General features: G+C 65.1%; 104 protein-coding genes, 1 tRNA gene, 1 other RNA gene and 1 pseudogene (2 of these 107 only partly in view). 59 read left to right on the top strand and 48 right to left on the bottom strand.

The window, feature by feature from the left end; translation table 11 throughout:
• The 9 genes from H0S73_RS06815 to tkt all read right to left on the bottom strand — a co-directional run.
• Nucleotides 1–244 carry the 5' end (the start) of a peptidoglycan -binding protein gene (locus tag H0S73_RS06815; RefSeq protein ID WP_181051442.1) on the bottom strand. Its footprint begins 785 nt before the window's first position, so the window shows 244 of its 1029 coding nt (coding positions 1–244); it begins with the start codon at nt 242–244; its stop codon lies off the left edge, out of view.
• The gene (locus tag H0S73_RS06820) at nt 244–1206 is read right to left on the bottom strand and encodes a flagellar motor protein MotA (RefSeq protein ID WP_181051443.1); all 963 of its coding nucleotides are present in this window, start codon (nt 1204–1206) and stop codon (nt 244–246) included. The genes H0S73_RS06815 and H0S73_RS06820 overlap by 1 nt, the downstream gene beginning before the upstream one ends.
• 125 nt (nt 1207–1331) lie before the next feature.
• The gene (locus H0S73_RS06825) at nt 1332–2126 is read right to left on the bottom strand and encodes an inositol monophosphatase family protein (protein WP_181051444.1); all 795 of its coding nucleotides are present in this window, start codon (nt 2124–2126) and stop codon (nt 1332–1334) included.
• 129 nt (nt 2127–2255) lie between these two features.
• Entirely contained in the window at nt 2256–3155 is a 900-nt protein-coding gene (locus tag H0S73_RS06830) for a tetratricopeptide repeat protein (RefSeq protein WP_181051445.1), read from the bottom strand.
• Nucleotides 3155–3805, bottom strand: coding sequence for a thiamine phosphate synthase (locus H0S73_RS06835; protein WP_181051446.1), 651 nt, complete (start codon nt 3803–3805; stop codon nt 3155–3157). The genes H0S73_RS06830 and H0S73_RS06835 overlap by 1 nt, the downstream gene beginning before the upstream one ends.
• A 105-nt stretch (nt 3806–3910) precedes the next feature.
• Complete coding sequence (fba, locus tag H0S73_RS06840; protein WP_114945975.1) at nt 3911–4999, bottom strand: class II fructose-bisphosphate aldolase; 1089 nt, start codon at nt 4997–4999, stop codon at nt 3911–3913.
• A gap of 121 nt (nt 5000–5120) precedes the next feature.
• Nucleotides 5121–6311: a phosphoglycerate kinase gene (locus tag H0S73_RS06845; RefSeq protein WP_181051447.1), complete on the bottom strand. Its 1191-nt coding sequence runs from the start codon at nt 6309–6311 to the stop codon at nt 5121–5123.
• A 13-nt stretch (nt 6312–6324) separates the two neighbouring features.
• Entirely contained in the window at nt 6325–7332 is a 1008-nt protein-coding gene (gap, locus tag H0S73_RS06850; RefSeq protein ID WP_181051449.1) for a type I glyceraldehyde-3-phosphate dehydrogenase, read from the bottom strand.
• A gap of 44 nt (nt 7333–7376) precedes the next feature.
• The gene (gene tkt, locus H0S73_RS06855) at nt 7377–9311 is read right to left on the bottom strand and encodes a transketolase (protein ID WP_246389228.1); all 1935 of its coding nucleotides are present in this window, start codon (nt 9309–9311) and stop codon (nt 7377–7379) included.
• 397 nt (nt 9312–9708) lie between these two features.
• Here tkt and H0S73_RS06860 point away from each other — a divergent pair, with 397 nt between their 5' ends.
• Both H0S73_RS06860 and H0S73_RS06865 read left to right on the top strand, forming a co-directional pair.
• Entirely contained in the window at nt 9709–10002 is a 294-nt protein-coding gene (locus H0S73_RS06860; RefSeq protein ID WP_009763427.1) for a DUF4164 domain-containing protein, read from the top strand.
• A gap of 3 nt (nt 10003–10005) precedes the next feature.
• Nucleotides 10006–10374 carry a cell division protein ZapA gene (locus H0S73_RS06865; protein WP_181051451.1) on the top strand — a complete coding sequence of 123 codons (369 nt, stop codon included), beginning with the start codon at nt 10006–10008 and terminating at the stop codon, nt 10372–10374.
• 168 nt (nt 10375–10542) lie between these two features.
• Here H0S73_RS06865 and H0S73_RS06870 read toward each other — a convergent pair whose 3' ends face one another.
• Nucleotides 10543–10728 carry a hypothetical protein gene (locus H0S73_RS06870; protein ID WP_181051452.1) on the bottom strand — a complete coding sequence of 62 codons (186 nt, stop codon included), beginning with the start codon at nt 10726–10728 and terminating at the stop codon, nt 10543–10545.
• Between the two features lie 275 nt (nt 10729–11003).
• Between H0S73_RS06870 and ssrS the strand changes: the two genes are divergently transcribed.
• From ssrS to tolB, 13 genes are all read left to right on the top strand, one after another.
• Nucleotides 11004–11160: non-coding RNA, 6S RNA (gene ssrS, locus H0S73_RS06875), on the top strand.
• Between the two features lie 4 nt (nt 11161–11164).
• Entirely contained in the window at nt 11165–11746 is a 582-nt protein-coding gene (locus H0S73_RS06880; RefSeq protein ID WP_181051454.1) for a 5-formyltetrahydrofolate cyclo-ligase, read from the top strand.
• A 14-nt stretch (nt 11747–11760) separates the two neighbouring features.
• Nucleotides 11761–12582 (top strand): TIGR00282 family metallophosphoesterase, encoded by an 822-nt coding sequence (locus tag H0S73_RS06885; protein WP_181051455.1) that lies wholly within the window; start codon nt 11761–11763, stop codon nt 12580–12582.
• 75 nt (nt 12583–12657) lie between these two features.
• The gene (locus tag H0S73_RS06890) at nt 12658–13350 is read left to right on the top strand and encodes an exopolysaccharide biosynthesis protein (protein ID WP_181051456.1); all 693 of its coding nucleotides are present in this window, start codon (nt 12658–12660) and stop codon (nt 13348–13350) included.
• A gap of 133 nt (nt 13351–13483) precedes the next feature.
• Nucleotides 13484–14230, top strand: a complete 747-nt coding sequence (locus tag H0S73_RS06895) for a YebC/PmpR family DNA-binding transcriptional regulator (protein WP_009763433.1) — start codon at nt 13484–13486, stop codon at nt 14228–14230.
• A gap of 107 nt (nt 14231–14337) precedes the next feature.
• Nucleotides 14338–14841, top strand: coding sequence for a crossover junction endodeoxyribonuclease RuvC (ruvC, locus tag H0S73_RS06900; RefSeq protein WP_181051457.1), 504 nt, complete (start codon nt 14338–14340; stop codon nt 14839–14841).
• A 170-nt stretch (nt 14842–15011) separates the two neighbouring features.
• A complete protein-coding gene (gene ruvA / locus H0S73_RS06905) occupies nt 15012–15629 on the top strand; it encodes a Holliday junction branch migration protein RuvA (RefSeq protein WP_181051458.1) in 618 nt (205 codons plus the stop codon).
• Between the two features lie 94 nt (nt 15630–15723).
• Nucleotides 15724–16770: a Holliday junction branch migration DNA helicase RuvB gene (gene ruvB, locus H0S73_RS06910; protein ID WP_181051459.1), complete on the top strand. Its 1047-nt coding sequence runs from the start codon at nt 15724–15726 to the stop codon at nt 16768–16770.
• A gap of 175 nt (nt 16771–16945) precedes the next feature.
• Nucleotides 16946–17353 carry a tol-pal system-associated acyl-CoA thioesterase gene (gene ybgC / locus H0S73_RS06915; RefSeq protein WP_181054264.1) on the top strand — a complete coding sequence of 136 codons (408 nt, stop codon included), beginning with the start codon at nt 16946–16948 and terminating at the stop codon, nt 17351–17353.
• A 302-nt stretch (nt 17354–17655) separates the two neighbouring features.
• Nucleotides 17656–18399, top strand: coding sequence for a protein TolQ (tolQ, locus tag H0S73_RS06920; RefSeq protein WP_181051460.1), 744 nt, complete (start codon nt 17656–17658; stop codon nt 18397–18399).
• Between the two features lie 12 nt (nt 18400–18411).
• Entirely contained in the window at nt 18412–18855 is a 444-nt protein-coding gene (locus H0S73_RS06925; RefSeq protein WP_181051461.1) for an ExbD/TolR family protein, read from the top strand.
• A 29-nt stretch (nt 18856–18884) separates the two neighbouring features.
• On the top strand, nt 18885–20009 hold the full coding sequence (gene tolA / locus H0S73_RS06930) for a cell envelope integrity protein TolA (RefSeq protein ID WP_425488175.1): 1125 nt from the start codon (nt 18885–18887) through the stop codon (nt 20007–20009).
• A 27-nt stretch (nt 20010–20036) separates the two neighbouring features.
• Nucleotides 20037–21371 carry a Tol-Pal system beta propeller repeat protein TolB gene (tolB, locus tag H0S73_RS06935; RefSeq protein WP_181051462.1) on the top strand — a complete coding sequence of 445 codons (1335 nt, stop codon included), beginning with the start codon at nt 20037–20039 and terminating at the stop codon, nt 21369–21371.
• Nucleotides 21372–21513: 142 nt separating this feature from the next.
• Here tolB and H0S73_RS06940 read toward each other — a convergent pair whose 3' ends face one another.
• Nucleotides 21514–22128: an HdeD family acid-resistance protein gene (locus H0S73_RS06940; RefSeq protein ID WP_181051463.1), complete on the bottom strand. Its 615-nt coding sequence runs from the start codon at nt 22126–22128 to the stop codon at nt 21514–21516.
• A gap of 85 nt (nt 22129–22213) precedes the next feature.
• Nucleotides 22214–23725 (bottom strand): phospholipase D-like domain-containing protein, encoded by a 1512-nt coding sequence (locus H0S73_RS06945; protein ID WP_181051464.1) that lies wholly within the window; start codon nt 23723–23725, stop codon nt 22214–22216.
• A 259-nt stretch (nt 23726–23984) separates the two neighbouring features.
• Here H0S73_RS06945 and pal point away from each other — a divergent pair, with 259 nt between their 5' ends.
• The 5 genes from pal to glmM all read left to right on the top strand — a co-directional run bounded on the left by pal (nt 23985) and on the right by glmM (nt 30399).
• On the top strand, nt 23985–24485 hold the full coding sequence (gene pal, locus H0S73_RS06950; RefSeq protein ID WP_181054266.1) for a peptidoglycan-associated lipoprotein Pal: 501 nt from the start codon (nt 23985–23987) through the stop codon (nt 24483–24485).
• A 246-nt stretch (nt 24486–24731) separates the two neighbouring features.
• Nucleotides 24732–25697, top strand: coding sequence for a tol-pal system protein YbgF (gene ybgF / locus H0S73_RS06955; RefSeq protein ID WP_181051465.1), 966 nt, complete (start codon nt 24732–24734; stop codon nt 25695–25697).
• 31 nt (nt 25698–25728) lie between these two features.
• On the top strand, nt 25729–26754 hold the full coding sequence (tilS, locus tag H0S73_RS06960; protein ID WP_181051466.1) for a tRNA lysidine(34) synthetase TilS: 1026 nt from the start codon (nt 25729–25731) through the stop codon (nt 26752–26754).
• Between the two features lie 145 nt (nt 26755–26899).
• A complete protein-coding gene (gene ftsH / locus H0S73_RS06965) occupies nt 26900–28819 on the top strand; it encodes an ATP-dependent zinc metalloprotease FtsH (protein WP_181051467.1) in 1920 nt (639 codons plus the stop codon).
• Between the two features lie 224 nt (nt 28820–29043).
• Entirely contained in the window at nt 29044–30399 is a 1356-nt protein-coding gene (glmM, locus tag H0S73_RS06970; protein ID WP_181051468.1) for a phosphoglucosamine mutase, read from the top strand.
• Between the two features lie 232 nt (nt 30400–30631).
• On the opposite strand, the gene H0S73_RS06975 is transcribed toward glmM, so the two are convergent.
• Together H0S73_RS06975 and H0S73_RS06980 are read right to left on the bottom strand one after the other, a co-directional pair.
• On the bottom strand, nt 30632–33793 hold the full coding sequence (locus H0S73_RS06975; RefSeq protein ID WP_181051469.1) for an efflux RND transporter permease subunit: 3162 nt from the start codon (nt 33791–33793) through the stop codon (nt 30632–30634).
• 153 nt (nt 33794–33946) lie between these two features.
• The gene (locus tag H0S73_RS06980) at nt 33947–35215 is read right to left on the bottom strand and encodes an efflux RND transporter periplasmic adaptor subunit (protein WP_181051470.1); all 1269 of its coding nucleotides are present in this window, start codon (nt 35213–35215) and stop codon (nt 33947–33949) included.
• 1005 nt (nt 35216–36220) lie between these two features.
• On the opposite strand from H0S73_RS06980, the gene H0S73_RS06985 reads away from it, so the two are divergent.
• The 4 genes from H0S73_RS06985 (at nt 36221) to purU (ending at nt 40653) form a co-directional block, all read left to right on the top strand.
• Nucleotides 36221–36604, top strand: a complete 384-nt coding sequence (locus H0S73_RS06985; protein WP_181051471.1) for a hypothetical protein — start codon at nt 36221–36223, stop codon at nt 36602–36604.
• A gap of 190 nt (nt 36605–36794) precedes the next feature.
• Nucleotides 36795–37967: a phosphoserine transaminase gene (locus H0S73_RS06990; protein WP_181051472.1), complete on the top strand. Its 1173-nt coding sequence runs from the start codon at nt 36795–36797 to the stop codon at nt 37965–37967.
• Nucleotides 37968–38163: 196 nt separating this feature from the next.
• The gene (serA, locus tag H0S73_RS06995) at nt 38164–39756 is read left to right on the top strand and encodes a phosphoglycerate dehydrogenase (protein WP_181051473.1); all 1593 of its coding nucleotides are present in this window, start codon (nt 38164–38166) and stop codon (nt 39754–39756) included.
• A gap of 33 nt (nt 39757–39789) precedes the next feature.
• Nucleotides 39790–40653, top strand: a complete 864-nt coding sequence (gene purU, locus H0S73_RS07000; protein ID WP_343058446.1) for a formyltetrahydrofolate deformylase — start codon at nt 39790–39792, stop codon at nt 40651–40653.
• 210 nt (nt 40654–40863) lie between these two features.
• Here the strand turns inward: purU and H0S73_RS26330 are convergent, their stop codons facing one another.
• Both H0S73_RS26330 and H0S73_RS07010 read right to left on the bottom strand, forming a co-directional pair.
• Nucleotides 40864–41376 carry a M10 family metallopeptidase C-terminal domain-containing protein gene (locus H0S73_RS26330; RefSeq protein ID WP_181054267.1) on the bottom strand — a complete coding sequence of 171 codons (513 nt, stop codon included), beginning with the start codon at nt 41374–41376 and terminating at the stop codon, nt 40864–40866.
• A 1652-nt stretch (nt 41377–43028) separates the two neighbouring features.
• Nucleotides 43029–43934: a DMT family transporter gene (locus H0S73_RS07010; protein WP_181051475.1), complete on the bottom strand. Its 906-nt coding sequence runs from the start codon at nt 43932–43934 to the stop codon at nt 43029–43031.
• Between the two features lie 76 nt (nt 43935–44010).
• On the opposite strand from H0S73_RS07010, the gene H0S73_RS07015 reads away from it, so the two are divergent.
• Nucleotides 44011–44874, top strand: coding sequence for a type 1 glutamine amidotransferase (locus H0S73_RS07015; RefSeq protein WP_181051476.1), 864 nt, complete (start codon nt 44011–44013; stop codon nt 44872–44874).
• Nucleotides 44875–45006: 132 nt separating this feature from the next.
• Nucleotides 45007–45930 carry a PepSY-associated TM helix domain-containing protein gene (locus tag H0S73_RS07020; protein ID WP_181051477.1) on the top strand — a complete coding sequence of 308 codons (924 nt, stop codon included), beginning with the start codon at nt 45007–45009 and terminating at the stop codon, nt 45928–45930.
• 351 nt (nt 45931–46281) lie between these two features.
• Here the strand turns inward: H0S73_RS07020 and H0S73_RS07025 are convergent, their stop codons facing one another.
• Nucleotides 46282–46791 carry a DUF2244 domain-containing protein gene (locus H0S73_RS07025; protein WP_181051478.1) on the bottom strand — a complete coding sequence of 170 codons (510 nt, stop codon included), beginning with the start codon at nt 46789–46791 and terminating at the stop codon, nt 46282–46284.
• A 20-nt stretch (nt 46792–46811) separates the two neighbouring features.
• Here H0S73_RS07025 and nth point away from each other — a divergent pair, with 20 nt between their 5' ends.
• On the top strand, nt 46812–47567 hold the full coding sequence (gene nth / locus H0S73_RS07030; protein ID WP_181051479.1) for an endonuclease III: 756 nt from the start codon (nt 46812–46814) through the stop codon (nt 47565–47567).
• A gap of 53 nt (nt 47568–47620) precedes the next feature.
• Here nth and H0S73_RS07035 read toward each other — a convergent pair whose 3' ends face one another.
• A complete protein-coding gene (locus H0S73_RS07035; protein WP_181051480.1) occupies nt 47621–47887 on the bottom strand; it encodes a hypothetical protein in 267 nt (88 codons plus the stop codon).
• Between the two features lie 3 nt (nt 47888–47890).
• Nucleotides 47891–48688: an undecaprenyl-diphosphate phosphatase gene (locus H0S73_RS07040; protein ID WP_181051481.1), complete on the bottom strand. Its 798-nt coding sequence runs from the start codon at nt 48686–48688 to the stop codon at nt 47891–47893.
• Nucleotides 48689–48866: 178 nt separating this feature from the next.
• Between H0S73_RS07040 and H0S73_RS07045 the strand changes: the two genes are divergently transcribed.
• Nucleotides 48867–49559: a glutathione S-transferase family protein gene (locus H0S73_RS07045; RefSeq protein WP_181051482.1), complete on the top strand. Its 693-nt coding sequence runs from the start codon at nt 48867–48869 to the stop codon at nt 49557–49559.
• Here H0S73_RS07045 and H0S73_RS26240 read toward each other — a convergent pair.
• Nucleotides 49556–49690, bottom strand: coding sequence for a hypothetical protein (locus H0S73_RS26240; protein ID WP_343058462.1), 135 nt, complete (start codon nt 49688–49690; stop codon nt 49556–49558). The genes H0S73_RS07045 and H0S73_RS26240 overlap by 4 nt on opposite strands.
• On the opposite strand from H0S73_RS26240, the gene queG reads away from it, so the two are divergent.
• Nucleotides 49625–50698: a tRNA epoxyqueuosine(34) reductase QueG gene (gene queG / locus H0S73_RS07050; RefSeq protein WP_343058447.1), complete on the top strand. Its 1074-nt coding sequence runs from the start codon at nt 49625–49627 to the stop codon at nt 50696–50698. The genes H0S73_RS26240 and queG overlap by 66 nt on opposite strands.
• Before the next feature lie 20 nt (nt 50699–50718).
• Here queG and olsB read toward each other — a convergent pair whose 3' ends face one another.
• Both olsB and H0S73_RS07060 read right to left on the bottom strand, forming a co-directional pair.
• Complete coding sequence (olsB, locus tag H0S73_RS07055) at nt 50719–51651, bottom strand: l-ornithine N(alpha)-acyltransferase (RefSeq protein WP_181051483.1); 933 nt, start codon at nt 51649–51651, stop codon at nt 50719–50721.
• A gap of 170 nt (nt 51652–51821) precedes the next feature.
• Entirely contained in the window at nt 51822–53360 is a 1539-nt protein-coding gene (locus H0S73_RS07060) for a YifB family Mg chelatase-like AAA ATPase (protein ID WP_181051484.1), read from the bottom strand.
• Nucleotides 53361–53703: 343 nt separating this feature from the next.
• Between H0S73_RS07060 and H0S73_RS07065 the strand changes: the two genes are divergently transcribed.
• Nucleotides 53704–54756 (top strand): histidine kinase dimerization/phosphoacceptor domain -containing protein, encoded by a 1053-nt coding sequence (locus H0S73_RS07065; RefSeq protein ID WP_181051485.1) that lies wholly within the window; start codon nt 53704–53706, stop codon nt 54754–54756.
• Nucleotides 54749–55201 carry a response regulator gene (locus H0S73_RS07070; RefSeq protein ID WP_181051486.1) on the top strand — a complete coding sequence of 151 codons (453 nt, stop codon included), beginning with the start codon at nt 54749–54751 and terminating at the stop codon, nt 55199–55201. Before H0S73_RS07065 ends, H0S73_RS07070 begins: the two co-directional genes overlap by 8 nt.
• Nucleotides 55202–55210: 9 nt before the next feature.
• Here the strand turns inward: H0S73_RS07070 and mutS are convergent, their stop codons facing one another.
• The gene (mutS, locus tag H0S73_RS07075) at nt 55211–57937 is read right to left on the bottom strand and encodes a DNA mismatch repair protein MutS (protein WP_181051487.1); all 2727 of its coding nucleotides are present in this window, start codon (nt 57935–57937) and stop codon (nt 55211–55213) included.
• A gap of 149 nt (nt 57938–58086) precedes the next feature.
• Here mutS and H0S73_RS07080 point away from each other — a divergent pair, with 149 nt between their 5' ends.
• From H0S73_RS07080 to hrpB, 3 genes are all read left to right on the top strand, one after another.
• The gene (locus tag H0S73_RS07080; RefSeq protein ID WP_181051488.1) at nt 58087–60378 is read left to right on the top strand and encodes an NADP-dependent malic enzyme; all 2292 of its coding nucleotides are present in this window, start codon (nt 58087–58089) and stop codon (nt 60376–60378) included.
• A gap of 146 nt (nt 60379–60524) precedes the next feature.
• Nucleotides 60525–61136, top strand: coding sequence for an HAD family hydrolase (locus tag H0S73_RS07085; protein WP_181051489.1), 612 nt, complete (start codon nt 60525–60527; stop codon nt 61134–61136).
• A 78-nt stretch (nt 61137–61214) separates the two neighbouring features.
• Complete coding sequence (gene hrpB, locus H0S73_RS07090; RefSeq protein ID WP_181051490.1) at nt 61215–63677, top strand: ATP-dependent helicase HrpB; 2463 nt, start codon at nt 61215–61217, stop codon at nt 63675–63677.
• Between the two features lie 162 nt (nt 63678–63839).
• On the opposite strand, the gene H0S73_RS07095 is transcribed toward hrpB, so the two are convergent.
• From H0S73_RS07095 to aroA, 5 genes are all read right to left on the bottom strand, one after another.
• Nucleotides 63840–64478 carry a methyltransferase family protein gene (locus H0S73_RS07095; protein WP_181051491.1) on the bottom strand — a complete coding sequence of 213 codons (639 nt, stop codon included), beginning with the start codon at nt 64476–64478 and terminating at the stop codon, nt 63840–63842.
• A gap of 210 nt (nt 64479–64688) precedes the next feature.
• Nucleotides 64689–65066, bottom strand: a complete 378-nt coding sequence (locus tag H0S73_RS07100) for a methylglyoxal synthase (RefSeq protein ID WP_181051492.1) — start codon at nt 65064–65066, stop codon at nt 64689–64691.
• 12 nt (nt 65067–65078) lie between these two features.
• Nucleotides 65079–65882 carry a DUF1194 domain-containing protein gene (locus tag H0S73_RS07105; RefSeq protein ID WP_181051493.1) on the bottom strand — a complete coding sequence of 268 codons (804 nt, stop codon included), beginning with the start codon at nt 65880–65882 and terminating at the stop codon, nt 65079–65081.
• A 274-nt stretch (nt 65883–66156) separates the two neighbouring features.
• Nucleotides 66157–66795 carry a (d)CMP kinase gene (gene cmk / locus H0S73_RS07110; protein ID WP_181051494.1) on the bottom strand — a complete coding sequence of 213 codons (639 nt, stop codon included), beginning with the start codon at nt 66793–66795 and terminating at the stop codon, nt 66157–66159.
• A 7-nt stretch (nt 66796–66802) separates the two neighbouring features.
• A complete protein-coding gene (gene aroA, locus H0S73_RS07115; RefSeq protein WP_181051495.1) occupies nt 66803–68152 on the bottom strand; it encodes a 3-phosphoshikimate 1-carboxyvinyltransferase in 1350 nt (449 codons plus the stop codon).
• A gap of 173 nt (nt 68153–68325) precedes the next feature.
• Between aroA and H0S73_RS07120 the strand changes: the two genes are divergently transcribed.
• From H0S73_RS07120 to H0S73_RS07130, 3 genes are all read left to right on the top strand, one after another.
• The gene (locus tag H0S73_RS07120) at nt 68326–68712 is read left to right on the top strand and encodes a TIGR02300 family protein (protein WP_181051496.1); all 387 of its coding nucleotides are present in this window, start codon (nt 68326–68328) and stop codon (nt 68710–68712) included.
• A 79-nt stretch (nt 68713–68791) separates the two neighbouring features.
• Nucleotides 68792–68867: transfer RNA gene (locus tag H0S73_RS07125), tRNA-Ala, on the top strand.
• Between the two features lie 192 nt (nt 68868–69059).
• Nucleotides 69060–71276: a malate synthase G gene (locus H0S73_RS07130; protein ID WP_181051497.1), complete on the top strand. Its 2217-nt coding sequence runs from the start codon at nt 69060–69062 to the stop codon at nt 71274–71276.
• 150 nt (nt 71277–71426) lie between these two features.
• On the opposite strand, the gene H0S73_RS07135 is transcribed toward H0S73_RS07130, so the two are convergent.
• Both H0S73_RS07135 and pxpB read right to left on the bottom strand, forming a co-directional pair.
• A complete protein-coding gene (locus H0S73_RS07135) occupies nt 71427–72461 on the bottom strand; it encodes a 5-oxoprolinase subunit C family protein (protein ID WP_181051498.1) in 1035 nt (344 codons plus the stop codon).
• Nucleotides 72458–73177, bottom strand: coding sequence for a 5-oxoprolinase subunit PxpB (gene pxpB / locus H0S73_RS07140; RefSeq protein WP_425488176.1), 720 nt, complete (start codon nt 73175–73177; stop codon nt 72458–72460). Before pxpB ends, H0S73_RS07135 begins: the two co-directional genes overlap by 4 nt.
• 226 nt (nt 73178–73403) lie before the next feature.
• Here pxpB and H0S73_RS07145 point away from each other — a divergent pair, with 226 nt between their 5' ends.
• Nucleotides 73404–74189, top strand: a complete 786-nt coding sequence (locus H0S73_RS07145; RefSeq protein WP_181051500.1) for a 3-hydroxybutyrate dehydrogenase — start codon at nt 73404–73406, stop codon at nt 74187–74189.
• A gap of 167 nt (nt 74190–74356) precedes the next feature.
• On the opposite strand, the gene pip is transcribed toward H0S73_RS07145, so the two are convergent.
• Entirely contained in the window at nt 74357–75298 is a 942-nt protein-coding gene (gene pip / locus H0S73_RS07150) for a prolyl aminopeptidase (RefSeq protein WP_181051501.1), read from the bottom strand.
• 169 nt (nt 75299–75467) lie between these two features.
• Here pip and H0S73_RS07155 point away from each other — a divergent pair, with 169 nt between their 5' ends.
• The 4 genes from H0S73_RS07155 to H0S73_RS07170 all read left to right on the top strand — a co-directional run bounded on the left by H0S73_RS07155 (nt 75468) and on the right by H0S73_RS07170 (nt 79606).
• A complete protein-coding gene (locus tag H0S73_RS07155; RefSeq protein WP_181051502.1) occupies nt 75468–76541 on the top strand; it encodes an extracellular solute-binding protein in 1074 nt (357 codons plus the stop codon).
• A gap of 267 nt (nt 76542–76808) precedes the next feature.
• Nucleotides 76809–77894, top strand: a complete 1086-nt coding sequence (locus H0S73_RS07160; RefSeq protein ID WP_181051503.1) for an ABC transporter ATP-binding protein — start codon at nt 76809–76811, stop codon at nt 77892–77894.
• Entirely contained in the window at nt 77891–78760 is an 870-nt protein-coding gene (locus H0S73_RS07165) for an ABC transporter permease (RefSeq protein ID WP_181051504.1), read from the top strand. Before H0S73_RS07160 ends, H0S73_RS07165 begins: the two co-directional genes overlap by 4 nt.
• A gap of 6 nt (nt 78761–78766) precedes the next feature.
• Nucleotides 78767–79606, top strand: a complete 840-nt coding sequence (locus H0S73_RS07170; protein ID WP_181051505.1) for an ABC transporter permease — start codon at nt 78767–78769, stop codon at nt 79604–79606.
• A 185-nt stretch (nt 79607–79791) separates the two neighbouring features.
• On the opposite strand, the gene H0S73_RS07175 is transcribed toward H0S73_RS07170, so the two are convergent.
• Genes H0S73_RS07175 through H0S73_RS07200 form a run of 6 tightly spaced genes read right to left on the bottom strand, consistent with a single transcriptional unit; the run spans nt 79792 to nt 86131 of the window.
• Nucleotides 79792–80871 carry a dipeptidase gene (locus H0S73_RS07175; RefSeq protein ID WP_181051506.1) on the bottom strand — a complete coding sequence of 360 codons (1080 nt, stop codon included), beginning with the start codon at nt 80869–80871 and terminating at the stop codon, nt 79792–79794.
• 35 nt (nt 80872–80906) lie between these two features.
• A complete protein-coding gene (locus tag H0S73_RS07180) occupies nt 80907–81686 on the bottom strand; it encodes an ABC transporter ATP-binding protein (RefSeq protein WP_181051507.1) in 780 nt (259 codons plus the stop codon).
• 15 nt (nt 81687–81701) lie between these two features.
• On the bottom strand, nt 81702–82538 hold the full coding sequence (locus tag H0S73_RS07185; protein ID WP_181051508.1) for an ABC transporter ATP-binding protein: 837 nt from the start codon (nt 82536–82538) through the stop codon (nt 81702–81704).
• The gene (gene nikC, locus H0S73_RS07190; protein ID WP_181051509.1) at nt 82535–83470 is read right to left on the bottom strand and encodes a nickel transporter permease; all 936 of its coding nucleotides are present in this window, start codon (nt 83468–83470) and stop codon (nt 82535–82537) included. Before nikC ends, H0S73_RS07185 begins: the two co-directional genes overlap by 4 nt.
• Nucleotides 83470–84528, bottom strand: coding sequence for an ABC transporter permease (locus H0S73_RS07195; RefSeq protein WP_425488177.1), 1059 nt, complete (start codon nt 84526–84528; stop codon nt 83470–83472). The genes nikC and H0S73_RS07195 overlap by 1 nt, the downstream gene beginning before the upstream one ends.
• Nucleotides 84529–84535: 7 nt before the next feature.
• Nucleotides 84536–86131, bottom strand: coding sequence for an ABC transporter substrate-binding protein (locus tag H0S73_RS07200; protein WP_181051510.1), 1596 nt, complete (start codon nt 86129–86131; stop codon nt 84536–84538).
• Nucleotides 86132–86325: 194 nt separating this feature from the next.
• Here H0S73_RS07200 and argH point away from each other — a divergent pair, with 194 nt between their 5' ends.
• From argH to H0S73_RS07220, 4 genes are all read left to right on the top strand, one after another.
• Nucleotides 86326–87726, top strand: coding sequence for an argininosuccinate lyase (gene argH / locus H0S73_RS07205; RefSeq protein ID WP_425488178.1), 1401 nt, complete (start codon nt 86326–86328; stop codon nt 87724–87726).
• A gap of 170 nt (nt 87727–87896) precedes the next feature.
• On the top strand, nt 87897–88331 hold the full coding sequence (locus H0S73_RS07210) for an Hsp20 family protein (RefSeq protein ID WP_009763496.1): 435 nt from the start codon (nt 87897–87899) through the stop codon (nt 88329–88331).
• 25 nt (nt 88332–88356) lie between these two features.
• Nucleotides 88357–88623: a BQ00720 family protein gene (locus tag H0S73_RS07215; RefSeq protein WP_181051511.1), complete on the top strand. Its 267-nt coding sequence runs from the start codon at nt 88357–88359 to the stop codon at nt 88621–88623.
• Nucleotides 88624–88985: 362 nt separating this feature from the next.
• The gene (locus H0S73_RS07220) at nt 88986–90053 is read left to right on the top strand and encodes a helix-turn-helix domain-containing protein (RefSeq protein WP_181051512.1); all 1068 of its coding nucleotides are present in this window, start codon (nt 88986–88988) and stop codon (nt 90051–90053) included.
• Between the two features lie 46 nt (nt 90054–90099).
• Here H0S73_RS07220 and H0S73_RS07225 read toward each other — a convergent pair whose 3' ends face one another.
• The 5 genes from H0S73_RS07225 to H0S73_RS07245 all read right to left on the bottom strand — a co-directional run bounded on the left by H0S73_RS07225 (nt 90100) and on the right by H0S73_RS07245 (nt 94702).
• Nucleotides 90100–90510 (bottom strand): hypothetical protein, encoded by a 411-nt coding sequence (locus H0S73_RS07225; protein WP_181051513.1) that lies wholly within the window; start codon nt 90508–90510, stop codon nt 90100–90102.
• 558 nt (nt 90511–91068) lie between these two features.
• A complete protein-coding gene (locus H0S73_RS07230) occupies nt 91069–91326 on the bottom strand; it encodes a hypothetical protein (protein WP_181051514.1) in 258 nt (85 codons plus the stop codon).
• 206 nt (nt 91327–91532) lie between these two features.
• The gene (locus tag H0S73_RS07235) at nt 91533–92870 is read right to left on the bottom strand and encodes a TRAP transporter large permease (protein WP_181051515.1); all 1338 of its coding nucleotides are present in this window, start codon (nt 92868–92870) and stop codon (nt 91533–91535) included.
• Nucleotides 92870–93454 carry a TRAP transporter small permease subunit gene (locus H0S73_RS07240; RefSeq protein ID WP_181051516.1) on the bottom strand — a complete coding sequence of 195 codons (585 nt, stop codon included), beginning with the start codon at nt 93452–93454 and terminating at the stop codon, nt 92870–92872. The genes H0S73_RS07235 and H0S73_RS07240 overlap by 1 nt, the downstream gene beginning before the upstream one ends.
• 111 nt (nt 93455–93565) lie before the next feature.
• On the bottom strand, nt 93566–94702 hold the full coding sequence (locus tag H0S73_RS07245) for a TRAP transporter substrate-binding protein (protein WP_181051517.1): 1137 nt from the start codon (nt 94700–94702) through the stop codon (nt 93566–93568).
• A 288-nt stretch (nt 94703–94990) separates the two neighbouring features.
• Here H0S73_RS07245 and H0S73_RS07250 point away from each other — a divergent pair, with 288 nt between their 5' ends.
• Together H0S73_RS07250 and H0S73_RS07255 are read left to right on the top strand one after the other, a co-directional pair.
• Complete coding sequence (locus tag H0S73_RS07250; protein WP_181051518.1) at nt 94991–95374, top strand: hypothetical protein; 384 nt, start codon at nt 94991–94993, stop codon at nt 95372–95374.
• Nucleotides 95375–95398: 24 nt separating this feature from the next.
• Nucleotides 95399–95928, top strand: a pseudogene (locus H0S73_RS07255) (DUF2243 domain-containing protein).
• On the opposite strand, the gene H0S73_RS07260 reads toward H0S73_RS07255, so the two are convergent.
• The 3 genes from H0S73_RS07260 to ggt form a co-directional block, all read right to left on the bottom strand.
• Nucleotides 95903–97093 (bottom strand): O-succinylhomoserine sulfhydrylase, encoded by a 1191-nt coding sequence (locus H0S73_RS07260; protein WP_181051519.1) that lies wholly within the window; start codon nt 97091–97093, stop codon nt 95903–95905. The pseudogene H0S73_RS07255 and the gene H0S73_RS07260 overlap by 26 nt on opposite strands.
• Nucleotides 97094–97177: 84 nt before the next feature.
• Nucleotides 97178–98083: a dTDP-4-dehydrorhamnose reductase gene (rfbD, locus tag H0S73_RS07265; RefSeq protein WP_181051520.1), complete on the bottom strand. Its 906-nt coding sequence runs from the start codon at nt 98081–98083 to the stop codon at nt 97178–97180.
• A gap of 64 nt (nt 98084–98147) precedes the next feature.
• On the bottom strand, nt 98148–99905 hold the full coding sequence (gene ggt / locus H0S73_RS07270) for a gamma-glutamyltransferase (protein ID WP_181051521.1): 1758 nt from the start codon (nt 99903–99905) through the stop codon (nt 98148–98150).
• Between the two features lie 189 nt (nt 99906–100094).
• Between ggt and H0S73_RS07275 the strand changes: the two genes are divergently transcribed.
• Nucleotides 100095–100325 carry a hypothetical protein gene (locus H0S73_RS07275; protein WP_181051522.1) on the top strand — a complete coding sequence of 77 codons (231 nt, stop codon included), beginning with the start codon at nt 100095–100097 and terminating at the stop codon, nt 100323–100325.
• 157 nt (nt 100326–100482) lie between these two features.
• Nucleotides 100483–101811 carry an MFS transporter gene (locus tag H0S73_RS07280; RefSeq protein WP_181051523.1) on the top strand — a complete coding sequence of 443 codons (1329 nt, stop codon included), beginning with the start codon at nt 100483–100485 and terminating at the stop codon, nt 101809–101811.
• Here the strand turns inward: H0S73_RS07280 and H0S73_RS07285 are convergent.
• Entirely contained in the window at nt 101763–102917 is a 1155-nt protein-coding gene (locus tag H0S73_RS07285; RefSeq protein ID WP_181051524.1) for a transglycosylase SLT domain-containing protein, read from the bottom strand. The genes H0S73_RS07280 and H0S73_RS07285 overlap by 49 nt on opposite strands.
• 450 nt (nt 102918–103367) lie before the next feature.
• Between H0S73_RS07285 and H0S73_RS07290 the strand changes: the two genes are divergently transcribed.
• Nucleotides 103368–104219, top strand: coding sequence for an ABC transporter substrate-binding protein (locus tag H0S73_RS07290; protein ID WP_181051525.1), 852 nt, complete (start codon nt 103368–103370; stop codon nt 104217–104219).
• Between the two features lie 9 nt (nt 104220–104228).
• Here H0S73_RS07290 and cobU read toward each other — a convergent pair whose 3' ends face one another.
• Both cobU and H0S73_RS07300 read right to left on the bottom strand, forming a co-directional pair.
• Nucleotides 104229–104774 carry a bifunctional adenosylcobinamide kinase/adenosylcobinamide-phosphate guanylyltransferase gene (cobU, locus tag H0S73_RS07295; protein ID WP_181051526.1) on the bottom strand — a complete coding sequence of 182 codons (546 nt, stop codon included), beginning with the start codon at nt 104772–104774 and terminating at the stop codon, nt 104229–104231.
• 6 nt (nt 104775–104780) lie between these two features.
• A complete protein-coding gene (locus tag H0S73_RS07300) occupies nt 104781–106172 on the bottom strand; it encodes a PAS domain-containing protein (protein ID WP_181051527.1) in 1392 nt (463 codons plus the stop codon).
• Between the two features lie 289 nt (nt 106173–106461).
• Here H0S73_RS07300 and H0S73_RS07305 point away from each other — a divergent pair, with 289 nt between their 5' ends.
• The 8 genes from H0S73_RS07305 to phoB form a co-directional block, all read left to right on the top strand.
• A complete protein-coding gene (locus tag H0S73_RS07305; RefSeq protein ID WP_246388761.1) occupies nt 106462–107487 on the top strand; it encodes a lysylphosphatidylglycerol synthase domain-containing protein in 1026 nt (341 codons plus the stop codon).
• Between the two features lie 55 nt (nt 107488–107542).
• Nucleotides 107543–108841, top strand: a complete 1299-nt coding sequence (locus H0S73_RS07310; protein WP_181051529.1) for an ATP-binding protein — start codon at nt 107543–107545, stop codon at nt 108839–108841.
• Nucleotides 108842–108999: 158 nt separating this feature from the next.
• On the top strand, nt 109000–110043 hold the full coding sequence (pstS, locus tag H0S73_RS07315; protein ID WP_181051530.1) for a phosphate ABC transporter substrate-binding protein PstS: 1044 nt from the start codon (nt 109000–109002) through the stop codon (nt 110041–110043).
• A gap of 72 nt (nt 110044–110115) precedes the next feature.
• Complete coding sequence (gene pstC / locus H0S73_RS07320; protein ID WP_246389233.1) at nt 110116–111051, top strand: phosphate ABC transporter permease subunit PstC; 936 nt, start codon at nt 110116–110118, stop codon at nt 111049–111051.
• 8 nt (nt 111052–111059) lie between these two features.
• Nucleotides 111060–111956, top strand: coding sequence for a phosphate ABC transporter permease PstA (pstA, locus tag H0S73_RS07325; RefSeq protein ID WP_181051532.1), 897 nt, complete (start codon nt 111060–111062; stop codon nt 111954–111956).
• Entirely contained in the window at nt 111953–112771 is an 819-nt protein-coding gene (gene pstB, locus H0S73_RS07330) for a phosphate ABC transporter ATP-binding protein PstB (protein ID WP_181051533.1), read from the top strand. Before pstA ends, pstB begins: the two co-directional genes overlap by 4 nt.
• A 28-nt stretch (nt 112772–112799) precedes the next feature.
• Nucleotides 112800–113513 carry a phosphate signaling complex protein PhoU gene (gene phoU, locus H0S73_RS07335; RefSeq protein ID WP_181051534.1) on the top strand — a complete coding sequence of 238 codons (714 nt, stop codon included), beginning with the start codon at nt 112800–112802 and terminating at the stop codon, nt 113511–113513.
• Nucleotides 113514–113515: 2 nt separating this feature from the next.
• Nucleotides 113516–114017: the 5' portion of a phosphate regulon transcriptional regulator PhoB gene (gene phoB / locus H0S73_RS07340; RefSeq protein ID WP_181051535.1), read on the top strand. Its footprint extends 215 nt past the window's final position; only the first 502 of its 717 coding nucleotides appear in the window; the start codon lies at nt 113516–113518; its stop codon lies off the right edge, out of view.

The following is a 114017-nucleotide window of genomic DNA, read 5'->3' on the forward strand; positions in this document are numbered from 1 at the left end:
TGCGCCGGTTCGACCGTTCCAGGGAGAGCAGGTCGGTCAGCTCGGCGATCTGACGGTTCAGGCGGTCGAGGACCGTGTCGCGGCCGGAGAGCTCCCGGGACAGGAAGAACTGCCCGACCGTGAAGACCGAGATCAGGAAGATGATGGCCAGGAGCAGGGTCGACAGGGCGTCCACGAAGCCCGGCCAGTAATTGATCTGGCTGCTGCGTCCCCGCCGGCGTCCTCCCGCGCTCGAGATCGGCATCAGGGCAGCCTTTCACGGGAGATGCGGTCGAGGACCTGCTTCAGCTCCTTCTCTCGGGCCGCCTGGGCCTCGACCCAGTCGCGGATCATCTGCTGCTCCGCCCGCATGTGCTGCACGAGGCCCTGGACGCCCTCGGCCAGGTTGGCCATGGCCTGGGTCGCGGCCCGGCCGCCCGCGCCGTCGTTGACGGCGGCGGTGAGCCGGTTCAGCGCCACGGTCAGGTCGTGCGAGGTGCCGGGGCGCAGGGCGGTGTCGGTGAGAGTGTCCAGGGTGGAAACGGCGAGCCAGTCCTCCAGCTCCGTGTAGAAGCGGCTCTGGGCCTGGCCGGCCTGGAGGTCGAGGAAGCCGAGGACGAGGGAGCCGGCGAGGCCGAACAGGGAGGCGGAGAAGGACAGGCCCATGCCCTGGAGCGGGCCTGCGAGCGAGTTCTTCAGCTCGTCGAAGAGAACGGCGGTGTCCTGGCCGGTGCGGAGCGACGAGATGATGCGCCCGACCGAGCCGACCGTGTCGATGAGGCCCCAGAAGGTGCCGAGAAGGCCTAGGAAAACCAGGAGGCCTGCGAGATAGCGCACGATCTCGCGGCTCTCGTCGAGACGGGCGCCGATGGAATCCAGGACCGAGCGGGTCGCCGCGACGGAAAAGCCGGATTGCCCGGGCCGGTTGCCGAGGAGGGCCGCCAGGGGCGCCAGCAGGACCGGCGGCGAGGGGGCGACGAGCCCTTCCTCGGTCTGGCGCAGGGTGTTGACCCACCGCACCTCGGGGAAGAGCCGCCAGGCCTGCCGGATGGCCAGTACGATGCCGATGAACATGACGCCCAGAATCAAGGCGTTGAGGCCCGGATTGGCCTGGAAGGCCGACCAGATCTGCCGGTAGAGGATGAAGGCGACGAACCCTGCCAGAACCAGGAAGACCGCCATGCGGATCAGGTAAATCCGCGGTGGGGTAAGGGGTTGGTCCGCCATCGTTATCCTGTGCATTGGTGCTTCGGAGCTGCACCAATGTGACCGCGCCTGTCCTAAGGATCAAGCGCGACCATGGCCGACTTCAACGGGACGAACAGAAATATCGGCCGGGAGCGGCCGGGGAATCAGCCCTTGGCCTTCTTCAGGAGCTTGAGCAGCTCGCGGTGCATCACCTCGTTGCCGCAGGCGATGGAGCCCTTGGCCATCGGGTCGCTGCCGCCATCGGCGTCGGACACGAAGCCGCCCGCCTCGCGGATCATCAGGATGCCGGCCGCGATGTCCCAGGTGTTCAGGCCCCGTTCCCAATAGGCATCGAAGCGTCCGCAGGCCACGTAGGCGAGGTCGAGGGCGGCGGCGCCCCAGCGGCGCATGCCGCCCACATTGGCCATGACGGAGGCGCATTCGCGCAGGAACAGGCCGTGGTCGCCCTTGCCGATATGAGGCAGGCCGCAGGCCACGACGGCGTCCGGCACGTCGGTGCGGGCCGCCACGCGGATGCGGCGGTTGTTGAGATACGCGCCCTTGCCCTTCTCGGAGATGAAGAGCTCGTCCTTGGCCGGATCGTAGATCACGCCGGCGACGATCTGGCCGTCGCGCTCCAGGCCGACCGAGATGGCGAATTGCGGCAGGCCGTGCAGGAAGTTGGTGGTGCCGTCGAGCGGATCGATATGCCAGCGATGGCTCGGGTCGGTGCCCTCGACCACGCCCTGCTCCTCCATGACGAAGCCGTAACCGGGACGGGCCTTTTCCAGCGCCTCGCGCAGGATCTTCTCCGCCTTGCGGTCGGCCGCCGACACGAAGTCGCCGGGACCTTTCCGGGAGACCTGCAGATTCTCGACCTCGCCGAAATCGCGCTTGAGCGAGCGTGAGGCCTTCATCACGGCATCGGTCATGACGGTCATGAGGGGCGAACGGATCATCGGGCAAGTCCTGGCAAAGAGCGGTTTTGAAATGAAGTGTGGTCGATGGACCACGCGAGGGTTCGCGTCAAGCGGTGGTCAACCGACCAGCGGCGCGAATGATCCCTCCTCGGGCGGGTTCCCATGCGCTCAGCGCATCCCCAGCCGTTCGGCGGCGAGCTTTTCGGCGCGCTTGCGGTCCTCGGCGCTCAGCTCCTTGAAAGCATCGTCGAGCCAGGGATCGGCCAGGCCCTGGGCGGCGGCCAGAATATGCCAGGCCGCCCCGTCGACCTTGTTGGCGGGAACGCCGCGTCCGGCGACGAGAAGGCGGGCGAGGCGGTTCTGGGCGATGGCGTTGCCCTTGGCGGCGGCCCGGCGGAAGTAACGCGCGGCCTGGGATTCGCTGGTCGGAACACCATCCCCGTTGAAGAGCAGGATCGCGTATTCCACTTCGCCGACCGAGCTGCCGTTGCGGGCCGCGCGCTCGAACAGGCGGGCGGCCTCGGTGGAATTCCGCTCCACGCCCCGGCCCTTGAGATAGAGCACGCCGAGGGCATGCTGCGCATCGGGGATCTCGGCGGCCGCCGCCTTCTTCAGCAGCTCGACGGCCTTCTGCAGATCCTCATCGGTGCCGCTGGTGAGCAGGAGCAGGCCGAGATTGTGGGAGGCCAGGGGACTGCCCTTGGCAGCAGCCTGTTCGAGCCAGGTCCGGCCCTGCGCGGCGTTCTTGGCCATGCCGCGCCCGTCGAGGGCCATGAGCCCGAGGGAGGCGAGCGCGTTGGCGTCGCCGCGCCCTGCGGCCAGGCGGTACCACTCGGACGCCTTCTTCGGGTCCATGGCGACCCCGAGGCCCTGGTTGTAGAGCTCGCCCAGGAGAGTCATGGCGGCGGCGTCGTTCTTGTTCTTCTCCAGCCGCAGGTTCGCCTCGCGGAAAGCCGTCTGGTAGAGGCCGCGCTGATAGGCGCCATAGGCGAGATCGGGCTCCGCCGCACGGCTCGGCATCGCGGATGCGGCCAGGAGGGCCGCGCCGAGGATCCAGGACCAGCGCATCAGCGCGAGGCCTCCTGCCGCTCCAGGATCTCCGCCGCCGCCTTCACGGCCGCCGCGGGGCCGTCGGCATGGGTCCAGACCGCGTCGCCCAGCGCGACGAATTCCGCGTTCGTGGCGGCCAGGGCCTCGACCGCGTCGAGGCTCGGGGCATAAGCGACGCAGGGTGTCTCGAAGATCTCGGCCCACCAAGCCGCGCGCTCCACCACGCTCTCGAGGGACGGGACGGAGCCGTCCGGACGCGGTTCGCCGAAGAGCAGGTAATCGGCCCCGGCCTCACCCAACGACATCGCGTCGTCCCTGGTGCGGATCGCCCCCACGCCGATGGCCCGCTCGGATTTCAGCCTCTCGCGCAGCTCGCGCACCAGGGTCGGATCGCCCGGCACATGGACGCCGTCGGCGCCGCCCCTGGCGGCGACATTCGCCAGATCCGCCTTGCCTTCGGATGAGACGAGCACGGCCGCCCCGTGCTCCTGGGCGGCGGGCGCGAGCGCCTTCACCAGATTGATCAGGCTCCGCTCGTCGGCGGGGCCCAGGCGCAACAGGACGGCCGCCACGGCGCCGGTTCCGCAGGCTTCCGCGAGGCGCGGCGCGAAGGAGGCGTCCTCCAGGACGGGGGTGATGAGGTAGAGGCGGGCGGCGGTGTCGGCCATGGATCACGGGTCACAAATGAGAAAGACAGGGTTCCCATAACGAAAACGGGGCCATCTTGCGAGGCCCCGCTTGTCGATCATGATTAAGGCGAAAGCCTGATCGGATTACTCGGCAGCCTGGCGGCTCGTGCCGAAGGTCGGGTCGAGTTCGCCGGAGGCGTAGCGCTTGGCCATCTCGGCGAGGGTGAACACGCGCTTGATCTTCGAGGCCTGGCCGGCGGTGTTGAACTCCTGCAGGCGCTGCTTGCAGAGCTTCGTCATCGCCTCCATGGCGGGCTTCAGATACTTGCGCGGGTCGAACTCGCCCGGGTTCTCGGTCAGGACCTTGCGGATCTGGCCGGTCATCGCCATGCGGTTGTCGGTGTCGATGTTGATCTTGCGCACGCCGTGCTTGATGCCGCGCTGGATTTCTTCCACCGGCACGCCCCAGGTCGGCTTCATCTGGCCGCCGTACTGGTTGATGATGTCCTGCAGGTCCTGCGGCACCGAGGACGAGCCGTGCATCACCAGGTGGGTGTTCGGGAGCTTCTTGTGGATCTCCTCGATCACGTGCATGGCGAGGATCGCGCCGTCGGGCTTGCGGGTGAACTTGTAGGCGCCGTGCGAGGTGCCCATGGCGATGGCGAGCGCGTCGACCTTGGTCTCGGCCACGAACTTCACGGCCTCGTCCGGGTTCGTCAGAAGCTGGTCGTGCGACAGCTTGCCCTCGGCCCCGTGGCCGTCCTCGGCTTCGCCTTCACCCGTTTCCAGGGAGCCGAGCACGCCGAGTTCGCCTTCCACCGAGATACCGCCGAGATGGGCCATCTCGACCACCTTGCGGGTGACGCCCACATTGTAGTCCCAGTCGCCCGGGGTCTTGCCGTCGGCCTTGAGCGAGCCGTCCATCATCACCGAAGTGAAGCCGGCCTGGATCGCCGTCATGCAGGTGGAGGGCTCGTTGCCGTGGTCGAGATGCACGCAGACCGGGATATGCGGATAGATCTCGGTTACCGCGTCCATCATGTGCTTGAGCATGACGTCGTTGGCGTAGGAGCGCGCACCGCGGCTCGCCTGGATGATCACCGGCGCGTCGACCTCGCTGGCCGCCGCCATGATCGCGAGCGCCTGCTCCATGTTGTTGATGTTGAAGGCAGGCACGCCATAGCCTTGCTCGGCTGCGTGATCCAGAAGCTGCCTCATGGTGATGCGTGCCATATCGTCCTCCTTATGGGGCGCGTCGTTTAAAGCGCGCCGAAACTGAACCTGAGCTTAAGCGGGCCCGGAACCGCATTCTCCCGGCGAGGACAAGGTTAACGTCCTCGCCCGGGAAGGTCCTTCAGGCCCTCAGCGCTTCCACGCCGGGCAGCGACTTGCCTTCGAGCCATTCGAGGAAGGCGCCGCCTGCCGTCGATACATAGGTGAAATCGTCCGCAACGCCAGCATGGTTGAGGGCGGCAACCGTATCGCCGCCGCCGGCGACCGAGACGAGCTTGCCTTCCTTCGTGCGCTGAGCCGCATGGCGGGCAGCCGCGACCGTGCCCTGGTCGAAAGGCGCGATCTCGAAGGCGCCGAGCGGGCCGTTCCAGACGAGCGTCGCCGCGTCGTTGATCGCGGCAGAGATGCGCTCCACCGATTGGGAGCCCACGTCCAGGATCATCTGGTCCTCGGGGATCGCGTCGATGCCGTAGGTGTGGTTGGGGGCGCCCGCCTTGAACTCGTAGGCGCAGACGCCGTCCACGGGCAGGATGATGGCGCAGTTGGAGGCGCGGGCCTTCTCGATGATCCGCATGGCGGTGGCCGCCAGATCCTTCTCGGCCAGCGACTTGCCGATTCCGAGACCCGTTGCGTGCACGAAGGTATTGGCCATGCCGCCGCCGATCACGAGGGCGTCGACCTTGGCCACGAGGTTTTCGAGCAGGTCGATCTTGGTCGAAACCTTGGCGCCGCCCACGATGGCGACGACAGGGCGCTTGGGCGCCTCGAGCCCCTTGGTGAGGGCATCGAGTTCCTGCTGCATGGTGCGGCCCGCATAGGCCGGCAGCACCCGGGCGAGGCCCTCGGTCGAGGCGTGGGCGCGGTGCGCGGCCGAGAAGGCGTCGTTGACGTAGAGGTCGCCGAGCTTCGCCAGTTCCTGGACGAAGGCCGGATCGTTCTTCTCCTCGCCCGCATGGAAGCGGGTGTTTTCGAGGAGAAGCACGTCGCCGTCCTTGAGGGCGCCGACGGCCTGAGCGGCGCCTTCGCCGATGCAGTCATCGGCGAAGGCGATCGTTTTCCCGAGATGCTTCGAGACCGCTTCCGCGACGGGCTTCAGGGACTCTTTCAGATCGCGCCCCTTCGGGCGTCCGAAATGGGCGAGAAGGATCACCCTTCCGCCCTTGTCGGCGATCTCCCGGATGGTGGGAAGGACGCGCTCGATGCGCGTCGCGTCCGTCACCCGGCCGTTCTCCATCGGGACGTTGAGGTCGACCCGGACGAGAACGCGTCTTCCCTTGACGTCGGCCTGGTCCAGCGTGCGGAAGGCGGTCATGAAGCGGCCTCCCTTAGATGAGCTTCGCCATGGCGATGGCAGTGTCGGCCATGCGGTTCGAGAAGCCCCATTCGTTGTCGTACCAGGACAGCACGCGCACGAAGTTGCCTTCCATTACCTTGGTCTGGTCCAGGTGGAACACGGAGGAATGCGGGTCGTGGTTGAAGTCCGACGACACGTTCGGCTGGTTCGTGTAGCCGAGCACGTTCTTCAGCGGGCCGTCGGCGGCAGCCTTGATCGCCGCGTTGATCTCTTCCTTCGTGGTGTTCTTCTTGGCCACGAACTTGAAGTCGACCACGGAGACGTTCGGGGTCGGCACGCGGATCGAGGACCCGTCGAGCTTGCCGTTGAGCTCCGGCAGGACGAGGCCGACGGCCTTGGCGGCGCCGGTCGAGGTCGGGATCATGTTCAGGGCCGCCGCGCGGGCGCGGTAGAGGTCCTTGTGCATCTGATCCAGCGTCGGCTGGTCGTTGGTGTAGGAGTGGATCGTGGTCATGAAGCCTTTCTCGATGCCCACGGTCTCATGAAGCACCTTCGCCACGGGGGCGAGGCAGTTCGTGGTGCAGGAGGCGTTCGAGACGACGATGTGTTCCTTCTTCAGCTTGTCGTGGTTGACGCCGTAGACGACCGTGAGGTCGGCGCCGTCGGCCGGGGCCGAGACGAGGACGCGCTTGGCACCGGCGGTCAGATGCGCCGAGGCCCTCTCCTTCGAGGTGGAGATGCCCGTGCATTCCATGGCGATGTCGACGCCGAGTTCACGGTGCGGCAGGGTCGCCGGATCCTTGATTGCCGTCACGCGGATCTTCTGGCCGTTGATGACGAGGAACTCGCCGTCGACCTGCACGTCCGCCGGGAAGCGGCCATGGACGGAGTCGAAGCGGAGCAGGTGAGCGTTCGTCTCGACCGGGCCGAGGTCGTTGATGGCAACCACCTCGATGTCCTTGCGGCCGCTTTCCACGATGCCGCGGAGGATGTTGCGTCCGATGCGACCGAATCCGTTGATCGCGACCTTCACCGTCATAGTCTTAGCTCCCTTGTGTAACGAGGCTTCAGGTTTCTCGTGCCTCAGAGATTGTGTGTCCGGAGAACCTTTTCAGCCACCGCCTCGGCCGTGATGCCGAAGTGCTTGTAAAGGTCCTTGTAGGGCGCGCTGGCGCCAAACCCATGCATGCCGACGAAAATTCCGTCGGGGCCGATGACCGAATCCCAGCCGAAGCGCACGGCGGCCTCGACCGCGACCTTGACCGGCGCATCGCCGATGATCTCCCGGCGCACCTTCTCGGGCTGGGCGAGGAACAGGTCGAGGGACGGCACCGACACGACGCGGACGGCGAAGCTCTGTTCTTCCAGGAGCTTCTGGGCCGCCAGCGCGATCTCCACCTCGGAACCGGACGCGAAAATCGTCGCGCGGGCCTGGCCGTTGGCCGGGGACAGCTCGTAGGCGCCGGTGGCCGAGAGGTTCTTCGCGCCGCCTTCCTTACGGACCTGCGGCAGGTTCTGGCGGGTGAGCGCGAGCGTCGTCGGGCCGTCCGTACGCTCGAGGGCCATCTGCCAGGCTTCCGCCGTCTCGATCGCGTCCGCCGGGCGGAACACACGCATCTTCGGCATGGACCGCAGGGCGGCCAGGTGCTCCACCGGCTGGTGGGTCGGCCCGTCCTCGCCGAGGCCGATGGAATCGTGGGTCATCACATAGACGGCCGGGATGCCGGCAAGCGACGCGATGCGCATGGCGGGCCGCGCGTAATCGGTGAAGACCAGGAAGGTCGCGCCCGCCGGCACATAGCCGCCGTGGAGCGCGATACCGTTCATGGCCGCCGCCATGCCGTGCTCGCGGATGCCGTAATGGATGTAGCGGCCCGCGTAGTTGCCGGGCGAGATGGCGGTGAGGTTCTTGGTCTTGGTGTTGTTGGAGGGTGTCAGGTCCGCCGAACCCAGCACCAGCTCCGGTACGGCTTCGGTGATCACCTCGAGGGCGATCTCGCTGGCCTTGCGGGTGGCGACGTTCTGCGGCTCGGCGATGAGCCGGTCCTTCAGCTTGGCGATGGCCTCGGCGAGGCCCTCGGGACGCACGCCCTTCACCCGGCGCTCGAACTCGGCGCGCGTCTCGGGCGCGAGAGCCTTCAGGCGCTCTTCCCAGGCCTTGCGCTGGCGGCGGCCCTTCTTGCCGGCCTTCGCCCAGGCGTCGCGGATATTGTCCGGGATCTCGAAGGGAGCATGGCCCCAGCCGTAAGCGGTCTTGGCGCCTGCCAGCTCCTCGGCGCCGAGCGGCTCGCCGTGGGCCTTGGAGGTGCCGGCCTTCTTGGGCGCGCCGTAGCCGATGGTGGTCTTGCACGCGATCAGGGTCGGCCTGTCCGACTTCTGGGCGCGAGAAATGGCGCGCTGCAGGGCCTTCGGGTCATGGCCGTCCACCCGCACGGCGTTCCAGCCGCAGGCCTGGAAGCGCTTCACCTGGTCGACCGAGTCCGAGATGGACAGCGGGCCGTCGATGGAGATGCCGTTGTCGTCCCACAGGACGATCATGCGGTTGAGCTTCAGGTGGCCGGCAAGCGCGATGGCCTCGTGGCTGATGCCTTCCATCAGGTCGCCGTCGGAGGCGAGCACGTAAGTGTAATGGTCGACGAGGTCGCTGCCGTATTCGGCGTTGAGCATGCGCTCGGCCAGCGCGAAGCCGACCGCCGTGGCGATGCCCTGGCCGAGAGGGCCCGTGGTGGTCTCGACGCCCGGCGTCATGAAGTTCTCAGGGTGCCCCGGGGTCTTGGAATCGAGCTTGCGGAAGTTCTTCAGCTCCTCGACGGTCATGCCCTTCACGCCGGTCAGGTGGAGCAGGGCGTAGAGCAGCATCGAGCCGTGGCCGGCCGAGAGGATGAACCGGTCGCGGTCCGGCCAGGTCGGGTCGGCGGCATCGTATTTCATGAACTTGGTGAACAATACCGTCGCCATGTCGGCTGCGCCCATGGGCAGGCCCGGATGGCCGGATTTGGCTTGTTCGACGGCGTCCATGGCGAGGACGCGCACGGCGTTCGCCAGATCGGAATGGGTGACGCGATCGGCGGAGACGGTATCTTGCACGGCGAGATCCACAAGGCTTGAGGCCCCGCAACGGGGCGGTCTGTCTGGAAAAGGCGTGGGCTCCTTAACACGCGGCCAAGGCGAGTCAAAGACCGGAGGGGTGCAATCCCCGTCGGGAGCGTGAGCTTTGATGCCCAAGAGCGCATCGTGTAACCCGGAAAACCGGGTCCACTTTTCCGTACGATGCCAGCGCATCGGACCCAAAAGTGGATCCACTTTTGGGATCGATCCGATGCGCCTCTCTTTGAAGAGCACATCGCGTAACCCGGAAAACCGGGTCCACTTTTCCGTACGATGCGCTAGTGTCGTGGGCGATTCAGGAGGCATGATGGCGCCCACACTCGAGGAAGCGATGAAGCGGCTGGACATGGCCCTGGGCCTTCTGGAGGCCTCCGTGTCCCGTCGCCTGGAAGCCGACAGGCGGCGCGGCGCCCTGGAAACCGAGCTCCAGCTCATGCAGGACGACCGGGCCCGCCTCGCCGTGGAACTCGACGGCGCGCTCACCCGGCTCCACCGCTTCGAGGCCGCGACCGACGATGTCGGCCGGCGGGTCCGCCAGGCCATCGGGGCCGTCCAGACCGTCCTGGCCCAGGCCGGCCAGCTCGAGCCGGAGGAGGGCTAGGCCATGCCTCAGGTGACGGTGACGATTGCCGGGCAGACCTATCGCGTGGCCTGCGCCGAGGGCGAGGAGGGGCATCTCGAAGGCCTCGCGGCGTCCTACGACGCCCGGATCGAGGAGATGCGCGCCGCCTTCGGCGAGATCGGCGACCTGCGCCTCCATGTGATGGCGGCCATCGCCCAGGCGGACGAGCTGCACGAGACGAAACGGCGGGTTGCCGCGCTGGAGGCCGAGGTCGCGGCGCTCAACAGCATCAACGCCTCCCGAGACGAGCGTCTCGAACGGATCGAGACGAGGCTCGCGGAGGGCGTCCAGATGGCGGCCAAGCGGATCGAGGATCTGGCCCGCAGCCTGAACGGGGCGGGGCAGGGATAGGTTGCGGCACGCGGCTTCACAGCCCCGCCATCGTGGCCGGGCTCGTGCTCAGGTGTCATCCCCGGCGCACGAAGTGCGGGAAGGGGATCCACGATCGCGCTGAGCTGTGGATTCCCTTTCCCTCCGCAGACGCTCCGGCCGGGAATGACACCAAGGGCCGCAAAACCTTCAATTCAACGAGAGACGATACTGGCGCTGCCGGAGCTGGGTCAGAAGCTCCACATAGGGCTCCCGCTTTTCGCGATGAGCGGCTTCGATCTTCCGCTTGATGTAATCCTTCAATTCCTGGTCGGGCATGTTCTTCTCGACCTTGTCCAACTCGACCTGATACTCGAAATCGATATTACCAATCATGTGCAGCACTTCCCGCATCATCGAATCGATACTGGGAGAGGCTGTGGAATCGTTACGATACAACTCTTTGTAATTGTTCCGTTTCAGATGGGCCATGTTTCCTCCATCGAGCGATGGCACATCCCCCACAGGAACAGATTGCGCCCATTTCGGTCGCTGCGCCACCCCGTAATTTCCCTAGGGTCATCGGCGGTGACCGGACCGAGCCGCAAAGATCTCCGGTCAGGCTCACATTTCCCCTTTCCCCGGGACCGTCTCGTCCCTATGTAGGGAAGGCGGGGCTGCGGGGCGCGTTAGGAGTTCATTTTCCCCGGGGCCTTATCGATCCTGAAGGGAGCTGTCCCTGACCCGGTCCGTGGACCGGGACATACGGCGCCCACCTACTTTGTAGGTTCCCGGGATCGCTTCTCCGACGGTTTCTGTGGCTCCGCACCTTATGCAATCTCCTCCCCCTCCAGTCTTGAAAGAGCGCCTGCGCGGCGAGGTTTTCGCGCGCCGCGACGCTCTCGACAAAGATTTCCGCCATGAGGCCGCCCGGCGCATTGCCGAGAGCGCCCTCGGCTTTCCCGATTTGAAGGACGTCACCCCCGTCGGAGGCTATTGGCCCATCCGCAGCGAGGTCGATCCGCGTCCCCTCATGGAAGCGCTGATCGAACGCGGGCAGGATGTCGCCCTCTCCCAGATCCTCCATCCGCACCTCAGCTGGCGCCAGTGGCAGCCCGGCGACGTGCTGGTCAAAGGCGGCTTCGGCGTGCGCGAGCCCGGCCCCGACGCGCCGGAGGTGTTTCCCAAGGCGCTCCTCGTGCCGCTCGTCGCCTTCGACCGCCGGGGCGGGCGCATCGGCTACGGCAAGGGGCATTTCGACCGGGCCATCGCGGCCCTCGAAACGCAGCATCCGGTCTTGACCATCGGTCTGGCGTATGCGGTTCAGGAGATCGACGAAGTGCCGGTCGAGCCTCATGACCGGCGTCTCGACATGATCATCACCGAAGCCGAACTCATTCGGACCGCATCCTAGTTTAAGGATCCACCATGCGTCTTCTTTTCCTTGGCGACATCGTCGGGCGGCCCGGCCGCAATGCGGTGATCGAGCGCCTGCCGGGCTTGCGCGATCGCTGGCAGCTCGACTGCGTGGTCATCAACGGCGAAAACTCCGCCGGCGGGTTCGGCATCACGGAGGCGATCTGCGACGAGATCCTGGCTGCCGGCGCCGATGCCATCACGCTTGGCAATCATTCCTGGGACCAGCGCGAGACGCTCGTGTTCATCGAGCGACAGCCGCGACTCATCCGTCCGGCCAATTACCCGCCGGGCACGCCAGGGCGCGGCGCCAACCTCATCGATACCCGCTCGGGAGCCCGTGTTCTCGTGGTGCAGGCGATGGGCCGCCTCTACATGGACGCCCTCGACGATCCCTTCGCGGCGGTCGACCGGGAGCTCGAAACCTGCCCCATGGGGCAGGTGGCCGACGCGGTCATCGTCGACTTCCACGCGGAGGCGACGAGCGAGAAGGAGGCTATGGGCCATTATCTCGACGGGCGGGCGAGCCTCGTGGTCGGCACCCACACCCACGTGCCCACAGCCGATCACCGGGTGCTCGCGGGCGGCACCGCCTACATGTCCGATGCGGGCATGTGCGGCGACTACGATTCTGTCCTCGGCATGCAGAAAGAAGAGGCGATCCGCCGCTTCATCCAGAAGACGCCGGGCACCCGCCTGGAGCCGGGCCTGAACGAGGGGACCCTGTCCGGAATCGCGGTCGAGACGGACGACCGCACCGGCCTGGCGGTGCGCGTGGCGGCTTTGCGGCTCGGACCGAACCTGGAAGAGACTTGGCCGCGGTTCTGGGATTAGCGCGCCGCCTCCCTCTCCCGCGCTGCCCTTTACCTTGTGCAGCATCGTTCCCATCTTGGCGCTACGGAGGACAAGGTGGACGCGGATACCGAGACGGCAGAGCCGAAAAAGGGCACCTATCATCAGGAAAGCGAGCTCCATCTCGCCCACGAGCACCAGAGCGCTTCCGCCGTTCTGCGCGCCGTTATCGACGAGGCCAAGGGCGAGACGATCTCCATTCGAGAGATCATCGAGGCCTTCGGCGAGCGCGCCTTCGGCTTCGTGCTGATCCTGTTCTCCCTGCCGAACTGCGTGCCGAACGTGCCGGGGATCGCCGGAATCGTCGGGACTCCGGTCCTGATCTTCGGCATCCAGATGATGCTGGGCCACACCCGGCCCTGGCTGCCGGACTTCATCCTGCGGCAGACGGTTTCCGTCGGGAAGTTCAAGCGCCTCATCGACATCGCGGAGCCGAAGCTTCAGAAGCTCGAGAGCTACTGCAAACCCAGGCTGCTCCCCCTGTTCGGCCCGTTCGGGGACCGGGTGGCGGGGTTCTTCGCCTTCCTGGTTGCCGTATCGGTGCTGATCCCGTTTCCCGGAACCAATTTCCCGCCGTCCATCGCGCTCGTCATCGCGTCCATCGCCATCATGGAGGAGGACGGCTACCTCCTGATCGTCGGCTACCTCATCGGTTTGGCAGGGCTCGCCTATACGGCCACGATCCTGGGCGCCTCCTACCACCTGATCCTGGCGACCATTCACAACCTGCCCGGGTGGCTCGGGCTCTAGTTTTTCCGGAACCTGTCGAGAGGGCCTTTGCCTCAGGCCCTTCGCCGCCTTATAAGCCTGCCATCGTCAACTTTTCAGGCCTGACGGGCGCTTTTCCATAAGCCGCCTTCGGCCCAACTATCCGGAGACCCCGATGGCCGGGCATTCACAATTCAAGAATATCATGCACCGCAAGGGCAAGGTCGATGCGGTGCGCTCCAAGGTGTTTTCCAAGCTCGCCCGCGAAATCACCGTGGCGGCCAAGATGGGCATGCCCGACCCCAACATGAACCCGCGCTTGCGTGCCGCGATCCTCGCCGCCCGCGCCGAGAACATGCCCAAGGACAACATCCAGCGCGCCATCAACAAGGCCTCCGGCGGCGACGCGGAGAATTACGACGAGATCCGGTATGAGGGTTATGGCCCCGGCGGCGCCGCCATCATCGTCGAGGCGATGACCGACAACCGCAACCGCACCGCCTCGGACATCCGCTCCTACTTCACCAAGAGCGGCGGCAACCTGGCCGAAACCGGCGCCGTCTCCTTCATGTTCGACCGGGTCGGCTATATCGAGTTCGGTCCCGACGTGGCGGATGCCGACGCCATGCTGGAAGCCGCCATCGACGCCGGCGCCGACGACGTGGTCTCGTCCGAGAACGGCCACGAGATCTATTGCGACCAGGGATCCCTCAACGAGGTGACCAAGGCCCTCGAGGACAAGTTCGGTGAGCCCAAGGCCTCCAAGCTCGTCTGGAAGCCCCAGACCCCGGTCGCGGTCGATGACGAGACCGGCGAGAAGCTCATGAAGCTCATGGAATCCCTGGAGGAGCACGACGACGTCCAGAGCGTCTACGGCAATTTCGAGCTCTCCGACGCCCTGATGCAGAAGATGGCGGAGTGATATTCTTTGTGCGTCACGCCCGGGCATGTCCCGGGCATCCACGTCTTCTTAACCGGTGATGGCGTGGATGGTCGGATCGAGCCCGGCCATGACGATGGAGAAAGAAAGTGACCGAACGCGTCCGAATCCTCGGCCTGGATCCCGGCCTGCGCAACACGGGCTGGGGCGTCATCACGGTCGAGGGGACGAAGCTCTCCTATGTGGCCTGCGGGGTCGTGACCTCGGACGGCGATCTCGACCTGGCGCTTCGCCTCAAGCAGCTCCACGACCGGTTGACCGAGGTGATCCGGACCTGGACCCCCGACGAGGTTTCTGTGGAGGAAACCTTCGTCAACAAGGACGCCCAGGCGACCCTCAAACTCGGACAGGCTCGCGCCATGTCCCTGCTGGTCCCGGCCCTGCACGGCCTGCCGGTGGCGGAATACGGCGCGAACCAGGTGAAGAAGACCGTGGTGGGCGTGGGGCACGCCGAGAAGGACCAGGTCCAGGCCATGGTCAGGATCCTGCTGCCCAAGGCCGAGTTCAAGAAGGCGGACGCCGCCGACGCGCTCGCCATCGCCATCGCCCATGCGCACCACCGCAAGGCTCGCGCTCTGGTGGCGAGCCTCTGAGATCATTGAAAGGTGTCATCGCGGACGGAGCGCAAGCGAAGATCCGGGATCGCGGTGAGAACAAAGCGCGACCAAAGGCTTTCTTTTCAAGAGAAACAGTGTTTTATCCTGCACACGATCCCGGGTTCCGCTCCACAGCCCCGGGATGATTATGGGGAGCAAAGAGTAACGTGATCGGCAAACTCAAAGGCGTGGTGGATTCCTATGGTGAGGATTTCGTGATCCTCGACGTGCACGGGGTCGGCTATGTGGTTCATTGCTCCTCCCGCACCCTCCAGAACCTGCCGTCCACCGGCGAGGCGGCGACCCTGTCCATCGAGACCCATGTGCGCGAGGACATGATCCGCCTGTTCGGCTTCCGGTCGGATTCGGAGCGCGAATGGTTCCGCCTGCTCCAGTCGGTCCAGGGTGTGGGCTCCAAGGTGGCGCTCGGCATCCTCTCGGTGCTCGACCCCGGCAGTCTCGCGACCGCCATCGCGACCGGCGACAAGGCCTCCGTGGCGCGCGGACCCGGCGTCGGCCCCAAGCTCGCCCAGCGCATCGTCTCGGAACTGAAGGACAAGGCCCCGGCCTTCTCACCCGTCGATCCCGCCCTCATCCGCCTCACGGGAGCGGTGGAGGACAAGAGCGCGCCGGCCCCGGTGGCGGACGCCATCTCGGCACTGGTCAATCTCGGCTATCCCCAGGTCCAGGCCTCAGCCGCCGTGGCCGCCGCCATGAAGCAGGCCGGAGACGAGGCCGAGGCCAAGACGCTCATCCGGCTGGGGTTGCGGGAGCTGGCGCGGTAAGTGCTCTCGTAAGGACCGTTCCTGTTTTGATCTTGTTAAGAATGGCGTATTAGAGCGTCATCGCCTATATGAAGCCTCTGGAAGGTAAGCCTCTTTGACCGATTCCCGCCGCCTGCTCAGCCCTGAAAAGCGCGAGGACGATGTCGATGCGTCGATCCGGCCGCTCTCGCTCGACGATTTCACGGGCCAGAAGGCCGCGCGGGCCAATCTCCAGGTCTTCATCGATGCCGCCAAGGCGCGGGGCGACGCTCTCGATCACGTGCTCTTCGTCGGCCCGCCGGGTCTCGGCAAGACCACGCTGGCGCAGATCGTGGCGCGGGAGCTTGGGGTCAATTTCCGCTCGACCTCCGGCCCGGTGATCGCCAAGGCGGGGGATCTGGCAGCGCAGCTCACCAACCTCGAAGAGCGCGACGTGCTCTTCATCGACGAGATCCACCGCCTCAACCCGGCCGTGGAAGAAATCCTCTATCCGGCCATGGAGGATTACCAGCTCGACCTCATCATCGGCGAGGGTCCGGCTGCCCGCTCGGTGAAGATTGAGCTGCCGAAATTCACCCTGGTCGGCGCCACCACCCGGGCGGGCCTGCTCACCACGCCGTTGCGCGACAGGTTCGGCATTCCGATCCGGCTTGAATTCTACACGGTCGACGAGCTGGAGCTGATCGTCCGGCGCGGTGCCCGGGTGCTCGGCCTGGGTATGAGCGAGGAGGGTGCCAACGAGATCGCCCGCCGCTCGCGCGGCACGCCCCGTATCGCCGGGCGCCTGCTACGCCGCGTGCGCGACTTCGCCATCGTCGAGGGCGTCCAGACCGTGTCGCGCGACCTCGCCGACAAGTCCCTGCGGCTCCTCGACGTGGACCCCATCGGCCTCGATCTGATGGACCGCAAGTACCTGACCATGATCGCCAATTCCTTCGGCGGCGGCCCGGTCGGCATCGAGACCATCGCGGCGGCTTTGTCCGAGCCGCGCGACGCCATCGAGGATATCATCGAGCCCTACCTGATCCAGAAGGGCTTCGTGCAGCGCACCCCGCGCGGCCGCATCCTCACGCCCCACGCCTTCAAGCACCTCGGCATCCCGGAGCCGACCCGCGAGACCTCGACGCAGTTCGGGCTGTTCAACGGGGACGGGGATGAGTGAGAAGCGCAACGCAGACACCTCCCCCTCGAGGGGGGAGGTCGCGCCGGAGGCGCGAGAGGGGGTGGGAGCCGCCACATCTGCCAATGTCGCGCCGCCACCCCATCCCGGAGCGCTGACGCGCTCCGACCCTCCCCCTCAAGGGGAGGAGGGCGCTTCGGCACACCTCTCCGGCTTCATGCAGGACGGCGCGCACGTTCTCCCCATCCGGGTCTATTACGAGGACACGGATTTCTCGGCCCGCGTCTATCACGCCAGCTATCTGCGCTTCATGGAGCGCGGACGCACGGAGCTGTTGCGGGCCGTCGAGGTGGCGCAGTCGGACCTCCATGCGGATATGGGCGGGCTCGCCTTCGTGGTCCGCAAGATGAACATCGACTTCCTCGGCGGCGCCGTGATGGACGACGTGCTGACCATCGTGACTCGCCCGAAGGAGATGCGCGGCGCGTCCATGACGCTCGCCCAGGAGGTGCGCCGGGGCGACGAGGTGCTCGTGAAGGCCGATGTGATGGTTGCGGCCGTCAGGGGAGGGCGTGCCGTGCGAATCCCCGACGAGCTGCGGGCGGCGCTGAGCGTGGATTTCTAGAATTGCTGCTTTCCCTATGGGCAGGGTGCGCAGGAGCCCTGCCTCAAGCGCATGCCAGACGGAATTTCCATATCAATTTCAGGTCATTCGCCTTTGCGAAGCCGCACTTAAACCAGACCTTAACCTTACCCTGTGCCTAACAGGTAACGGTCTGGAGCGATCACGAGTCTTGTGACCCTGCGCCCTTATTTTCGACAGATTCAGGGGCGAACGAGCAGTAATACAAGAACAGATTTTCCTAGACCATTCTGCGGTGGGCCTTGGATCCTTTCAAGGCTGCTCGAAGAGCGAGGACGAGACTTATGAACCCGGCTGATGTGGCCCAGGCCGCTCCTGTGGCCCACGACCTGTCCTTCTTTGGCCTGTTCTGGCAGGCCCATTTCATCGTCAAGCTCGTGATGCTGGGCCTGCTCGCGGCCTCCATCTGGTGCTGGGCCATCATCATCGACAAGACCCTGCTCTACGCCCGCTCCAAGCGCGCCATGGACCGCTTCGAGGACGTGTTCTGGTCCGGCCAGTCGCTCGAGGAGCTTTATCGCTCCCTCCAGAGCCGTCCGGCCACGGGCTTGGCCGCCGTGTTCGTCGCCGCCATGCGTGAATGGAAGCGCTCCTTCGAGGGCTCGGGACGGTCGTTCCAGAGCCTGCCGCAGCGCATCGACAAGGTGCTCGACGTCACCATCCAGCGCGAGGTGGAACGTCTGAACTCCCGCCTGACGGTGCTCGCCTCCATCGGCTCGGCCGGTCCCTATATCGGCCTCTTCGGCACGGTGGTGGGCATCATGAATTCCTTCACGTCCATCGCGGCCTCCAAGAACACGAGCCTCGCCGTCGTGGCGCCGGGCATCGCGGAGGCGCTGTTCGCCACCGCCATCGGCCTGTTCGCGGCCATCCCGGCGGTGCTCGCCTACAACAAGCTGCAGTCAGAGGTTGGCAAGCTTCAGACCCGGCTGGAAGGCTTCGCCGACGAGTTCTCGGCCATCCTGTCGCGCCAGATCGACGAGCGCATCGGCGGCCAGGCGGGGCACCACCCCGCCAATGCGGCGTAAAGGAGACCGGGCATGGCCATGATGGCAGGATCAGCGGGCGGCGGACGGCGGCGCAGGCGCGGCCGGACACCGGGCGCGATCAACGAAATCAACATGACGCCGTTCATCGACGTCATGCTGGTGCTGCTCATCATCTTCATGGTGGCGGCGCCCATGATGACCGCGGGCGTGCCGCTCGACCTGCCGCAGACGAAGGCCGCGCCGCTGAATTCCGATGCAACGCCGGTGACGCTCTCGATCAAGGCGAACGGCCAGGTGTTCCTGGGCGAGACCGAGCTGGTGGACGAGGCCATCGTCGGCAAGCTCGCGGAAGTGTCGAAGGCGGGCTTCGACGAGCGCGTTTTCGTGCGGGGCGATAAAAAGGTCGATTACGGGCGCGTCGCGCAGGTGATGTCGATCGTAACCACGGCAGGCTACAAGCGCGTCGCTCTCGTGACCGAGGTCGACCAGCGCTGAGCGGGATTGAGGACAGGGGGCGAACACACGTGGCGTTGAAGCTGAAATTCAACACCTCCGAGCCGGGCCTTTGGGTCTCGGGCGTCACGCATGCGTCGCTGTTGGCCGCCGCCCTGATCGGCCTGTCGGTCGGGACCGAATTCCCCCCGGCCGAGGAAGGCATCCCGGTCGAGATCATCACCGACAACCAGCTTTCGCAGATCACCAAGGGCGAGAAAACCGCCAAAGAGGTGCAGCCGAAGCCCCGCGCCGAGCGCGTGGCCGACAAGACCGAGCTGAAGGATCCGGGCGAGGACAAGCGCGATGCGCCGGCTCCGCCCAAGCGGCCGGCCGAGATGAAGGTTGCCGAGAAGGAAGAGCCGGTCGCCGCCCAGCCTCCGCCGCCCGCGCCGCCCACGCGCTCGCAGGAGGAAAAGGCTGCCCAGGCCAAGGCCGAGGAAGAAAAGAAGCTGCAGGAAAAGGCGGAAGCCGAGGCCATCGAAAAGGCCAAGGCCGCCGAGCAGGCCAAGATCGAGGCGGAAGCCAAGGCGAAGGCCGAAGCGGAGGCGAAGGCCAAGGCGGACGCCGAAGCCAAGAAGATCGCCGAGGCCAAGGCCAAAGCGAAGGCCGAGGCGGAAGCCAAGGCGAAAGCGGAGGCCGAGAAGAAGCTCGCCGAAGCCAAGGCCAAGGAAGAGGCCGAGGCGAAGGCGCGCAAGGAAGCCCAGCTCGCCAAGAAGCTCGATATGGGCGACCTGAAGCAGTTCCTCGACAGCAAGGAAAAGAACCAGTCCACCGGCGCGACCGGGCCGGAGGTCCAGAAGACCGCCGCCCTCGGCACCGCGACGGGATCGTCCGCGAAGCTCTCCCCGAGCCTGCGCGATGCGCTCATCGGGATCCTGGTCTCACAGATCGAGCGCTGCTACAGCGCGCCGATTTCCGCGTCGGGCGGTCAGGTGACCGCACCCATTCTCGATATCCGCCTGAACCAGGACGGGTCGCTCAGCACCGAGCCCCGGATCCTCCAGGCAGGGAGCAGCTCGACCGACCGTGCGGTTGCCGACGCGGCCGTCCGGGCCATTCGTAAGTGTCGCCAGTTCGAGATTCCGGCGAAATTCGTCCCGTATTACGCGGATTGGAAAGTATTGAACGTCCAGTTCGATCCTCCTCTCTCTTAAAGCCCTTCAAGCTTGAGATATCATCCCATGATCACTCGCTTCGTTTCCCGTCTTCTTGTCGCGCTCGCCGTTGTCCTGCCGATGGCGGCTCTTACGCCGTCCGCGCAGGCCCAGCTCTCGTTCCGCGTCGGCCCCGGCGGGCAGTTCCAGCCCATGCCCATCGCCATTGCCGATTTTTCCGGCGAGGGCGATCTCGGTCAGCGTGTGTCCGGCATCATCGGAAACAACCTGCAGCGCTCGGGATATTTCGCGCCGCTCGACAAGTCGCGGTTCCCGGAGCGTCCGTCCTTCGATGCCGCCCCGCGCTTCGATGCCTGGAAGATGGCGGGCGCGCAGGCCCTGGTGACGGGGCGCGTCTCGCGCGATCCCTCGGGCCGTCTGCGCGCCGAGTTCCGCCTGTGGGACATCGAGTCGGGTCAGCAGCTCACCGGCCAGCAATACGTGACCGACGCCAATTTCTGGCGCCGCGTCGGCCACATCATTTCGGACGCGGTCTACACCAAGGTGACGGGCTTCAGCGGGTTCTTCGACACGCGCATCGTATTCGTCGATGAATCGGGCCCGAAGGAGAACCGCCGCAAGCGCCTCGCGATCATGGACCAGGACGGCGCGAACGTGCGCTACCTGACTCAAGGAGACACCTCGGTCGTGACGCCGCGCTATTCGCCCGCCACGCAGGACATCACCTATTCGGCCCAGGTCGAGGGCCAGCAGCCGCGCGTCCAGGTGATCAACCTGGAGACGGGCACCCGCCAGGTTCTCGGCAACTTCCCCGACATGGCCTCCTCGCCGCGCTTCGCGCCGGACGGACAGCGCATCGTCATGAGCCTGCAGCAGGGCGGCAACGCCAACATCTTCATGATGGATCTGGGCTCGCGCGCCACCACGCGCCTGACCTCGACCGCCGCCATCGACACCTCGCCGTCCTTCTCGCCGGACGGCAGCCAGATCGTGTTCGAGAGCGATCGCGGCGGCAAGCAGCAGATCTACGCCATGAACGCGGACGGCTCGAACCAGCGCCGCATCTCCTTCGGCGACGGCTCCTATTCGCAGCCGGCCTGGTCGCCGCGCGGCGACTACATCGCCTTCACGAAGCAGCGCGCGGGCGGCTTCGCCATCGGCATCATGAAGCCGGACGGTTCGGGCGAGCGCATCCTGACGGAAGGCTTCCACAACGAGAGCCCGACCTGGGCGCCGAACGGCCAGTACATCCTGTTCTTCCGCGATCCGGGCGGACAGGCCGGCGGCAAGCTCTACATGGTCGACATCACCGGCCGCGTGGAGCAGCCGGTGCCGACCCCGTCCTTCGCGTCCGACCCGACCTGGTCGCCGCTGTTGAGCGAAAGCCGGCAGAGCAACTGACCGAATGAAGAAAGGGCCCCGCCGGGGCCCTTTTTATGTTTAGAGCATCAGGCGTGAATCCGAATTCACGTCCGATGCTCTCAGCTTTTGTATTGTCGCATCTTTCCACGCAAAACCGGTTCCCACTTTTGCGTTCGATGCTTCAGGCCCGCATCGTCGTCGCGCCGCCGGGTTCGTCCTTGTAGCTCTTGAGCTTGAAGGCGAGCGCCAGAAGGGAAATGCCGAAAACGAGCGCGTAGGCTCCCAGCCACCAGGTCAGCACCACGGCGCCGACCAGGGGAGCGACGAGCAGCGCGATGCCGAAGAGAACCGACACGATGCCGCTGAAGATCAGCCAGCCTCGGCCATAGGCCGGGTTCAGCTTGAACGCCGCGACGATCATGAGGACGCCGGTGATCAGCGACCATACGGCCATCAGGGTGACGAAGAACACGACCGTCAGCCCCGGCATCATGAAGGCGATGACGCCGACCAGGATGTTCAGGATGCCTTCGAGGATCAGGAGGCCCCAGCGCTGGTTGTTGGAAGCGGCCCTGACGGCGGCGATGATCCCGAACACGCCGTCGACCAGCATGTAGGCGGCGAAGACCCAGACCAGGGACAGGAGCGTGGCGCCGGGCATGAAGAAGGCGATGAGCGCGAAGATGATCGCGAAGACGCCCCTGAGCGCCAGCGCCCACCAGTTCTGCGCCAGAATCCGGCTCATCGCGTGGGTGCGGTCAAGGGTATCGAAAGGGCCGGTGGTGCCTGTAGCCATAGGAAGTCCTCCTGGAAAAGGGACATGCCGCCTTCAAGATGAACGCCAACCTTGACCGGTGGTTTCCCGGTTCTTCTTTTAGTTCCTATTCTCCTGGCGAAGTCTCGCTCTGTCTGATCTTGGTCAGCTTGCGCCGCAGGGCAAGCTTGCGGCGCCTGAGGCGCACGCGGCGCTTGAGGCGGAAGGCGCGGATCAGGAGCGCAAGGCCGAGCCAGATGAGCCCGATGACGATCGGCGACACGATCAGGACGGGAAAGACCGTCACAAGGACGGCGAGCGCCAGCAGCGCTCCGCCGATGATGGCGACGCTGCTGGCCTCGGTGGCCGTGAGCGAGCGCGAGCCGACGGCCTTGCCGACCGTGCTCGACAGGGCGAGGGCGCCGGCCGCCAGCCTGCGGACTCCGCCCTTCTTGAAGCGGTGGCCGCGACGCGAGCGCATGTTCCGGGCCTGGCGGCGCCTGGACTGCCAGCCGGGCACGATCTCGGTCGCGTTGGCGAGATCTTCCAGGTACATCGCCTCCATGGCTTCGGCGAAGTGGGCGTCCTCGACCACCACGTCGAGTTCCCAATTGGTCGCCCAGCTCGCGATGTTGAGATTGGTGGACCCGACGCGCGCCCAGCGACCGTCGACCACGGCGGTCTTGGCGTGGAGCATCGAGCCGTTCCATTCGAAGACCCTGATCCCGGCCTCGATCAGCGAGCGGTAGCCGGCGCGCACCACCGGCTGCAAGGCGGGAACGTCGCTCGATCCGGGAACGAGCAGGCGCACGTCCACCCCGTCGCGGGCGGCTTCGCCCAGGGCCTGCACATAGGAGGTGGTGGCGACGAAATAGGCGTCCGTGAGCCAGAGGTTTCGCTGAGCCGTTGCGGCGATGAACTGGTCGACCCGGTAAGTCCTGAACATGCCGGGCTCGCCGCTGATGACCCGGGCAGCCACCGAACCGGCCTGCGGGATCAGGTCGGCGTGAGGCCGTTCGGATTTCGGGATCGCCCTCATGCCGGCGAGAACCCAGCTCTCGGCGAATGTCGCATCGAGGTCGGCCACCACCGGACCTTCCAGGGAAAGGCCCGTGTCGCGCCACGGCTCCGTGCCGTTCCGGCCCACCCAACTGTCCGACACGCACAAGCCGGACACGAAGGCGATGCGCCCGTCGACGGTGATCAGCTTGCGATGGTTGCGGCGGATCCAGAACGGGTCGGTCAGCCGGGGCGGATTGAAGACGCGGGCCTCGACGCCCGCCTCCCGCAGCCGCCGCCAGTAATGGGGCAGGGCGCGGAACGAGGAGCCGAGCCAGTCGTAGAGCACCCGCACCCGCACGCCGGCGCGTGCGCGCTCCATCAGGGCCTCGGCGAACTCGCGGCCGGTCTCGTCGTCGGCGATGATGAAGTTCTCGAAATGGATGACGTCCGACGCCGACCGGATCGCCTTCAGCCAGGCCGGATAGTTCTCGCGCGAGTCCCGGAGCAGGGCGATCGCGTTTCCCTGGCGCAGGTCGCTGTCGGCGATGCGCGAGAAGGCGCGCTCGAGGCGCAGGTCGTCCAGGGCTTTTCGATAGGGATGCGCATGGCTTCCAGGCTGGGTCGTCACGATGTTCATGACCTCTCAACGCTCGAAACAGGCAATCGGCAGCAGCCCAGCTTCATCCGCCATCATCTTCCTGTCCTTAGGGTAGGAATAAACGGCGCGACGCGAAACCGTTCACACTTGGTTAACCCTAACCTTAACTTCCACAACTTGGCCATAATTCACCTTAATCCCCCTAGCTCCCTTCGCGGTTGACGGAACCCTCCCTTAACCATCCTCCCGATATGAAAGACACAACGTTCGGCAAACGTATGTGTAAGGAGTATTGCCAATGATGACGCTGCGCGCCGTCAAGTTCGCCGCTGCTATCGTCCTCGCCCTCGGGGCGGCGGCGTGTTCGTCCAACAAAGATGGTATGGCCGACGGAGCCGGAGGCTTCGGCGCCGGCGGTGCCGCCACCCCGGGCAGCGCCCAGGATTTCGTCGTGAACGTGGGTGACCGCGTGTTCTTCGAAACCGACTCGACCGACCTCACCCCCACGGCGGTCGCGACCCTCGACAAGCAGGCCCAGTGGCTGCAGCGCTACCCGCAATACACCTTCATCCTCGAAGGCCATGCGGACGAGCGCGGCACCCGCGAGTACAACTACTCGCTCTCCGCCCGCCGCGCCCAGGTCGTCCGCGACTACCTGATCTCCCGCGGCATCCCGGGCAACCGCTTCCGCACCGTGTCCTACGGCCAGGAGCGGCCGGTGGCGGTGTGCAACGACATCTCCTGCTGGTCGCAGAACCGCCGCGCGGTCACCGTGCTCGGCGGCGGCGCCGGGGCATAAGGCCACACCGAGCGCATCGTGCGGACCCAGAGGGCCGCGTCAGCGAAAAGTGGATCCGGTTTTCCGCCCGAACGATGCGCCAGACAAGAGAAGGAGCATCGGATTCGATCCCAAAAGTGGATTCCACTTTTGGGTCCGATGTTCGTTCAAACCCTCGTGAACCCGCAGAGCGCCGCCACATTCTCGCCGTGGCGGCGCTTTTGTGTTATTCGGCTCCTCGTTCGAGGACCCTCACGGTATCCCAGCATGTTTAGACGCCTGTTTGTCTTTTCCGCCTTTGCTCTCGCTCTGGCCGCAACCTCGGTTTTTCCTGCCGCCGCCCAGGATGCGGCCGACGCGATCGTGCGCCTGAACCGGCTCGAGAGCCAGTTCCGCCAGATCTCCGGCCAGATGGAGCAGCTCCAGTACGAGAACCGCCAGCTCAAGGAGCAGCTCCGTAAATTCCAGGAGGACGTGGAGTTCCGCTTCCAGGAGCGCGGCGGCGGCTCGCGGTCCGCGACGCCTCCGACCGCGACGCCCTCGCGTCCCGCCCAGCCGGCGCCGGCCCAGCCTCAGCGCCGGAGCGACGTGTTCGATCCTTCCGGGGCGCCGGATGCTCCCGGCGCCCCGCGTCCGCTCGGCACCACGCCGCCTTCCGCCCCCCTGACGGCGGACGCCAATCGTCCCATGCCGCTGCCCGGCGGGCAGCTCGCCGAGCTGATCGAGCAGGACGAGCAGGGCCTCGACGGAGCTCCGATGGACGGCGGCGGGCATGACCTCATGGGCGGCCTTCCGCAGGGCGCTCTCGCCGAGCGTCCCGGCCCGAGCGTCGCGGCGACGAGCGTGGGCAACCCGCGCTCCGATTTCGACGCGGCCTATGCCTCTTTCTCGCAGAAGCAGTACGATCAGGCCGAGATGGGTTTCCGCCGCTTCCTCCAGTCCAATCCCCGCGACAAGTTGGTGCCCGAGGCGACCTTCTGGCTGGGCGAGACCTATCTCCAGCGGGGCCGCTACCGCGAGGCCGCGGAGCAGTTCCTGAACGTCTCGGCCGAGCATCCCGACGCCGCCAAGGCCCCCGATTCCCTGCTGCGGCTCGGCATCTCCCTGAACGGGCTCGGCGCCAAGGACCGCGCCTGCTCCGTCCTCGCGGAGCTCGACCGCAAGTATCCGCAGGCCTCGGCGCCCGTCCGCCAGGCATCCGAGCGCGAGCAGAAGCGCATCAAGTGCAGCTGAGCCGCTGACGATTCTCGACAAGGGCCGACCGATGGCCGCGCCTCCGCCTCCCGACGATGCGCTCTCGGATGATGGGCTGGAGCCTCTTTTCGCCTCCTTGGATCAAGCCTCGGGCATTGTCGCGGCCGTTTCCGGCGGGCCCGATTCCACCGCCTTGATGCACTTGCTCGCCCGCTGGCACGCTGCCGGCTCGCGGCCTCCCGTTCACGTCGCCACCATCGACCACGGCCTGCGGCCCGACGCCGCCGGGGAAGCCGCTTTCGTCGCCCGGGAGGCCGGCGCGCTGGGCCTGCCGCACCGAATCCTCGCCTGGACGGGAAACAAGCCCCGGACCGGCATCCAGGAGGCCGCGCGGGAGGCGCGCTATCGGCTCCTCGCCGATCATGCCCATGCGGCAGGGGCGTCGCATCTCGTCACGGCCCATACCCTCGACGATCAGGCTGAGACCATCATGATGCGCCTGGCCCGGGGCTCGGGCCTGTCCGGCCTTGCCGGCATGCGCCGGGAGACGAAGCGTCACGGCATCTTCCATGCGCGGCCGCTTCTGGGGTGGCCGAAGGCGCGCCTTCTCGATCTCTGCCGGAGCCAAGGCTGGCGCTTCGTCGAGGATCCGTCCAATGCCAACGCGGTTTATGCCCGTGTCCGCTGGCGCAGGCTCATGCCGCTGCTGGCGGCGGAAGGGCTCGATGCCGAGCGCCTGTCCCGCTTCGCCGAGCGCGCCGCCAGGGCTGACGAAGCCCTCGGCCTCAAGGCCAGGGAGGCCCTGGAGGGAGCCGGGGTCTCCGAAGAGGGCGGCCGGGTCTCGTTCGAGGGCGGCATCCTTGCGAGCGAGCCTCTCGAAATCGCCCTGCGGGTGCTGGAGCAGGCCCTTCGCAGGGCGGGTCTGGGGCTCGAAACCAGCCGGTTGAACAGGCTCGAATCCTGCGCGGAGCGCCTGAGGACGGCCATCGGGGCAGGGGAGACCTTGAGCCTCACGATCGCAGGGGCGCTCGTGCGGTTGGACCGCTCGGGCCGGGTGTCCATCGCGCCGGAACCGCCGCGGCGGCGGGGCCGTTAGCCAAATCTCTTAGCCAACGTTATCGGATCGCGCCGTATAGGCGCCGCATTCCCTTGGCAAGGCGAGACGGTGTGCCTACATTGAGTTTAACCGCACGGGGAGACCTCCTCGCGCATCATCTCCCTCTGGGGCAGAACCTGATCCGATGAATTCAAATTTCCGCAACTTCGCTTTGTGGGTCGTCATCTTCCTCCTGGTGCTGGCGCTCGTGACCCTTTTCCAGAGCCCGGGCCAACGGGGCGGCGGCAGCGATATCGCCTATAGCCAGCTCCTCAGCGAGGCCGATGCCGGGCGCATCACCAGCGTGGTCATCTCCGGTCCGGAGATCAGCGGCACCTATACGGACGGCCGGACCTTCACGACTTATGCGCCGAGCGACCCGATGCTCGTGACGAAGCTGCAGCAGAAGGGCGTGCAGATCACCGCCCGTCCGCAGTCGGATTCGACCCCCTGGTTCATCGCGGTTCTCATGAACATCCTGCCCATCGCGCTCTTCATCGGCGCCTGGGTGTTCCTGTCGCGCCAGATGCAGAGCGGCGCCGGCCGGGCCATGGGCTTCGGCAAGTCCAAGGCGAAGCTCCTGACGGAGGCCCATGGCCGCGTCACCTTCGACGACGTCGCGGGCATCGACGAGGCCAAGGAAGACCTGCAGGAGGTCGTGGAATTCCTGCGCGACCCGCAGAAGTTCCAGCGCCTCGGCGGCCGCATCCCGCGCGGCGTGCTGCTCGTCGGCCCCCCCGGCACCGGTAAGACCCTGACGGCCCGCGCGGTCGCCGGCGAGGCCAACGTGCCGTTCTTCACCATCTCGGGCTCGGACTTCGTCGAGATGTTCGTCGGCGTCGGCGCCTCCCGCGTGCGCGACATGTTCGAGCAGGCGAAGAAGAACGCCCCCTGCATCATCTTCATCGACGAGATCGACGCGGTCGGCCGCCATCGCGGCGCCGGCCTCGGCGGCGGCAACGACGAGCGCGAGCAGACCCTCAACCAGCTCCTCGTGGAGATGGACGGCTTCGAGGCCAACGAGGGCGTGATCATCATCGCGGCCACCAACCGTCCCGACGTGCTCGACCCGGCGCTCCTGCGCCCGGGCCGCTTCGACCGCCAGATCGTCGTCCCGAACCCGGACGTGGTCGGCCGCGAGAAGATCCTGCGCGTCCACGTGCGCAAGGTGCCGCTGGCTCCCGACGTGGACCTGAAGGTCATCGCCCGCGGCACCCCCGGCTTCTCGGGCGCCGACCTCATGAACCTCGTCAACGAGGCGGCCCTGCTCGCCGCCCGCCGCGGCAAGCGCATCGTGACCATGCGCGAGTTCGAGGACGCCAAGGACAAGGTGATGATGGGCGCCGAGCGCCGCACCCTCGTCATGACCGACGACGAGAAGCGCCTGACCGCCTATCACGAGGCCGGACACGCCATCGTGGCGCTCAACGTCCCGGCCACCGACCCGGTGCACAAGGCCACCATCATCCCGCGCGGTCGCGCGCTGGGCATGGTCATGCAGCTGCCCGAGCGGGACAAGCTGTCCATGTCCTACGAGCAGATGACCTCGCGCTTGGCCATCATGATGGGCGGCCGCATCGCCGAGGAGATGATCTTCGGCAAGGACAAGGTCACCTCGGGCGCTCAGTCCGACATCGAGCAGGCGACCCGCCTCGCCCGCATGATGGTGACCCGCTGGGGCTTCTCGCCCGAGCTCGGCACCGTCGCCTACGGCGAGAACCAGGACGAGGTGTTCCTCGGCATGCAGATGGGCCGCCAGCAGAACGTGTCGGAGGCCACCGCCCAGAAGATCGACTCGGAGGTCCGCCGCCTGGTCGAGGACGGGCTCAACGACGCCCGCCGCATCCTGACCGAGAAGGCGCACGACCTCGAGGCCCTGGCCCGCGGCCTGCTCGAATACGAGACCCTGACCGGCGAGGAGATCCGCAACCTCCTCGATGGTCAGCCTCCGGTGCGCGACACCGGCGAGGCCGTCACCCCGAGCCGCGGCTCCGCCGTGCCCACCGCCGGCCGTGGCCGGCCGCGGGAGAGCGACGGGGGCATGGAGCCCCAGCCGCAGGCCTGAGGAAGCCCAATTTCGTAAATCCGAGAGCGCCCGCCATCCGGCGGGCGTTCTTTTTTGTTTACCTCGAAGATCTAATACTCCCTAAGGGCGGGACCGAAGGCTGTAACAATCGCTTATCACTTGTGATGGCGCGCATTGGCCCGCAAGCCTTGACCGAATTCAGGGAGGTTGCTTTGAAAAAGCCAAAGCGCGGATTGGCGCTACGGAATGCGGAGACAAGGCACGTGCGTAAATACTTCGGAACGGACGGAATTCGGGGCCGCGCCAACGGCATCATCACGCCGGATCTGGCCCTCAGGGTCGGGCAGGCGGCCGGTCTCATGTTCCAGCAGCGCGGCGATTACCGCCACCGGGTCGTGATCGGCAAGGATACGCGGCTGTCCGGCTACATGATCGAATCGGCCCTCCAGGCCGGGTTCACCTCGGTGGGCATGGACGTGCTCCTGCTCGGCCCGATCCCGACGCCTGCGGTCGCCATGCTGACGCGCTCCATGCGCTGCGACCTGGGCGTCATGATCTCCGCCTCCCACAACCCCTACGAGGACAACGGCATCAAGCTGTTCGGCCCCGACGGGTTCAAGCTGAGCGACGACATGGAGCTTCAGATCGAGGCCATGATCGATTCCGACCTGACGCGGCGCCTGGCCGATTCCGCCACCCTCGGCCGCGCCAAGCGCATCGAGAGCGTCCAGGCCCGCTACATCGAGTTCGCCAAGCGCACCCTGCCGCGCCAGATCGATCTGGAAGGCATGCGCGTGGTGATCGATTGCGCCAACGGGGCTGGCTACAAGGTCGCCCCGGAGGCCCTGTGGGAGCTGGGCGCCGAGGTCGTGTCCATCGGCGTCGAGCCCAACGGCTTCAACATCAACCACGATGTCGGCTCCACCGCGCCGGACGCCCTGATCCACAAGGTGCGCGAGCTGCGCGCCGATGTCGGCATCGCCCTCGACGGCGACGCCGACCGGGTGCTGATCGTCGACGAGAAGGGCCACAAGGTCGACGGCGACCAGCTCATGGGCGTCGTCGCCCGCTCCTGGAAGGAGGACGGCCGCCTGGCGCAGGCCGGCATCGTCGCGACGATCATGTCCAATCTCGGCCTGGAGCGCTACCTGAACGGCCTGGGCCTTGGCCTCGTGCGCACCGCCGTCGGCGACCGCTATGTGCTCGAGCATATGCGGGCCAACGGCTATAATCTTGGCGGCGAGCAGTCGGGCCACATCATCATGTCCGACTACACCACCACCGGCGACGGCCTCGTGGCGGCGCTCCAGCTCCTGGCGGTCGTCAAGAGCCTCGGCAAGCCCGTGTCGGAAGTCTGCCATTGCTTCGAGCCGCTGCCGCAGGTGCTCAAGAACGTGCGCTACAAGTCCGGCACGCCCCTGCAGGAAGCCTCGGTCATCAAGGCCATCGAGTCCGGCCGCGAGACTCTCGGCAATGCCGGCCGTCTCGTGATCCGCCCCTCCGGCACCGAGCCCGTCATCCGGGTCATGGGCGAGGGCGACAACGCGGACCTCGTCAATCGCGTGGTGGACGACGTGGTGGAAGCCGTCACGCAGGCGGCATCCAAGGCTGCTGCTTAAGACGCGTCACCGTTTCCCGTTCCAAAGCAAAAGCCCCGGCGAGATGATCGTCGGGGCTTTTCTATTTTGGCTTGTTCAAAGGGCGGCCTTGTCTCCCAACCTCATCCTGAGGAGCAGGCGAAGTCTGCGTCTCGAAGGATCGTCCAGAGCGCACTGGAAACGCCCTCGTCCTTCGAGACGCTTCGCTCCTCAGGATGAGGGCTCTGGGACGGTACAAGATTGAGCCCTCTACTCACTCCGCGGCTTGCGCGGGCGGCACCGGCTTCGCCCGAGAGGGGATGTCGTCGCCGTGAGCCACCTGGCCCGTCTCGGCACGCAGCCTGTCGAGCAGCTCGCTCACGTAGGTGGCGGGCTTGGTGAAGCCGCCGAGGAGCAGGTAGATCGACGGGACCACCAGCATGGTCAAGATGGTCGAGACTGTGACGCCGCCGACGATCACCGACCCGATGGCGTTGCGCGCCTCGGCGCCGGCGCCGGTGGACCAGGCGAGCGGGATGGCGCCGCCGATCATGGCGATCGACGTCATCAGGATCGGCCGCAGGCGCAGGACGGAAGCCTCGATCACCGCATCACGCACCGAGTATCCGCGTTCGCGCAACTGGTTCGAGAATTCGACGATCAGGATGCCGTTCTTGGTCATGAGGCCGATGAGCAGGATCATGCCGATCTGGCTGTAGATGTTGAGCGTCTGCCCCGTGATGAACAGGGCGAGCAACCCGCCGGTCACCGCGAGCGGCACGGTGAGCATGATGATGAAAGGGTTGATCCAGCTCTCGAACTGCGCGGCCAGCACCAGGAACACCACCAGGAGCGCCATGGCGAAGGTCAGGTAGATGGCGCCGGTCGAGTCCAGGAAGTCCTTGGACTGGCCCGTATAGCCGATGCGCACCTCCGCCGGCAGGTTGTCGCGCACGATCTGCTGGAGGATATCGAGACCCTCGCCGATGGAGACGCCCGGCGCCAGCGAGGACTGGATCGTGATCGACCGCAGGCGGTCGAACCGGTTCAGGGCCTGCGGGGCGGCCGATTCCGTCAGGGTGACGAAGGAGGAGAGCGGGACGAGCTCGCCGTTGGCGGCGCGCACGAAGGTGTTGGTGAGGTCGTTGGGCGTCGCGCGGTCCTGGGCGCGGGCGCGCATGATCACCGGGTACTCGTCGCCGCGGCTGACGAAGGTCGAGACCTCGGTCTCGCCGAACATCAGCTGGAGCGTGTTGCCGATATCCTGCACGGAAACCCCGAGATCGGCCGCGCGCTGGCGGTCGATCTGCACGCGGATGTCCGGCTGGGACTCGCGGTAGTTGGAGTCCATGTTGACGAACTTGCCGGTCTCCTGGGCCTTCTGCATGACGGTGTCGCGCCAGCCGCGGATCGTCTCGTAATCGGGTCCGCCGAGCACGAACTGGATCGGCTGGCCGAAGCCGCCGGCGCCGCCGAAGGCGGGAGGATTGACCACCGATACGCGCGCGCCCGGGAAGCTCGACACCTTCGGGGTCATCTGGCGCACGATATCCTGCTGGGATTGGGTCCGCTCTTCCCAGGGCACGAGGCGCACGATCACGATGCCCTCGTTGACCGGGGAGGGTCGGGCGAAGCCCGGGGCCACCTGGCTCAGCATCGAGGCGACGAGCCCCTGCTCCTGCAGCGGCATGAGGGCTTTCTCGACCTCCTTCACCCGGTCTCGGGTGTAGTCGAGGCTCGCGCCTTCAGGCGCCTGGAGGCGGACGATGATGGCGCCGCGATCCTCCGTGGGGGCGAATTCCTTCGGCAGGGACTGGAACAGGCCGTATGCCGACAGGGACACCAGGAAGCCGACGAAGAGAATGACCACAGGGGCTCCCAGGGCGCGGGAGAGCAGCCAGCGATAGCCGCCGTTCATCTTCTCGAAGAGCGGCTCGGTCATGCGCTGGATCCGGCCATGGGCGGGAACCATGAGCTTGGAGCACATCATCGGGGTGAGCGTGCGGGCCACGACGCCGGAGAAGAAGATCGCGGCCGCGAGCGTGATGCCGAATTCGCGGAAGAGCTTGCCGGTATTGCCGGTCATGAAGGCGAGCGGCACGAACACGGCCATGAGCGTCGCCGTGGTGGCGATCACCGCGAAACCGATCTCGCGGGCGCCGTCGAAGGAGGCGAGCAGCGGCGGCTGGCCCTCCTCGATGCGCCGGTGCACGTTCTCGATCTCCACGATGGCGTCGTCCACCACGATGCCGATGGCCAGCACGATGGCGAGGAGGGTCAGCACGTTGATGGACGCGCCGAAGAAGGCCATGACCATGAAGGCCGCGGTGATCGAGACCGGGATCGCCACCATGGCCACGATGGTGGAGCGCCAGTCGCGCAGGAAGAGCAGGATCACCAGGATCACGAGCGCGACGCCTTCCACCAGCGTGTGCAGCACGCCCTCGATGGAGGCGCGGATGAACTGGCTCTCGTCATAGGCGACTTCCGCCGTGGTCCCGGGGGGCAGGGAGCCCTTGAGCTCCTCAAGCTCCTTGCGCACGCCGTCGACGACGGACAGCGTATTGGCCGTCGATTGGCGCACGACGCCGAGGCCGATGGCGGTCTCGCCCGACTGGTAGAACTCGAAGCGGGTATCCTCCGGGCCCACCTCGACCTGGGCCACCTCGCCGAGGCGGACCAGATAGCCGTTCTTGCTCGAGACGATCACCTGCTGGAACTGCTCGGGCGTCGCGAGGCGGGAATCGGTCTTGACGGTGAATTCGCGCTGGCTGGACTCGATCCGGCCGCCCGGCAGCTCCACGTTCTGGCGCTTGATGGCGGTTTCGAGATCCTGCACGGTCAGGCCGCGGGCGGCGAGTGCCGGCCGGTCGACCCAGACCCGCATGGCAAAGCGGCGCTCGCCGCTGAGGTTCACGTTGGCCACGCCCGGCACCGTGGACAGGCGGTCCACATAGACGCGCTTGAGGAAGTCGCTGAGTTCGAGCGCGTCGAGGGTCGTGGACGTGACGCCCACCCACAGGATTGCCGAGGCGTTCGCATCGACCTTGCGAACCACCGGCGTGTCGGCGCCGTCCGGGAGGCGTCCGGTGACGCGGGAGATGGCGTCGCGCACGTCGGAGGTCGCGGCTTCCGGATCGCGGGAGACCTCGAACTCGATGGAGACCGACGAGCGGTCGTTCTGGCTCTGCGACGTGATCTGGCGGATGCCTTCGATGCCCGCGACCGCGCCCTCGATGATCTCCGTCACACGGCTCTCGATCACCTCGTTCGAGGCGCCGCGATAGACGGTGGAGACCGATACGACCGGGCGGTCGACCTGCGGGTATTCGCGAACCGGCAGGTTCATGAGCGATGCGAGGCCGCCCACGATCAGCAGCAGGCTGACCACGACGGCGAAGACGGGGCGGCGGATGAAGAGGTCTGAAACCTGCATGGCTCTGGTCGATTCAGGTTAGGATCAAGTCTTGGGCGAAACACGCGGTGTCATCCCCGGCGCACGCAGTGCGGGAAGGGGATCCACGATCACGCTCGGCGCTATGGATCCCCTTCCCGGTCCTCAAGGACCGCCGGGGATGACACAAACTGTTCACTTCCGCTCGGCCGCCTGAGCGGCTCCGATGGCCTGCGGGACGTTGAGCGAGGAGCGGGAGGGCTGCTCCCGGTTGGCCGCCGGAGCGGGAGCGGTCGGGGCGGTGGAGCCCACCGGGCGGGCGACGACCTCGGCCCCGGGGCGCACGCGCTGGACGCCCAGCACGACGATGGTCTCGCCGGCCTTCAACCCGTCGACCACCTCGACCTTTCCGCCCTGGCGCTGGCCGATGGTGATGACGCGGCGCTCCACCTTGTTGTCCTTGACCGGATAGATGACGTGGCGCAGGCCTTCGCTGACGACGGCCTCCTCCGGCACCACGACAGCGTCGTCCTTGGTCGAAACCTCGAGGGCGACCGACAGGAACATGCCGGGCTTCAGGGCTTCGTCGGGATTGTCGAACTCGGCCGTCAGGCGCGCCGTGCGGGTCGTCTGGTCCACCCGGGGGTCGATGGTCGACACGCTACCCTTGAAGGTGCGGCCCTTATAGGCCGCCGAGGTGGCGTTGACCGTCTGGCCGGGCTTGAGCCTTCCCAGGAGATTTTCCGGCACCGCGAAGTCGAGGCGCACCCTGGACAGGTCGTCCAGGGAGGTGATGCGGGTGCCCGGGGCCACATAGGCGCCCAGCGAGACCGAGCGGGTGCCGACGCGGCCATCGAAAGGCGCGCGGATCATCAGGTCCTCGAGCCGGGCTTCGGCGGCCTTGCGCTGGGCGCGGGCGGAGGCGATGGAGCCGTCGAGGGATTTGATCTGCGCCGTCAGATCCTCGACCTGGGCCCCCGTGCCCGCGCCGGTGCGGCTGAGCGCCTGGGCGCGTTCGAGCTTGATGGCGACTTCGTTCCGGAGCGCCTCGGCGCGGCTGGCCTCGGCGATGGCCTGTTCGATCTCGGCCCGCCGCTCGGCGGCGTCGAACTGGACCAGCATGTCCCCGGCCTTGACTTTCTGGCCTTCGTTGAAGCCGATTTCGCCGACGATGCCTGCCACCTTGGCGGTCACGGTGATCGATTCATAGGCACGGACCGTCCCAACAGATTCCCGGGTCTCGACGATGCGCCCGGTCTTGACGGTGTCGACATCGACCGTGGCGGGGCCGGTCGGACCGCCGCGTCCACGGCCGCCCTGGGCGGGCTGCTGGCCCGAGGGTTGGCTCACATACGCGCCGATCACGGGCACATTGGCCAGATGGCCGCCCTGGTAGGCGTACCAGCCGCCAGCGCCTGCTGCCCCCAGCACGGCAATGACGGCAAGTTGACCGGACACACGCATGCTCGCTCCTAACTCAGTCCTTCGACCTTATTCGGTTCTTGGTCGTAATTGTCGGAAGTGGTCCTAGCATAATACATGCCAAGTGCTGCGAATATAACGCAGCAAACACGATGTTTTGTATTACGATTTCGTAATCTCAATTTCTTCCGGACGAGGTCAGGAGTTCAGCCAGACTCAGAAGTTGCCGCAAGCTTGACAATGTTCATTATTTGTTCTATGAATTCATTCATATTTTTGAATGGATTTTTTATGGATTCGTGGACTTTGAAGGAGAATTGGAGGGCAGCCCGTTACGCGCTCTCGCTCGCTCAATTGGAGCTTCGGCGACTGCGCCTGTCCCTGATTCTCAAGCGGTTCAACCCGAGCCAGCCGCGCGTGCCCGCTGGGAATCCCGGCGGTGGACGTTGGACGGACGGAGGAGGTGGTGAGGGCTCTTCGCGCATCGAGTTCGTTTCCAACCGCCCCAGACAAGGTGGCGGCACCCGCGTCATTCGCGGTCGAGCCTACGAGACGACGCCAGCTCAAGAGGTGCGCCTCGACGTGTCGGCTGCCCGTGCGCGGGCTGCTGGTGCAGGAGGTCCAACGACATGATTCGAACTGGCGCCCGACGCCGAGCATCTACGAGGGAGTCGAGGGTGAGATCCTCGCTAATGAAGCTGCAGCATTGCAGGCTGCGGCCCGCCTGAGGGAATTGCGCAGACCGGAGCCCGTCCGCGGACCAATGGAGGAAATCCTCATGCCCAACGGGCAGCATCTCGGGACGCGGTATAGGAGCGCGGACGACACGACGCGTACAGTAACGTCTTCCGAATTCAACAGCCTGCTTGAGACCCTTACGCCGGGCTCGCAGATCGTTCAGTCTCCTCCGGCGTATCGGGGTCTCTGGTATCGTCGCCCCGATGGATCAATTTTTGGTGTTAGACGAAGCGAAGAGAATGGCATCACAATCGATGTCATTCAAAACAATCATCCCATTCTAAGAAGCGGTTACAAAGTGCATCAGCAATGACACAGGAACTCAGGCATAAATATTTTGATCGCTCCATGAGCGAATGGATCAAGATGGTAGCCAACGAATTGCCTATCGATGCTGTCGGCATGTGGCAGATCGTGCCGGGTGGCCGACATGGCTTCGGTCTCGAAGGCGAGGCGTTGACGGACTATGTCCGTCGCTGCATAGCCGAACTGCTGTCGCGCGGTGCGGTGCCTGTCGTGGGCGGTGGGCTGGAGGGCGAGCACGAGTGGATCGCGCAGCCGCAATATGGTTCGAAACCGGACGAGATCATCGAGAATGTTGTGCGCGAATGGCTCGCCAACGGAGCAAAGGACGAGGACCCCGGCGGCCTTTGGTTTGCCCGACGGGAGCGCGCTTGGTTTCCTCCGGCTTGAAGTGAGCATTTCATGCTGTGCGAAATGCAATGAATGAAAGAGGGCTTCCTTTAGGAGACAATCTGGGGCGCGCGGCGGCACGCTCTAAAGTCGGTGCCAAATCGCCTTGACCCGCCTCGTCAATTCCACCATACCGGTTGGCGGGACACCTCTCCCCACCGAGAGGCGCCCATCTGTAAGGATGGATTACATGACGAACCTGCCCGCCGCGCGTCCGCGCGCGCCTTTCTTTTCGTCCGGCCCCTGCGCGAAGCGCCCCGGATGGTCCTTAGCAAACCTGAAGACCGACAGCCTCGGCCGTTCGCACCGCGCGAAGCTCGGCAAGGCTCGGTTGAAGCTCGCCATCGAGCTCACCCGCGAGGTGCTGGAGGTGCCGGCCGATTACCGCATCGGCATCGTGCCCGCCTCCGACACCGGCGCCGTCGAGATGGTGCTGTGGTCGATGCTGGGCGCCCGCCCCGTCGACATGCTGGCCTGGGAAAGCTTCGGCGAGGGCTGGGTCACGGACGTGGTGAAGCAGCTCAAGCTGTCCGACGCCCGCGTGATCAATGCGCCCTACGGCGAGCTTCCCGATCTCACCCAGGTCGATACGAAGAACCGCGACGTGGTCTTCACCTGGAACGGCACCACGTCCGGCGTGCGCGTGCCGAACGCCGATTGGATCGCGGCCGACCGCGAGGGCCTGACGATCTGCGACGCCACATCGGCGGCCTTCGCGCAGAAGCTCGACTTTTCGAAGCTCGATGTGGTCACCTTCTCCTGGCAGAAGGTGCTGGGCGGCGAAGCGGCCCACGGCATGCTCATCCTCTCGCCCCGCGCGGTGGAGCGCCTCGAGACCTATAAGCCCGCCTGGCCCCTGCCGAAGATCTTCCGCATGACCAAGGGCGGAAAACTTATCGAAGGCATCTTCGAGGGCGAGACCATCAACACGCCGTCCATGCTCGCGGTCGAGGATTACATCGACGCGCTCGAATGGGCGAAGTCCATCGGCGGTCTGAACGCGCTCGTCGCCAAGGCCGACGCCAATGCCAAGGTCATCCATGACTGGGTCGCCAGGACCCCGTGGATCGCGAACCTCGCCAAGGTTCCGGCGACGGCTTCGAACACCAGCGTGTGCCTCGTGATCGCCGATCCGGACGTGGTGGCCAAGGGCCCCGAGGCCGTGGCGCAGGTCGCCAAGGGCATCACGGCCGCGCTCGACAAGGAGGGCGTTGCCCTCGACATCGGGGCCTATCGCGATGCGCCTCCGGGCCTCCGCATCTGGTGCGGCGCGACGGTCGAGCAATCCGACCTCGAAGCCCTGACGCCTTGGCTCGACTGGGCCTTCGCGCAGGAAAAGGCGAAGCTCGCGAAAGCGGCTTGAGTTTTACCCTCCCCTTGAGGGGTGGGTCGACGCCCTTGAGGGCGGCGGGGTGGGGCGGCAACACCGCTCTTGCCGACCGCCCTCGGACCTAACGCCAGCTAAACAAATCGACAGCGCCGTTCACCCCACCCCGGCTCTTAGAGCCGACCCTCCCCCTCAAGGGGGGGTAGAAGGGGCGGCACATATGAGGTGCACCATGCCCGCTCCCCGCGTTCTCATTTCCGACGCTCTCTCTCCGGCCGCCGTGCAGATCTTCAAGGACCGCGGCATCGAGGTCGACTTCCAGCCGGACCTCGGCAAGGACAAGGAGAAACTCAGCCAGATCATCGGCGATTACGACGGCCTCGCCATCCGGTCCGCCACCAAGGTGACGGCGAAGATCCTCGAACAGGCGAAGAACCTGAAGGTGATCGGCCGCGCCGGCATCGGCGTCGACAATGTCGAGATCCCCGCCGCCACGGCGAAGGGCATCATCGTCATGAACACGCCCTTCGGCAATTCCATCACGACCGCCGAGCACGCCATTGCGATGATGTTCGCGCTCGCGCGCCAGATCCCGCAGGCGGACGCATCCACGCAGGCCGGCAAGTGGGAGAAGAACCGCTTCATGGGCGTGGAGCTGACCGCCAAGGTGCTGGGCGTGATCGGCTGCGGCAATATCGGGTCCATCGTGGCCGACCGCGCCATCGGGCTGCGCATGAAGGTGATCGCCTACGATCCGTTCCTGTCGCCGGAGCGCGCGGTCGAACTCGGCGTCGAGAAGGTGGAGCTGGACGACCTGCTGCGTCGCGCCGACATCATCACGCTTCACGTGCCGATGACCGAGAAGACGAAGAACGTGCTCTCGGCCGAGAACATCGCCAAGACCAAGAAGGGCGTGCGCATCGTCAACTGCGCCCGCGGCGGTCTCGTCGACGAGGTGGCTTTGCGCGGGGCGCTCGATTCCGGCCATGTGGCGGGGGCAGCCTTCGACGTGTTCGTCGAGGAACCGGCGACCTCGAATCCGCTCTTCGGCCATCCCAACGTGGTCTGCACGCCGCATCTCGGCGCGGCCACGACGGAAGCGCAGGAGAACGTGGCCCTGCAGGTGGCCGAGCAGATGTCGGATTACCTGCTCCAGGGCGCGATCCAGAACGCCGTGAACTTCCCGTCGATCACTGCCGAGGAAGCGCCGCGCCTGAAGCCGTTCGTGGCGCTTGCCGACAAGCTCGGCTCCTTCCTGGGCCAGCTCACGGAAGCGCCGATCAAGGGCATCCGCATCGAGTACGAGGGCGCCGTCGCCGAGATGAACACCCGCGCGCTCACCTCCGCGGCGGTGACCGGCGTGCTGCGTCCCTTCCTGCAGGACATCAACATGGTCTCGGCGCCCATCGTGGCGCGGGAGCGCGGCATCACGGTGGAGGAAGTCAAGCGCGAGAGCGCGGCCCGCGACTACGAGAGCTTCATCCGCATCGTCGTCGACGCGGAGGACATGTCGCGCCATGCGGGCGGCACCGTGTTCCAGGACGGCAAGCCGCGCGTGACGGAGATCCGCGACATCATGGTCGATGCCGAGTTCGCGCCGAACATGATCTACGTGAGAAACGACGACAAGCCCGGCTTCATCGGCCGCTTCGGCACCCTGCTCGGCGAATCCGGCGTGAACGTCGCGACCTTCGCGCTCGGCCGCGACGAGCCCGGCGGCGACGCCATCTGCTTCGTGTCCGTGGACGAGCCCGTGTCGGATGAACTTTTGCGCAAGATCGAGGAGATCCCGCAGGTCAAGCGCGCCCGCGCGGTGCGCTTCTAACCAGAGGTATCGAGGGAACGCATCATGGCACCGATTCCGTCACAACGCTTCGTCCTGACGCTCGCCTGCGCGAACCGTCCCGGCATCGTGGCGGCCGTGGCGGGCCACCTGTCGGATGCGGGCCTCAACATCCTCGACGCGCAGCAATACGACGACACGCAGACGGATCGCTTCTTCATGCGTGTCGTGTTCAATCCCGTGGCGGGAGAGAGTGATATCGAAGCGCTGAAAAGCGGATTCACGCCGCTCGCCGAACGCTTCGGCATGACGTGGACGATGAGCGACCAGGGCCGGAAACAGCGCGTCATGCTGCTGGTCTCGAAGTTCGATCATTGCCTTGCCGACCTGCTCTATCGCTGGCGCATCGGCGAGCTCGACTTCGAGCCCGTCGGCGTCATCGCCAATCATCCGGCCGAGACCTACAGCCACGTGGATCTGGGCGACGTGCCGTTCCACTGCCTTCCCGTCACGAAGGACACCAAGCTCGAGCAGGAAGCGCAGGTCTGGGAGATCATCCGTGGTTCCAAGGCCGATCTCGTGGTGCTCGCGCGCTATATGCAGGTGCTGTCGGACGGACTCGCGGCGAAGCTCGCGGGCCGCTGCATCAACATCCACCACTCGTTCCTTCCCAGCTTCAAGGGCGCCAAGCCCTATCACCAGGCCCATGCGCGCGGCGTGAAGCTGATCGGCGCGACCGCGCATTACGTCACGTCCGATCTCGACGAGGGTCCGATCATCGCGCAGGACGTGGAATCGATCACGCACCGCGACTCGGCGGAGGATCTCGTGCGCAAGGGCCGCGACATCGAACGCCGCGTGCTGGCCCGCGCCGTGCGCTACCATCTGGAGGACCGCATACTCCTCAACGGCCGCAAGACCGTGGTGTTCGCGGATTAGAGGATCGAACGCATTAGCGGAAACCGGTTTCGCGTGAGACGATGCGAGAAACCAAAAGCCGAGAGCAATGGATACGAGCTCGAATTCACATCCGACGTTTGAGTGGCGCTGGTAGGTAGCACCCGTCCTTCCATCCATGCTCATGATGGTGATTGGAACGAGAAGGAGAGACCTTTCGATCCCTCCTTCCTTTGCCAAGACATTTCCGGTCTAGAAGATGTCGAAATCCGCCGCCTTGAGAAGAGGCTTGTTCGTGAATTGAGCGATCAGGACCTTCGTTCCGCTGCCGTTGGCATCGGCATCGTAGTAGAGATTACCAGTCTTCCGATTATAGATGAGGTAATCGTTCGAGTCCCGCGCGTCGGTTCCCAAGCGAAGCTCACCGTTGCTGACCGATGAGCCGAGCTTCTTGAAGTACCGGTCGTCCAGCGCAATGGTATCGTCCTGACGGCGGAAGTCGGTGATTTTATCCCAGTTCGTGCTCCTGTTCGGCCTTGTGTCGAAGAAAAACGTGTCCTGACCTTCGTTCCCGGTAAGGACATCACGGCCCGTGCCGCCGTGAATTTCGTCATTCCCGGCGAGGCCGCTGATCGTGTCGTTGCCGCCAAGCCCGAATATTTCATTGTCCAGTGCATTGCCGACCAGAACATTCGGCCCGTCGTCTCCACGGATAACTGCTTCAAGAGGTGGCTGCGGTTGAGTAGGCGGCTGCGGTTTATCCAGTGGAGGCGGCGGGGCGGCGGGGGCGGGTCGCCAGGCTGCTGATCGACCATCAGTTGGAACCTAACGGATTGCCCGCTTGTTCCGTTCGGAGCCGCGGAGGCATCCTCCCAGGTGACCATGTATGAGTTGTTTGCGCCTGCCGCGATCTGGGAGTTCTGCTGATCGCTCGTGGTGGTCGTGTTGACTACGTTGTCCTGAGCATCGGAAGCCGTGCCGTCGGCGTGAAATGCTCGGGTGCGTATGTCTTTGGTTGCCCCGCTGGCATCCGTCCAGGAAACGGCGAAGCCGCCGCCGGACAGGGCCACCACGTCGGAATCATTCTGTTCGCCGGCCGTGGTCGTGTTGACTTGGAAGCTGCTGCCTTGAGCGATACCATTCGCGTCGAAGATGCGAGCGAAGATGGCAGAACTCGACGTGTCGTTCTTCGAAAGGCTTGTATCTGTCCAGGTGACGACGAAGTTGCCATTTTTCAGCGTGGTGACGGATGCTTCAGTTTGATCCCCATTGCCGGCATTGGCTGGCATGTCCACTGCATTGACAAGCTGCACGTCGCGGGCCTGTGTGCCATCGGAATTGAAGATCGCGGCCCTCAGACCAAACGTTCCGTCTACGTCCGTCCCATAGGTGTTCGGGTTGGTATTGACCGGGGAGTCCGTCGACCAGACCAAGACAGTGCGATTGTTCGCCAGATCGGTAATCGCCGAATCCTTCTGGCTATAAACGTCGTTAATGGATGTGAGCGGAATGTTGAAACTTAAAGGTTTCCCAGTCCCATCATAGCGGACCACATTGATGTCACGATAAGTAAGACCATCGACCCAGCTATCAAACGCAACCGCATAGCTGCCATCGGCGTGAGTGGTCACTTCGGGATTGAAGTCATACGTGGAAGGATTGGCGTGCGTGACCTGAGCGGCGGTCACTCTCTCGACGCCCGTGGGAAGGATGACGGAGTGAAAAACGCGCACTGTCCCTAATTCACTTTGTGTCCAAGCATAAGCAATGTCGGTCGTGCTGCGAAACTGATCGAGAGCGACCTCATAACTGTCGATGGTCGATACGCTTTCAACGTTAAACGCAGTCCCCGGATTTGATCCGACGACTTGCGACCGTGTATCCCGTAAGGAACCCGAACTGGTATCGGACCACGCGACGGCAAAACGCCCATCTGAGAGATTCGTGATTGCGGGATCACTGAATAACCCACCACTCGTGTTCTGGACGGTCAATTCGCTACCAACTTTCTGGATAGCCATCGTTTCCTCCTATGAACCAGGGAGTAGTGCACGAGTGCTGCAAGTTCTCATGACAGAGATACTATACCTAAGATGATGAAATTTTGCTTTTGTGCAGCATCGGCAAATAAAATTTATTTTATTAGCCTCAAACTGTCAAAGAAAAACCTTTTAACTTCATGTTATATTGGATTGAATATATTCAGTACTACCCATTGATGGATAGTAAAACTGAGTTATTATTGGAATATGTGTGGAGAAATTACTTTAATAACGTTCAATTCTATGGAGGTGGCTTTCGCCAGCCTGGTGCCGGCCATGGCGTGACGGGATGTCGTCCCCGATGCAGGACGTGCGGAGCGATGGATCCCTTCCGCTGGGTTGCCGAGTCATTGCCGGAATGGCATCGGCGAATTGCTATCGCCGCCGCTCCGCCAGCCAGATGCCGCCGAGCACGAGGGCCAGTCCGATCGCGTGGTAGAGGGCGAAGGGTTCGCCGAGCAGGACCACGGCGAGCAGGGCGCCGAACACCGGCACCAGGTTGACGAAAAGCCCCGCCCGGGCCGGGCCGATCAGCTCCACGCCGCGGATGAAGAAGATCTGCGAGAGCAGAGAGGGCAGGAGCGCGACATAGAGAAGGATGAGCCAGCCCTTGGGCGTGGGGAATTGTGCGGTCCCCTGGAGCATCTCCACGCCGACCAGGGGCAGGGAGCTGGCGAAGGCCACGACGGCCATGGCGGCGAAGAACACGAGGCCCGGCATCTGCGGACGATAGCGCAGACCCAGCGTGTAGACCGAATAGAACACGCAGGCGATCAGCATCCACACGTCACCGATATTGATCGCCAGCGTCTTCAGGATCTCCCAGTCGGCTTTGACCGAGACCGTGATCACGCCGATCAGCGTCACGATCATGCCGATGATCTGGAGCGGGATCACGCGGGCGCGGAAGACGGCGATCATGCCGATGAGCACGAAGACGGGGATCGAGCCCTGGAAGATGGTGAGATTGACCGCGCTGGTGTGGTGGGCGGCGGCATAGAACAGGGCGTTGAAGGCGGTGAAGCCGGACACGCCCATGACGAGCGTGAAGAGCCACCGCTCCTTGAACTTTTCCCGCTCGGCCACGAGCTGCCGCCCCACGAGCGGCATCAGGATCGCCACCACGACCACCCAGCGCAGGCAGGTCAGCACCATGGGCGAGACCTCGCCGATGGCGAGCCGGCCGGCGATGCCGTTGCCCGCCCACATGAGCGTGGTGAGGACCAAAAGCAAATAGGCCTGCCCCCAGAACCCTTGCCGCAGCGATTGCAGAAATTTCATCGGAGGGTGGACCTTATTGCGCTTGCCGCCCTGCGCCGTTCGGCTAAACCGGCACGCAAGAAAGCGGGTGACACGCATGGGCTTAAGGTTTCTGGTGGTCGAGGGCAATACGCGGGGCGCAAGGCAGGCCCATAGGGAAGCCTATGGACTCATGCCGTCGGAATCCTATGCGGCGGTGATTCAGGCCATCGCGGGCGAGGCTGTCTGCGACATCGCCTTCCCGGCGGACCCGGGGGCCAACCTGCCGGATGCGGCCGGGCTCGAATCCTATGACGGCATCGTGCTGACCGGCTCGCACCTGAACATCTACGACCGCACGCCCGATATCCTGAGCCAGATCGACCTGATGCGGGCAATCTATGCGTCCCGCACCCCATCCTTCGGCTCCTGCTGGGGCCTGCAGGTGGCGGCCGTCGCGGCCGACGGGGACGTGCGGCCCAACCCGCTCGGGCGCGAGGTGGGGCTGGCCCGCAGGATCACGGCCACCGAGGCGGGCCGGGAGCATCCCCTGCTCGCGGGGCGGCCCGCGGCCTATGACGCGCCGGCCATTCATCTCGACATGGTGACGGCCCTGCCGGACGACTGCACGGTGCTCGCCGGCAATGCGGTGTCCCCGGTCCAGGCCGCCGAGATCCGCCAGGACGGGGGCGTGTTCTGGGGCGTGCAGTATCACCCCGAGTTCTCGTTGGGCGAACTGGCCGTCATCCTGGGCCGCCGGACCGAGATCCTGGTGAGGGAAGGCTTCTGCCGGACCGCCGAGGACGCCGTGGCTTATGCGCAGGACCTGAGCGCCCTCGACAGGGATCCCGCCCGCTTCGATCTCGCCTGGCGCCACGGCATCGACGCGGAGGTCCTCGATCCGCAGCGTCGCACCCGAGAGATCCGGAACTTCATCGAGCACCGCGTGAGGGCGGAGAGGAGCGCGCGCGGTCGAGCCTGAGGCGCGCCGACGTCGTCCGCTCGCAAACGCATCCGGAGATTGGTCGGCGCGCACATTACGGAACCTTCACTTGTGCTTCCACCCGGCCGGCACGATCATGGCGTTTCCTGTGCCCGGAGCCGAATCCCTCCCATGAGCAAGTCCCTGTTGTTGCGTCTGCACCGGTGGGTGGCTTTGACATTCGCCTTGCCGCTGCTGGCCGTCATCGCGACCGGCCTGATTCTCTCCTTCGAACCCATCGTGGTGCAGAGCGCCATCGAGCCCGGATCCGTCTCGGTGCAAACCGTCGAAGGATTGCTCCAGCGGTACGACCCGCAGGGCACGGCGCGCGCGATCGTCCTGCGACCGAACGAAAACACGCTGACGGTCAACGGCGTGCAGCCCGGCGGAAGCGTGACGCTCGACCTCAGGACCGGCGAACCCGTGGCCCGGACGACGCGCTCGCTCTCCGACATGTTCGGAACGGCGCGCCAGATCCATGAACACCTGCTTCTCAGGGCCGGTTGGCTCGTAACGGCCTCGACGATGGCCATGCTGGCGCTCATCGCGCTCGGAATATTTATGGGCTGGCCAAGGCTGCGCAACACGCTGCCGGGCTGGCACAAGGGTGTGGGCTGGTTCCTGCTGCCGCTCGTGATCCTCAGCCCGCTGACCGGTCTCCTCCTGGCTTTCGGCATCTCTCTGGCGCCTGCTCCAGCACCCGCCAGCGCCTCCGGGCCGCCTCTGCCCCTGCGTGAGGCGGTGCGCGTCCTCGCGGTCGAACACGACCTGTCGTCTCTGAGCTGGATCCGGCCCCTCGGCCGCAACCTCGTGGCCCGCGTGGCCGAGGACGGGGAGATGAGGACATATGCCCTCAACCGCGAGGGGGCCGTTCCCATGGCCCGCAGTTGGCCGCGCCTCATCCATGAGGGCAACTGGGGCGGCTCCGCCCTCGCCATCCTGAATCTCGTCACGTCGGTGGCGCTCCTGGGGCTTCTGCTCAGCGGAAGCTGGATCTGGCTGCGCCGCCAGCTGCGCCGCTCGTCCGGCCGGCAACGGGTCGCGAAGACGACCTGATGATGGAGCGGGTGCCGTGAAAGCTATGTTATGTTCTCACTTTGTTCTTGACAGGGCGGATAACCTTGGCTATATCGTTGCCCTAGATCTGCTCTGACGAGGGGCGCGCTCGCGAGGCGTCGCAAGAGTGAGAGCAGGCACGGTCCCGCCGCAGGTCTCGCAATCCTGTGGTCGCGGGAGGTCGACCTTGGGGGCTCCCCAGCTGGTCCACCTGAAAAGAACCGTGCGTGACGAGCAGTTCGGCTCTCACATTCACCCCTAGAGAGCGAGCCGGGCTGCCCGACGCGCCACCCTCGAACCCTGAAAGGCTCGCAGCGCAAGCTGCGGGCCCCAAGGGGCTGGAATTTTCGCTCAATGACCCCGCTTCACATCCGCCAGGGCACGGCCGAGGGCGTCGGCGAGGGTCTCCCGCTCCGGCGGGGACAGGTCGCGGGCGATCTCCACGTGCTCGTTGCGGAAGCGCAGGGAGAGGTGCTGCAAGCCGTATTCGTCGTCGATCTCGCGGTCGATGCGGGTCCAGACCGGGTTGAACTGCCAGTCCTTCACGTCGCCGCGCGGACTCACCTTGCGGAACAGAAGGCGGATCGGCGTGAGCTCCAGAAGCTCGAAGGCTTGGCCCTGGCGGTAGCTGACCCGGAAGGCGATGTAGAGGCCCAGGAAATCGAGGCCGAAGAAGCCGGCCACCGGCCAGAAGCCCATGATCACGAAAGGCAGGCTCGCCACGACCGACGTGAGGCAGACCAGCACCATCAGGGTCTTGAAGCCCTGCGGGCTCAAGGACCGGTGCGGGCGAATCACGGCCGAGAAGACCGGCCGCTCGAACCTTTCGTTCTCGCTGTATGGTGCCTTGCCGCTTGCCATGCCTCAAGTATAACGCAGAAATGTCCGATCTGAAGCCATCCCCCCGCCGTATCGCCAAGGCAAATTCGAGCTCGAAATCGAAACCGGCCGTTCCGGCGAAGACTGTCGGGAAAGCGATTCGCGCGCGCCGCCCGAAGCCCGTCGACCGGGCGACGATGGTCGAGGTGTTCCGGCGCCTGCACGCGGCCAATCCGGAGCCCAAGGGCGAGCTGGATTACACCAATCCCTACACGCTGCTGGTCGCCGTGGCGCTCTCGGCGCAATCGACCGATGTCGGGGTCAACAAGGCGACCCGGAACCTTTTTCCCGTCGCCGACACGCCGCAGAAGATGCTCGATCTCGGCGAGGAGGGCCTGCGCGAGCACATCAGGACGCTCAATTTCTACAACACGAAGGCGAAGAACGTCATCGCGGCGGCGAGGCGCCTCGTGGACGAGTTCGGCGGCAAGGTGCCGAATTCCGTCGAGGTGCTGGAAACCCTGCCGGGCGTCGGACGCAAGACCGCGAGCGTCGTGGTCAACATCGCCTTCAAGGATCCGCGCATCGCCGTCGATACGCATATCTTCCGCGTCACCAACCGGATCCCGCTTGCAATCACCAGGACGCCCCTGGAAACCCAGGTCGCGCTCGAAGCCCTCATTCCGGACGAGTTCCGGCTTCACGCCCATCACTGGCTGATCCTGCACGGCCGCTACATCTGCAAGGCTCGCCGGCCCGAATGCTGGCGCTGCCCGATCAACGACCTGTGCCGTTATCCGGACAAGACGATTCCGTAGAGCATCGGACGCAGAAGCGGGAACCAGCCGGACTCACGTCGCCCAAGAACGCTCTAGATCGGAACGCCCGTGGGCTTGAGGCAGCGCGGTGCAGCCGGCACGCACGCAATGCCTGGCGTCGAGCAGGCAAGACCCTCGGGCGCGCGGCGGCAGACGACGCACTCGTCGGTCCACTCGGAACAGGCAGGCCCGCCCGGAGGTCCACCGTCCGTCGCAGGCTGCGGGCCGAGGCCGGCCCCGGCGATCACGGCGAGGAGCACGACCAGCAGGGCGGTCGCGATGGACAGGGTGACCGCAAGGGCCTCGTCGCGCGACGGCATCGATCAGCCGTAGACGATCAGGCCGGCAAGGCCCGCGGCGCCCACGATGATGCGCCAATAGGCGAACGGCGTGAAGCCGTGCCGGGACACGTAATCCAGGAACAGCTTCACCACGACGAGCGCCGCCAGGAAGGCGGATACGAAGCCTGCCCCGATGATCACGGCGTCGTTGGCGGAGAGGAACTTGTAGTTCTTCAGCAGATCGTAGGCGAAGGCGCCGGCCATGGTCGGCATGGCGAGGAAGAACGAGAACTCGGCCGCGGCGCGCTTCGAGGCGCCCATCAGCATGGCGCCCACGATGGTGGCGCCCGAGCGTGAGACGCCCGGGACCATGGCGGCGCATTGGATGAGACCGATCTTGAAATACATCGACAGGGGGAAGCGGGTTGCGTCGGTCTTGGTCGCTTCGAGCGGCATGCGGTCGATGGCGATGAGCACGAAGCCGCCGACGATCAGGGTCATGCAGACGATCCAGGGATCGAACAGCACCTCCTTGATGAATCCGTGGAGCAGGGCTCCGATCACGGCGGCAGGCAGGAAGGCCACAAGGACGCCGATGACGAAATGGCGCGCCATCGGGTCGTGCGGCAGGGCCTTGGCGATGGTCCAGAGCTTGTTGAAATAGACGGACAGGATCGCCAGGATCGCGCCGAGCTGGATCAGGACCTCGAAGGTCTTGCCCGTGGATTCGAAACCGAGGAAATGGCCCACGAGAAGCAGGTGGCCGGTGGAGGAGACCGGAAGGAATTCCGTCAGACCTTCGATGAGGCCGAGAAAGAGCGCCTCGATAATTTGGGACATCGTTGAAAATCCTGAAAACGGCGCCAGATGCGGGAGCACGTCGTGTCTGTCAAGCAAGGTTTGCGCCGCCGTCGTAGCCCTTTTGCATCACAGACATGAGATTCACCAATATTCCTTACCAACCCTTAACGAAGCACGGCCTTATTCTCGCCGCCTGTTTCGCGTCACTCATAGATTCATGGCCATCCTGCATTCTTATCCGTTCTGCCCGCAGTCGCGGTTCGCGCGTCTTATTTTCGCGGAGCTCGGCCTTGAGCCGGATATGATCGAGGAGAAGCCGTGGGATCGGCGCATTCCCTTTCTGGAGATCAACCCGGCCGGAAATCTGCCGCTCTTGATCGACGATAACGGACTTGCCGTCGCAGGCCCATTAAGCCTTGCGGAGTATCTCGACGAGACCCGGGGAGAGGACCTGCGGGATCGGCGCTTCCTGCCCCGGGACCTTGCGCAGAGGGTCGAGGTCCGCCGCCTGCTCGATTGGTTTCTGGTCAAGTTCCACGGCGAGGTCTCGGATTACCTTGCCACGGAAAAGATCTATAAGCGCTTCATGCCCATGGATCTGGGAGGCGGTCCGCCGGACATGGGCGCGATTCGCGCCGCCCAGACCAATGTGCGATACCATCTCAAATATATCGGTTTTCTGATTTCCGCGCGGAATTGGCTGGCCGGCGACCAGATGACCTATGCGGATCTGGCGGCGGCGGCCCATCTGTCGGTAGTGGATTATCTCGGCGACGTGCCATGGGACGAGGACGAAACAGCGAAGCATTGGTACGCCAGGATCAAGTCCCGGCCGTCCTTTCGCGCACTCCTCGCGGACCGGGTGCCGGGGATGGCGCCGGCGGGGCATTACGACGACCTGGACTTTTAGACGGAGAGGCGCTGAAACGCGCCTTCGTCGAACGGGCCAGGGCGCTCGGCTTCGACACGATCCGCATCGCCCGGCCCGATGCGATCCCGCTGGCCCCCGAACGGCTCAAGGCCTGGCTGGATGCGGGGCATCACGGATCGATGGAGTGGATGGCGGAAACCGCCGAACGCCGCGCCGATCCGCGAGCCCTATGGTCCGAGGTGCGCAGCATCATCCTGCTCGGGCTGAACTACGGCCCCGCCGAGAACCCGTTGGCCGAACTGGCGCGGACGGATCGGGGATACATATCCGTCTATGCCCGCAACCGCGACTATCACGACGTCATCAAGGGGAAACTCAAGGAGGCGGCAGGTTTTCTCGCCTCCAAGGCATCGTCGGACGTGAAGGTCTTCGTCGATACGGCACCGGTCATGGAGAAGCCGCTCGCGGAGGCGGCGGGCCTCGGCTGGCAGGGCAAGCACACGGTCGTGGTCTCGCGCGAGTTCGGTGACTGGCTGTTCCTGGGCGCCATCTTCACCACGGCGGAGCTTCCGGCCGACGCGCCGGAGCGGGACCATTGCGGCACGTGCCGCCGCTGCCTCGACGTCTGCCCGACGAACGCCTTTCCCGCACCCTATCAGCTCGATGCCCGGCGCTGCATCTCGTATCTGACCATCGAGCACAAGGGGCACATCCCGGCGGAGCTGCGCCCCGGCATCGGCAACCGGATCTTCGGCTGCGACGATTGCCTCGCCGTCTGCCCGTGGAACAAGTTCGCGCAAGCAGGGCGCGAGGCCCGGCTGGTGCAGCGGGAGGATCTCGCGGCGCTGCCGCTGAAGGAGCTGGCGCGGCTCGACGATCCGGGCTTCCGCGCCCGCTTCGCCGGGACCCCGATCAAGCGCACCGGCCGCGACCGCTTCGTCCGCAACGTGCTCATCGCCATCGGCAATTCACGGGATGTCGCCCTGGCCGACGAAGCCCTGCGCCTCCTCGACGATGCCTCTCCGCTCGTGCGGGCGATGGCGGTCTGGGCCCTTGCACATCTGCTCCCGCCTGAGGCCGTGGCCATGCATGCCGAAGGGCGGCTGGAGCGTGAGGGCGATCCGGACGTACGCGAGGAATGGCGGCGGGGGATGACGGGAAGCGAGGCGGTGGCCTAACCGGCTCCGACTCCGAGACGCTACGCCGCATACCGGTTCGCAGCCGGGCCGAAATGGTCGATATAGCGCGGGTTGATCGCCGAGACGGGCAGGATGACGAGCACGTCCGTGGTGCCGAACTGCCGGTCGATCACCGCTCCCGTGCCGAAGGTTGCGCCCAGGCGCAGATAGCCCTTGATCAGGGGCGGCAGGGCATGGAGCGCGGCCTTGGGATCGACGGCCTCCTTCGGCAGGATATCCATCGCCGTGAAGCGCTCCGGCAGCGCACGGGCCTGCCACTGGGCGGGGGCGGGCGCGTAATGGTGCAGGAAGCTCAAGGGAAGCGCCAAGTCCCGCGGCTCGGTACCCTCGAGACTGGCGCAGCCCATCATCACATCGATGCGGTGATGGAGCACGTATGCCCAGATGCCGTGCCAGAGGAGTTCGACCGTGCGCTTGTTGCGATAGGGTTCGAGCACGCAGGAGCGGCCGAGTTCGAGGAAGCGCAGGTCCGGATGCGCCTTGAGCAGGGGCGCGATGTCGTATTCGCCCCGGGTGTAGAAGCCGCCGTGGCGGTGGGCGACGTCCTGGCGCAAAAGGCGATAGGTGCCCACCACTTTCGGTTTTGCCGCGCGAAAGGGTTTCGGCTTCACGTCATGATCGAGCACGAGAAGATGGTCGCAGAGGGCGTCATAGGCATCCACGTCCCGGCGCGAGATCAAGGCGGCCCCGCTGGGTGAGGCCGACATCTCCTCGTAGAAGACCTTGAAGCGCAGGCGCTGGGCGCGGCGGATCTCCCGCGCCGTCGTGGCGAGACGCACCTCCAGCGAACCGATGCGGCCGAGCACCGGATCGAGGCTGCCGTAATCGCGGACGATCCTGTCGGTGCCGGGAATGAGCTTGGTCAAGCCGTGCGGGCGCAGCCCCGATATGGCTGGAAAAGCTGCCGTCTCTTTCGACGGAGAGATATTCATCGCTGCCTCACGGGATCGTGCCTCGGATGCCGGCTCAAGCTTGGCCTGTACGGCCCCCATGACATAAAACCCATTCCAAACTGTTTTGTGACAGAAAACATAAATGTCCCGCTGGAAAATATCGAGGTCAGATCGAATTCCGCAGAGGTCGGAGCAGGCCGCCCGCCTGTTCACGCTGCCGCGGGGCGACGGTCCGAATGGGCGCGGTACGACAGGGCTTCGGCCACGTGAATCCGCCTTACGCGCTCCTCGCCGTCGAGGTCGGCAAGGGTGCGGCCCACCTTCAGCACGCGATGAAACCCGCGCGCCGACAGACGCATGGTGTTGGCGGCGTCGCGGATGAGGGCCAGTCCCTCCGGGTCTGGCTGCGCCACCTCTTCCAGAAGCGCGGGTGGGCAGGCCGCATTGGTGGCGATGCCGTCGAGGCCGAGGGCGGCGTAGCGCTTCGCCTGCCGCTCGCGGGCCCGAGCGACGCGGGCCGCGACCTCGGCCGATCCTTCCGCGGGTGAGGGCAAGATCAGGTCGGCGGCCGTGACGGCCGGAACGTCGATGGCGAGGTCGATGCGGTCGAGGAGCGGGCCCGAGAGCCGCGCCTGATATTGCGCGACGCAGCGCTCGTTGGGCTGGCGGCGGCAGACATAGCCTGGCTCGGTGGCCTGCCCGCAACGGCAGGGATTCATGGCGGCAACGAGCTGAAACCGTGCCGGATATGTCACCCGATGGTTGGCCCGGGCGATCAGGATCTCGCCGGCTTCCAGCGGCTGGCGCAGCGAATCGAGCACCTGGGGCTGGAACTCCGGCAGCTCGTCGAGGAAGAGGACCCCATGATGGGCGAGCGACACCTCGCCCGGACGGGCATTGAGGCCGCCGCCGACGAGCGCCGCCATGGAGGCTGAATGGTGAGGCGCCCGGAACGGGCGGCGGTTGGACAAGGCGCCGTCGGCCAGGAGCCCCGCGACCGACTGGATCATCGAGACCTCCAGCAATTCCCGCGGCGAGAGCGGCGGCAGGATGGAGGGAAGACGCTGCGCGAGCATGGACTTTCCGGCCCCGGGCGGACCGTTCATCAGGAGGTTGTGCGATCCGGCGGCCGCGATCTCCAATGTCCGCTTGGCGCTTTCCTGGCCCTTGATGTCGCGCAGGTCGGGCAGGGGCCCCGACGCGGGCATGAGGGCCGGCTCAGGCCGCGCCATCACCTGCGTGCCCTTGAAGTGGTTCGCGAGCTGGATCAGGGAGCGGGGCGCCAGGATGTCGATGTCGCTGCCGGCCCAGGCGGCCTCCGACCCGCAGGCTTCCGGGCAGATCAGCCCGTGCTCGCGCTCATAGGCCGCCATGGCGGCCGGCAGGGCGCCGGCCACCGCCGTGATGGAGCCGTCGAGGGCCAGCTCGCCCAGGACGGTGAAGCCGTTGAGGGCATCCGCCGGAATGGCCCCTATGGCCGCCATGACGCCGAGCGCAATCGGGAGATCGTAGTGGCTGCCTTCCTTCGGCAGGTCGGCGGGGGCGAGGTTGATCGTGATTCGTTTCGCCGGCAGGGCCAGACCTGAGGCGATCAAGGCGGAGCGGACCCGCTCGCGGGATTCCGCCACCGCCTTGTCGGGCAGACCGACGATCATGAAGACGACGGAGCCGGGCGTGATCTGAACCTGCACATCGACCGCACGCGCCTCGATTCCCTCGAACGCAACAGTGGAAACGCGCGTAACCATCTCCCGACCTCCTTGAGAGATCCGATGTTAGCGCGGCGTTTCGAAACGCGATAGTGTTGCGACAATTATTCGGCCGGAACGGTGCGACTCGATGCTGCAAAGGCGGAACCCTGCCGTCGCCGTCGCGTTGAGTCCCACTATGTCGCGAGCCGCATCTCGGACAACTCGCGTGGCGCAAGGGTTCTATCATCGACGGGGCAGTTCCTGACATGGGACGGTTAATCTTCTTGAGCGGGCCGGAAGGGCGGCGCTGTGAGTTCCTACGTGGCGTTCTGAAATCGTAATGTTGGCCGAATCCCCCATATCCTCTTCGGGCCGAACGGCAGACCTCCCGGATGCCCCTGTGAGGGCAGCCTTCCAATCCCTGCTCATGCCTGTCCTGATGGTGGATCCGCATCGTGAGAATGCGCCTGTCGCCTTCGCCAATCGGGCTCTGCTCGACCTGACAGGTTACTCTCAGGAGGAGCTATCCGGCCGGAGCTGGCATCTCCTTCACATGCCGGGCTCCGGCGTGGACGCCTTGACCGCCATCGACGCCGCGACGCAGGCCGGAGAGGCGCTCGAGACTGGATTCGTCGGGCGCCGGAAGGACGGCGCCGCGTTCGAATGCACCCTGGCCCTCTCTCCCGTTCGTGACGAGGCCGGCCGCCTTCGATGGGCCACCCTCGTGCTGACCGGGATCGGATCGGTGCCAGATCCTCACCGGGACGTCACCGCGGCGAGCTGGGATCTGGAGGAGCAGGTCGAGCGCCGGACCAAGGCGCTCCAGGCGGCCCTCAACCGGAGGACGGCACTGCTCCACGAGGTCGAGCATCGGATCAAGAATACCCTCCAGATGACCGCGTCCCTGGTCCTCCTGAAAGCCCGCCGTTTGCGGGATCCGGAGGCACGGAAGGTTCTGCAGGAAACCGCCGAGCGGGTCAGCGCACTCTCGGCGGCCCACCGGCTTCTCTCCGCGTCGGGGGATGCCGGCCGGTTCAACCTGCAGGAGTTTACCGCGGAGCTGGCCGGGGAGCTGGTCACGGCACTGCCCAAGGGACAGGTCGACCTTGACCTGGACATCCAGCCTCTCGGCGTTCCGGCCCCTAAGGCGACCGCGCTGGCGCTTCTCCTGAACGAGCTGATCGGCAACGCCGTTAAGCATGCCTTCCCAAATGGCCGCCGGGGCCGATTGACAATTGAGATCGGACGGGCGGAAAACGGCCTCAAAATCGCCGTCGAGGACGATGGCGTCGGCCTCGATCACGCTCCCGCGACCGAGGGCAGTTTCGGAAAAACCTTGATCACGATGTTGGTCCAACAGTTGAAGGGGCAGTTGACTTGGCGCGATCAGAAGCCAGGTACACGTGCTGAAATCGCGATGCCCGTCGACGCGCAGGAGATGAAGTTTGAGTAGCGAGAAGCCGTTGCGCATCCTCATTGTCGAGGATGAAATCCTGATCGCTCTCGAGCTCGAAAGCCTTCTGCAGGATCTGGGACACGAGGTCGTCGGGATGGCCGCATCGTCCGAAGAGGCTCTGTCCCTCGGCCAGAAGCTCCGGCCCGACCTCGCTTTCGTCGATGTTCATCTGGCGGACGGGCCGACCGGCGTCGATGTGGCGCGCAGCCTCTCGGCGAACCATCGGGTCACGGTGCTGTTCATGACGGCAAACGCCAAGCGGATCCCCGAGGATTTCGCCGGGGCCCGGGGCGTCATCGCCAAGCCCTATACGGAGCGCGGCGTCCGCGAAGCCCTGAGCTATGTCATGGCCGGCCATCTCCGCGATCCCGACGAGGCCCGAACGGTGACCTTCGTCCCTTTCGGCGCCGCCTCTCGGGAGCGTAGTTCCCAGGTCTCCTGACGCTGCTTCCTATTTCTGCGCCTTGAGCCGGTAGAGCGCATCGAGCGCCTCCCGCGGCGTCATTGCGTCCGGATCCAGAGCATCGAGCGCCTCCCGCAAGGTGTCCCGCTGCGGAGCCGGCGCGGACTCGGCCCGTACGGGAACGGCAAAGAGCGGCAGATCGTCGACGAGCGCGCGCTTCGGTGCCTCGCGGTCCGACTTTTCCAACTCGCTCAGGATCGTCTTCGCCCGCTCGACGACGGGGCCGGGCAGCCCGGCAAGACGCGCCACCTGCAGGCCGTAGGAGCGGTCGGCGACTCCGGGCACGACCTCGTGCAGGAACACCACCTCGCCGTTCCATTCGGTGACCTTCAGCGTCGCGTTGGAAATACGCTTCATCCGGTCGGCGAGCGCGGTCAGCTCGTGGAAATGGGTGGCGAACAGCGCGCGGCAGCGATTGGCCTCGTGCAGGTGCTCGATGGCCGCCCAGGCGATGGAGAGCCCGTCGAAGGTGGCGGTACCTCGGCCGATCTCGTCGAGAATGACCAGCGAGCGGGCGGTGGCTTGGTTGAGGATGGCGGCGGTCTCCACCATCTCGACCATGAAGGTCGAGCGGCCCCGCGCCAGATCGTCGGCGGCGCCGACGCGGGAGAAGAGCCGGTCGACGATGCCGATATGGGCCTCCTTGGCAGGCACGTAGGATCCCATCTGGGCCAGCACCACGATCAGCGCGTTCTGGCGCAGATAGGTCGATTTACCACCCATGTTCGGGCCGGTGATCAGCAGGATGTGGCCCGCGTCCTTGCCGGAGAGGTTCGAGTCGTTGGCGATGAAGGGAACGCCGTCGCGCTTCAGCGCCGCCTCGACCACCGGATGGCGGCCACCCTTGACGGCGAAGGCGAGGCTCGTGTCGACGACGGGACGGGTCCAGTCGAGGCGCATGGCGAGATCGGCCAGGGAGGCGGTCACGTCGATGACCGCGATGGCTTCGGCGGCGGCCGCCACATCGGCTGAAAGGTCGATGAGCGCCTGCACCATCTCGTCGAACAGGGCGAGCTCGATCTTCAGGGCCCGGTCGGCCGCGGAGGCGATCTTCGCTTCGAGTTCGCCGAGTTCCATAGTTGAAAAGCGCATGGCGCCCGCCATGGTCTGGCGATGGACGAAGGTGTCCTTCCAGGGCTCCTTGAGCAGGTCCTCGCCCACGTTCTGCGGCACTTCCACGAAATAGCCGATCATGTGGTTGTGCTTGACGCGTAAGGTGCGGCAGCCGGTCTCGGTGGCGTAGCGTGCCTGAAGGGCGGCGATGAAGCGACGGGAATCCTGCTGCAGCTCGCGCAGCTCGTCGAGACCTGAATCGAAGCCTGCCCGGATGAAGCCGCCATCGCGCTTGAGCAGCGGCAGCTCGTCGGCCAGGGCCGCGGCAAGCCGGTCAGCCACGTCCGTCCGCAGGCCCTGAAGCACCTGGGCAGCCGCAAGCAGCTCCTTCGGCAGCTCGGGGGCGATGGCCAGTTCGAGCCCGAGTTCGCGCGCCGCGAACAGGCCGTCGCGCACGCAGGCGAGGTCCCGCGGCCCGCCTCGCCCGAGGCTCAGGCGCGAGAGGGCGCGGGCCAGATCGGGCGAGCGCTTGAGGATGCGCCGCAGGCGGTCGCGCAAGTCGTTGTTGTCGACGAGAGCCGCAACGGCATCCTGCCGGTCGCGGATCTGGTCCGGATGGGTGAGGGGGCCGGCGAGCCGCTCGGCGAGCAGCCGCGCGCCGCCCGGCGTCACCGTGCAGTCGATGGTGGCAAGAAGGCTTCCCGCCCGCTCGCCGGACAGGGTGCGCGTCAGCTCCAGGTTGGCGCGCGTCGCCGCATCGATGGCGAGCGCCGCGCCGGACGTGTCGCGGGAGGGCGGGTTCAGGGCCGGGCGGCTGTCGATCTGCGTCTTCTCGATGTATAACAGCGCGCTGCCCGCCGCCGTGATCTCGGCGGGGCTGAAGGCCCCGAACGCATCGAGGGTCGCAACGCCGAAATAACCTTTGAGGCGCCGTTCGGCCGAGGCTGGGTCAAGCCCCTCGCGGGACAAACGCGTGCTGGACGCGCGGGGCTCCTGCCAGAAGCTCCCGAGGTCTGGGTCATCGTGGATCACGTCGGGCACCAGGATCTCGCGCGGCTCGAAGCGGGCGATTTCGGCGGAAAGGCCCGTGCCGTCCGTCTCGCTCAAGACGAAATGACCTGTGGAAATGTCCACGGCGGCAAGGCCGTAGCACCATTGGGTGTCGGACACGCGGCGGCGCGCGATCGCCAGCAGGTAATTCGCCCGGCCGGGTTCGAGCAGGCGCTCCTCGGTGATCGTCCCGGGAGTGACGAGGCGCACCACGTCGCGGCGCACGACGGATTTGGATCCGCGCTTCTTAGCCTCCGCCGGATCCTCGGTCTGCTCGCAGACGGCGACCCGGTGGCCGAGGCCGATGAGGCGCTGGAGATAGTCGTCGGCGCGGTCCACGGGCACGCCGCACATGGGGATATCCTGCCCCTGGTGCTTGCCGCGCTTGGTCAGCACGATGCCGAGCGACTGGCTGGCGATCTCGGCATCCTCGAAGAACAATTCGTAGAAGTCGCCCATCCGGTAGAACAGAAGACTGTCGGGGTTGGCCGCCTTGATCTCGATATACTGGGCCATCATGGGCGTGACCCGGCTGTCCTGCGGGACTGTTGGCGCGGGCGCAGTGTTCGACGGGGCGGTCTCGGGGGATTGATAGGCGGCTTGGGACGACATCCTGTCTGTTTAGCAAAGCTGGCCCAGCCTTTCATCCATGTCATAGGGTCCAAAGGGCGGATGTGGACAAGTCTTGAGGAAGGCGCCTCCTATGCCTTAAGGTCGCATCCCCTTTTGGAAACGCCCACCATCAAAAGAAACCATATTCCATGACCGACGATCAGCGCCCGATCCGCCGCAAACGCCCCACCTTCACCGACCAGGAGGCGCTGCAGTTCCACGCCCAGGGAAGGCCCGGCAAGCTTGAAGTCGTCCCGACCAAGCCCATGGCGACCCAGCGCGACCTGTCGCTGGCCTACTCCCCGGGCGTCGCGGTGCCGGTGCTGGCGATCGCGGAAAATCCGTCCCTGGCCTTCGACTATACAACCCGCTCCAACATGGTGGCGGTGATCTCGAACGGAACCGCCATCCTCGGTCTCGGCAATCTCGGTGCGCTCGCCTCGAAGCCCGTGATGGAGGGCAAGTCGGTGCTCTTCAAGCGCTTCGCCGACGTGGATTCCATCGACCTTGAGGTCGATACCGAAGATGCGGACGCGTTCATCAACTGCGTGCGGTATCTCGGGCCCTCATTTGGTGGCATCAACCTGGAGGACATCAAGGCGCCGGAATGCTTCATCATCGAGGAGCGCCTGCGGGAACTGATGGACATTCCCGTCTTCCACGACGACCAGCACGGAACGGCGATCATCGCGGCGGCGGGGCTCATCAATGCGCTCCATCTGACCGATCGCGACATGGCGAAGACGAAGCTCGTGGTGAACGGCGCGGGCGCCGCCGGCATCGCCTGCACGGAGCTTCTGAAAGCCATGGGCTTCGCGCCCAACAACGTCATCCTCTGCGACACGAAGGGTGTGATCTACAAGGGCCGCACCGAGGGCATGAACCAGTGGAAATCGGCCCATGCGGCCGAGACGGACGCCCGCACCCTGGCGGATGCCCTGAACGGCGCCGATGCGGTGTTCGGCCTGTCGGCCAAGGGCGCGTTTACGGACGAGATGATCCGCTCCATGGCGCCCAATCCGATCATCTTCGCCATGGCCAATCCCGATCCGGAAATCACACCCGAAGAGGTGGCGCGCATCCGTGACGACGTGATCATCGCGACGGGCCGGTCCGATTATCCGAACCAGGTCAACAACGTCCTCGGCTTTCCTTATATCTTCCGCGGCGCCCTCGACGTGCAGGCGACCACGATCAACATGGAGATGAAGATCGCCGCCGCCCAGGCGCTGGCGGAACTCGCCCGCGAGGATGTGCCGGACGAGGTGGCGGCCGCCTACCAGGGCTCGCGTCCGCGCTTCGGGCGCGAATACATCATCCCCGTGCCGTTCGATCCGCGCCTGATCCATACGATTCCCATGGCGGTGGCGAAGGCCGCCATGGAGACCGGCGTCGCGCGCCGTCCCATCGTCGACATGCGCGCCTACAAGGCGCAGCTCTCGGCGCGGCGCGATCCGGTGGCAGGAACCCTCAACCGCATCTTCGAGCGTGTGCGCAAGTTCCCGAAGCGCGTCGTCTTCGCGGAGGGTGAGGAGGAGCAGGTGATCCGCGCTGCCCTTTCTTTCGTCAACCAGGGCCTCGGCAAGGCGATCCTCGTCGGGCGCGAGGATCGCATCCACGAAACGGCCGTTCAGGCGGGCATCGAGCTCGAAGGACGCGAGGGCATCGAGATTCACAACGCACGCCTGTCGCATCGCAACGCGACCTATGCGCAGTTCCTGTATGAACGTCTGCAGCGCAAGGGTTACCTGTTCCGCGACTGCCAGCGCATGATCAACCAGGACCGCAACCACTTCGCCGCCTCCATGGTGGCCCTGGGCGATGCGGACGCCATGGTGACCGGCGCGACGCGCAACTACTCGACAGCGCTTGCCGACGTGCGCCACGTGATCGACGCGAAGCCAGGCCATCGCGTTATCGGCATCTCGCTCTGCCTCGCGCGCGGCCGTACGGTCCTCGTGGCCGACACGGCCATTCACGAGATGCCGAGCGCTCAGGAGCTTGCCGAGATCGCCATCGAATCCGCCGGCGTCGCGCGCCGTCTCGGCTACGAGCCGCGCGTGGCGCTCCTGTCGTTCTCGACCTTCGGGCATCCGAAGGCGGAGCGCGCGGAGAAGATCCAGGAAGCCGTGGAAATCCTCGACGGCATGCGGGTCGATTTCGAATATGACGGCGAGATGTCGGCCGACGTGGCGCTCAACCGGGACGTGATGGCGCAATATCCGTTCTGCCGCCTGACGGGACCGGCGAACGTGCTCGTCATGCCGGCGTTCCACTCGGCCTCCATTTCGACCAAGATGCTGCAGGAACTCGGCGGCGCCATGGTCCTGGGTCCGCTCGTCGTGGGCCTCGACAAGCCGGTGCAAATCGTCTCGCTGGGCGCGACCGACAACGACATCGTCAACATGGCGGCGCTCGCAGCCTACAATATCGGCGGCTGATCCTCGCCTTCCGGCTCCCTCGGCATCGAGGGAGCCGTCTGTCCAGTCCCCGGCCTTTGAAGGCTGCCCGCTGTTCCTGGGAGTGGTGCGAGTGTCGCCGGGCGGCTAAACAGATGCGAACGGAACCAAAGGAAAGCATGTTGGCCATGGGGCAGCCTCAAACCGTCGTGTTCGATATCGGCAACGTCCTGCTGCGCTGGGATCCGCGCAATCTCTACCGCCGGATCTTCGACGACGAGGAGCAGATGGAGTGGTTCCTCGCCCATGTCTGCACCCATGACTGGAATGTAGAGCAGGACCGGGGCCGCGATTGGGACGAGGCTGTGGCGCTTCTCGTGAAGGATCATCCGATGCACGAAGAGCAGATTCGGGCATTCCACGAGCGCTGGGACGAGACCGTCTCGGGCGTCTTCGACGACCATGTAGCGCTCCTGTTGCGCCTGCGGGAGGCGGGCGTGCCGAATTACTGCATCACGAATTTCTCCGGGCCCAAATTCGTCCTGGCGCAGCAGCGTTTCCCGTTCCTGTCGGGTTTCGACGGCATCGTCGTATCCGGCGACGAGCGCCTCCTGAAGCCCGATCCGGCCATCTACCGTCTCCTGCTGGACCGCTATGGGCTGACGGCGGAAGACTGCGTGTTCATCGACGATTCCAAGCCGAACGTGGAGGCCGCCCGCGATATAGGCATGCACGCGATCCATTGTGTCGAGTCCGTCGACCTGGCGGCGGAGCTGCGGCGGTTCGGCTTTCCGGTTTGATGACGTGGAAGGTCGCCGTGGCCGTGAATGGCGGGCGGCAGCTCTTGCCCTCCAGGCCGGCTTGAGCCATCAGGCGGCATGCGGGTTTTCGACACCTCCCTTCCCATCGATGCCGTTCTCGGCGACCTGACGGCCACCCTGCGCGCCCGCTCCAACGTGGTGCTCGTCGCCCCGCCGGGCGCCGGCAAGACCACGCGGGTGCCGCTGGTGCTGCTTGACGAGCCGTGGGTCGATGGCGGCAAGATCATCGTCCTGGAGCCCCGGCGGCTGGCCGCCCGGGCGGCGGCGGCGCGCATGGCGCAGACGCTCGGCGAGGCGGTCGGAGAAACGGTGGGCCTGCGCGTCCGCCTGGGCTCCAAGATCAGTCGGCGGACGCGGATCGAGGTCGTGACCGAGGGCGTCTTCGCCCGCATGATCCTGGACGATCCGTCCCTCGACGGCGTTGCCGCCGTCCTCTTCGACGAGTTCCACGAGCGCTCCCTCGATGCGGATCTGGGGCTCGCCCTGGCTCTCGATGCCCAAGGAGGCTTGCGGGAGGACCTGCGCCTCCTCGTCATGTCGGCGACGCTCGACGGCGCCCGGGTGGCGAGGCTGCTGGGCGAAGCGCCCGTCATCGAATCGGAAGGCCGCGCCTATCCGGTCGAGACGCGTTATCTCGGGCGCGACCCCAACCGCCGCATCGAGGAGCAGGTGTCGGATGCGGTGACGCGGGCCTTGCGGGCGGAGAGCGGTTCCATCCTGGTCTTCCTGCCCGGACAGGGGGAGATCCGCCGGGTCGAGACCCTTTTGCGGGAGCGCATCGCGGATCCTGCTGTCGATATCGCGCCGCTCTATGGGGCGCTGGAGCGGGGCGAGCAGGACCTCGCGGTCAGTCCGGCCAAGCCTGGCCGCCGCAAGGTGGTGCTCGCCACCTCCATCGCAGAGACCTCGCTCACCATCGAGGGTGTTCGCGTCGTCATCGATTCAGGCTTGGCGCGAGTGCCGGTCTACGAGCCGAATATCGGCCTCACGCGTCTCGAAACCGTCCGCGTCTCCTGCGCCGCCGCTGACCAGCGCCGGGGCCGCGCAGGCCGCACGGAGCCCGGTGTGTGCTATCGGCTCTGGGAGGAGGCCGCGACGGGCGCGCTCGAGCCGTTCGGACGGCCGGAAATCCTCTCGGCCGATCTCGCGCCGTTGCTGCTCGATTGTGCCGCCTGGGGCGTCACCGATCCCACGTCGCTCGCTTTCCTCGACCCGCCGCCCACACCGGCCTTGAAGGAGGCGAGAGCGCTGCTGCAGCAGCTCGGCGCTCTCGATGCGGAGGGGCGTATCACGGAGACAGGCCGGCGCCTGCGCGACCTGCCCCTGCCGCCGCGTCTCGCCCGGATGGTCTTGGCCGCGGGCGAGACGGGACAGGCACGCGAGGCCGCGGACATCGCGGCCGTTCTCGTCGAACGCGGGCTGGGAGGCGATGCGACGGACCTCACGGAGCGCGTCGAGCGCTTCCGCCGGGACCGGTCGGGCCGGGCGCAGGACATGCGGCGCATGGCGGACGGCTGGGCCAGGGGGAGCGACGGCTCCGCGACAGGCGAGCCACATTCCATCGGGGCGCTGCTGACGCTGGCCTATCCGGATCGGATCGCGAAGGCGCGCGGCAAGACGGGCGAATACCTCATGGTCAATGGGCGCGGCGCCGTGCTCGAAGCGCATGAGAGGCTAGCCAGGGAACCTTACCTCGCCATCGCGGAGATCGCCGGCGGTGCCACCTCGGCGCGCATTCTCGCCGCGGCCGCCATTGCGCCGGACGAGATCGAGAGCCTGTTCGGCGGGGCAATCGAGCAGCGCGACGAAGTCGCCTTCGACCGGCAGGCCAAGGCCCTGCGGGCGCGGGGCGTCAGGCGCCTCGGGGCCCTGCTCCTGAACGAGCGCCCGTTGAAGGTGCCGGCCACCGAGGCGGCGGCGCGTGCCCTGGCCGAAGGCCTGGTCTCCCTGGGCCTCGATGCCTTGCCCTGGTCGAAAGCGCTGGCGCAATGGCGCGAGCGCGTGATGTTCTTGCGCAAGGTCGAAGGCGAGGAATGGCCGGACCTGTCGGACGAGGCTTTGAGCCGCACGGCGGAGGAGTGGCTGGCGCCGCATCTCATTGGCCGAACGGGTCTCAACGACATCGGCGCGGACCTGCTGAGCGAGGCCCTGCGCGGCCTTGTGCCCTGGAACCTGCAGCGGCGCCTCGATGTGGAGGCGCCGACCCATATCGAGGTGCCGACGGGATCGCAGATCCCGATCGATTACGGGGCCGAGGAGGGGCCCGTCCTGGCCGTGCGCGTGCAGGAGCTGTTCGGGCTCGACAAGCACCCCACCATCGCGGCGGGGCGCGTACCGCTCATCCTGCATCTCCTGTCCCCTGCACACCGCCCGATCCAGATCACCCGTGACCTGCCGGGTTTCTGGCGCGGCTCCTGGGCGGCCGTACGGGCCGACATGCGTGGGCAATACCCCAAGCACCCCTGGCCGGAGGACCCGCTCACCGCACCGCCGACGCGGCATGCGCGCCGGAGACAGTAATTGTTAGCGTCTTAAATTCAGAATAGAGGAGTGAGTCTGTTTGAAAAAAATTGAGAAATTCAGAGTATTTAATATGATTAGAAAAATTATTTGTGAAGTATTATTTTTGAAATATTGATAGGAGATTAAATTGTTATAGATATTGAATGTATGGTTTTTGTGTCAAAAAACACCAGGTATTAAACGATTGCGGACTTTTACAGTATAGATTTTGTACTCTTGATCCTGAGAGAGGGTGCGTTCTTCCGCCAGGATGCGGAGAACTTGGAATGTAGAGGCTGACAGATAGCAAACAATATTATGAATTGTGGGGTTGGCTAAGAGAAAGCCAATCTGAGTTACCACATATCCGAAATACATAGGGTGACGGACAAAATTGTAAGGGCCGTTTGTCTTGACACCTCGGTTGGCGGCAACAATCCCGAAGCTACGTCGAAGGGAAAGTTTGGCCCAAATATTGATAATTATTCCTGTCAGCATAAATGCGCCCGAGAGGCTGACAGGCACAAGCGGCTCTCCACCAGGGATCGCGAACAGGGGAAGGATGGTTCCGGCAACGGCGACACACCAGTCAGTGGGGCTGAGAGAAACCTGATTGCTGATCCTTCTCACAAGGAGAAAACCGATAATGAGGCATTCTGCGACTACTTGTAGGAGGAGAATTACTTTTCCCGTTTCCATGTAATCATCTAGAAATCGCATTGCGAAAAAACTTAAGAATGTCGCTGCGGTTGCCCGCTCTAACATATCGAGAGCGAAAGGTAACTTGACTTTGCGCAGTTGAAAAATAGCGCTCTTCATAATCGCTGCTCGAGTGCCGAGTTAAGGAACTTATCCTTCATATCGTTGCATGCTGCGAGCAGGAGCAGCAACTAGGGCGGATGTCTTAGGCCATCCGATGGTGCTCCCAGGGGAAGTGGCGCGGTGCCCTCTGGATAAAGTGCAAGGGCAGCCGGAGATGCCTGCCCCAAAATGCGATGAAAAGCTTTGGCAGCCGACGAGTCGCTGCACCTAATCCCGAAACGACTCGATCAGCCGTTCCGCCGTGGCGGGGTTGAGGGCCATGGGGATGTTGTAGACGAGGGCGAGGCGCATCAGGGCCTTCACGTCCACATCGTGCGGATGTGGCGAGAGCGGATCGACGAAGAAGAAGAGCACGTCGATCTTTCCGTCCGCAATCATCGCACCGATCTGCTGGTCGCCGCCGAGCGGGCCGCTTTTCAGCCGCGTGACGGAGAGCGACGGGCAACGCTCCATCACGCGCCCGCCGGTCGTGCCGGTGGCGAAGAGGGCGAAAGGCCGGAGGTCATTCTCGTACTTGGCCACGAATTCGGCCATGTCGGCCTTCTTGGCGTCGTGGGCCACGAGCGCCAGCGTCAATTGCTTCATGGGAGGAACAGCTCAATTGCTCCAGCGGTCACGCCACTGCATCTCGCCGGCCATGCAGTTGGTGCGCGGAGGGGACTGAATGCGGTTGATCAAGGACTGCTCGGGCATCAGGTTGGCAACTTCCAGCAGGATCTTAGTCTTGATCGCCTCGATGAACTGGTCGCGTTCGCGGGCCGGTACCGTGAACGCGCCCTGGCCGCCGATGACGCAGTCTCTGTAATAGATGTCGAGATCCGGGATGTCGAGGTAGCCGGGCTGGCGCAGCATGATCGGCAGGCCGTTGATGATGATCCCCTTGGCCACGGCCGCATCGCGCGCTTCGACCACGAGCCGGCCCTGGTTGTTCGGGCCGTCCCCGGAAATGTCGATGACCCGCCGCGCCGCGTTGAGTCCACTCTCATCGAGAAGTTTTACGCTGAAATCGATGGCGCTGGAGATCGAGGTTCGCTGTGCACGGCGTAAGGGAGTCGAGGAGATCTTGTCCGCGAAGGCCATCAGGCTCTCGGAATTGTCCAGGACCGTCCAGGGAACGATCACCTTCTGATCCGGCGAGCCCGCCCATTCCATGTAGGTCACGGCGATCCGGCCCAGCATCCCGCCGCGGATCGCGTCATGCACGAGCTTGGATCGGAAGGCCTGGGCGAAGCCCTCCCGCTGCAGGGCTTGTTCGTCCGTATCCATGGAGAAGGAGATGTCGACGGCAATCACAAGGGCGAGGTCGACCTCCGTGCCGGGCTGAGCCTGGGCGGGCGGTGCGGCAAGCGCCAGGAGGCAGGCGAGGGCTGCGGCCAAGCGGAGGAAGCCGGAACGAACCATCGGTATCTCCTTGTCGGGAGCCGGATTGGTCAGGTGAGTGTGCCAGCTTCTGAAACTAAGGCAGGGACAGGCCAGGGCTAGAGGGCGGCCACATGGATGGCATCGCGGGGGGCAGTTCCGCAGGATTTCTTGAGGGGAGGCGCGGTCTATGGGACGAGACCGTCCCGTCATGGCCGGGCTTGTCCCGGCCATCTCGATACGGAGAAGCGTCGCGCTCTGAGAAAATCGAGATCACCGGCACGGGGCCGGTGATGACGTGGGAGGTGGAAGAGATCTATCCGTTGATCGCAGATCGCCTGCGCTCTACGAGGTCGAGCGCGGCCCGGAAGGCGCCGTCGGCATCCAGATGGGTCGTGTCGAGGGTCATGGCGTCGGCGGCAGCCTTCAACGGAGCGGTGCTCCGGCTCATGTCGCGCTCGTCGCGGCGGCGGATATCCACCAGGATAGTCTCGTATTCCGCCTGCTCGCCCCGGCTCAGCAGCTCCCGGTGGCGTCGCCGTGCCCGTTCCTCGGGGGTTGCGGTGATGAAGAGCTTCACCTCCGCATCGGGGCAGACCACGGTTCCGATGTCCCGGCCGTCGAGGACCGCGCCAGGTTCCTGGCCCCCGAACTGGCGCTGGAAGGCGAGGAGCGCGTCGCGGACCGGCTGATAGGCGGAGACCACCGAGGCGGCCTCGCCCATGGCGGCGCCGCGCAGGCGCGAATCGTCTTCCAGATGGCTGACGTCCAGGTTCTGCGCCGCTTGCGCGGCGGCGTCCCGGTCGGTGAGAGGGATGTCCCGGTCCATGAGCACGCGGGCGACGGCCCGGTAAAGCAGTCCCGTGTCCAGATGGGCGAAGCCGAAATGCTCGGCCAGACGCTTGCCCAGGGTCCCCTTGCCCGAGGCGGCGGGGCCGTCGATGGCGATGATCATGGGCCGGTCAATCCTGGATCGTGGCGCCGAGCTCGCGCATAAGCGGGATGAAGGACGGGAAGCTCGTGGCGATCATGGCGCCATCGTCCACCGTCATCGGCTGGGCGGTCGCCAGGCCCATGACCAGGAACGCCATGGCGATGCGATGGTCGAGATGGGTGGCCACCGGGTTGCCGCCTCCGCGGACCTTGCCGTTCGACCCATGAACGAGGAGGTCGTCGCCTTCGATCTCGTGCGAGACGCCTGCCTCCGCAAGGCCAGCGGCGACGGCCGCGAGGCGGTCGGATTCCTTCACGCGCAGCTCATGGAGTCCCTGCATCCGGGTCGTGCCTTCGGCGAAGGAGGCCGCGACGGCCAGGATCGGGTATTCGTCGATCATGGACGGAGCCCGGGCATGGGGAACGGTGACGCCGGTGAGGCGGCTGTGGCGGACGCGCAGGTCGGCGACCGTCTCGCCGCCCTCGTCCCGCTCGTTCAGGCGCTCGATGGAGGCGCCCATCTCGATCAGCGTGGTGATGAGGCCGGTGCGCAGGGGATTCATCATCACGCCCTCGATCACCACGTCCGACCCGGGGGTGATCAGCGCCGCCACCAGGGGGAAAGCCGCCGAGGAGGGGTCCGTCGGCACGACGATATCGGTGCCGCGCAGCTCGGGCTGACCCTGGAGCGTGACGGCGCGGCCGTCCGCCCCGTGCGGCACGATCTCGACGCTCGCGCCGAAATGGCGCAGCATCCGCTCCGTGTGGTCGCGGGTGGCTTCCCGCTCGATCACGGTAGTCTTGCCCGGGGAGTTGAGGCCGGCGAGCAGGATCGCCGACTTGATCTGGGCCGACGCCGCCGGGGTCTCGTAGGTGATCGGAATCGTCTCCTTCGGGCCGCGCAGGGTGAGTGGCACCCGCCCGCCCTCGGCCTCGCTGACCACGGTCACGCCCATTTTCGCCAGCGGGTCGAGGATCCGGCGCATGGGGCGCTTGCGAAGCGAGGCGTCGCCGTCGAAGGTTGAGGTGATCGGGTGGCTTCCGGCCACGCCCATCATGAGACGCGAGCCCGTACCCGCATTGCCGAAATCGAGGATATCCTTGGGCTCCGTCAGGCCGCCGATGCCCGCCCCGACGATCCGCCACCGGCCGGGCGCCTCGCGGGTGATGGTGGCGCCGAGCGCCCGGCAGGCCTCCGCGGTGCGCAGAACGTCATCGCCTTCCAGGAGGCCTTCGACCCTGGTCTCGCCGATGGAGAGAAGCCCGAAGATCATGGAGCGGTGGGAAATCGACTTGTCGCCGGGCACGCGTATGCGCCCCTTCAGGGGCGTTCCAGACCTGCTGGCGACAGGGGACGGCGATCCGTGCGCGTGCGACATTTCGGGTTCCTCGAGCTCCTTATCCGGGCGGGCTCCTAACACGGAGGGTTCCCGCCGTCACGCGCAAGCTGGCACGAGCCTTCGCCTGCTCTTGCAATTTCCTATTTGACAAGCCATTCCCTCATGACTAACGGAGCGTTCCCAACCTTTCACACGTAATCAAGGCAATCACCGTGGCCAAACCGGAACTCGGCTTGAAGCGCCAGTGCATGAGCTGCGGCGCGAAATTCTACGATCTCAACAAGGACCCTGCGGTCTGCCCGAAATGCGGCACCGTCTACCAGGCCGTCGCCATGAGCCGCGTCGCCGCTCCCGTGGCAGCCCGTGCCGCCGCCGCCCCCGACGACGACGAGACCGATCTCGAATCAACCGGGCCGGAGATGGTCTCCCTTGACGAGGTCGAGGCCGGCGAGAACGAGAAGGACATCCCGGTCGACGACGATATCGACGTGGCCGACGACGTGGCTGACGACGACACCTTCCTCGAGGACGAGGAAGAGGGCGACGACGACGTGTCCGACCTGATCGACAGCGATCTGGAAGACGACGAAGAGGCTTGAACCTCGGACCGGAGGCGACTATAGAGACGCCTCTGCTTCGACAGAGACCGCCGCGGCACCCAGGCGCCGCGGCCGGAATGGGGCCATAGCTCAGCTGGGAGAGCGCTTGCATGGCATGCAAGAGGTCGGCGGTTCGATCCCGCCTGGCTCCACCAAACCTTTCAAAAACAGCCGCCTTCTGGCGGCTTTTTTGTTGCGTGATTCCAGCCGGGGGCTGAATCTACTCCCAAAGCATAGGCTTTGGACCGATCGTTCGTCCTTTTGCTCATGGCAATGACGTCGATCTTCATTTTTAGTCGCAGTGCCTTAAGCTAAGGCAAAGCCCTTTAGCACCGAAAGCGGGAACGATGACGACGCGCGTCCAGACGAACGGCCTCCAGGTTGCACCGGTTCTTCACGATTTCATCGAACGGGAGGCACTGGCCGGCACGGGAGTATCGAGTTCCGCCTTCTGGGCCGGTTTGGCCGGGCTCGTCAGGGACTTTGCGCCCCGCGACCGCGAGCTGCTCGCCGTCCGCGACAAGATCCAGGGGCAGATCGACGAGTATCACCGCACCCGCACCGGGAAGGCCTTCGATCAGGCGGATTACGAACGGTTCCTGCGCGATATCGGCTATCTCTTGCCGGAGCCGGAGGATTTCTCGGTTCAGACGCAGCACGTGGACGACGAGATCGCCCGCATCGCCGGTCCCCAGCTCGTGGTGCCGGTCTCCAACGCCCGCTATGCGCTCAATGCCGCCAATGCCCGCTGGGGCAGCCTCTACGATGCCCTCTACGGCACCGATGCCATCCCGGAGGATGACGGCGCCACCCGGTCGGGCGGTTACAATAAGGAACGCGGGGCCAAGGTGGTTGAGCGCGCCCGCGAGGTGCTGGACCGTGCGGCGCCGCTCGCCGGCGGCAGCCACCGGGATGCGGCCGGTTATGCGGACCGGGACGGAGCGCTCATCGTCACCCTGCAGGACGGCACCGAGACCGGCCTGATCGATCCGACCCAGTTCGTCGGCTATCAGGGCGATGCGGCCAGCCCGTCCTCCGTGCTCCTGCGCCACAACAACCTGCATCTCGACATCCGCATCGACCGCTCGCATCCGATCGGCGCCGAGGATCCGGCCGGGATCGCCGACGTGGTGATGGAATCGGCCGTCTCCACCATCATGGACCTGGAGGACAGCGTCGCGGCCGTGGACGCCGAGGACAAGGTCCAAGTCTACCGCACCTGGCTCGGGCTGATGAAGGGCGATCTCGTCGAGAGCTTCGAGAAGGGCGGCAAAACCGTCGAGCGCCGCCTCAACCCCGACCGCGTCTACACCATGCCGAGCAGCGGCGAGCTGCGCCTGCACGGGCGCAGCCTCATGCTGGTGCGCAATGTCGGCCACCACATGTTCACCGACGCGGTGCTGGACGAGGCGGGCGAGGAGATTCCCGAGACCATCCTCGATGCCGCCGTCACCTCGCTGATCGCCATCCACGATCTCAAGGGCACCGGCCCGGTGCGCAACAGCCGCGCCGGCTCGGTCTACATCGTGAAGCCCAAGATGCACGGACCGGACGAGGTCGCTTTCGCGAACGATCTCTTCGCGGCCGTCGAGGACATGCTGGGCCTTGCCCGCAACACGCTGAAAATGGGCATCATGGACGAGGAGCGGCGCACCACCGTCAACCTCAAGGCCTGCATCAGGGCGGCGGCCGAGCGCATCGTGTTCATCAACACGGGCTTCCTCGACCGCACCGGCGACGAGATCCATACCTCGATGGAAGCCGGTCCCATGATCCGCAAGAACGACATGAAGTCGACTGCCTGGATCAAGGCCTACGAGGACAACAACGTGGATGTGGGCCTCCTCTGCGGCCTGCCCGGCAAGGCGCAGATCGGCAAGGGCATGTGGGCGGCGCCCGACAAGATGGCCGACATGCTGGCGCAGAAGATCGGCCATCCCCAGGCCGGCGCCAGCACCGCCTGGGTGCCGTCGCCCACGGCCGCGACGCTCCATGCGCTGCATTACCACCAGATCGACGTTCCCGTCCGCCAGGAGGAGCTGAAGGCGCGCCCGCGCGCCAAGCTGTCCGACATCCTGACCATCCCGGTCTCCCAGTCGAACTGGGCGCCGGATGCGGTCCAGCAGGAGCTTGACAACAACTGCCAGGGCATCCTCGGCTATGTGGTGCGCTGGATCGATCAGGGCGTCGGCTGCTCCAAGGTGCCTGACATCCACGATGTGGGGCTGATGGAGGATCGCGCGACCCTGCGCATCTCCAGCCAGCACCTCGCCAACTGGCTGCGCCACGGCATCGTGTCGAAGGATCAGGTGATGGAGACCCTGCGCCGCATGGCGGCCGTGGTGGACCGGCAGAATGCGGGCGATCAGCTTTATCGGCCGATGGCGCCCAAATTCGAGGGCCCGGCCTGGAACGCAGCCTGCGATCTGGTCTTCAAGGGCGCCGAGCAGCCGAACGGCTATACCGAATGGATCCTGCACGCGCGCCGTCGCGAGGCCAAGGCCGCAGGGGCGCCGGACCGCAGCGAGGAGAGCGGCGTCAAGACGAAGACGCAGGCGAAATAAGCCGACAAGGGCGCCGCTAGAGCATCGGACCCAAAAGTGGAATGCACTTTTGGGATCGATCCGATGCTCCACTTCTTGGAAGAGCGCATCGTTCGATGCGGAAAACCGGGTCCACTTTTCCGCACGATGCGCTAGCGGCGCCCTTTTCATTTAATCGTGATGCTCGGCCGGCGCGGGGGCTAGCGCATCGACCGTGCCGCCGATCAGGTTGCGGCTCAGAAGATGCTCGGTCGTGAGCGCGAAGCGAACCGGCGTGAGGCTCGAGGGCAGGGAGGTCGTCCAGTCCTTCAGCCGGCGCGCGGCGGCAAGGGCCTCGTCCCGCTCCACGGCCCTGAACCGCACGGTCGAACCAGGGCGCATCTGGGCGAAACGGGCGAGATCGGCGCTGATCACCGTGGCGATCTTCGGATAGCCGCCCGCCGTCTGCCGGTCGCGCATCAGCACGATGGGCTGGCCGCTGCCCGGCACTTGGATATGGCCGTCCACGATGCCGTCCGAGACGATGTTGAAGCCCTTGGCATGTTCGAGTCGCGGGCCGGTGAGCTGGAAGCCCATGCGGTCGGCCTGCTGGCTGATGGTGAAGTCGCTCCCCAGAAACGTCCGGATCGTGTCCGGCGTGAAGTAATCGTCCTGCGGGCCCAACATGACGCGGATCGGGCCGCTCTCCTCCAGCATGTCGGCGGTCAGCTGCATCGGCTCGCGGTCCTGCGCGTCCGGGCGGCAGGGCAGGCGGTCTCCCGCCTTGAGGGGAGCGCCTTTCAGGCCGCCGACCCGGGAGCGCAGGTGGAACGACAGGCTGCCCAGTTCCGGCTCGACCGCGAAGCCTCCCGCAACAGCAAGGTAGGCGAAGGTGCCGGTCCGTGGGTGCCCCACCTCCAGAACCTGGCCTTCCTTGAGAACCACGGAGGTCTGTGGGGCGACTGGCATTCCATCGATGGTGGCGGAACATCCAGCACCCACGACGGCCAGATGGAGGTCGCCGCCCTCGCACGTGAAGGCACCGCCGAGATTGACGAACTCGATGGCGGCCGTCTCGGGTGCGTTGCCGACGAGCGCATTCGCCATCGCCAGGGCCCGGCGGTCCATGGCGCCCGAGGGCGAAACGCCGAAGCCCTGGTAGCCGACGCGTCCGCGATCCTGCAGGGAGGTCATCGGGCCGCAGGCTTTCACCACGAGATCGGTCATGGGCGCACCTCCTCGGCCACGGGCTCTCCGGCGAGCGCCGCCTTCTCCAGCGCCTCCCAGCGCGAAGCGTCGACCGGTTCGAAGACGATCTCGTCGCCGGCCGCGAACAGGAAGACCGGATCGCGCCCCGGCGCATAGGGCCGGACCGGCGTCAGTCCGAGATTGTGCCAGCCGCTCGGCATGTCCATGGGGGCGATCCCGGCCTGCTCGCCGCCGATCATGATCGTGCCGGCCGGGATCTTCGCCCGGGGATGAAGCCGGCGGGACGTGGCGATCCGCTTGTCGAGACCTCCGAGATAGGTGAAGCCCGGCAGGAAGCCGATCATGTAAATGCGGTAGACGGCCGATGAATGGATGTCGATCACCTGGTTCGGCGTCAGGCCGTGCAGGCTCGCCACCTCTTCCAGATCGATGCCGAATTCGCCGCCATAAACGACCGGCACGCGCCAGCGCCGGCCGACGGCGTTGCGGGGCGGCAGGTTCTGCGTTTCCGCTTCCAGGAGACCGACCAGGGCGTCATAATCGGTAGCCACCGGGTCGAACTGGATCGTGAGCGAGCGATAGGTCGGCACCGTCTCGATCAGGCCGGCGGGCGCGCGGCTCCGGACGATGTCGTCCAGCGCGAGGACCATGCCGTTGATGTCCGGGTCGATCGTGGAACCGAACTCGACGGTGACGGCGCTGTCCCCGCAGGGAAGGATTTTCGGTGTCGGCACGATGCACCCCTGTTGACGAACCGGAAGGGCCTCGTGCCCGCATCTCATATTGCCGCCGATCCGGCAACGGGTCCCGGAGCCGTCGGGCCATGCATCCGGAGCAGGTGAGGGGCTTGCCCGAGGGTCAGCCTTCCATGCGCCTTTTTGCTAGACTCAACCTCGTCCCGTTCTTCGTGTTATGCCATCCCATCTCATGCCTGAAGCCCAGGCTTAAGCGGAGTAGATCATGACTTTGACATCCAAGACAGCTGTCGTGACAGGCTCGACCAGCGGCATCGGCCTCGCCATCGCGCGAGCTCTCGCTAAGGAAGGGGCCAATGTGGTCATCAACGGCTTCGGCGACGCGGCCGAGATCGAGAAGGAGCGTGCCGGCATCGAGAGCGAGTTCGGCGTCAAGGCCGTCTATTCGCCGGCCGACATGTCGAAGCCGCACGAGATCGAGGAGATGATCCGCCTTGCCGAGCGCACCTTCGGCAGCGTCGACATCCTGGTCAACAATGCGGGTATCCAGTTCGTCTCGCCGGTGGAAAATTTCCCGGTCGAGAAATGGGACCAGATCATCGCCATCAACCTGTCGTCGGCGTTCCATGCGATCCGCGCGGCGGTGCCGGGCATGAAGGCGCGCAAATGGGGCCGCATCATCAATACGGCCTCGGCCCATTCCCTCGTCGCCTCGCCGTTCAAATCGGCCTATGTGGCCGCGAAACACGGCATCGCGGGCCTCACCAAGACGGTGGCGCTGGAGGTTGCGACCGACGGCATCACGGTCAACTGCATCAGCCCCGGCTATGTCTGGACTCCCCTTGTCGAGAAGCAGATCCCCGACACCATGAAGGCGCGCGGGCTGACCAAGGAGCAGGTGATCAACGACGTGCTCCTGGAGGCGCAGCCCACCAAGCAGTTCGTCACCGTCGACCAGGTGGCGGCGCTGGCCGTGTTCCTGTGCTCCGATGCGGCAAGCCAGATCTCGGGCGCGAACATGTCCATGGATGGCGGCTGGACCGCGAAATAGCTCTTACGATCGTCATCCCGGACGAAGCGGAGCGCAGATCCGGGATCGTGCGCAGGAGATGTCGGTGGCTCTCTCATTGAGGGAGAGGTATTTCTGCGCCATTCTCGTAATACGATCCCGGATCCAAGCTCATGCTTGGTCCGGGATGACAGCTTGATCAGACATCCTTACCTCGCAAACGCATCCGTCGCCTCGATGAGGTGATGCGTGATGCCCGGCTCGCTCACCGCGTGGCCCGCATCCGGCACCATGATGAACTTCGCCTCGGGCCAAGCCTTGTGCAGCTCCCAGGCGGTCTTCGCCGGGGTGGCGATGTCGTAGCGGCCCTGGATGATCACGCCCGGGATGTCTTTCAGACGATGGGCGTCGCGGATGAGCTGTCCGTCCTCGAACCAGCCCTCATTGACGAAATAGTGGTTCTCGATCCGCGCGAACGCGATGGCGTAATGCTCGTCGCCGAACTGGTCGCTGTAGCCCTGGTTGTGCAGGAGCGTGATCGTCTCGCCCTCCCAAAGGCTCCAGGCTCGCGCAGCCTCAGCCCTGACGGCGGGGTCGGGATCGGTCAGGCGCTTGCGGTAGGCCGCCATCAGGTCGCCGCGCTCCTCCTCGGGGATCGGGGCCAGAAAACCTTCCCACTTGTCGGGGAAGATCCAGGACGCGCCTTCCTGATAGTACCAGAGCAGCTCCGGGCGGCGGAGAGTGAAGATCCCGCGCAGCACAAGTTCGGTCACGCGCTCCGGATGGGTTTCTGCATAGGCCAGGGCAAGCGTCGAACCCCAGGAGCCGCCGAACACCATCCACTTGTCCACACCCATCATGGCGCGCAGGCGCTCGATATCGGCCACGAGATGCCAGGTCGTATTCGCCTCGAGGCTCGCATAGGGGGTCGAGCGCCCGCAGCCGCGCTGGTCGAAGAGCAGGATGCGATACTTGTCCGGATCGAACAGCCGGCGCTGGGTCGGCGTGCAGCCGCCGCCCGGACCGCCATGAAGGAAAACAACGGGTTTTCCCTGCGGGTTGCCGCACATTTCCCAATAGACCCGATGACCGTCGCCGACGTCGAGCATACCGTGATCGTAGGGTTCGATTTCGGGGTAGAAGGTGCGCATCGCGAAAACTCCATAGGGAAAGTCCCATCCATACCGGGGGAGGGCAGGACTGTCAGGTCCCATCGATTGTTGAGCCGGCTCCAAATCCCCCTAGCGCGTCGTTCAACTGTCATATAGTTTTGCAACTGGGGAACATGGGTGAAAAGCCCAGCCACACTGGAGGATGAAGATGTTGACCAAACGCGCCAGCCTGAAGCTGGCTACGGCTCTTGCCGCTTTCATGGTCGTCGGTACGGCGCAGGCCGCCGAGAAGTTGCGGCTTCTGACCTGGGCCGATTACGTCCCGAAAGACGTGATGGACCAGTTCACGAAGGAAACCGGGATCGAAGTCGAGGTGACCCTCTCGAACAACGAGGAGATGATCTCCAAGTTGCGCGCCACCCAGGGCGCGGGCTTCGACCTCGTGCAGCCGAGCCAGGACCGTATCGCCGGCCCGCAGGCGGAGTTCGGCATCTACAAGCCGCTCGACCTCTCGAAGCTCAAGTCCGACCTGTTCATCGCCTCCATGCTGGAAGCCACCAAGAAGAACACCACGGTCGGCGGCAAGGTCTACGGCGTTCCGCACATCTGGGGCACCGACGGCCTGATCGTGAACACCAAGGCGGCCCCGAAGGTCGCCGATTACAACGACCTCTGCGATGCCGCGCTTTCCGGCAAGACCAGCTTCCGCGCCAAGCGTCCCGCGCTCATCGCCTTCGCTTTCGCCAACGGCATGGATCCCTTCGCGTCCTACGGCGACGCCAAGGCCTATGCGGCCATGATGGACAAGGTCGGGGCCAAGCTCGCCGAGTGCAAGAAGAACGTGAAGTTCTTCTGGGACGGCAAGGACCAGCTCCTCAACGCCCTGCGCTCCGGCGAAGTGGTGGCGGCCATGGCCTGGGACACGGGCGGTTGGAAGCTCAACTCCGAGAATGCCGACATCAAGTTCATTGCGCCGAAATCCGGCGCGCTGGGCTGGGTCGACACCTTCGCGATTCCCGCCAAGGGCCGCAATGACGATGCCGCCTACAAGTGGATCAACTTCAACATGAAGCCCGAGATCGCCGCCAAGGTGGCGGCCTCCGCGGGCAACTTCACGGCCTCGAACGGCGCCGACAAGCTCATGCAGGGCAAGCTGAAGGACCAGTTCGCCGAGAGCTTCCCGAAGGCTGCCATCGACAACATCAAGTGGTATCCGGCCGTGCCGGCCGGCATTGAGGAGATCGAGGGCAAGGTCCTCGATCGTCTGAAGGCCGGCTCGTAAAAAACCGTCCGAGAGCATCGGGCCTGCCTTCGGGCCCGATGCTCGATCCCTTAAGCGTCCGTCGTTCGGCGCGGCCCCAGAGGGCCGCGGTCGTGGAAACCGGGTTCACGTTTCGCACGGCGCGCTTGTGTATCACCATCCCCGGCAGGCACCGGATCTCAAAAGTGGATTGTCCTTTTGGGATCCGGTGTTCGTTTCAAGCATCGCATGGTTCGCGTCCGCGCGGTGCGCTCGCCGGGGGAAAGATTATTCTTACGTGGCAGCGTTATGGCCTCTTCAACTGATCTCGATATCGTCAACGTCACCAAGCGCTTCGGCAGCCATGCGGCCGTCGATGACGTGACGTTCAGCGTCGCTCCCGGTGAGTTCTTCTCGATCCTCGGTCCCTCGGGCTGCGGCAAGACCACCCTGATGCGCATGATCGCGGGGTTCGAGCATCCGACCTCCGGGGACATCCGCATCCGCGGGCGCTCGATGATCGGCGTTCCGGCCAACAAGCGCCCGGTCAACATGGTGTTCCAGAGCCTCGCGCTCTTTCCCATGATGAGCGTGGGCGAGAACGTGGCCTATGGGCTCAGCTGCCGTGGCGTTCCCCGTGAGGACGCTGAGGATCGCGCCGAGCGCATGCTGGAGCGCGTCGGCCTGAAAGGGTTCGGCGAGCGCCGCGTGACGGCCCTGTCCGGCGGCCAGCGGCAGCGCGTGGCCATCGCCCGCTGCCTCGTGCTGGAGCCGACCCTCGTGCTCCTGGACGAGCCCCTCGGCGCGCTCGACCTGAAGCTGCGCGAGCACATGAAGATCGAGCTGAAGCAGCTGCAGGGGACCTTCAACACCACCTTCGTGTACATCACGCACGACCAGTCGGAAGCGCTCGTCATGTCCGACCGAATCGCCGTGATGAACCAGGGCAAGTTCGAGCAGGTGGGCAGCCCGCGCGAGCTCTATCACAACCCGGCCACGCCGTTCGTTGCGAGCTTCGTCGGCGAGACGAACCGCTGGCCGGGCGAGATCGTGTCGTCATCCGACGGCACCGTCGCGCTTCAACTGCCGTCGGGGATGGTGACGCAGGGGACCGGTCGTGTCTCGCAGAAGGCGGCCGTCGCCTTCGTGCGGCCGGAGGCGATCGCCTTGGCGCCGAGCCAGCCGGCCCTGCGCGATCTTCCGAACCGCTTCGAGGGGCGGGTCTCGGCCGTGCTCTTCGACGGTGCCAACTCGAGCCTGCTCATCGAGACGCTGGGCTTCGACCAGCCGGTGCGCGCCGTGCTGCCCCAGGCAGGGCCGCTCGCCGGCATCGAGGTCGGCGCGCCGATCCATGTGGGCTGGACGGCGGACGCCATGAAGGTCTTCGCCGCATGATGACGAAACAGGCAACGCGCCTCACGTTCTTCCTGCTGGTCGCTCCCGCGATCCTGTGGCTCGGGCTTCTCATCGTGCTGCCGCACGTGGAGATCCTCGTGCTCTCTTTCAGCGAGCGCGTCGCGCCGCGGGTCTATACGTTCGGCTTCGGCAATTATCTCGAGTTCTTCACCGAGCCGCTCTACTGGCGCACCTTCGCGCGCACGGCCTTCATGTCGATCCTGGTGACGGCCCTGACCCTCGTGCTCGCCTTCCCCATCGCGCTCTACATCGCCCGCGTGGCGCAGGGGCGTCTCAAGGCGATGCTGCTGCTGCTGTGCCTCCTGCCGTTTTGGGTGTCGGAACTCGTGCGCACCCTCGGCTGGATGATGCTGCTGCGCGAGACCGGCGTGATTTCCTATCTCCTCCGGGCGGTCGGGCTCGCCGACCAGCCCGTGGAGCTTCTCTACAACGACGGCGCCGTGATCCTGGGCCTCGTCTATGGCGGTCTGCTGTTCATGATCGTGCCCCTGGCCAACGCACTGGAGAGCCTGGAGCAATCCGTCGTCGAGGCGGGCTTCGATCTTGGCGGCAGCCGCTGGACGGTTCTGCGCCGGATCGTCATTCCGCATGCGATGCCGGGCATCGTCGCGGGCTCGATCATCGTGTTCATGCTGACCGTCGGCAATTTCGCCACGCCGGTGCTGCTCGGCGGCAAGAACGGGCTGTGGTTCACCGAGCAGATCTACGCGCAGTTCATCACGCGCTTCAACTGGCCCCAGGGCGCGGCCTTCGGCATGCTGCTTCTGCTGCTCTCCTCGGCCATCGTGTGGCTGGGCCTGCGCCTGACGGGCCAGAGCCTCGGCACCACCTTGAAACAGGCCTAAAAGACCATGAACCGCCCATCCATCACCTGGAAACTCTACATCGCGGCGTTCTACATCTTCCTGTTCGCGCCGCTGCTCATCGTGGCGATCTTCGCTTTCAACGCGAGCCCGTTCCCATCGCCGCCCTGGCGGGGCTTCACCCTCGAATGGTTCTTCGGCACCGGCGAAGTGTTCGGCAAGCCGGGCGTGCTGGCGGACCCGATCTGGCTCGACAGCATCGGCAACAGCTTCAAGGTCGCGGTGCCCGTGGCCGTGCTGGCGGTTCTCCTCGGCACGGTCAACGCCTGGGTGCTGGAGCGGGCCGAGTTCCGCGGCAAGACTTTTCTCGCCATGATGATGCTCTGGCCGCTCGTCATCCCCGGCGTGGTGCTCGGCATCTCGATCCTCGCCTTCTTCTCCAGGCTGGCGAACGGGCTCGAGGACTGGCTTCAGACCGATCTCGATTTCCTGCGGCCCGGCTTGACCCTCGTGATCCTGGGACAGCTGTCCTTCATCCTCACGATCTCGACCCTCATTATCGCGGCGCGCCTGCGCAAGTTCGACCGTTCGCTGGAGGAGGCGGCTTTCGACCTGGGCGCCAGCCGCACCCGCGTGCTGCGCACGGTCACGCTGCCGTTCCTGAGCCCCGCGCTCATCGGCGCCGGGCTCGTGGCTCTGCTCATGTCGTTCGAGAACTTCAACACGACCCTGATGCTCGTCGGTTCCGACGCGCCGCTGCCGATCACCATGTATGGGCAGATGCGCGAGGGCGCGACACCGGCGATCAATGCGGTGAGCCTGCTGCTGATGCTGGGCGTCGGCGGGATCGCGAGCGTGTTCGCGCTCACGTCGAAGGCGGAGCGTTAGGCTTCCTGCTACGTCATCACCTCCCCGGACTTGCTCCGAGGACCCGTGTCGGTGATCCCGATGCAAAAAAGCGCGGCGCTTCTCAGAAGCGGGATGGCCGGCACGAGGCCGGCCATGACGTGTAGGGTGTCATGCCCGGCGGCTGTAGGTCGGGAATGACATTGCGGAGTGACGATAAACCGGGCTCACTGCCCCCAGGTGCGCTCTAGGACATTCACCCAGTTCTCGTAGCAGAGCTTGCGCAGGGTCGCTTCGTCGTAGCCGTGGCGGCGCATGGCGTCGACGAGGCGGGGCAGGCCCCGCACGTCGCCGATCTCTGCCGGGATGGTGGCGCCGTCGAAGTCGGAGCCGAGGCCGACGCCGTCGACGCCCACATGCTCGATCAGGTGATCCAGGTGGCGGATCATCTGCTCCAGCGGCGTGTCGTCGTTGCGCTGGCCGTCGGGGCGGATGAACGAGGTGGCGAAGTTCAAGCCCACCATGCCGCGGCTCTCGCGGATGGCGGCGAGCTGCCTGTCGGTCAGGTTGCGCGAGTGGTGGCAAATCTCCCACGCGTTGGAATGGGTGGCGACGAGCGGCGCATCGGAGAGGCGCGCCACGTCCCAGAACCCCTTCTCGTTGAGATGCGAAAGGTCGATCATGATCTTCAGGCGGTTGCAGGCGCGCACCAGCTCGATGCCATGATCCGTCAGGCCAGGGCCGGTATCGGGCGTCGAGGGATAGCGGAACGGCACGCCGTGGCCGAAGATGTTGGGGCGGCTCCAGACCAGGCCGATGGAACGCAGCCCGCTCTCGTAGAGCACGTCCAGCATGTGCAGGTCGGGGTCGATGCCCTCGGCGCCCTCGATATGCAGGATGGCCGCGAGTCGGCCGGTGTCGAGGCACTGGCGGATGTCGGTGGCCGTGCGGCAGATCTTCACCTCGCCCTTCGAGGCACGCTCGATCCGGATGAGGAGCGAGGCCATGTGCACGGTAACCTGCTGACTCGGCGCGAGCGCCAGCGGCGAGGGCAGGGGCACGTCGTAGCGCGACTGCGACATCAGGGCGTCAACATCGCCCCTTGCGCTGTCGCCGTCCTTGTCCGACGGCACGTAGACGGCGAAGAAACCGCCCATGAAGCCACCCTGTTTCATGCGCGGCCAATCGAGATGCCCGATATTGTCGCCTTCCAGGAAATCCTTCTCCGGCTGGAGCTTGCCGCGCATCAGGCGGAGGAGGACGTCGTTGTGGCCATCGAAGACGGGCATCGGGGAGGAGTGGGACATGGTTTCGTGCCAGAGGGTTGGGATGAAGAACAGGTTCAACCAGCCAGGGACTGGAGCGGTGGTTTCGTGTTTCTCGTAAAGCCCTGGCTCGCCTGGATCAGGGACTGGGTATACTCGTTCGAGGCCGCACCCGAGCGCAATGCCGCGGAGGTAGTTTCCTCGACGGCTTCGCCGTGGCGCATGACCAGCAGCCGCTCGCACAGATGCGCCACGACCGCGAGGTCGTGGCTGACCAGGATGTAGGTCAGCCCCATCTTGCGGCGCAGGTCGTCGAGCAGGTTCAGGATTTCCGCCTGGACGGACGCATCGAGCGCCGAGGTCGGCTCGTCGAGGAGCAGGACCTTCGGGCGTAGGATCAGCGCGCGCGCGATGGCGATGCGCTGGCGCTGGCCGCCCGAAAGCTGGTGCGGGTAGCGGAAGCGGAAGGAGGGGCCGAGGCCCACCTCGCGCAGGGCCTGGAGGATGCGCGCCTCCGCGTCCTTCTCGCCATGAATGGCGAGCGGCTCCGAGAGCGTGCGGTCGACCGTGTGGCGCGGATGGAGCGAGGCATAGGGGTCCTGGAAGACCATCTGCACCGTCCGGTAGAACGCCTTCGTGCGCGGTGTGGTGACTTCCTTGCCGTCGACGAGGACGCGCCCGCCGGAGATCGGCGCAAGGCCGCAGATGGCGCGCAGCACCGTCGACTTACCGGAGCCGGACTCGCCGACGAGCCCGTAGGCCTCGCCGGGCTCCACGTGGAAGCTCACGTCCTTGACCGCATCGACCCTGAGGCGGCCGGTGCCGAAGACGACTTGAAGATTCTGAATATCGAGCATCGGATTGTTCACCGGTCACAGCGCCCAGGCGGGGTCGCGGTTCAGGGTGGGAAGCGGGCGGACGTCGTCGGCGAGCGTCGGCAGGCAGCGCATGAGCCCCTGCGTATAGGGATGCTTCGCCTCGCGCAGGTTCTTCGCCTCCAGCTCCTCCACCACGCGTCCGGCATACATGACCAGCACCCGGTCGCAGAAGGAGGAGACGAGCTTGAGGTCGTGCGAGATGAGGATGAGCCCCATGCCGCGCTCGGTGACGAGCTCGTCGAGGATGCGCAGGACCTCCATCGACACGGTCACGTCGAGGGCCGATGTCGGCTCGTCGGCGATGAGCATGTCGGGTTCGGTCACGAGCATCATGGCGATCATGGCGCGCTGCCCCATGCCGCCCGAGACCTCGTGCGGGTAGAGCGAGAAGACCCGGGCCGGATCGCGCATCTTCACCGCTTCCAGCATGGCAAGGGCCTTGTCGCGAGCTTCCCCACGGCTGGCTTTCGCATGGGCCTGATAGGCCTCGATGATCTGCTCGCCGATGGTCATGACCGGGTTCAGCGAGTATTTCGGGTCCTGCATCACCATGCTGATCCGCCCGCCGCGCAGGGTGCGCAGCGTCCGCTTCGAGGCGGTGAGCAGATCGATCCCGTCGAAGGCGAGGCGCTTGGCCGTGACTTCGCCCGGGGGAGGGGTGAGCCCGAGGATGGCGCGTCCCGTCTGCGACTTGCCGGACCCGGACTCGCCCACGATGCCGAGGCGCTCGCGGCCGAGCTGGAAGGATACGCCGCGCACCGCTTCCACGGTGCCGGTGCGCAGATGGAAGCGGACGCGCAGGTCTTCGACGTCGAGAAGCGGCTTGGTCATTTGGCTGCCTTCGGATCGAGAACGTCACGCAGGCCGTCGCCCAAGAGGTTGAAGCCGAGGCTGACCACGAAAATGGCGATACCCGGCATGGCGGCGACCCACCATTGGTCGATGAGATAGTTGCGGCCCGTGGCGACCATCGCGCCCCATTCGGGGGATGGCGGCTGCGCGCCGAGGCCGAGGAAGCCGAGGCCCGCCGCGGTCAGGATGATGCCCGCCATGTCGAGCGTCACGCGGACGATGACGGATGACAGGCAGAGCGGCATCACGTGACCGAAGATGATGCGAGGGGTCGAAGCGCCCTGCAGCTTCACGGCCGCGATGAAGTCGGTGTTGCGGACCATCAGGGTCTCGGCCCGGGCGATACGCGCATAAGGCGGCCAGGACGTGATGGCGATGGCGATGACGGCATTCTCGATGCCCGGACCCAGCGCCGCCACGAAGGCGAGCGCCAGGACGAGGCGCGGGAAGGCCAGGAAGATGTCGGTGATGCGCATCAGCACCGTGTCGACCCAGCCGCCGAGATAGCCCGCGACGGTGCCGACCAGGAGGCCGATGGGCGTGGCGATCAAAGCCACCAGCACCACGACGAAGAGCGTGATGCGCGAGCCGTAGACGATGCGGGAGAAGATGTCCCGCGCCTGGTCGTCCGTACCGAGCCAAAAGGTCTCGCTCGGCGGCAGCAGGCGCTGCGTGCGCAGGTCCCCGCCGGCCACCGGCGAATAGGGCGCGATGACGTCGGCGAAGAGCGCAACCAGGATCAGCAGCAGGACGATGCCGAGGCCGATCACGGCGAGCGGGTTGCGGGAGAAGGCGCGCCAGCCGAGATAGAAGCGGCCGAGCCGTGCCTGCCAGCGAGAATCCGGCTCCGCGGAGAGCAGCCAGGCCCGCCAACCGGTCGACGATGGGGAGAGAGCGGGGGAGCCGGCCATCAGCGGGTCCTCGGATCGAGCAGGCGGTAGAGCAGGTCGGATACGAGGTTGAGCAGCACGAAGATGGTCCCGATCACGAGGGTTCCGCCGAGCACCGCGTTCATGTCCGCATTCTGCAGGGAATTGGTGATGTACTGGCCGAGCCCCGGCCACGCGAAGACCGTCTCGGTGAGCACGGAGCCTTCGAGCAGGTTGGCATAGGAGAGGGCGATCACCGTAACGAGGGGAACGGCCGCGTTGCGCAAGGCATGGCGCCAGATCACGCGCATCTCCGACAGGCCTTTCACGCGCGCGGCAATCACATATTCCTGCGCCAGCTCGTTGAGCATGAACGAGCGCGTCATGCGGCTGATATAGGCGAGCGAGAAATAGCCGAGCAGGCAGGCCGGTAGGAGGACGTGCGAGACCGCATCCCAGAAGGCATCCCACTGGCCCTGCATGGCCGTGTCGAGAAGCACGATGCCGGTGACGGGCGTGTAGAGATAGGAATAGGTCACGTCGATGCGGCCCGGGCCCGCGACCCAGCCGAGCTTCGCGTAGAACAGCAGAAGGCCCATCAGGCCGAGCCAGAAGATCGGCACCGAATAGCCGACGAGGCCGAGGACGCGTACGAACTGGTCAAGGAAGCTGCCGCGCTTGACGGCCGCGAGAACGCCGAGCGGAATGCCTATGATGACGCCGATGATCGTGCCGAGCGTCGCGAGTTCGAGCGTCGCCGGGAACACGTTGATGATATCGGTCATCACCGGATTCGTGGTGAGAACGGAATTGCCGAAATCGCCCGTTGCGGCCTTCTTCACGTAGATGACGAACTGCTCGATCAGGGGGCGGTCGAGGCCGAGTTCCTGACGGACGCGTTCGTACACGTGGGTCGGCGCTCGATCGCCCACGATGGCGATGACGGGGTCGATGGGAACGACGCGGCCGATGAAGAAGGTGACGGCGACGAGGCCGAGGAGAGTCGTCGCCAGGACGATGACGAACTGGGCGACACTTTTAAGGAAGGAGCGGAGGGCACCGACGTGCCCTCCGCCCCGGCTCATGACTGCTGATACCATCGATGCGTCAGTTCTTCTTCGTCTGTGACACGTCGTTGTCGCTGAAGGACGGGCCGAGAACGAAGTTGTCGACGTTCTTCCGGACGGCCGCGACTTCCGTCTGCTGCAGGAAGATCACGAACGGACCGTCGTCGAGAACCGCCTTCTGCAGCTCCTTGTACATCTGAGCGCGCTTCTCGGCATCGCGCTCCATCACGGCCGCGCGGGTCTTGGCGGTCAGCGGGCCCGGATCCCAGGCATTGCGCCATGCGAGCGGCTTCGCCTTCGCATTGTCCGAGTTGTCGTCGTTGGCCGCGAAGGTATCCGCATTGGAGTTCGGGTCCTGATAATCCGAGCCCCAGTTGCCGATATAGATGTCGTGCTGGCGGGCGCGGTACTTGGTCAGGGCCTGCTTGGAATCCATCGGCAGGATTTCGAGCTTGATGCCGGCCTGGGCGAAGGTCGCCTGCATGGCCTGCGCGACGCCGGTGATCTCCGCCGTGGAACGGGTGTCCATGGTCACCGAGAAGCCGTCCTTCAGGCCGGCCTTGGCGAGAAGCTCCTTCGCCTTGGCGACGTCGAGCTTGTAGGGGTTGTTGGACTCGGCGCCGAGGAAGCCCTTGGGCAGGAAGTTCTGGTGAACCTCACCCTTGCTCTTCATGATCGTGTCGGCGATCGCCTGGTAGTCGACGAGGTACTTGAGTGCCTGGCGAACCTCGGGCTTGGACAGGTTCGGGTTCTTCTGATTCAGGCCGAGATAATAGACCGTGCCCTTCGGAGCGCTCTGAACCGTGATGTCCGGGTTCTTGGACACGGCGGCGATCTCTTCGGGGTTGAGGCTGCGGGCCACGTCCACGTCGCCCTTCTCGAGGAGCAGACGCTGGCTCGCGGTCTCCTTGATGTGGCGGTAGATCACGCGGGCGAGCGGCGTCTTCTTCTCGTAGTTCGGGTTGCGCTCGAGGACGAGAACCTCGTTGGCCTTCCAGTCGCGCATGATGTAGGGGCCGGAGCCGGCATACTTGGTCTTCAGCCAGTTGTAGCCCCAGTCGCCGTCCTTCTCGTTCTGCGTCAGCAGCTTCTTGTCGACCACGGAGGCGACCGAGTTGCCGAGGCAGTAGAGCACCAGGGTCGGCGCGTAGGGCTTGTCGACCTCGAAGGTCATCTCAAGCGGGCCGGTCTGCTTGATCTTGTCCTTCATGTTGTCCTTCGTCAGGCCGAACTGACCCAGGATGAAGGCGGGGGACTTGTCGAGCGCCACGGCGCGCTGGAGGGAGTAGACCACGTCCTCGGCGGTGATCGGGTTGCCGGAGGCGAACTTCCGGTTCGGCTTGATCTTGAACGTGTAGGTCTTGCCGTCCGGCGACACGGTCCAGGACTCGGCGACCTGTCCGGAGATCTTGGACACGTCCTTGATGTCGTAGGCGATCAGGCGCTCATAGGTGTTGCCGATGATCTCGGAGGCGTTCATCTCGAATACCTCGGCGGGGTCGAGGGAGATGATGTCGTCGCTCTGCCAGGCCTGGACCAGGGTGTCCGGCGGGGTCGCAGCCTGCACGGCGGAGAAAGAAGTCGCCATCGTGGCAACCATGGCTGCGGATAGGAGGAATTTCGGAAGTCGCGTCATTGGCCATTCCCTTACGGCGCTCAGAGCGCCTGTTGTTACGCCAGTATGAATGCAAATCACACAAGCGCTGTCGAGTCTAGCAACTGGTGTTAAACTGGCGAACATTGCGCAGCGTGCTTAATGGGCGTGCAGGGTGGCCTGGGACCGCAAATTGTGGCAAAGGCACCCGGACCCTCTTGATCGGATGAACGCCCGTGTCTGAAGAAGCCAAAAAGTCAGGTGCCAACACCATGTGGGGCGGACGTTTCTCGTCCTCGCCCAGCGCGCTCATGGAAGCCATCAACGCCTCCATCGGCTTCGACAAGCGGCTGGCCTCCCAGGACATCCAGGGCTCCATCGCCCATAGCGCCATGCTGGCCAACCAGGGGATCATCGCCGAGAGCGACCGGGACGCGATCCATCAGGGGTTGCAGCGGGTTTTGGGCGAGATCGAGTCCGGCTCCTTCACCTTCTCGACGGCCCTCGAAGACATCCACATGAACGTGGAAAGCAGGCTTCGCGAGATCGTCGGCGACCCGGCGGCCCGCCTGCACACAGCCCGCAGCCGCAACGACCAGGTCGCCACCGATACCCGCCTGTGGGTGCGCGAGGCCCATGACCGGACCGACGAGCAGCTCACCATCCTGATCCGGGCGCTCCTCGACAAGGCCGAGGCCCATGCCGCTACGGTGATGCCGGGCTTCACCCATCTCCAGAGCGCCCAGCCGGTGACCTTCGGTCATCACCTAATGGCCTATGTGGAAATGTTCGGCCGCGACCGCAGCCGCTTCCGCGATTCCCGCAAGCGCCTGAACGAGTGCCCGCTGGGCGCCGGCGCGCTCGCCGGGACGTCCTTCCCCATCGACCGGCACATGACCGCCCGGGCGCTCGGCTTCGACGGGCCGACCCGCAATTCGCTCGACACCGTATCCGACCGGGACAGCCTCCTGGAGTTCATGGCGGCCGCCTCCATCTGCGCCATGCACCTGTCGCGCCTGGCGGAAGAGATCATCATCTGGATGTCGGCGCCCTTCGGCTTCGTGAAGCTCCCCGACCGCTGGACCACCGGGTCCAGCATGATGCCGCAGAAGCGCAACCCGGATGCCGCCGAGCTGGTGCGCGGCAAGAGCGGCCGGGTCGTGGGCTCGCTGGTGTCCCTGCTGACCGTCATGAAGGGCCTGCCTCTCGCCTATGCGAAGGACACGCAGGAGGACAAGGAGCCGCTCTTCGACGCCGCCGACACCATCGAGATCGTGCTCGCCGCCATGACCGGCATGATCCAGGACCTGGAGCCCGTGCCGGAGCGCATGGCGGCGGTCGCCGGGGCCGGCTTCTCCACGGCGACGGATCTCGCCGACTGGCTGGTGCGCAGCCTCAACATCCCGTTCCGCGATGCCCATCACGTCACCGGCCGCATCGTCTCTGAAGCGGAGAAGCGGGGCTGCACCCTGGAGGAGCTTCCCCTGGAGGCCATGCAGGCCGTCGAGCCCAAGATCCACCAGGCCATCTACGACGTTCTGGGCGTGGAGAACTCCGTCCGGTCGCGCACGAGCTTCGGCGGGACGTCGCCGGTCCGCGTGGCCGAGCAGGTCGCCTGGTGGCGGGAGCGCGTCTGATCCGTCCCGTTAACCTTCGCTTTCGCCCCCTGGCGGCGCCTTCTGCCAGGGTCTTGATAGGGCAGCGTACCATCGCCATATTGCCGACAGCGGCTCCTTCCGGAGCCACTTGAGTGCCGCATGAGCGGGCTCAAAACCAACCGAAGTGCCTCCAACCTTGGGCTTCGAACATGTCGCGTCAGTCGCCCTTTGGGCACCCGTTCCTGTTAGGCTTCGATGAGATCGAGCAAGCGCTCGACCGTGTCGCAAAGGCGGCAGGAGACGGTTATCCGCCCTATAATATCGAGCGCCTGGCTCGCACCGAACACGCTCCCGAGCGCCTCCGCATCACCCTGGCCGTCGCCGGATTCACCCGGGACCAGCTGGAAGTGACCCTGGAGGAGAACCAGCTCGTCATCCGTGGGCGCCAGTCGGACGACAAGACAAGGCACTTCCTTCATCGCGGCATCGCCGCCCGTCAGTTCCAGCGTACCTTCCTCCTTGTCGACGGCATGGAGGTCATGGGGGCGGACCTGTCCAACGGTTTGTTGTCGATCGATCTCGTCCGGCCCGAGCCGGAGCGGATCATCCGCAAGATCGACATCATCGCGTCGGACAAGGTGTGACGGCATCCGCATCAAGGAGATGTCCATGAACTTCGATATCAAGCATCATTCCGAGCCGGTCCTCGATGCGGCCGAGCTGGCCTCCCTGGGCGTGGGGCAGATGGCTTACGTAAAGCCGATCGCGTCCGACGAGGTCGCGCGGCTCTTCCCGCAGGCGCCTAAGCTCCAGCCCGGCATGCGTCTCTTCGCGCTCCTGTCCGCCAGCGGCGAGCCGATCCTGCTCACCGACAACCGCGACGCGGCTGTCGCCAATGCCTGGGCGCACGACCTGACGACGGTCAGCCTCCACTGATGAACCGAACCCGGAAGTGGATCCGCACTTTCGGGTTCCACCCGATGCTTAGGCGGTAAACGTCTCTCACCATAGGTATTGCTTGTGGACGCCGCGACGGTCCTTTAGAATCGCAAGCTCTCGCAGTACAGGCAGCGAGCAAGAATGGAATTCAGGGGCGCTACTCCAGGTTGTTGCGCAGTATTCCGCTCCGTTGAGCGCGCGAACACTTGCCCTGATGTTGGGAAACAACGTTTCGTAGGCTGTATTCGGAGTTATGGGTCAGCTTTTCCGATAGAAGATATCCAGCACATCGTTCCGCCAAGGGCGATCCGGCACAGGCTCAACGGCCTCTGCGGCCGCCCGTGCTGTCGGGGTCGTCCATGAGCCGAGATGTGCCCGCCGTCGTTCCAGGGGATCTGCCGGATGAGAGGCGGACGGTGCATCTCCAGGCGTCGCCGACCAGCTTGATCATCGAGCAGACACTCCACACGAAGCGGCTCGATGAGCTGGAGGATGCTCTCAACACGCATATTTCTCGGCAGAGATTTGCGAACGCCACGGTTGGAGAGGATGCCAATGGAATGTTCGCATTCCGTGGCCACGGCTCCTTCGGAATATTCCAAGTGCGGATCGGGCGTGAACTCGACGTCATGCTGGAGCCCGAGGAGGCCGACGATCGGATGGCCTTCGTGATGACCGCATCGGGAGCTGGCGAGGTCGTCTTAACCCGGGGCATTTTACCTTACTCTGCCGGTCACGCCGTCATTTTCTCGTCCCAGCAGCAGAGAATCGTGAGATTCGATCAAGAAACCGAAGCTAGGGTCTTCATGTTGGAGCGCCCGAAGGTTGCGGAATGCTGCGCGAAGCTGCTGGGGCATGACATTCCGGGCTTCGTCGATTTCGATGTCTCGGCCGATCTCGACACCCCTTCCGGGCGCAGCTGGCTGCGGCTGCTCGACTACGCGGAAACCGAGATGTCCGATCCGTATTCCTTCGTTCGGCACTCGCCGGTGGCCTGGCGCCAGTTCGAGCAGCAGCTGCTGACCGGCTTCCTGCTCTCCCAGCGGCACGAGTACTCGCAGGCCCTGCTGGCGCCGCAGGCCGCGGCCGTGCCGTTCTATGTCAGGCGGGCGGAGGCCTATATCGAGGCGCATTTCGCCGAGCCCCTGTCGCTGGCCGACATCGCCGCGCAGGCGGGGGTGAGTGCCAGGAGCCTGCAGAACGGTTTCCGGAGCTTCCGCCACATCACGCCGATGATGTTTCTGCGCTCCGTGCGGCTGCACCGGGCCCATGCGGCTCTTCGGGCGGCCGATCCGGCGGCCGTGACGGTGACGGAGGTCGCCCTGGCCTGCGGGGTCAGGCATGTGGGGGAGTTCGGGATCGCCTATCGCCGCGTCTACGGCGTCACGCCCGGCCAGACGCTCAACAAGAGGCGCTGGCCACTATAGCATATGCCTGGCCGGGGCGGCGGTCGCCGCCCCGGTAGGATGCCGATCACTCGGCAGGCGTCAGGTGCGGCGTCGACGACGAAGCGATGTCGCGCGCCGGCTTGAAGACGAAATACGCAAACAGAACCATGGCCACGAGCACGATCAGGGAGGCCAGGGCGGCAACCGGATCGAAAGCCGCATATCCGAGGTGAAGAGCGGCAACGGCGATGGTCAGCAGGACAGTCCCGGCCGACCAGACGATGACCTGGATCAGGGCCAGCCGGCTCTTGTCCAGGGCGGGACGGCGCTCGTAATAGATGCCGAACAGAAACAGCGACACCCACCCGAGCAGGTTGAGATGCGCATGAGCGGGCATGATCGAATGGTCCTGGGATGCGGCCATGCCAATTCCCATCGCCATGCCTGCGATGACGAAAAGAACGGCGAGCCTGAAGCTGAGCGACGAAGCAGTCATAAGGTCCTCCTGAAAGTATTCCCGGCTGGTTTGCTTATGTTTTCACTACACCGGTGAGCAGAATGTCCGATGTGTGGAAAATCACAACCGTGATTCGACATGGGCGTCGCATATATACGTTATTTCGTATGTTTATGTAAATATCGTTGCGTTCCCGGCCTTCATGCTCCCGGGCCGCCGCGACAAAGAGAAACGGCCCGCCAGAAGCGGGCCGTCGCAACAACGCTCATCAGGATCAGCTGCGTCATGTCACGCTCTCCTGGAGAATCGGACCCAAAAGTGGGCTTGCACTTTCGAGATCCCCTTTTCGCGGACCCGGCCCTCTGGGTCCGAACGGTGCGCTAGCGCATCGTTCGGAAAAGTGGATCCGGTTTTCCGCGTCGACGATGCGCTCTTCCAAGAGTGGAGCATCGGATGAATCCCAAAAGTGCAAATTCACTTTTGGGTCCGATGCTCTAGCGTGAGCCCGGCCTCTTCTTACGGGTTTTCGCTTTCTTCCAGGACGGTCTCATCCGGGCTTTCCCTGCCATCCGACGCTCCTATGGTTCGGGGTTGCCGTCAGCCGCGATCGCGCTCTGTCTTGTCCAGTCCCTCTCGCTGGTCGTTCTCCTCCAGGCGACGGTCCGCTGCGGAGCGGTCGCTGCGAATCCGATGCTCCGAATTGCCTTCGGCCGGAGGCACGACGCTGACGTTCACGCTCCGCTCGGCCAATCCTTGAGCCCGGTCTTCCGCCTTGCCGGGCATGGAATCATCCTTTGCTTTGGATATCGCTGCGCTGCGAGCCGGATCGAAGGCCTTGCCGATCCTGGAGGGCATGCTCGCAACGCTCCACATGGCTTTGAGCGCGCTGCTGCATCTCCTGAACGTTATGGCAGGGGTTCTCGACGTCCTGATGGCAGAACTGGCATCTCATGATCGCCTCCTTTGCAGAATGAACAGGAGGCCAACGTGACGGCGATGTGAGGGTTCCGACGTTCAATAGCCGGCAGGCCGAAGCTTCCGGCCAATCGTTTCCATCAAGCTCAGCCGTAGAGATAGCGCGGCAGCCACAGGCCAATCTCCGGGAAGGTGTAGAACATCGCCATGGCGACGATCACGAGGAACAGGAACGGCATGACGCCTGCGAAGATGTCGTTGATGTTCACATGCGGCGGCGCGATGCCCTTCAGGTAGAACGGCGCCATGGCGACAGGCGGCGACAGGAACGATGTCTGGATGTTGAGGGCGATCAGCACGCCGAAGAAGACCGGATCGATGCCGAAATTGTCGAGAAGCGGCAGGAAGATCGGCACGAAGATGACGACGATCTCCGTCCATTCCAGCGGCCAGCCCAGTACGAAGATGATCACCTGCGTCATGATCAGGAACCAGAAGGGCGACAGGTTCAGATGCGTGACGAACTGCTCGATCGGCTGATGACCGCCGAGGAAGGCGAAGATCGACGAGAAGATGAAGGAGCCCACGAAGAGCCAGCACACCATGGCGGAGGTGCGCGCGGTGAGGATCACCGATTCCTTGAGCTTTCCAAAGGTGAGCGAGCGGTATGCTGCTGCCAGCAGAAGGCTGCCGAGGGCGCCAACGGCGGCAGCCTCGGTCGGCGTCGCGATGCCGAAGAAGATCGCGCCGAGCACGGAAAGCATGAGCACAGCCAGCGGGAAGAACGACGTCCCGAGCGACCAGACGATCTTCGCAAGCGGATATTTCCGATGTTCCGCAGGAAGCTTCGGGGCGAGGCTCGGATTGAGAGCGCAGCGGATGAGCACATAGAGAACATAAAGCCCGGCGAGCATCAGGCCCGGGAAGAGCGCGCCGGCATAAAGCTTCGGCACGGACACGCCGGCGGTCGCGCCGTACAGGATCAGCATCACGCTCGGCGGAATGAGGATGCCGAGACAGCCGCCCGCGCAGACCACGCCGGCCGAGAGGCGTATGTCGTAACCGGCGCGCAGCATGGCCGGGAAGGCGAGAAGGCCCATGAGGGTCACGACCGCGCCGACGATGCCCGTCGCCGTGGCGAACATGGCGCAGGTCACCAGGGTCGCGATGGCGAGCGAGCCGGGAAGCCCGCCGACGGCGATCTGGATCGAATGGAACAGCCGGTCGAGGATGTTCGCCCGCTCGATGATGTAGCCCATGAAGACGAAGAGGGGGATCGCCACGAGCGTGTCGTTCGTCATCACCGAATAGGCGCGCTGCACCACGAGAGCGAACACGATGTCGCCCATGGCGAAGTAGCCGAAGCCGAAGCCCAGCGCCATCAGCGTGAACGCGATGGGAAATCCGAACATGATGAAAACCACGAACAGGCCGAGCATCAGAACGCCCAGCTCGGGATTCCCCAGCCCCCATGATGCCAGCATCAGACGATCCCCTTCGTAAGGCCTTCTTGTTCGGCTTGTTCGAGAATGAGCTTTTCGGTTTCTTCCACGTCATGGAGCCGTGGCGGCCATTCCCCGCTGCGCAGGCACGCAACGCAGCGGATGACTTCCGCCAGACCCTGAAGCGCCATGAGAACGCCCACGATGGGGATGAGGGCCTTGAACGGATAGATCGGCGGTCCGTTGGGCGAGTTCATCGAATGCTCGTTCATCATCCAGGACATCTGCATGAACGGCAGGCCGGCATAGATGAGCGCGAGGATGCCGGGAAAGAAGAACAGAAAGTAGAGCACGAGATCCAGTCCCGCCTGCCGCCGGGGCGCCCAGTTGCGATAAAGGAAATCGCCTCTCACATGATTGTTGCGGGCCAGGGCATAGGGACCGGCCACCATGAAGAGCAGGCCGTAGAGCATATAGCTCGCGTCAAAGGCCCACTCGGTGGGAGAGCGCAGCACATAGCGCGAGAAGACCTCGTAGCAGACGGCGAAGGTCAAGGCGACGATCGACCAGGCGACGGCTTTGCCGATGGCGGTGTTGATGCGGTCGATGAGATAGGCAAAGCGCATGGATCGAAGCCCTTTCACGAGTCTTCGGTGCGTGTCGTGGGAGCGGCACGCGCGGTGCCGCTCCAGGGTTCGGGATGAGTCTCTTCAGGTTGAACCTGCGGGCGGCTTTCGTCAGGTTGCCTTGAAGAAGTGCTCGTAGGCCATCTCGCGCGACGGTTCGTTCAGGCGCTCATAGGCATAGGTGCGCTGCACCCAGGCTTTCTGGCTGTCGATCACCTTCTTGAAGAACGGGTCCTTCGAGAACTCGTCGATGACCTTGTTCCAGGCGTCGAGCTGGGCCTGCAGCACGGTCTCCGGCGTCTTCGTCACCTTGACGCCGCGGGCCCGGATGGCCTCGAGATCCTTCGAGTAGCGGTCGAGGGCCTTCCAGGACATGTCGGCCGATTCCGACTCGGCGGCATATTTGAGGATGGCCTTGAGCTCGGGCGACAGCGCATCGTACTTCGCCTTGTTGAAGATGAGCTCGAAGGTCTCACCCGATTGGTGGTAGCTCTGGAGCATCAGGTTCTTCGAGACGTCCGGGAAGCCGAGCACCAGGTCCGAGGACGGGTTGTTGAACTCGGCGCCGTCGATGACGCCGCGCTCCAGCGCCGGCACGATCTCGCCGCCGGCCAGGATGGTGACGGCTGCGCCGAGCTGGCGATTGAGGTCGGCCGCAAGCCCGACGGTGCGGTATTTCAGGCCCTTGAACGCATCGGCGGAGGTCACTTCACTCTTGAACCAGCCGAGCGGCTGCGCCGGCATCGGGCCGGACAGGAAGCCCACGATGTTGAGCTTCAGGATCTGGTTCTGCAGCTCGTTGTAGAGATCGTAGCCGCCGCCGTAATTCATCCAGCCGAGGAAGGAATTGGCGTTCCAGCCGAAGGATGGGCCCGTGCCGAACAGGGCATAGGCCTTGTTCTTGCCATACCAATAGGCGGCGACGCCGTGACCGCCGTCGAGAATGCCCGCGTGGACGGCATCCTGCAGCTGGAAGGCCGGAACGACCGCGCCGGATGCGAGAACGTCGACCTTCAGGCGACCGCCGGACATGTCGTTCACGCGTTTGGCGAAGTCGTTGCAGAATTCGTGGAAGATATCCCGGTTCGGCCAGGTCGACTGGAATTTCCATGTGGCCGTCTGGGCTCTGGAAACCTGGGGAGCCGCGATCGTTGCTGCTGCTCCCAAGCCGGCAACCTGCAGGAACCGGCGACGCGATTGCTTGGATACGCTCGAAGTCTTTGACGCAGACGAATTGCCTTTCTTCACGGCTTCCTCCCTCACCCCTGTTTATTGTGAAGGATCGCGTTTTCTTATGATGGCACGCGTTGTTCCTTATTCGATGGTGCGTCATTTTGGCAGAGCGTGCAAGTGGGGTAGAAGAACTCTGCGTCATGCTGGAAGAGGAGAGAATTTTTACTTTTGAAGTTCATGCGGATGCTACGACATTAGTCGTAGGTGCGGCGCATGAAGGCCGTTGTTCCAGGTATCAATTACGGTACGCAGCGAGGAACCAAGAGGCCCGTGGCCTGTTCACTTCCATTCGTGGAGGTTGCGATGAAAAGTGCTTTTCTCCTGGCCGTCGGTCTCTCTCTTCTCTCAACAGGCGCCATGAGCCAGGAATCATCGCGAGATCGTGATGATGCCGGACGTAGCGGCTGGCGCGACAGGCACGACGGTTGGGATCGCGACGGCGACCGCCGTCGCGGCTCGATCATGCGCGACGACGACGAGGAGGAGGATCGGGGTAGCCGCGACGGGCGGGGTGCCCGTTTCTTCCTGCGCAGCGGGGACACGCAGCTTCGCGTCGTCTGCGGCAATCGCGAATCGACGCAGGCCTGCGTCGACGCGGCCCTGCGGATGTTCGACCGCGTACAGTCCCAGCCAGGGACGGCGACGAGAAGCACCCCGGCTCCCGCTCCCGCCCAGCCGCCCCAGTGACGCCGTTCAGGGGTCGCGTGCGCCATGGACAGCGGAGCTCCCCCTGAAAGCGCAGGGTTTCCTGTTGCGGCCGGCATCCTCTTCGGTCTCGGCCTCGGCGGGTTCTTCGACGGGATCGTCCTGCATCAGTTGCTTCAATGGCACCACATGGTCACGCAAGCCGGCTACCCGCCCGACAGCGTGGAGAACCTGAAGATCAACACGTTCTGGGACGGGCTCTTCCACGTCCTCACCTACGTGTTCGTCGCAACCGGTCTGGGACTTCTCTGGCGGGCCGCGAGGCGCATCCATATCCGCTGGTCCAGCAAGCTGCTCTTCGGCACCCTGCTGATCGGCTTCGGCCTGTTCAATCTGGTCGAAGGGCTCGTCAACCATCAGCTTCTCGGCATCCACCACGTCAACGAGACCGTGCCCCGGGAGCAATGGCTCGCCTGGGACGTCGGCTTCCTGGTCTGGGGGCTGCCATGCTGGTCGCCGGCTGGTTCCTTCTCCGCTGGGGCCGGCGCGAGACCGGCTCCCGATTGGCAGTCAGGCGCTCTCAAGGGCAGTGGTAAGATCTGCCAATAAGTCATCACGATGTTCCAGCCCGACAGACAGGCGCACGAGGCCGTCCGGGATGCTCATCTGTGCCCGCTGCTGCGGGGTGAACCGCTGATGGGTGGTCGTCGCCGGATGGGTAACAAGGCTCTTCGCATCACCCAGGTTGTTTGAGATCCGGATGAGCCTGAGCGCGTTCAGGAAGCGGAAAGCCCCGTCTTTTCCGCCCTTTACATCGAGGGCGATCATCGTGGAGGCGCCGCTCATCTGGCGCCGGATCAGTTCCGCCTGGGGATGATCGGGGCGTCCCGGGTAGATCAGCCGCTGGAGCTTGGGGTGACCGTGGAGCGCATCCGCGAGATAGCCCGCCGTCGCCGTCTGCCTCTCAACCCGCAGGGGAAGCGTCTCCAGACCCTTCAGGAGCACCCAGGCATTGAAAGGTGAAATGGAAGGTCCTGTCATACGCAGGAATTGCTGCACCTTCGTCTCGATGAACTCGGTCGAAGCCAGGATCACGCCGCCCAGACATCGGCCCTGTCCATCGATGTGCTTGGTCGCGGAATAGACCACGCAATCCGCCCCGAGGGCGAGGGGCTTCTGGAAGAGGGGCGTGGCAAAGACGTTGTCGACGGTCAGCGTCGCACCGGCCTCGTGCGCAATGGCGGCCACGGCCGCGATATCGATGATGTCCAGGCCCGGATTGGTCGGCGTTTCGAGGAGAAAGGCCTTCGTTTCCGGCCGGACCGCCGCCCGCCACTGGTCCAGGTCTCCTCCATCGACGAGGGTGCAGCCGACGCCGAACCGGGGCAGGAAATCCTCCACCACCCACCGGCAGGAGCCGAACAGCGCGCGCGCCGCCACCACATGGTCGCCGGCCTGAACCTGCCCGACCATGGCGGCCGTCACGGCGGCCATGCCGCTCGCGGTCGCCCGCGCCGCCACGGCGCCTTCGAGGGATGCGATGCGCTGCTCGAAAGCGTCGACCGTAGGATTGGAATACCGGCTGTAGCTGTAGCCGGGCTCCTCGTTGAGGAAGCGCCGCTCGGCGCTTTCCGCGCTCTCGTAGACGAAGCCCTGCGTCAGGAAGAGCGCTTCCGACGTCTCGCCGAAGGGCGTGCGTTGATGGCCCTCATGGACGAGGCGGGTTTCCAGGCGGTAATCGGGTTGCTGCGGCGAGGTCATGAAACGATCCTATGACTGTTCTTTAAAAAGAACAATCGTCTTGTTTCGCGGAAAGTTTCAGAATATCATTCTCCTGCTCGGTCGTCAGCGCAGGACTTCCTTGCGCGCCTCCGCGATCAGCCGCTTCACGCAAGGCTCGAGCGAGGAGCGCCACGGCGGGAGCTCGACCCCGTGGACGCCCTTCAGCTTACCGCAATCGAGCCTGGAATTGGCCGGGCGCTTGGCCGGCGTCGGATAATCGGCCGTCGCGATCGGCCGGACGCGGGCCGAGGGGCCGCCGAAACGGGCGGACAGGGTAAAGATCTCCTGGGCGAATTCCGCCCAGCTCGCAAAGCCCGTCCCCGTCATGTGAAACAGCCCGCGCAGGCTCCGGTCTTCGGGTCTTTCGAGGAGATTGCGGCTGACCGCGAGAATGCCGTCGGCGATGTCGAGGGCGCTCGTGGGCGATCCGAATTGGTCTCCTACCACCCCGAGCTCGTCGCGGTCGGCGGCGAGGCGCAGCATGGTCTTCACGAAATTCTTGCCGAAGGGGCTGTAGACCCAGGCGGTGCGCAGGATCACGTGGTTCTCCGCCTCGGCCGCTACGGCTTCCTCGCCCAGGAGCTTCGAGGCCCCGTAGGCGCCGAGCGGGGAGACCGGATCGTCCTCGCGGTAGGGGCGGTCGGCCGTGCCGTCGAAAACATAATCCGTCGACAGATGGATCACGGGCACGTTCATGGCCGTGGCCGCGCCGGCGACGACGCCTGCGCCGATGCCGTTGATGGCCTCGGCCAGCTCCCGGTCGGATTCGGCCTGGTCCACGGCCGTGTAGGCGGCGGCGTTGACGATCACGTCGCCTCCGGTTTCGATCAGGGCATCTTCGATGCCCGACGGATCGGCAAGATCGAGCTTGGGGCGCCCGACGAGCACCGCCTGTGCGCCATGGGCCCGCGCCCGCTCCGCCAGGGAACGCGCGACCTGTCCTTCCTTGCCGACGACGATGATACGCATGGAAACCCGCAATCCTCTTCGATGATGGAAGCGGCCCTATCGGAACAGGGCCGCCTGAGCAAGATCAGTCGTTGCCGATGGCAACGCCTTCACGGCGGCTGTCGGCGCCGCCGACCAGCCCGTTGGGCGTCACCACGATAGCATGGATGCCCGAATTCTGGGCGATCAGCTTGACCTCGTGGCCCTTCGCTTCGAGGGCGGCCTTCCATCCTTCGGCTTCCGTTCCGGCCTCGAGTTCCGTCGGGCCGTTGCGGCTGCCCACATTGGGAAGGTCGGCGGCCACCTGAGGGTCGAGCTTCCAGTCGAGAAGGCCTACGAGGGTCTTGGCCACGTAGTTGATGATCAGGCTGCCGCCCGGCGAACCCACGGCCGCGTAGAGTTTGCCGCTGCCGTCGAGCACGATGGTCGGGGCCATGGATGAGCGGGGGCGCTTGCCGGGCTCGACGCGATTGGCGATGGGTTTGTCGTCCTCCGTCGTGGCGAAGGAGAAGTCCGTCAGCTCGTTGTTGAGCAGGAAGCCGCTCTTCGTCATCAGCCGCGATCCGAACCCGTCCTCGATGGTCGTGGTCATCGACACCGCATTGCCATTGCGATCCACGATGGACATGTGGCTCGTGCCGAATTCGATCCCCTCGGACGGACCCCACAGGAAGGTCTTCTGGAAGGGCGGGTCGCCGGGCTTCGCCTTGCCCATGGACTTGGCGGGATCGATCAGCGCGGCGCGGCTCTTGAGATAGCCGGGATCGGTCAGCCCCTTGACCGGCACGTTCACGAAGGCGGGGTCGGCTACGAAGAGCGCCCGGTCGGCATAGGCCAGGCGGCCCGCCTCGGCGATCCAGTGCACCGCGTCCGGTCCGGGCTTGAGGGACGCCATGTCCTGCGTCTCCAGGATGCTCATGATCTGCTGCACCGCGACCTGGCCGGAGCTCGGCGGGCCCATGCCGCAGATCCTGTAGGTCCGGTAGTTCCCGCACAGGGCGTCGCGCTCCTGGACTTTGTAGCCCTTGAGATCGTCCAGGGTCATGTCGCCGGGATTCGTGGCGTGGCCCGTCACGGTGGTCACGATGTCCTGGGCGATCTCGCCCGTGTAGAAGGCATCTGCGCCTTTCTCGGCGATGGTCCGGAGGGTCTTGGCGAAGGCCGGATTCTTGAGAATCGTTCCCACTGTCTTCGGCGTGCCGTCAGCCTCGTAGAAATAAGCCCGCGCCACGGGATCGTTCTGGAGATATTTCTCCTGGGTCAAAAGCCCGTTGAGGCGCGGTGAGATCGCAAAGCCTTCCTCAGCGAGGCGTGCGGCCGGCTCGATCACCTGCTGCCAGGAGAGCTTGCCCCAGTTCCTGTGAGCGGCTTCGAGCAGCCGCAGGGTGCCCGGAACGCCGACCGAGCGGCCGCCGACCACGGCATCGTAGAATTTCATCGGCTTGCCGTCGGGTCCGAGAAAGCGCTCGGGCTTGGCGGCGGCCGGCGCGGTCTCCCGGCCGTCGAGGGTCGTCATGGTCTTTCCGTCCCAGAAGACCATGAAGGCGCCCCCGCCGATGCCGGAGCTCTGCGGTTCGACGAGATTGAGGACGAGCTGTACGGCAACCGCCGCGTCGACGGCGCTTCCACCGGCTGCCAGGATCTCGCGTCCGGCCTGCGCCGCCAGGGGATTGGCGGCGGCGACCATGTCTTTCGTCGCCGTTCCAACCGACTTGGCCGCGCGCCCCGTGGGAGCTTCAGGCGCGGGGGCGAGAGCCTGCGCGAAAACCGGGCCGGGCAGGGCGATGCCGGCGAGAAGGCCGAGGCTCAGGAGATTTCGTCGAAGAGCGTGGTGAGTGATCATGCGGCGGGCTTCCTCTCTGGTTCTTCGGTCCCCATGGGGAAGATCAGCCTAACAAAGGATCATCCCTTTGCGCCACTTCCATCGGATCTACGAAAAGAAGAAAATCCGCGTTTGCTGCGATGCAATAACACACTCCTGTCACTCTTTTCCGGCAGGGTGCGATTCGTGATGCGAATAAGGGAGCAGGACATGCACTCATACAATCTGTTCCGAAGCACGAAACCGGACGGACTGGTTTGTGCCGTCCCGGAAGAGCGCTCCGTCCCTTCATTCGTCGTCGAGCCGCATTGGCAGTTCGGCGGTCGGATCGAAGGCCAGGACGCGCCTCTCGGATTCGACCGGAAGGCTGCCATGGAAGGCGTGCGCTTCAACGGTTTCTATCTTTTTGCGAGCTTTCAGAAGGACCGTCCGGGCCATTGAGGTCCGGTCGCTCCCCGCATGTCCGGCTGATCCGGTCGGGCATGCCGAACCGACTAAAGAACACCCCGTCGATTCCGATCGAAACTTGATCTTAAGCGGCACCTGTCTTCTATCTGACTGACCTTCGCGCCCGCTGCCTTCCATCTTCGATTCGATTGTGAACTCCTCCCTCGCCCTCATCTGGACCATCACGGCCGCAACCACCCTGCTGCAAGCCGGCAACGGTCTGCTCCAGGCGCTCATGCCCCTGCGCATGCAGGCCGAAGGGATCTCGGTCGCGTCCATCGGCGTCGTGGCGGCGGCCTACGGGCTCGGCTTCTCGACAGGCTGCTTCCTGGCCCCGAGCTTTATCCGGCATGTGGGCTACATCCGGGCCTTTGCCAGCCTCGCGGCGGTGGTGGCAGTCCTGATCCTCGCCATGACCCAGGCGCACTCGACCCTGGCCTGGATCGTTCTGCGCGGACTGACCGGCGTCACGCTCGCGTGCATCTTCACCGTAACGGATGGCTGGATCAGCGCCCGCGCCACGTCGAGCCATCGCGGGCGCATCCTGTCGATCTACATGATCTGCACCAAGGTCGCCCTGATGCTGTCGCCCCTGGGGATCGGCCTCGGCGATATCCGCACGGACGGCCTGTTCATGACCGTGAGCGCCCTGATCACGCTCTCGCTCCTGCCGATCGCCGCAACGACGACGAAGGAACCGGCCGCCCCCCAGGGCGTGCGGATCGAGGTCCGGAAGCTGTTCGCCACCGCGCCATCCGCCGTGGTCGGCGCTTTCGTCGTCGGGTTGGTCAATGGCCCGGTCATTGCCATTACGCCCGTTTTCGGCGTCAGCATCGGATTGGGCCAGGATCAGGCCGCGGCCCTTCTCTTCGCCCTGCAGGCCGGCAGCCTCGCCATGCAATGGCCGCTCGGGTGGCTCTCCGACAGGGCGGACCGACGCTATGTGATCGCCGGGTTGGCCGCAGGGACGAGTCTCGTGTCGCTTCTGATCCTCTGGGCCAGTGCGCAGGGGGCCAATCTGCTGGTTCTATGGTCATTCGCAGCCTGGGGCGGCTTGGCCCTCTGCATCTATTCGGTCTGCGTGGCCCATGCCTGCGACATCGTCGATCCGGGGCAGATCGTATCCACCGTCGGGACTCTGCTGTTTTCCTGGGCCGCCGGCGTCACGGTCGGGCCGCTGTTCGGCGCGGCCGCCATGGAGGTGATGGGGCCGAAGGGGTTGTTCATCTACTCGGGCGTGGCCTCGCTCGGGCTCGTCGCGTTCATCGTGGCCCGGATTCTTAAAGTGGACCGCTCTCCGGCCAAGGGAGGCTTCGCGGATATCGCGCCTACCAGTTCTGCCACGGCAAGCCTGACGCCCCGCGCCGACCTCCAAACCGTCGAAGAACAGGAGCCCGCGACAGACGGCGTGTGCGAGGCGGATAAATCCGGTCAGAAGGCCGAAGCGTCCGCCGTGGCACGGGCCGATACGGCCTCGTAACGGTTGAGGCGTTTGTCGATCATGCCGTCGATCCTGTCATAGACCTCGGCCACGCTGAGCTGGCGGGTCTTCTTGCCGTCCTTGGTGAAGAACAGCGACTTGTTGGACTTCGCGGCCGCCGGGAAAGCGTCCGGAGCGCTCTTCTTCGGGGTGTCGTCCACCAGGGCGATGAACCGGCTCGCGCTGTCCACGCCGAAGAAGTGGGACAGGTAGAACTCCGACCGGCTCAGCTGCCGCCCGAGCTTGGCTTCGATCTTGGCCTTGTCGCGCTTCATCATCTCGGCCGCCATGAGGGCCGAAATATAAGGGTTCCGGCGCAGGCCGAGGATGTGCTGGCGCATGGTGGCATCTGCTACGTCGATCTTCGCCCCCGCGCCTGAAATCGCCTCGGCTTCGGCCGTCAATCCATGCAGGGGGCCGAACGAGCGGACAGCATCAAGCCAGGTGCTGGTGATGAACTGGAACAGGCCGACGGCGGAGGACGTGGAAGCCTTGTTGCCGGGCAGAAAGCTCGACTCCTTGTCCGCCAGGGCCATCATGTAGACCGGGTCCGCTCCCGTGAGCTTGGACGCCCGCATGATCGTATCGACGATCCAGACGGGAACCCGCATCTCCTCGAACTCCATGAATTCCGTCAGTTCGCGGGACACAGGCTCCTCGTTCCTGGCGCTCTCCGAACCAGGTGCATCGGTCAGGGGAATAGACAGGATGATCTGCTTCTGAAGTTCCGCCGGCGTCGTGTCGGCGGCCGCGACCGGAACGATGGCCTCGAGCGGATCGGCCGCCGCCTCGCCGGACATGGAGAACGGCGCCGTCGAATGGGCGGGCGGCAACCGGATCGCATTCGGACCGGCATCGAGCGGCGGCGGCAATGCCGTCCAGGCTTCGGCGGCCGAGGCTGGCTGCGTGTGGACCGCCGCGCCGATGGCGATCGTCAGACATGCGCTGAGACCGAAGCACTTGGTGAGGTCCAGCAGGGTTTTCCCTCCCTGGGAGGGCAGGAGGCAGGCATCGACAAGCGACCGGAAGCCGGCCTTCTTTTCGTTCTCAAGGCAAATAGCCGTCTGCTGGCATGCGTCCTGAGACGCTGTCAGAGCGATTTGCATATGGATAAGTCCCCACAAATGCACCGTTTCTCCGCCACGGCGGGTGCACGGTCGTTATTCGTTCGATGGGGTAAGTATGTGATGGCCTGATATGTCCAGAATGGGTCAGCTTGGCGTTAAAAGTTCGATTATGTTCCAAGGTGCGACCATTTGCATACGTCTATTAATAAGCGTTCATCTTTGGAGAAGGATCGATCTTCAAGGAAAAGCTTTCTTATCGTTAAACATGACTGATGGCATGATGACGCAGGGGGAATAATACGATGTGACGAGATGACAATAGCTAAATAAACTTAACCTTGCGCAAGGTAATACTGACTTCTGGAAGGGCCCTTGGTCCAGCCTCACATGCGCCGGTCCCCGGTCTCCGGTCTGCCGAGCAGGCGGGCGTTTTCGCCCCTATCCCGGCATGATAGAGGATATGCGTGAGGGAGATCGAACAGGCTCAAAATGCTCCACCGCTCCGTCATAAGCTATGCAGCATGGGTTCTGCTGTCGTGTCCGGCCATCTTCGCCGCCGGTGCGCAGGCTCAGACAAGGCCGGAGCGGGTCGCCTCGCTCAATCTCTGCACCGACCAACTTCTTCTGGCCCTGGCCGATCGGAGCCAGATCTCGTCCTTGAGCCGTCTCGCCGGAGACGCATCCCTCTCGTTTCTGGCTGACAAGGCGGCCGGAAGTTCCCGGAACGACGGTGGCGCCGAGGCCGTCCTCTTCGCCAATCCGGATCTCGTGCTGACGGGCACCTATGGCCAGCGGGAGCAGGTCGCCCTGCTGAGGCGTCAAGGGCTGGATGTGCTGGACTTCGGGCCCTGGACGAGCCTGGAGGACGGTCGCGGGCAGATCCGCGCCCTGGCCCTCAGGCTTGGGCATCCGGAGCGTGGCGAGGATCTGATCGCCCGCATCGACGGGAGCCTGGAGCGGGCGGGAGGGATCGTCCCAAGGGGACGCAGCATCCTCGTCTATGAGCGAGGCGGCTGGGTCATGGGGGCCCGGTCGCCGCTCGGCGAGATCCTGGTCCAGATGGGCTTCAGGCTGCATCAGGAGGCCCTGGGGCTGAACCAGGGCGGCGTCGCGAGGCTGGAGGCCATCGTGACGACGCCGCCGGATTTCATGCTTGTCGATGCGGCGTCGTCACGGGCGGTCGACAACGGTACGGCGCTTTTCTCGCACCCGGCCCTGGCCGAGGCCGTGCCGGAGTCCCGCCGCCTGGCGCTCCCCGCCCGATTGACGATCTGCGGCGGTCCTGCGACACCTGCGGCTATCGATGCGTTGAGCGCCGAGGTGCGGGACAAGGTCCGGTGACGGGCGGGGCTATTCCAGCTTCAGTTGCAGGGGAGGGGCCGGCTTGAGCAGGATCGGGCAGCCTGCCGCTACAAAAACAACGGCGTCGCAAACCTCCGCGATCTGCTGGTTGAGACGGCCCTGCTCGTCGCGGAAGCGTCGCCCCAGGGGTGTCGCGGGCACGATGCCTTGCCCGACCTCGTTGGACACCAGGATCAGCGGGCCTCCCGCATCCCGAACGGCTTGGACCAGCAGATTCGACTCATGGGCCGGATCACGCTCGGCCAGGACGATGTTGGAAAGCCAGAGGGTCAGGCAATCGACCAGGACGGCCTGTCCGGGAGCGGTCTGGGCCCGAATGGCTGCCACGAGATCGAGGGGCGCGTCCACGGTTCGCCACGATCCGTCGCGCTCGGCGCGATGCTGAGCGATCCGCTCGCGCATTTCCTCATCGTAAGCCTGGGCGGTGGCGATGTAGGTCCGCTCCGGCGACACGCTCTCGGCAAGCTGCAGCGCGGTGCGGCTCTTTCCGGAGCGGGCTCCGCCCACGACCAGGACACGGCGGCAGGTGGACATGGTCGATCAGGCGGTCAGGCGGTCGAGCGGCAGGACCATGTGCACGCACAGGCCTTCCGGACGCCAGTCCCGATCGAGCGTGCCACCCAGCTGTCCGGTGATGCTTCGCTGCGACAGCTGGGTTCCGAACCCTTCAAAGGCCGGGGGCGCCTTGATGCGGGGACCGTGGGTCTCGGCCCAGTGAAGATCGACATACCCGTCCTGCAAGGTCCATAGGATGGACAATTCGCCCTCCGGGCAGGACAGGCAACCGTATTTGGCGGCGTTCGTCGCGAGTTCGTGCAGGACGAGGGCAAGGCTCGTCGTCGTGTTGGACCCAACGAGCACGCTCGGTCCTTCAATGACGATCCTGTTCTGGCCGGCCTGCCGGTAGGGCTCGAGAACGGCCTCGATCAGCCGTGCGAGCTCTACGTCCGAGCCCTTGCCCGGATCGCCCGCCGAGACCGGCTGCACAAGTTCATGGGCCCGCGACAGGGCGCTCAGGCGCCCGCGCAGGGCATTGGCCATGTCCTTGGTGTCCTTCGCCGTGCGGGCGGTCATCGAGACCATGCCGTTGGCGATGGCAAACAGGTTCTTCACACGATGATTGAGTTCCCGCGTCAGAAGCTTCTGCGTCTCTTCCAGGGCATGATGCTCCGTGATGTCGCTGACGACCCCATAGAGACTGATGGCGCGACGGGTATTGTCCTCGTTCGCATAGACAGCCTGTCCGTGAGAACGGAACCAGCGGAGCTTCCCATCCGGCATGATGGCGCGATACTCGCTATCGTACTTGCCGTCGGATCCGGGTGCCGCCGCCGCTGCGATCCGTTCCTTGACGCCGTCCACATCCTCCGGATGGATCATCGCCCAGGCGTCGTCCAGGGGCAGGCTGTACAATCCGTTATGGGGAATGCGGTACAGGGCGCATGAGCCCTCGTCCCAGGTAATCAGGTCCTTCTCCAGGTCGATCTGCCAAGTTCCGAGATCGGCGGCCTCGAGGGCGAGGCGGTACTGGCACTCGAGCAGGCGGATGGTCTCGTCGGCCTTCTTCTGGGCATTGATGTTGGTGCTCGTGCCGAACCAGCGGGTGATTTTGCCCGTGAGGTCCTGGATCGGAATGGCCCGGCTGAGGAACCATTCGTAATCCCCCGCGACGGTCCTGACGCGGTATTCCCATTCATAATCCTGCCCGGCGTCCAGGGAGCGGCGCCAATGCTGCAGCACTTCGGGCAGATCGTCGGGATGGACGGCCGCTTCCCAGCCGTTTCCTAGAAGCTGCTCGCTGGAAAGTCCCGTAAACTCACGCCACCGGCGGTTCACATAGTCAATGGATCCATCGGGGCGGGACGACCAGACGAGTTGCGGCAAAGACTCCGCCAGAACAGCAAATTGCGTTTCCGTTTCCTTGAAATCCACTCAAAACTCCCCGGCCCGACCCTGCGGCCAAGTCTCCGATGCAACGGAAGCATTGTTGTAGGCCTTTTTCGAGGCTGACAACCCACATCGGCCGTTCGCGGCGATTTCTCCGGCGAAAGAGTAGCGCCAACCTCTCGAAACCATTAAAAGGCGGCCGACGTCTGGCGGTTCCTTCAGCCAGGACATAGATGCAGGACAGCCCTCATACCCGATGCGACCTCTTCCACGCTGAGGCTGATTGACCGTTTTCATGAATGATTTGAGCCCCCGCCCGGTATCCGAGCCGGAGATGTCCTCTGCCGAAGCCCTTCATCCGAAGGAGCGCCGATCCCGCCGGTTCGCCTGGATCGGGATGGCGGCGAGCGTCCTCCTGTTCGGCGCGTCATTGGTGGTTCTCTGGCAGATCGTATCAGAAATCGACGTCAATGAACTGAAAGCGGCTTTCACGGCCGCCAGCCTGCGCCAGATCGGCCTCGCGGTCCTCCTCACGGCCATCAGCTACAGCCTGCTCACCTGCTACGATGCCATCGCCCTGCGGCAGCTCAAGCTGCAGGTTCCCTACCGAACGACCGCGCTCGCCTCGTTCACGAGCTACGCGGTGAGCTTCACGCTCGGGTTCCCCCTGCTGACCGCCGGCACGGTGCGTTACTGGATCTACTCCCCCAAGGGGGTCAGCCCGGGACGGGTGGCGAGCCTCACGGTGATCGCCGGGGTGACCTTCTGGCTCGGCATGGCGCTCGTCCTCTCCTGGAGCCTGATCAGCAAGGCCGACGAGCTGGCGAGCCTCGTCTATACCCATATCTGGATGAACCAGCTCGTGGGCCTGGGCGCCGCACTCTTCGTTCTGGGCTACATGGTCTGGGTCTCGATCAGGCGCCGCGTGGTCAAGATCCAAGGCTGGAAGCTGGAGCTGCCGGGCTTTCGCCTGTCCCTGGCCCAGATCCTGATCGGCGCGGGCGATGTCTGTGCCGGGGCCGGGGTGCTCTTCGTGCTCCTCCCCGGCGGGCACAATCTCGGCTTCGAGACCTTCCTGGCGGTCTATATCCTCGCCGTCATGCTCGGCGTGGCGAGCCATGCGCCAGGAGGGCTCGGGGTCTTCGAGGCCACCATCCTCCTGGCCCTGTCGAACTATCCCCGCGAGCAGGTCCTGGGGGCGCTGCTCCTCTATCGCCTCTGCTATTACCTCGTTCCCTTCGTGATCGCCCTCGCGATCCTCGGGGCGTACGAGATCCGCAACCGCATCCGGGCCGCCCGGCTGTCTTTCAAGCCGGACGACGAGGAGCTGGCGGGCGAGGTCGAGCTCGGCGGGAGATGACACCCGGGCCAGCCTCTCCTAAAGAAGGGAGACCGCGCCTCCGAGACATCTTCCCATGAGCGACCCCGACGACCTCTCGCCGGATCCCCTCCGACAGAGCGCCTCTCCGACCCGTGACGCTGCCCTGCGCGGGACGGTCGTGACCTGTTTCGTGCTGGTGTCCGTATCGCTGGCGCGGGGCCATGGGGACGGCTGGCTCCTGATCTGGGCCGCGATCGCCATCCTGGCGGGCTTCCTCGTCGCCGGCCCCAAGCGCGGCCTCGGGCTCGGAACCCGGATCACATCGCAGCCGAAGGCGAATTCGCGCTCAAGCGTGGCCGAGGCGGTTCTGGCTCAGATCCCGGATCCGGTCATCCTGGTGGACCAGCGGGCCGTGGTGATCGAGGCGAACCGGGCCGCCTACGAACTTCTGGCCGGGCTGAAGACCGGCCATCCCCTGTCCTTCGCCCTTCGCACCCCGGACGTGCTCGACGGGATCCAGGAGGTTCTGGAGAGCGGTCAGCCCCTCAAGGTGGAGTATTCGGAGCGCGTCCCGACGGAGCGGACCTTCGAGGTCCATATCGGTCCCCTTCAGGCGGACGTCCCGGACGCGGGTGTGAGCGCCGGCGTCGTCCTGTTCTTCCGCGATCTCACCTCGGCCCGGCGGCTGGAGGCCATGCGGGCCGATTTCGTCGCCAATGCGAGTCACGAGCTGCGCACGCCGCTGGCCTCGCTCCTGGGCTTCGTCGAAACCCTCCAGGGTCCGGCCCGCGACGATGCCAAGGCCAGGGAGCGGTTCCTCGACATCATGAAGGAGCAGGCGCAGCGCATGAAGCGCCTGATCGACGATCTCCTGTCCCTGTCGCGCATCGAGATGCGGGTCCATCTTTCGCCCACCCGGACCGTCGATCTCGCGGCCATCGCGTCCCAGATGGTGGAAACCCTCTCTCCCCTGGCCAAGGAGCGGGGCGTGGCCATCCAGGTGGCCCTCCCGGACCGCCCCGTCCTCGTCCTGGGCGACCGGGACGAGCTTCTGCGCGTCGCCGAGAACCTGATCGAGAACGCGGTTAAATACGGCGAGAGCGGGGGCAGGGTGGATGTGGAGGTCTCCCGGACCGGGGAGCCGGTGCCGCAGGTCGCCTTCTCCGTGCAGGATTACGGCCCGGGCATCCCGCCCGAGCACCTGCCCCGCCTGACCGAGCGGTTCTACCGGGTCGATGTCGCCCACAGCCGGGACAAGGGCGGAACCGGCCTCGGGCTCGCCATCGTCAAGCACATCGTCAACCGCCATCGCGGCCATCTCGACATCGCCAGCGATCCCGGGCAGGGCGCCCGTTTCACGGTCCGTTTCCCCGAGGCCGCGCCTCGCCCGTAAAACGGCGCAGCACCTCCCCGATGGATCCATCGGGGGTGTCATTTAATTGTCATTCAACTGTCGTAGAGGAGACATCCGTTGGGCCTAGCTGTCCCATCGCGTGACGCGGCCCAGGCTTTGAAGCGGGCTGTCGCGCTTGCTTGAACAGGAGACTTATCGTGAAGATTATGTCCTACGCCCTCGCGGCCGGCCTCGCCGTCGCCAGCCTTACGACCACGGCCTCTGCTGCTGACATCACCGGCGCAGGCGCGACCTTCCCGTTCCCCGTGTATTCCAAGTGGGCCGAGGCCTACAAGAAAGAGACCGGCAACGGCATGAATTACCAGTCGATCGGTTCCGGCGGCGGCATCAAGCAGATCCAGGCGAAGACCGTCGATTTCGGCGCCACCGACGCTCCGATGAAGGGTGAGGACCTCGACAAGAACGGCCTTCTGCAGTTCCCGACCGTGATGGGCGCCGTCGTCCCCGTCGTGAACATCGAAGGCATCAAGTCCGGCCAGATCAAGCTCACGGGCCAGGTGCTCGCCGACATCTTCCAGGGCAAGATCGCCAAGTGGAACGATCCCAAGATCGCCCAGCTGAACGCCGGCGTGAACCTGCCGAGCGCCAACATCACCCCGGTCTACCGCTCCGATTCCTCGGGCACGACCAGCGTGTTCACCACCTACCTGTCGCAGGTTTCCGACGCCTGGAAGGGCGAGCTCGGCGCCGGCACCACGGTCAACTGGCCGATCGGCCAGGGCGGCAAGGGCAACGAGGGTGTCGCCGCGACGGTCAAGCAGGTTCCGAACTCGATCGGCTATGTCGAGTACGCCTACGCCAAGCAGAACAACATCCCCTACACCCTGCTCCAGAACAAGGCCGGCAAGTATCCGCAGCCTGAGATCAAGTCGTTCCAGGCCGCTGCCGCCAGCGCCAACTGGTCGTCGGCTCCCGGCTTCGGAATCTCGCTGACCAACCAGGTCGGCGAAGACGCCTGGCCGATCACGAACCCCACCTTCATCCTGGTCTACAAGACCGCGGAGAAGCCCGAGCAGACCGCCGAGGTGCTGAAGTTCTTCGAATGGTCCTTCAAGAACGGCGACAAGCTCGCCTCCGACCTCGATTATGTCCCGCTGCCGGACAACGTCGTCGAGCAGATCCGCTCGACCTGGTCGAAGGACATCAAGACCAGCGCCGGCCAGCCCGTCTACAAGATGTAAGCTGGTTCCCGACCTGTAGATGGAGTAAGGCGGATGGCTGTCTTGTCTGATGAGATCATCGTGTCGAACAACATGCAGTCCATCCGCCGCCGCACTTCACCACTATTCGATCAGGGCTTCCGCTGGGCAAGCTACGGCTCGGCCCTGATCGTTCTCGCCGTCCTGGCCGGCATCATCGGCACGATGGTTTACGGCGGGTGGCCCGCCTTCCAGGAATTCGGTTTCGGGTTCGTTACTTCCAGCATCTGGAACGTGGGAGGCGAGCAATTCGGCGCCTGGGTCGCCATTGCCGGCACCTTGACCTCGGCCCTCATCGCTCTCGTGATCGGCGTGCCGATTTCCATCGGGATCGCGATCTTCCTCACGCAGCTCTGCCCGCCCTGGCTGCGGCGTCCGGTCTCGACCGTCATCGAGCTGCTGGCCGCGGTGCCCAGCATCATCTACGGCATGTGGGGCCTCTTCGTCTTCGCCCCGCTCTTCGCCAACTACGTGCAGATCCCGCTCACGAACATCGTGGAGGGCATGCCGATCATCGGAACGATCCTCTATGCGCGCGTGCCGTCCGGCGTCGGAATGCTGACCGCGGGGATCATCCTGGCGATCATGATCATTCCGTTCATCGCGTCGATCACCCGCGACATGCTGGACCAGATCCCCAGCATCCTGCGCGAGAGCGCCTACGGCATCGGCTGCACCACCTGGGAGGTCGTGCGCCACGTCCTGCTCCCCCAGGCGGGCGTCAGCATCATCGGCGCCGTCATGCTCGGCCTCGGCCGCGCCCTCGGTGAGACGATGGCGGTCACCTTCGTGATCGGAAACGCCAACCGGCTGTCCCTGTCGCTCTTCGACCCGAGCTCGACGATCGCGTCCCGCATCGCGAACGAGTTCAACGAGGCGTCGGGCCTGCATATGAGCGCCCTGCTGGCCCTGGGCTGCATTCTGTTCGTGGTCACTTTCATCGTTCTTGCTCTCGCCCGGCTTCTGATCGCCCGCGTCAAGACCCCCTGAGGTGAAGGATGGATACCGTCGTCGACAACCACGCCTCGACTGCTGCTCCCGCGCCCTGGGGGCGCGTGCGCCGCAGCCGCTACCTGGCCGATCGCGTGCTCAAGGTCGCCTGCACCCTGTTCACCCTGCTGGGCGCCTTCGTTCTCGGCTGGATCCTGCTGATGCTTCTCTATGAGGGTATCGGCGGCCTTTCGCCCGCAGTGTTCACGGAAACGACTCCGGGCCCCGGAACGCAGGGCGGCGGCATTGCAAACGCCATCGTCGGCAGCCTTGTCCTCACCACCCTCGGCATCGTGGTGGCAACGCCCATCGGCGTGCTCGCCGGCACCTATCTGGCCGAGTACGGCAAGGGCTCGGTTCTCGCCACGATCATCCGCTTCGTGAACGACATTCTGCTCGCCGCGCCCAGCATCCTCATCGGCCTCTTCGTCTACATTCTCATGGTGCAGCCGATGGGCGGCTATTCGGGATGGGCCGGCGGCGTCGCGTTGGCGATCATCGCCATTCCGGTCATCGTGCGCTCGACGGAAGACATGCTGCGCCTCGTGCCGGGATCCCTGCGCGAAGCCGGGGCGGCGCTTGGCGCGCCCATGTCCAAGGTGATCGTGAAGATCAGCTGGAAAGCGGCCCGCGCCGGCATGGTGACGGGCGTGATCCTCGCCACCGCGCGCATCGCGGGTGAGACTGCGCCTCTTCTCTTCACCGCCCTCAACAACAATTTCTGGTTCAGCCCGACCCTGATGGGCGGCGTGTCGAACCTGCCCGTCACGATCTACCAGTTCGCGCTGGCGCCTTACGAGAACTGGCGCGAGCTGGCCTGGGCCGGCGCCCTCATCATCACCATGTCGATCCTGGCGCTGTCCGTCGTGGCGCGCCTCGTCCTGAGGAAGGATAAAGTCCGATGAGCACGATTGCCCTCAACACGAGCAGCGCCATCGGAAACGCGGCGGCTGCGGATACCGGCGTGCCGGTGCGCATCGCCGTCAAGAACCTGAACTTCTACTACGGCGACTTCCGCAGCCTGAAGGACATCTCGATCGATTTCTACGACCGGCAGGTGACGGCCCTCATCGGCCCGTCCGGCTGCGGGAAGTCGACCCTGCTGCGCACCTTCAACCGCATCTACAGCCTGTATCCGGAGCAGCGCGCCGACGGTCAGATCCTGCTCGACGGGCAGAATGTGCTTTCACCCAGCATCGACGTGAACGAGCTGCGCGCCCGTGTCGGCATGGTGTTCCAGAAGCCCACGCCGTTTCCCATGTCGATCTACGACAACATCGCCTTCGGCATCAAACTCTACGAGAGGCTGCCGAGATCCGAACTCGACGGGCGCGTCGAGGAAGCCCTGCGCAAGGCGGCCCTCTGGGACGAGGTGAAGGACAAGCTGCGCCAGTCGGGCATGGGCCTGTCGGGCGGCCAGCAGCAGCGCCTATGCATCGCGCGCACCATCGCGCAGCGGCCGGAGGTGATCCTGCTCGACGAGCCGACCTCGGCGCTCGACCCGATCTCGACGGGCAAGATCGAGGAGCTGATCGAGCAGCTCCGCTCGGAATTCACCATCGTGATCGTCACGCACAACATGCAGCAGGCGGCGCGCATCTCGCAGTTCACGGCGTTCATGTATCTCGGCGAGCTCATCGAGTTCGGGCCGACCACCAAGATGTTCATGAACCCGACGAAGAAACAAACCCAGGATTACATCACGGGCCGCTTCGGCTGACCGAAGCGCTTCAAGGGAGGCCTATCCCATGGCGGAGCATATCGTCAGCTCCTATGACAACGACCTGCAGGGTCTCCGGCAGCGCATCTCCGAGATGGGCGGCATTGCCGAGAAGATGCTGGTCGATTCCATCGTGGCCCTGATACGCCACGACAAGACGCTCGCTCAGGTGGTCGTGGCCTCCGACAAGCGTCTCGACGTGCTGCAGCGCGAGGTGGAGGAGAGCGCCATCCTCACCATCGCCCGGCGGCAGCCCCTCGCGGTCGACCTGCGCGAGACCATCTCGGCGATCCGCATCTCCGGCGATGTCGAGCGCATTGGCGACATGGCGAAGAACATCGGCAAGCGGGCGCTCGCCATTGGCGACGATTTCCAGCCGCAGAAGATCGTCGTCGGCCTCCAGCATATGAGCGATCTCGTGCTCGGGCAGCTCAAGGACGTGCTCGACGCCTATGCGCAGAAAGACACCGCGAAGGCTCTCGACGTGTGGAAGCGGGACGGCGCCATCGACGCGCTCTACACCTCCTTGTTCCGGGAGCTTCTGACCTACATGATGGAAGACCCGCGCAACATCTCGTTCTGCACGCATCTTCTCTTCTGCGCGAAGAACATCGAGCGCATCGGCGACCACACCACCAACATCGCCGAGACCGTCCACTACCTCGTCACGGGCGAAACATTGGCCATCGACCGGCCGAAGAACGACCGTTCCATCGACGCGACGGTCGCACCCGGAGCCTGACCATGGGACCTCGCGTTCTGATCGTCGAGGACGAAGAGCCGCTGATGCTGCTCCTGCGCTACAACCTCGAAGCCGAAGGCTACGAGGTCGACAGCGTCTCGCGCGGCGACGAGGCGGAGATCCGCTTGCGCGAGCAGGTTCCCGACATCGTGCTTCTCGACTGGATGCTGCCCGGCCTGTCGGGCATCGAGCTCTGCCGCCGCATCCGTGCCCGTACGGAAACCGAGCGCCTGCCGGTGATCATGCTGACGGCGCGGGGCGAGGAGGGCGACCGGATCCGCGGCCTCTCGACCGGCGCCGACGATTACATCGTCAAGCCCTTCTCGGTACCCGAGCTGCTGGCGCGGGTCCGGGCGCTCCTGCGTCGGGCGAAGCCCGCGCATATCGCGACGCTCCTCAGGGCCGGCGACATCGAGCTCGATCGTGAGACCCATCGCGTGCGCCGCGCCGGACAGGAGCTCCATCTCGGGCCGACGGAGTTCCGTCTCCTCGAATTCCTGATGC

Source organism: Microvirga mediterraneensis, assembly GCF_013520865.1.
GTDB lineage: Bacteria > Pseudomonadota > Alphaproteobacteria > Rhizobiales > Beijerinckiaceae > Microvirga > Microvirga mediterraneensis.

Excerpts from the sequence above, each read along its gene's own strand:
- H0S73_RS06990 (WP_181051472.1), top strand. The coding sequence starts at position 36,795 with ATGACGAACCTGCCCGCCGCGCGTCCGCGCGCGCCTTTCTTTTCGTCC.
- H0S73_RS06830 (WP_181051445.1), bottom strand. The coding sequence starts at position 3,155 with ATGCGCTGGTCCTGGATCCTCGGCGCGGCCCTCCTGGCCGCATCCGCG.
- H0S73_RS07185 (WP_181051508.1), bottom strand. The coding sequence starts at position 82,538 with ATGACCAAGCCGCTTCTCGACGTCGAAGACCTGCGCGTCCGCTTCCAT.
- H0S73_RS07165 (WP_181051504.1), top strand. The coding sequence starts at position 77,891 with ATGATGACGAAACAGGCAACGCGCCTCACGTTCTTCCTGCTGGTCGCT.
- H0S73_RS07250 (WP_181051518.1), top strand. The coding sequence starts at position 94,991 with ATGAAAAGTGCTTTTCTCCTGGCCGTCGGTCTCTCTCTTCTCTCAACA.
- H0S73_RS07170 (WP_181051505.1), top strand. The coding sequence starts at position 78,767 with ATGAACCGCCCATCCATCACCTGGAAACTCTACATCGCGGCGTTCTAC.
- H0S73_RS07180 (WP_181051507.1), bottom strand. The coding sequence starts at position 81,686 with ATGCTCGATATTCAGAATCTTCAAGTCGTCTTCGGCACCGGCCGCCTC.
- tolB (WP_181051462.1), top strand. The coding sequence starts at position 20,037 with ATGATCACTCGCTTCGTTTCCCGTCTTCTTGTCGCGCTCGCCGTTGTC.
- H0S73_RS06845 (WP_181051447.1), bottom strand. The coding sequence starts at position 6,311 with ATGACCGCCTTCCGCACGCTGGACCAGGCCGACGTCAAGGGAAGACGC.
- H0S73_RS06975 (WP_181051469.1), bottom strand. The coding sequence starts at position 33,793 with ATGCAGGTTTCAGACCTCTTCATCCGCCGCCCCGTCTTCGCCGTCGTG.
- H0S73_RS06835 (WP_181051446.1), bottom strand. The coding sequence starts at position 3,805 with ATGGCCGACACCGCCGCCCGCCTCTACCTCATCACCCCCGTCCTGGAG.
- hrpB (WP_181051490.1), top strand. The coding sequence starts at position 61,215 with ATGCGGGTTTTCGACACCTCCCTTCCCATCGATGCCGTTCTCGGCGAC.
- aroA (WP_181051495.1), bottom strand. The coding sequence starts at position 68,152 with ATGTCGCACGCGCACGGATCGCCGTCCCCTGTCGCCAGCAGGTCTGGA.
- fba (WP_114945975.1), bottom strand. The coding sequence starts at position 4,999 with ATGGCACGCATCACCATGAGGCAGCTTCTGGATCACGCAGCCGAGCAA.
- H0S73_RS07010 (WP_181051475.1), bottom strand. The coding sequence starts at position 43,934 with ATGAAATTTCTGCAATCGCTGCGGCAAGGGTTCTGGGGGCAGGCCTAT.
- ggt (WP_181051521.1), bottom strand. The coding sequence starts at position 99,905 with ATGATCACTCACCACGCTCTTCGACGAAATCTCCTGAGCCTCGGCCTT.
- H0S73_RS07195 (WP_425488177.1), bottom strand. The coding sequence starts at position 84,528 with ATGGTATCAGCAGTCATGAGCCGGGGCGGAGGGCACGTCGGTGCCCTC.
- H0S73_RS07035 (WP_181051480.1), bottom strand. The coding sequence starts at position 47,887 with ATGCCGTCGCGCGACGAGGCCCTTGCGGTCACCCTGTCCATCGCGACC.
- H0S73_RS07045 (WP_181051482.1), top strand. The coding sequence starts at position 48,867 with ATGGCCATCCTGCATTCTTATCCGTTCTGCCCGCAGTCGCGGTTCGCG.
- H0S73_RS07100 (WP_181051492.1), bottom strand. The coding sequence starts at position 65,066 with ATGAAGCAATTGACGCTGGCGCTCGTGGCCCACGACGCCAAGAAGGCC.
- H0S73_RS26240 (WP_343058462.1), bottom strand. The coding sequence starts at position 49,690 with ATGCCCCGCATCCAGCCAGGCCTTGAGCCGTTCGGGGGCCAGCGGGAT.
- H0S73_RS07310 (WP_181051529.1), top strand. The coding sequence starts at position 107,543 with ATGAGCGACCCCGACGACCTCTCGCCGGATCCCCTCCGACAGAGCGCC.
- serA (WP_181051473.1), top strand. The coding sequence starts at position 38,164 with ATGCCCGCTCCCCGCGTTCTCATTTCCGACGCTCTCTCTCCGGCCGCC.
- H0S73_RS07275 (WP_181051522.1), top strand. The coding sequence starts at position 100,095 with ATGCACTCATACAATCTGTTCCGAAGCACGAAACCGGACGGACTGGTT.
- H0S73_RS07215 (WP_181051511.1), top strand. The coding sequence starts at position 88,357 with ATGAACTTCGATATCAAGCATCATTCCGAGCCGGTCCTCGATGCGGCC.
- tkt (WP_246389228.1), bottom strand. The coding sequence starts at position 9,311 with ATGGACGCCGTCGAACAAGCCAAATCCGGCCATCCGGGCCTGCCCATG.
- H0S73_RS07235 (WP_181051515.1), bottom strand. The coding sequence starts at position 92,870 with ATGCTGGCATCATGGGGGCTGGGGAATCCCGAGCTGGGCGTTCTGATG.
- H0S73_RS07260 (WP_181051519.1), bottom strand. The coding sequence starts at position 97,093 with ATGACCTCGCCGCAGCAACCCGATTACCGCCTGGAAACCCGCCTCGTC.
- H0S73_RS07085 (WP_181051489.1), top strand. The coding sequence starts at position 60,525 with ATGGGGCAGCCTCAAACCGTCGTGTTCGATATCGGCAACGTCCTGCTG.
- H0S73_RS07240 (WP_181051516.1), bottom strand. The coding sequence starts at position 93,454 with ATGCGCTTTGCCTATCTCATCGACCGCATCAACACCGCCATCGGCAAA.
- H0S73_RS07210 (WP_009763496.1), top strand. The coding sequence starts at position 87,897 with ATGTCGCGTCAGTCGCCCTTTGGGCACCCGTTCCTGTTAGGCTTCGAT.
- H0S73_RS07155 (WP_181051502.1), top strand. The coding sequence starts at position 75,468 with ATGTTGACCAAACGCGCCAGCCTGAAGCTGGCTACGGCTCTTGCCGCT.
- ybgC (WP_181054264.1), top strand. The coding sequence starts at position 16,946 with ATGCAGGACGGCGCGCACGTTCTCCCCATCCGGGTCTATTACGAGGAC.
- H0S73_RS06980 (WP_181051470.1), bottom strand. The coding sequence starts at position 35,215 with ATGCGTGTGTCCGGTCAACTTGCCGTCATTGCCGTGCTGGGGGCAGCA.
- H0S73_RS07145 (WP_181051500.1), top strand. The coding sequence starts at position 73,404 with ATGACTTTGACATCCAAGACAGCTGTCGTGACAGGCTCGACCAGCGGC.
- H0S73_RS07040 (WP_181051481.1), bottom strand. The coding sequence starts at position 48,688 with ATGTCCCAAATTATCGAGGCGCTCTTTCTCGGCCTCATCGAAGGTCTG.
- phoU (WP_181051534.1), top strand. The coding sequence starts at position 112,800 with ATGGCGGAGCATATCGTCAGCTCCTATGACAACGACCTGCAGGGTCTC.
- pstB (WP_181051533.1), top strand. The coding sequence starts at position 111,953 with ATGAGCACGATTGCCCTCAACACGAGCAGCGCCATCGGAAACGCGGCG.
- H0S73_RS07175 (WP_181051506.1), bottom strand. The coding sequence starts at position 80,871 with ATGTCCCACTCCTCCCCGATGCCCGTCTTCGATGGCCACAACGACGTC.
- pstC (WP_246389233.1), top strand. The coding sequence starts at position 110,116 with ATGCAGTCCATCCGCCGCCGCACTTCACCACTATTCGATCAGGGCTTC.
- H0S73_RS07200 (WP_181051510.1), bottom strand. The coding sequence starts at position 86,131 with ATGACGCGACTTCCGAAATTCCTCCTATCCGCAGCCATGGTTGCCACG.
- tilS (WP_181051466.1), top strand. The coding sequence starts at position 25,729 with ATGGCCGCGCCTCCGCCTCCCGACGATGCGCTCTCGGATGATGGGCTG.
- H0S73_RS07135 (WP_181051498.1), bottom strand. The coding sequence starts at position 72,461 with ATGACCGATCTCGTGGTGAAAGCCTGCGGCCCGATGACCTCCCTGCAG.
- rfbD (WP_181051520.1), bottom strand. The coding sequence starts at position 98,083 with ATGCGTATCATCGTCGTCGGCAAGGAAGGACAGGTCGCGCGTTCCCTG.
- H0S73_RS06820 (WP_181051443.1), bottom strand. The coding sequence starts at position 1,206 with ATGGCGGACCAACCCCTTACCCCACCGCGGATTTACCTGATCCGCATG.
- gap (WP_181051449.1), bottom strand. The coding sequence starts at position 7,332 with ATGACGGTGAAGGTCGCGATCAACGGATTCGGTCGCATCGGACGCAAC.
- H0S73_RS07160 (WP_181051503.1), top strand. The coding sequence starts at position 76,809 with ATGGCCTCTTCAACTGATCTCGATATCGTCAACGTCACCAAGCGCTTC.
- nth (WP_181051479.1), top strand. The coding sequence starts at position 46,812 with ATGTCCGATCTGAAGCCATCCCCCCGCCGTATCGCCAAGGCAAATTCG.
- H0S73_RS07285 (WP_181051524.1), bottom strand. The coding sequence starts at position 102,917 with ATGCAAATCGCTCTGACAGCGTCTCAGGACGCATGCCAGCAGACGGCT.
- mutS (WP_181051487.1), bottom strand. The coding sequence starts at position 57,937 with ATGTCGTCCCAAGCCGCCTATCAATCCCCCGAGACCGCCCCGTCGAAC.
- H0S73_RS07095 (WP_181051491.1), bottom strand. The coding sequence starts at position 64,478 with ATGAAGAGCGCTATTTTTCAACTGCGCAAAGTCAAGTTACCTTTCGCT.
- H0S73_RS06860 (WP_009763427.1), top strand. The coding sequence starts at position 9,709 with ATGGCGCCCACACTCGAGGAAGCGATGAAGCGGCTGGACATGGCCCTG.
- H0S73_RS07290 (WP_181051525.1), top strand. The coding sequence starts at position 103,368 with ATGCTCCACCGCTCCGTCATAAGCTATGCAGCATGGGTTCTGCTGTCG.
- H0S73_RS06925 (WP_181051461.1), top strand. The coding sequence starts at position 18,412 with ATGGCCATGATGGCAGGATCAGCGGGCGGCGGACGGCGGCGCAGGCGC.
- H0S73_RS07305 (WP_246388761.1), top strand. The coding sequence starts at position 106,462 with ATGTCCTCTGCCGAAGCCCTTCATCCGAAGGAGCGCCGATCCCGCCGG.
- pip (WP_181051501.1), bottom strand. The coding sequence starts at position 75,298 with ATGCGCACCTTCTACCCCGAAATCGAACCCTACGATCACGGTATGCTC.
- H0S73_RS06825 (WP_181051444.1), bottom strand. The coding sequence starts at position 2,126 with ATGATCCGTTCGCCCCTCATGACCGTCATGACCGATGCCGTGATGAAG.
- olsB (WP_181051483.1), bottom strand. The coding sequence starts at position 51,651 with ATGAATATCTCTCCGTCGAAAGAGACGGCAGCTTTTCCAGCCATATCG.
- H0S73_RS06945 (WP_181051464.1), bottom strand. The coding sequence starts at position 23,725 with ATGAACATCGTGACGACCCAGCCTGGAAGCCATGCGCATCCCTATCGA.
- ftsH (WP_181051467.1), top strand. The coding sequence starts at position 26,900 with ATGAATTCAAATTTCCGCAACTTCGCTTTGTGGGTCGTCATCTTCCTC.
- nikC (WP_181051509.1), bottom strand. The coding sequence starts at position 83,470 with ATGGCCGGCTCCCCCGCTCTCTCCCCATCGTCGACCGGTTGGCGGGCC.
- H0S73_RS06870 (WP_181051452.1), bottom strand. The coding sequence starts at position 10,728 with ATGATTGGTAATATCGATTTCGAGTATCAGGTCGAGTTGGACAAGGTC.
- H0S73_RS06895 (WP_009763433.1), top strand. The coding sequence starts at position 13,484 with ATGGCCGGGCATTCACAATTCAAGAATATCATGCACCGCAAGGGCAAG.
- ybgF (WP_181051465.1), top strand. The coding sequence starts at position 24,732 with ATGTTTAGACGCCTGTTTGTCTTTTCCGCCTTTGCTCTCGCTCTGGCC.
- cmk (WP_181051494.1), bottom strand. The coding sequence starts at position 66,795 with ATGATCATCGCCATCGACGGCCCCGCCGCCTCGGGCAAGGGGACCCTG.
- H0S73_RS07020 (WP_181051477.1), top strand. The coding sequence starts at position 45,007 with ATGAGCAAGTCCCTGTTGTTGCGTCTGCACCGGTGGGTGGCTTTGACA.
- H0S73_RS06940 (WP_181051463.1), bottom strand. The coding sequence starts at position 22,128 with ATGGCTACAGGCACCACCGGCCCTTTCGATACCCTTGACCGCACCCAC.
- H0S73_RS07105 (WP_181051493.1), bottom strand. The coding sequence starts at position 65,882 with ATGGTTCGTTCCGGCTTCCTCCGCTTGGCCGCAGCCCTCGCCTGCCTC.
- H0S73_RS07015 (WP_181051476.1), top strand. The coding sequence starts at position 44,011 with ATGGGCTTAAGGTTTCTGGTGGTCGAGGGCAATACGCGGGGCGCAAGG.
- H0S73_RS07230 (WP_181051514.1), bottom strand. The coding sequence starts at position 91,326 with ATGCCCTCCAGGATCGGCAAGGCCTTCGATCCGGCTCGCAGCGCAGCG.
- H0S73_RS07080 (WP_181051488.1), top strand. The coding sequence starts at position 58,087 with ATGACCGACGATCAGCGCCCGATCCGCCGCAAACGCCCCACCTTCACC.
- H0S73_RS06865 (WP_181051451.1), top strand. The coding sequence starts at position 10,006 with ATGCCTCAGGTGACGGTGACGATTGCCGGGCAGACCTATCGCGTGGCC.
- H0S73_RS07220 (WP_181051512.1), top strand. The coding sequence starts at position 88,986 with ATGAGCCGAGATGTGCCCGCCGTCGTTCCAGGGGATCTGCCGGATGAG.
- pstA (WP_181051532.1), top strand. The coding sequence starts at position 111,060 with ATGGATACCGTCGTCGACAACCACGCCTCGACTGCTGCTCCCGCGCCC.
- cobU (WP_181051526.1), bottom strand. The coding sequence starts at position 104,774 with ATGTCCACCTGCCGCCGTGTCCTGGTCGTGGGCGGAGCCCGCTCCGGA.
- H0S73_RS06885 (WP_181051455.1), top strand. The coding sequence starts at position 11,761 with ATGCGTCTTCTTTTCCTTGGCGACATCGTCGGGCGGCCCGGCCGCAAT.
- pal (WP_181054266.1), top strand. The coding sequence starts at position 23,985 with ATGATGACGCTGCGCGCCGTCAAGTTCGCCGCTGCTATCGTCCTCGCC.
- H0S73_RS07060 (WP_181051484.1), bottom strand. The coding sequence starts at position 53,360 with ATGGTTACGCGCGTTTCCACTGTTGCGTTCGAGGGAATCGAGGCGCGT.
- H0S73_RS06985 (WP_181051471.1), top strand. The coding sequence starts at position 36,221 with ATGACACAGGAACTCAGGCATAAATATTTTGATCGCTCCATGAGCGAA.
- H0S73_RS06880 (WP_181051454.1), top strand. The coding sequence starts at position 11,165 with ATGCAATCTCCTCCCCCTCCAGTCTTGAAAGAGCGCCTGCGCGGCGAG.
- H0S73_RS07130 (WP_181051497.1), top strand. The coding sequence starts at position 69,060 with ATGACGACGCGCGTCCAGACGAACGGCCTCCAGGTTGCACCGGTTCTT.
- H0S73_RS07025 (WP_181051478.1), bottom strand. The coding sequence starts at position 46,791 with ATGGCAAGCGGCAAGGCACCATACAGCGAGAACGAAAGGTTCGAGCGG.
- H0S73_RS07225 (WP_181051513.1), bottom strand. The coding sequence starts at position 90,510 with ATGACTGCTTCGTCGCTCAGCTTCAGGCTCGCCGTTCTTTTCGTCATC.
- tolQ (WP_181051460.1), top strand. The coding sequence starts at position 17,656 with ATGAACCCGGCTGATGTGGCCCAGGCCGCTCCTGTGGCCCACGACCTG.